Source organism: Leisingera sp. ANG59, from assembly GCF_013317235.1.
GTDB lineage: Bacteria > Pseudomonadota > Alphaproteobacteria > Rhodobacterales > Rhodobacteraceae > Leisingera.
On record NZ_WLCM01000001.1, the window covers coordinates 169050 to 276718 of the forward strand.

132 protein-coding genes, 2 tRNA genes and 1 pseudogene (1 of these 135 only partly in view) are annotated in these 107669 nt (G+C 62.7%); 91 read left to right on the top strand and 44 right to left on the bottom strand.

Annotation, left to right across the window (positions count from 1 at the left end; translation table 11 throughout):
* The first annotated feature begins 201 nt into the window (after positions 1-201).
* Both GKC28_RS00760 and GKC28_RS00765 read left to right on the top strand, forming a co-directional pair.
* Positions 202-1155 (top strand): fatty acid desaturase, encoded by a 954-nt coding sequence (locus tag GKC28_RS00760; protein ID WP_174144604.1) that lies wholly within the window; start codon positions 202-204, stop codon positions 1153-1155.
* Positions 1156-1213: 58 nt separating this feature from the next.
* Complete coding sequence (locus tag GKC28_RS00765) at positions 1214-1681, top strand: helix-hairpin-helix domain-containing protein (RefSeq protein ID WP_174144605.1); 468 nt, start codon at positions 1214-1216, stop codon at positions 1679-1681.
* A gap of 73 nt (positions 1682-1754) precedes the next feature.
* Here GKC28_RS00765 and serS read toward each other — a convergent pair whose 3' ends face one another.
* Positions 1755-3047: a serine--tRNA ligase gene (gene serS, locus GKC28_RS00770; protein WP_174144606.1), complete on the bottom strand. Its 1293-nt coding sequence runs from the start codon at positions 3045-3047 to the stop codon at positions 1755-1757.
* Positions 3048-3192: 145 nt separating this feature from the next.
* A complete protein-coding gene (locus GKC28_RS00775; RefSeq protein ID WP_174144607.1) occupies positions 3193-3609 on the bottom strand; it encodes an SET domain-containing protein in 417 nt (138 codons plus the stop codon).
* 311 nt (positions 3610-3920) lie between these two features.
* Here GKC28_RS00775 and yajC point away from each other — a divergent pair, with 311 nt between their 5' ends.
* The 10 genes from yajC (at position 3921) to GKC28_RS00825 (ending at position 10808) form a co-directional block, all read left to right on the top strand.
* Complete coding sequence (gene yajC, locus GKC28_RS00780; protein WP_174144608.1) at positions 3921-4205, top strand: preprotein translocase subunit YajC; 285 nt, start codon at positions 3921-3923, stop codon at positions 4203-4205.
* A 33-nt stretch (positions 4206-4238) separates the two neighbouring features.
* Positions 4239-5900 (top strand): protein translocase subunit SecD, encoded by a 1662-nt coding sequence (gene secD / locus GKC28_RS00785; RefSeq protein WP_174144609.1) that lies wholly within the window; start codon positions 4239-4241, stop codon positions 5898-5900.
* 1 nt (position 5901) lies between these two features.
* Positions 5902-6870, top strand: coding sequence for a protein translocase subunit SecF (secF, locus tag GKC28_RS00790; RefSeq protein WP_174144610.1), 969 nt, complete (start codon positions 5902-5904; stop codon positions 6868-6870).
* Complete coding sequence (locus GKC28_RS00795) at positions 6863-7615, top strand: TSUP family transporter (RefSeq protein WP_174144611.1); 753 nt, start codon at positions 6863-6865, stop codon at positions 7613-7615. Before secF ends, GKC28_RS00795 begins: the two co-directional genes overlap by 8 nt.
* 11 nt (positions 7616-7626) lie before the next feature.
* Positions 7627-7980, top strand: coding sequence for an Mth938-like domain-containing protein (locus tag GKC28_RS00800; RefSeq protein ID WP_174144612.1), 354 nt, complete (start codon positions 7627-7629; stop codon positions 7978-7980).
* An 86-nt stretch (positions 7981-8066) separates the two neighbouring features.
* Complete coding sequence (ccmA, locus tag GKC28_RS00805) at positions 8067-8681, top strand: heme ABC exporter ATP-binding protein CcmA (RefSeq protein WP_174144614.1); 615 nt, start codon at positions 8067-8069, stop codon at positions 8679-8681.
* Complete coding sequence (ccmB, locus tag GKC28_RS00810; protein WP_174144616.1) at positions 8678-9334, top strand: heme exporter protein CcmB; 657 nt, start codon at positions 8678-8680, stop codon at positions 9332-9334. Before ccmA ends, ccmB begins: the two co-directional genes overlap by 4 nt.
* A gap of 55 nt (positions 9335-9389) precedes the next feature.
* Entirely contained in the window at positions 9390-10121 is a 732-nt protein-coding gene (locus tag GKC28_RS00815; RefSeq protein ID WP_174144618.1) for a heme ABC transporter permease, read from the top strand.
* Positions 10121-10276, top strand: a complete 156-nt coding sequence (gene ccmD / locus GKC28_RS00820) for a heme exporter protein CcmD (protein ID WP_174144620.1) — start codon at positions 10121-10123, stop codon at positions 10274-10276. Before GKC28_RS00815 ends, ccmD begins: the two co-directional genes overlap by 1 nt.
* Entirely contained in the window at positions 10269-10808 is a 540-nt protein-coding gene (locus GKC28_RS00825) for a DsbE family thiol:disulfide interchange protein (protein ID WP_174144622.1), read from the top strand. The genes ccmD and GKC28_RS00825 overlap by 8 nt, the downstream gene beginning before the upstream one ends.
* A 14-nt stretch (positions 10809-10822) precedes the next feature.
* On the opposite strand, the gene GKC28_RS00830 is transcribed toward GKC28_RS00825, so the two are convergent.
* From GKC28_RS00830 to acnA, 4 genes are all read right to left on the bottom strand, one after another.
* Positions 10823-11116 (bottom strand): putative quinol monooxygenase, encoded by a 294-nt coding sequence (locus tag GKC28_RS00830; protein WP_174144624.1) that lies wholly within the window; start codon positions 11114-11116, stop codon positions 10823-10825.
* A 74-nt stretch (positions 11117-11190) separates the two neighbouring features.
* Positions 11191-11529, bottom strand: coding sequence for a DOPA 4,5-dioxygenase family protein (locus GKC28_RS00835; protein WP_174144626.1), 339 nt, complete (start codon positions 11527-11529; stop codon positions 11191-11193).
* 83 nt (positions 11530-11612) lie between these two features.
* Complete coding sequence (locus tag GKC28_RS00840) at positions 11613-11897, bottom strand: antibiotic biosynthesis monooxygenase (protein ID WP_174144628.1); 285 nt, start codon at positions 11895-11897, stop codon at positions 11613-11615.
* A gap of 252 nt (positions 11898-12149) precedes the next feature.
* Positions 12150-14924 (bottom strand): aconitate hydratase AcnA, encoded by a 2775-nt coding sequence (gene acnA / locus GKC28_RS00845; protein ID WP_174144630.1) that lies wholly within the window; start codon positions 14922-14924, stop codon positions 12150-12152.
* Positions 14925-15147: 223 nt separating this feature from the next.
* Here acnA and GKC28_RS00850 point away from each other — a divergent pair, with 223 nt between their 5' ends.
* Complete coding sequence (locus tag GKC28_RS00850) at positions 15148-15849, top strand: thioredoxin family protein (RefSeq protein WP_174144632.1); 702 nt, start codon at positions 15148-15150, stop codon at positions 15847-15849.
* Between the two features lie 9 nt (positions 15850-15858).
* On the opposite strand, the gene GKC28_RS00855 is transcribed toward GKC28_RS00850, so the two are convergent.
* From GKC28_RS00855 to purB, 5 genes are all read right to left on the bottom strand, one after another.
* On the bottom strand, positions 15859-16791 hold the full coding sequence (locus tag GKC28_RS00855) for a lysophospholipid acyltransferase family protein (RefSeq protein ID WP_174144634.1): 933 nt from the start codon (positions 16789-16791) through the stop codon (positions 15859-15861).
* Positions 16792-16952: 161 nt separating this feature from the next.
* Entirely contained in the window at positions 16953-18134 is a 1182-nt protein-coding gene (locus GKC28_RS00860) for a flagellar motor switch protein FliG (protein ID WP_174144636.1), read from the bottom strand.
* 76 nt (positions 18135-18210) lie between these two features.
* Positions 18211-18744 carry a tetratricopeptide repeat protein gene (locus GKC28_RS00865; RefSeq protein WP_174144638.1) on the bottom strand — a complete coding sequence of 178 codons (534 nt, stop codon included), beginning with the start codon at positions 18742-18744 and terminating at the stop codon, positions 18211-18213.
* 92 nt (positions 18745-18836) lie between these two features.
* Positions 18837-19814, bottom strand: a complete 978-nt coding sequence (locus GKC28_RS00870; RefSeq protein ID WP_174144640.1) for a phosphotransferase family protein — start codon at positions 19812-19814, stop codon at positions 18837-18839.
* Positions 19815-19943: 129 nt separating this feature from the next.
* Entirely contained in the window at positions 19944-21248 is a 1305-nt protein-coding gene (gene purB, locus GKC28_RS00875) for an adenylosuccinate lyase (RefSeq protein ID WP_174144642.1), read from the bottom strand.
* Between the two features lie 86 nt (positions 21249-21334).
* On the opposite strand from purB, the gene GKC28_RS00880 reads away from it, so the two are divergent.
* Positions 21335-21682, top strand: coding sequence for a hypothetical protein (locus GKC28_RS00880; protein WP_174144644.1), 348 nt, complete (start codon positions 21335-21337; stop codon positions 21680-21682).
* A gap of 71 nt (positions 21683-21753) precedes the next feature.
* Here the strand turns inward: GKC28_RS00880 and GKC28_RS00885 are convergent, their stop codons facing one another.
* Together GKC28_RS00885 and GKC28_RS00890 are read right to left on the bottom strand one after the other, a co-directional pair.
* Positions 21754-22011 (bottom strand): DUF6455 family protein, encoded by a 258-nt coding sequence (locus GKC28_RS00885; protein ID WP_174144646.1) that lies wholly within the window; start codon positions 22009-22011, stop codon positions 21754-21756.
* Positions 22012-22258: 247 nt separating this feature from the next.
* Positions 22259-23491: a bifunctional alpha/beta hydrolase/OsmC family protein gene (locus GKC28_RS00890; protein WP_174144648.1), complete on the bottom strand. Its 1233-nt coding sequence runs from the start codon at positions 23489-23491 to the stop codon at positions 22259-22261.
* A gap of 95 nt (positions 23492-23586) precedes the next feature.
* On the opposite strand from GKC28_RS00890, the gene GKC28_RS00895 reads away from it, so the two are divergent.
* Positions 23587-24135 (top strand): NUDIX hydrolase, encoded by a 549-nt coding sequence (locus GKC28_RS00895; protein ID WP_174144650.1) that lies wholly within the window; start codon positions 23587-23589, stop codon positions 24133-24135.
* A 67-nt stretch (positions 24136-24202) separates the two neighbouring features.
* On the opposite strand, the gene dddP is transcribed toward GKC28_RS00895, so the two are convergent.
* The 8 genes from dddP to GKC28_RS00935 all read right to left on the bottom strand — a co-directional run bounded on the left by dddP (position 24203) and on the right by GKC28_RS00935 (position 33327).
* The gene (gene dddP / locus GKC28_RS00900; RefSeq protein ID WP_174144652.1) at positions 24203-25546 is read right to left on the bottom strand and encodes a dimethylsulfonioproprionate lyase DddP; all 1344 of its coding nucleotides are present in this window, start codon (positions 25544-25546) and stop codon (positions 24203-24205) included.
* 150 nt (positions 25547-25696) lie between these two features.
* Positions 25697-26533: a hypothetical protein gene (locus GKC28_RS00905; RefSeq protein ID WP_217433939.1), complete on the bottom strand. Its 837-nt coding sequence runs from the start codon at positions 26531-26533 to the stop codon at positions 25697-25699.
* 352 nt (positions 26534-26885) lie between these two features.
* A complete protein-coding gene (locus tag GKC28_RS00910; protein WP_174144656.1) occupies positions 26886-27680 on the bottom strand; it encodes a lytic transglycosylase domain-containing protein in 795 nt (264 codons plus the stop codon).
* A 93-nt stretch (positions 27681-27773) separates the two neighbouring features.
* Positions 27774-29021, bottom strand: a complete 1248-nt coding sequence (locus tag GKC28_RS00915; protein WP_174144658.1) for an Hsp70 family protein — start codon at positions 29019-29021, stop codon at positions 27774-27776.
* Positions 29022-29176: 155 nt separating this feature from the next.
* Entirely contained in the window at positions 29177-29941 is a 765-nt protein-coding gene (locus tag GKC28_RS00920) for a slipin family protein (RefSeq protein WP_174144660.1), read from the bottom strand.
* Positions 29942-29958: 17 nt separating this feature from the next.
* Complete coding sequence (locus tag GKC28_RS26790; protein ID WP_217433940.1) at positions 29959-31254, bottom strand: nodulation protein NfeD; 1296 nt, start codon at positions 31252-31254, stop codon at positions 29959-29961.
* Between the two features lie 282 nt (positions 31255-31536).
* The gene (gene glnA, locus GKC28_RS00930; RefSeq protein WP_174144664.1) at positions 31537-32943 is read right to left on the bottom strand and encodes a type I glutamate--ammonia ligase; all 1407 of its coding nucleotides are present in this window, start codon (positions 32941-32943) and stop codon (positions 31537-31539) included.
* A 45-nt stretch (positions 32944-32988) separates the two neighbouring features.
* Positions 32989-33327 carry a P-II family nitrogen regulator gene (locus tag GKC28_RS00935; protein WP_008554830.1) on the bottom strand — a complete coding sequence of 113 codons (339 nt, stop codon included), beginning with the start codon at positions 33325-33327 and terminating at the stop codon, positions 32989-32991.
* 171 nt (positions 33328-33498) lie between these two features.
* Here GKC28_RS00935 and GKC28_RS00940 point away from each other — a divergent pair, with 171 nt between their 5' ends.
* Positions 33499-35142 carry an NAD(P)H-hydrate dehydratase gene (locus tag GKC28_RS00940; protein ID WP_174144666.1) on the top strand — a complete coding sequence of 548 codons (1644 nt, stop codon included), beginning with the start codon at positions 33499-33501 and terminating at the stop codon, positions 35140-35142.
* A 3-nt stretch (positions 35143-35145) separates the two neighbouring features.
* Here GKC28_RS00940 and GKC28_RS00945 read toward each other — a convergent pair whose 3' ends face one another.
* Complete coding sequence (locus tag GKC28_RS00945) at positions 35146-35673, bottom strand: Hint domain-containing protein (protein ID WP_174144668.1); 528 nt, start codon at positions 35671-35673, stop codon at positions 35146-35148.
* A 221-nt stretch (positions 35674-35894) separates the two neighbouring features.
* Between GKC28_RS00945 and GKC28_RS00950 the strand changes: the two genes are divergently transcribed.
* A tRNA-Leu gene (locus tag GKC28_RS00950) sits at positions 35895-35979 on the top strand.
* Positions 35980-36074: 95 nt separating this feature from the next.
* On the opposite strand, the gene GKC28_RS00955 is transcribed toward GKC28_RS00950, so the two are convergent.
* From GKC28_RS00955 to GKC28_RS00985, 7 genes are all read right to left on the bottom strand, one after another.
* Complete coding sequence (locus GKC28_RS00955) at positions 36075-37076, bottom strand: tyrosine recombinase XerC (protein ID WP_174144670.1); 1002 nt, start codon at positions 37074-37076, stop codon at positions 36075-36077.
* Positions 37070-37276 (bottom strand): AlpA family transcriptional regulator, encoded by a 207-nt coding sequence (locus GKC28_RS00960; RefSeq protein ID WP_174144671.1) that lies wholly within the window; start codon positions 37274-37276, stop codon positions 37070-37072. Before GKC28_RS00960 ends, GKC28_RS00955 begins: the two co-directional genes overlap by 7 nt.
* Positions 37277-37468: 192 nt before the next feature.
* On the bottom strand, positions 37469-38158 hold the full coding sequence (locus tag GKC28_RS00965; protein WP_174144672.1) for a hypothetical protein: 690 nt from the start codon (positions 38156-38158) through the stop codon (positions 37469-37471).
* 115 nt (positions 38159-38273) lie between these two features.
* Positions 38274-38651: a hypothetical protein gene (locus GKC28_RS00970; protein WP_174144673.1), complete on the bottom strand. Its 378-nt coding sequence runs from the start codon at positions 38649-38651 to the stop codon at positions 38274-38276.
* A complete protein-coding gene (locus GKC28_RS00975) occupies positions 38648-38905 on the bottom strand; it encodes a hypothetical protein (protein WP_174144674.1) in 258 nt (85 codons plus the stop codon). The genes GKC28_RS00970 and GKC28_RS00975 overlap by 4 nt, the downstream gene beginning before the upstream one ends.
* A gap of 232 nt (positions 38906-39137) precedes the next feature.
* A complete protein-coding gene (locus GKC28_RS00980) occupies positions 39138-39419 on the bottom strand; it encodes a hypothetical protein (RefSeq protein ID WP_174144675.1) in 282 nt (93 codons plus the stop codon).
* A 323-nt stretch (positions 39420-39742) separates the two neighbouring features.
* Positions 39743-40003, bottom strand: coding sequence for a helix-turn-helix transcriptional regulator (locus tag GKC28_RS00985; RefSeq protein WP_027259135.1), 261 nt, complete (start codon positions 40001-40003; stop codon positions 39743-39745).
* Positions 40004-40089: 86 nt separating this feature from the next.
* On the opposite strand from GKC28_RS00985, the gene GKC28_RS00990 reads away from it, so the two are divergent.
* Positions 40090-40326: a hypothetical protein gene (locus GKC28_RS00990; RefSeq protein WP_174144676.1), complete on the top strand. Its 237-nt coding sequence runs from the start codon at positions 40090-40092 to the stop codon at positions 40324-40326.
* On the top strand, positions 40323-40646 hold the full coding sequence (locus GKC28_RS00995; protein WP_174144677.1) for a hypothetical protein: 324 nt from the start codon (positions 40323-40325) through the stop codon (positions 40644-40646). The genes GKC28_RS00990 and GKC28_RS00995 overlap by 4 nt, the downstream gene beginning before the upstream one ends.
* Before the next feature lie 152 nt (positions 40647-40798).
* On the opposite strand, the gene GKC28_RS01000 is transcribed toward GKC28_RS00995, so the two are convergent.
* Positions 40799-41134 carry a hypothetical protein gene (locus GKC28_RS01000; protein WP_174144678.1) on the bottom strand — a complete coding sequence of 112 codons (336 nt, stop codon included), beginning with the start codon at positions 41132-41134 and terminating at the stop codon, positions 40799-40801.
* A gap of 9 nt (positions 41135-41143) precedes the next feature.
* Complete coding sequence (locus GKC28_RS01005) at positions 41144-41689, bottom strand: hypothetical protein (protein WP_174144679.1); 546 nt, start codon at positions 41687-41689, stop codon at positions 41144-41146.
* 257 nt (positions 41690-41946) lie between these two features.
* Between GKC28_RS01005 and GKC28_RS01010 the strand changes: the two genes are divergently transcribed.
* From GKC28_RS01010 to GKC28_RS01040, 7 genes are read left to right on the top strand one after another with little or no spacing between them, the layout of a single operon-like run.
* Positions 41947-42576 carry a hypothetical protein gene (locus GKC28_RS01010; protein WP_174144680.1) on the top strand — a complete coding sequence of 210 codons (630 nt, stop codon included), beginning with the start codon at positions 41947-41949 and terminating at the stop codon, positions 42574-42576.
* Entirely contained in the window at positions 42573-42782 is a 210-nt protein-coding gene (locus GKC28_RS01015) for a hypothetical protein (protein WP_174144681.1), read from the top strand. The genes GKC28_RS01010 and GKC28_RS01015 overlap by 4 nt, the downstream gene beginning before the upstream one ends.
* Positions 42779-43711, top strand: coding sequence for a helix-turn-helix domain-containing protein (locus tag GKC28_RS01020; protein WP_174144682.1), 933 nt, complete (start codon positions 42779-42781; stop codon positions 43709-43711). The genes GKC28_RS01015 and GKC28_RS01020 overlap by 4 nt, the downstream gene beginning before the upstream one ends.
* Positions 43708-44001 carry a hypothetical protein gene (locus tag GKC28_RS01025; RefSeq protein WP_174144683.1) on the top strand — a complete coding sequence of 98 codons (294 nt, stop codon included), beginning with the start codon at positions 43708-43710 and terminating at the stop codon, positions 43999-44001. Before GKC28_RS01020 ends, GKC28_RS01025 begins: the two co-directional genes overlap by 4 nt.
* A gap of 5 nt (positions 44002-44006) precedes the next feature.
* Positions 44007-44270, top strand: a complete 264-nt coding sequence (locus GKC28_RS01030; RefSeq protein ID WP_174144848.1) for a DUF2312 domain-containing protein — start codon at positions 44007-44009, stop codon at positions 44268-44270.
* Positions 44271-44277: 7 nt separating this feature from the next.
* Positions 44278-44700 (top strand): DUF1064 domain-containing protein, encoded by a 423-nt coding sequence (locus GKC28_RS01035; RefSeq protein WP_174144684.1) that lies wholly within the window; start codon positions 44278-44280, stop codon positions 44698-44700.
* 3 nt (positions 44701-44703) lie between these two features.
* Positions 44704-45270, top strand: a complete 567-nt coding sequence (locus tag GKC28_RS01040; protein ID WP_174144685.1) for a hypothetical protein — start codon at positions 44704-44706, stop codon at positions 45268-45270.
* A gap of 129 nt (positions 45271-45399) precedes the next feature.
* Here GKC28_RS01040 and GKC28_RS01045 read toward each other — a convergent pair whose 3' ends face one another.
* Positions 45400-46440, bottom strand: a complete 1041-nt coding sequence (locus GKC28_RS01045; RefSeq protein ID WP_174144686.1) for a class I SAM-dependent methyltransferase — start codon at positions 46438-46440, stop codon at positions 45400-45402.
* Positions 46441-46758: 318 nt separating this feature from the next.
* Positions 46759-47604, bottom strand: a complete 846-nt coding sequence (locus GKC28_RS01050; RefSeq protein ID WP_174144687.1) for a hypothetical protein — start codon at positions 47602-47604, stop codon at positions 46759-46761.
* 595 nt (positions 47605-48199) lie between these two features.
* On the opposite strand from GKC28_RS01050, the gene GKC28_RS01055 reads away from it, so the two are divergent.
* The 39 genes from GKC28_RS01055 to tig all read left to right on the top strand — a co-directional run bounded on the left by GKC28_RS01055 (position 48200) and on the right by tig (position 79473).
* Positions 48200-48385, top strand: coding sequence for a hypothetical protein (locus tag GKC28_RS01055; RefSeq protein ID WP_174144688.1), 186 nt, complete (start codon positions 48200-48202; stop codon positions 48383-48385).
* A 93-nt stretch (positions 48386-48478) separates the two neighbouring features.
* Entirely contained in the window at positions 48479-48802 is a 324-nt protein-coding gene (locus GKC28_RS01060) for a hypothetical protein (protein WP_174144689.1), read from the top strand.
* A 12-nt stretch (positions 48803-48814) separates the two neighbouring features.
* On the top strand, positions 48815-48997 hold the full coding sequence (locus GKC28_RS01065; protein ID WP_174144690.1) for a hypothetical protein: 183 nt from the start codon (positions 48815-48817) through the stop codon (positions 48995-48997).
* Positions 48998-49019: 22 nt separating this feature from the next.
* Positions 49020-49577, top strand: coding sequence for a hypothetical protein (locus GKC28_RS01070; RefSeq protein ID WP_174144691.1), 558 nt, complete (start codon positions 49020-49022; stop codon positions 49575-49577).
* A 422-nt stretch (positions 49578-49999) separates the two neighbouring features.
* Positions 50000-50821, top strand: coding sequence for a hypothetical protein (locus GKC28_RS01075; RefSeq protein ID WP_174144692.1), 822 nt, complete (start codon positions 50000-50002; stop codon positions 50819-50821).
* A gap of 27 nt (positions 50822-50848) precedes the next feature.
* Positions 50849-50977 carry a hypothetical protein gene (locus GKC28_RS26680; RefSeq protein WP_302480776.1) on the top strand — a complete coding sequence of 43 codons (129 nt, stop codon included), beginning with the start codon at positions 50849-50851 and terminating at the stop codon, positions 50975-50977.
* Between the two features lie 403 nt (positions 50978-51380).
* The gene (locus GKC28_RS01080; RefSeq protein ID WP_174144693.1) at positions 51381-51629 is read left to right on the top strand and encodes a hypothetical protein; all 249 of its coding nucleotides are present in this window, start codon (positions 51381-51383) and stop codon (positions 51627-51629) included.
* Between the two features lie 42 nt (positions 51630-51671).
* The gene (locus GKC28_RS01085; RefSeq protein WP_174144694.1) at positions 51672-52397 is read left to right on the top strand and encodes a lysozyme; all 726 of its coding nucleotides are present in this window, start codon (positions 51672-51674) and stop codon (positions 52395-52397) included.
* Positions 52397-52780, top strand: a complete 384-nt coding sequence (locus GKC28_RS01090) for a bacteriophage spanin2 family protein (RefSeq protein WP_174144695.1) — start codon at positions 52397-52399, stop codon at positions 52778-52780. The genes GKC28_RS01085 and GKC28_RS01090 overlap by 1 nt, the downstream gene beginning before the upstream one ends.
* Before the next feature lie 172 nt (positions 52781-52952).
* Positions 52953-53507, top strand: coding sequence for a terminase small subunit (locus GKC28_RS01095; protein ID WP_174144696.1), 555 nt, complete (start codon positions 52953-52955; stop codon positions 53505-53507).
* The gene (locus GKC28_RS01100; protein ID WP_174144697.1) at positions 53504-55450 is read left to right on the top strand and encodes a phage terminase large subunit family protein; all 1947 of its coding nucleotides are present in this window, start codon (positions 53504-53506) and stop codon (positions 55448-55450) included. Before GKC28_RS01095 ends, GKC28_RS01100 begins: the two co-directional genes overlap by 4 nt.
* A 13-nt stretch (positions 55451-55463) precedes the next feature.
* Positions 55464-55997: a hypothetical protein gene (locus GKC28_RS01105; protein ID WP_174144698.1), complete on the top strand. Its 534-nt coding sequence runs from the start codon at positions 55464-55466 to the stop codon at positions 55995-55997.
* 59 nt (positions 55998-56056) lie between these two features.
* The gene (locus GKC28_RS01110) at positions 56057-57583 is read left to right on the top strand and encodes a phage portal protein (protein WP_254604108.1); all 1527 of its coding nucleotides are present in this window, start codon (positions 56057-56059) and stop codon (positions 57581-57583) included.
* Positions 57510-59585 carry a phage major capsid protein gene (locus GKC28_RS01115; protein WP_254604109.1) on the top strand — a complete coding sequence of 692 codons (2076 nt, stop codon included), beginning with the start codon at positions 57510-57512 and terminating at the stop codon, positions 59583-59585. The genes GKC28_RS01110 and GKC28_RS01115 overlap by 74 nt, the downstream gene beginning before the upstream one ends.
* A gap of 61 nt (positions 59586-59646) precedes the next feature.
* On the top strand, positions 59647-59856 hold the full coding sequence (locus tag GKC28_RS01120; RefSeq protein ID WP_174144700.1) for a hypothetical protein: 210 nt from the start codon (positions 59647-59649) through the stop codon (positions 59854-59856).
* A complete protein-coding gene (locus GKC28_RS01125; protein ID WP_174144701.1) occupies positions 59856-60167 on the top strand; it encodes a hypothetical protein in 312 nt (103 codons plus the stop codon). Before GKC28_RS01120 ends, GKC28_RS01125 begins: the two co-directional genes overlap by 1 nt.
* Before the next feature lie 4 nt (positions 60168-60171).
* On the top strand, positions 60172-60720 hold the full coding sequence (locus GKC28_RS01130; protein ID WP_174144702.1) for a phage tail protein: 549 nt from the start codon (positions 60172-60174) through the stop codon (positions 60718-60720).
* Positions 60721-60723: 3 nt separating this feature from the next.
* Positions 60724-61260, top strand: a complete 537-nt coding sequence (locus GKC28_RS01135; RefSeq protein WP_174144703.1) for a hypothetical protein — start codon at positions 60724-60726, stop codon at positions 61258-61260.
* A complete protein-coding gene (locus GKC28_RS01140; protein ID WP_174144704.1) occupies positions 61257-61682 on the top strand; it encodes a phage baseplate assembly protein V in 426 nt (141 codons plus the stop codon). Before GKC28_RS01135 ends, GKC28_RS01140 begins: the two co-directional genes overlap by 4 nt.
* Positions 61682-61948: a PAAR domain-containing protein gene (locus GKC28_RS26795; RefSeq protein ID WP_174144705.1), complete on the top strand. Its 267-nt coding sequence runs from the start codon at positions 61682-61684 to the stop codon at positions 61946-61948. The genes GKC28_RS01140 and GKC28_RS26795 overlap by 1 nt, the downstream gene beginning before the upstream one ends.
* Positions 61949-61998: 50 nt before the next feature.
* A complete protein-coding gene (locus GKC28_RS01150; RefSeq protein WP_174144706.1) occupies positions 61999-62337 on the top strand; it encodes a GPW/gp25 family protein in 339 nt (112 codons plus the stop codon).
* Positions 62337-63203 carry a baseplate J/gp47 family protein gene (locus GKC28_RS01155; RefSeq protein WP_174144707.1) on the top strand — a complete coding sequence of 289 codons (867 nt, stop codon included), beginning with the start codon at positions 62337-62339 and terminating at the stop codon, positions 63201-63203. Before GKC28_RS01150 ends, GKC28_RS01155 begins: the two co-directional genes overlap by 1 nt.
* A complete protein-coding gene (locus GKC28_RS01160; RefSeq protein WP_174144708.1) occupies positions 63196-64464 on the top strand; it encodes a phage tail protein I in 1269 nt (422 codons plus the stop codon). The genes GKC28_RS01155 and GKC28_RS01160 overlap by 8 nt, the downstream gene beginning before the upstream one ends.
* On the top strand, positions 64464-66734 hold the full coding sequence (locus tag GKC28_RS01165; RefSeq protein ID WP_174144709.1) for a hypothetical protein: 2271 nt from the start codon (positions 64464-64466) through the stop codon (positions 66732-66734). Before GKC28_RS01160 ends, GKC28_RS01165 begins: the two co-directional genes overlap by 1 nt.
* 9 nt (positions 66735-66743) lie before the next feature.
* Positions 66744-67370, top strand: a complete 627-nt coding sequence (locus GKC28_RS01170) for a hypothetical protein (RefSeq protein WP_174144710.1) — start codon at positions 66744-66746, stop codon at positions 67368-67370.
* On the top strand, positions 67370-67714 hold the full coding sequence (locus tag GKC28_RS01175) for a hypothetical protein (RefSeq protein WP_174144711.1): 345 nt from the start codon (positions 67370-67372) through the stop codon (positions 67712-67714). The genes GKC28_RS01170 and GKC28_RS01175 overlap by 1 nt, the downstream gene beginning before the upstream one ends.
* Complete coding sequence (locus GKC28_RS01180; RefSeq protein ID WP_174144712.1) at positions 67714-68121, top strand: hypothetical protein; 408 nt, start codon at positions 67714-67716, stop codon at positions 68119-68121. Before GKC28_RS01175 ends, GKC28_RS01180 begins: the two co-directional genes overlap by 1 nt.
* Positions 68102-68446, top strand: coding sequence for a DUF1353 domain-containing protein (locus GKC28_RS01185; protein ID WP_174144713.1), 345 nt, complete (start codon positions 68102-68104; stop codon positions 68444-68446). Before GKC28_RS01180 ends, GKC28_RS01185 begins: the two co-directional genes overlap by 20 nt.
* Before the next feature lie 108 nt (positions 68447-68554).
* Entirely contained in the window at positions 68555-69772 is a 1218-nt protein-coding gene (locus GKC28_RS01190; RefSeq protein WP_174144714.1) for a phage tail sheath C-terminal domain-containing protein, read from the top strand.
* Positions 69772-70278 (top strand): phage major tail tube protein, encoded by a 507-nt coding sequence (locus GKC28_RS01195; RefSeq protein ID WP_174144715.1) that lies wholly within the window; start codon positions 69772-69774, stop codon positions 70276-70278. Before GKC28_RS01190 ends, GKC28_RS01195 begins: the two co-directional genes overlap by 1 nt.
* A 9-nt stretch (positions 70279-70287) precedes the next feature.
* Positions 70288-70581: a phage tail assembly protein gene (locus tag GKC28_RS01200; protein WP_174144716.1), complete on the top strand. Its 294-nt coding sequence runs from the start codon at positions 70288-70290 to the stop codon at positions 70579-70581.
* A 114-nt stretch (positions 70582-70695) separates the two neighbouring features.
* Positions 70696-73458, top strand: a complete 2763-nt coding sequence (locus GKC28_RS01205; RefSeq protein ID WP_254604110.1) for a phage tail tape measure protein — start codon at positions 70696-70698, stop codon at positions 73456-73458.
* Positions 73458-73868: a phage tail protein gene (locus GKC28_RS01210; protein ID WP_174144717.1), complete on the top strand. Its 411-nt coding sequence runs from the start codon at positions 73458-73460 to the stop codon at positions 73866-73868. The genes GKC28_RS01205 and GKC28_RS01210 overlap by 1 nt, the downstream gene beginning before the upstream one ends.
* Positions 73837-74058 carry a tail protein X gene (locus tag GKC28_RS01215; RefSeq protein WP_174144850.1) on the top strand — a complete coding sequence of 74 codons (222 nt, stop codon included), beginning with the start codon at positions 73837-73839 and terminating at the stop codon, positions 74056-74058. The genes GKC28_RS01210 and GKC28_RS01215 overlap by 32 nt, the downstream gene beginning before the upstream one ends.
* Entirely contained in the window at positions 74049-75056 is a 1008-nt protein-coding gene (locus tag GKC28_RS01220; protein ID WP_174144718.1) for a phage late control D family protein, read from the top strand. Before GKC28_RS01215 ends, GKC28_RS01220 begins: the two co-directional genes overlap by 10 nt.
* Positions 75016-75197: transfer RNA gene (locus GKC28_RS01225), tRNA-Leu, on the top strand. The genes GKC28_RS01220 and GKC28_RS01225 overlap by 41 nt, the downstream gene beginning before the upstream one ends.
* A gap of 173 nt (positions 75198-75370) precedes the next feature.
* Positions 75371-76489 (top strand): porin, encoded by a 1119-nt coding sequence (locus GKC28_RS01230; RefSeq protein WP_174144719.1) that lies wholly within the window; start codon positions 75371-75373, stop codon positions 76487-76489.
* A 337-nt stretch (positions 76490-76826) separates the two neighbouring features.
* Positions 76827-77945: a porin gene (locus GKC28_RS01235; protein ID WP_174144720.1), complete on the top strand. Its 1119-nt coding sequence runs from the start codon at positions 76827-76829 to the stop codon at positions 77943-77945.
* A gap of 196 nt (positions 77946-78141) precedes the next feature.
* On the top strand, positions 78142-79473 hold the full coding sequence (tig, locus tag GKC28_RS01240; RefSeq protein ID WP_174144721.1) for a trigger factor: 1332 nt from the start codon (positions 78142-78144) through the stop codon (positions 79471-79473).
* A gap of 100 nt (positions 79474-79573) precedes the next feature.
* Here tig and GKC28_RS01245 read toward each other — a convergent pair whose 3' ends face one another.
* The 6 genes from GKC28_RS01245 to rpsF form a co-directional block, all read right to left on the bottom strand.
* Positions 79574-80017 carry a hypothetical protein gene (locus GKC28_RS01245; RefSeq protein ID WP_254604111.1) on the bottom strand — a complete coding sequence of 148 codons (444 nt, stop codon included), beginning with the start codon at positions 80015-80017 and terminating at the stop codon, positions 79574-79576.
* Between the two features lie 228 nt (positions 80018-80245).
* Complete coding sequence (locus tag GKC28_RS01250; RefSeq protein ID WP_174144722.1) at positions 80246-80731, bottom strand: lytic transglycosylase domain-containing protein; 486 nt, start codon at positions 80729-80731, stop codon at positions 80246-80248.
* Positions 80732-81148: 417 nt separating this feature from the next.
* Positions 81149-81340 (bottom strand): hypothetical protein, encoded by a 192-nt coding sequence (locus GKC28_RS01255; protein ID WP_174144723.1) that lies wholly within the window; start codon positions 81338-81340, stop codon positions 81149-81151.
* Between the two features lie 178 nt (positions 81341-81518).
* Positions 81519-82127, bottom strand: a complete 609-nt coding sequence (gene rplI / locus GKC28_RS01260; protein WP_174144724.1) for a 50S ribosomal protein L9 — start codon at positions 82125-82127, stop codon at positions 81519-81521.
* 12 nt (positions 82128-82139) lie between these two features.
* A complete protein-coding gene (rpsR, locus tag GKC28_RS01265) occupies positions 82140-82367 on the bottom strand; it encodes a 30S ribosomal protein S18 (protein ID WP_005608650.1) in 228 nt (75 codons plus the stop codon).
* Between the two features lie 28 nt (positions 82368-82395).
* On the bottom strand, positions 82396-82749 hold the full coding sequence (rpsF, locus tag GKC28_RS01270; protein WP_174144725.1) for a 30S ribosomal protein S6: 354 nt from the start codon (positions 82747-82749) through the stop codon (positions 82396-82398).
* A gap of 327 nt (positions 82750-83076) precedes the next feature.
* On the opposite strand from rpsF, the gene GKC28_RS01275 reads away from it, so the two are divergent.
* The 4 genes from GKC28_RS01275 (at position 83077) to GKC28_RS01290 (ending at position 85573) form a co-directional block, all read left to right on the top strand.
* Positions 83077-83610: a hypothetical protein gene (locus tag GKC28_RS01275; RefSeq protein ID WP_174144726.1), complete on the top strand. Its 534-nt coding sequence runs from the start codon at positions 83077-83079 to the stop codon at positions 83608-83610.
* Between the two features lie 155 nt (positions 83611-83765).
* Entirely contained in the window at positions 83766-84347 is a 582-nt protein-coding gene (locus GKC28_RS01280) for a YceI family protein (protein WP_174144727.1), read from the top strand.
* 145 nt (positions 84348-84492) lie between these two features.
* On the top strand, positions 84493-85068 hold the full coding sequence (locus GKC28_RS01285) for a YceI family protein (RefSeq protein ID WP_174144728.1): 576 nt from the start codon (positions 84493-84495) through the stop codon (positions 85066-85068).
* Between the two features lie 172 nt (positions 85069-85240).
* Positions 85241-85573, top strand: coding sequence for a hypothetical protein (locus GKC28_RS01290; RefSeq protein ID WP_174144729.1), 333 nt, complete (start codon positions 85241-85243; stop codon positions 85571-85573).
* A 191-nt stretch (positions 85574-85764) separates the two neighbouring features.
* On the opposite strand, the gene GKC28_RS01295 is transcribed toward GKC28_RS01290, so the two are convergent.
* A complete protein-coding gene (locus GKC28_RS01295) occupies positions 85765-87012 on the bottom strand; it encodes a cytochrome b/b6 domain-containing protein (RefSeq protein WP_174144730.1) in 1248 nt (415 codons plus the stop codon).
* A gap of 419 nt (positions 87013-87431) precedes the next feature.
* Here GKC28_RS01295 and fabD point away from each other — a divergent pair, with 419 nt between their 5' ends.
* The 5 genes from fabD to GKC28_RS01320 all read left to right on the top strand — a co-directional run bounded on the left by fabD (position 87432) and on the right by GKC28_RS01320 (position 91365).
* Entirely contained in the window at positions 87432-88364 is a 933-nt protein-coding gene (fabD, locus tag GKC28_RS01300; protein WP_174144731.1) for an ACP S-malonyltransferase, read from the top strand.
* Positions 88365-88367: 3 nt separating this feature from the next.
* The gene (locus tag GKC28_RS01305; protein WP_174144732.1) at positions 88368-88958 is read left to right on the top strand and encodes an alpha/beta hydrolase; all 591 of its coding nucleotides are present in this window, start codon (positions 88368-88370) and stop codon (positions 88956-88958) included.
* 21 nt (positions 88959-88979) lie between these two features.
* Positions 88980-89717: a 3-oxoacyl-ACP reductase FabG gene (fabG, locus tag GKC28_RS01310; protein ID WP_174144733.1), complete on the top strand. Its 738-nt coding sequence runs from the start codon at positions 88980-88982 to the stop codon at positions 89715-89717.
* Positions 89718-90134: 417 nt separating this feature from the next.
* Positions 90135-90368 carry an acyl carrier protein gene (locus GKC28_RS01315; protein ID WP_005982462.1) on the top strand — a complete coding sequence of 78 codons (234 nt, stop codon included), beginning with the start codon at positions 90135-90137 and terminating at the stop codon, positions 90366-90368.
* Positions 90369-90621: 253 nt separating this feature from the next.
* Positions 90622-91365 carry a HisA/HisF-related TIM barrel protein gene (locus tag GKC28_RS01320; RefSeq protein ID WP_174144734.1) on the top strand — a complete coding sequence of 248 codons (744 nt, stop codon included), beginning with the start codon at positions 90622-90624 and terminating at the stop codon, positions 91363-91365.
* A 148-nt stretch (positions 91366-91513) separates the two neighbouring features.
* Here the strand turns inward: GKC28_RS01320 and GKC28_RS01325 are convergent, their stop codons facing one another.
* Both GKC28_RS01325 and GKC28_RS01330 read right to left on the bottom strand, forming a co-directional pair.
* Positions 91514-92431, bottom strand: coding sequence for a PilZ domain-containing protein (locus GKC28_RS01325; RefSeq protein ID WP_174144735.1), 918 nt, complete (start codon positions 92429-92431; stop codon positions 91514-91516).
* Positions 92432-92734: 303 nt separating this feature from the next.
* A complete protein-coding gene (locus GKC28_RS01330) occupies positions 92735-93607 on the bottom strand; it encodes a PilZ domain-containing protein (protein WP_174144736.1) in 873 nt (290 codons plus the stop codon).
* A gap of 410 nt (positions 93608-94017) precedes the next feature.
* Between GKC28_RS01330 and fabF the strand changes: the two genes are divergently transcribed.
* Both fabF and mltG read left to right on the top strand, forming a co-directional pair.
* Positions 94018-95283: a beta-ketoacyl-ACP synthase II gene (gene fabF, locus GKC28_RS01335; protein WP_174144737.1), complete on the top strand. Its 1266-nt coding sequence runs from the start codon at positions 94018-94020 to the stop codon at positions 95281-95283.
* On the top strand, positions 95283-96437 hold the full coding sequence (gene mltG, locus GKC28_RS01340) for an endolytic transglycosylase MltG (RefSeq protein ID WP_174144738.1): 1155 nt from the start codon (positions 95283-95285) through the stop codon (positions 96435-96437). Before fabF ends, mltG begins: the two co-directional genes overlap by 1 nt.
* A 67-nt stretch (positions 96438-96504) precedes the next feature.
* Here the strand turns inward: mltG and GKC28_RS01345 are convergent, their stop codons facing one another.
* Both GKC28_RS01345 and GKC28_RS01350 read right to left on the bottom strand, forming a co-directional pair.
* Positions 96505-97278, bottom strand: a complete 774-nt coding sequence (locus GKC28_RS01345) for a TIGR01458 family HAD-type hydrolase (RefSeq protein ID WP_174144739.1) — start codon at positions 97276-97278, stop codon at positions 96505-96507.
* 160 nt (positions 97279-97438) lie between these two features.
* Entirely contained in the window at positions 97439-97837 is a 399-nt protein-coding gene (locus GKC28_RS01350) for a hypothetical protein (protein WP_174144740.1), read from the bottom strand.
* A gap of 381 nt (positions 97838-98218) precedes the next feature.
* Between GKC28_RS01350 and GKC28_RS01355 the strand changes: the two genes are divergently transcribed.
* The 15 genes and pseudogenes from GKC28_RS01355 to GKC28_RS01425 all read left to right on the top strand — a co-directional run.
* The gene (locus tag GKC28_RS01355) at positions 98219-98587 is read left to right on the top strand and encodes a recombinase (RefSeq protein ID WP_174144741.1); all 369 of its coding nucleotides are present in this window, start codon (positions 98219-98221) and stop codon (positions 98585-98587) included.
* Positions 98580-99866 (top strand): terminase family protein, encoded by a 1287-nt coding sequence (locus tag GKC28_RS01360; RefSeq protein ID WP_174144742.1) that lies wholly within the window; start codon positions 98580-98582, stop codon positions 99864-99866. The genes GKC28_RS01355 and GKC28_RS01360 overlap by 8 nt, the downstream gene beginning before the upstream one ends.
* Before the next feature lie 296 nt (positions 99867-100162).
* The gene (locus GKC28_RS01365) at positions 100163-101407 is read left to right on the top strand and encodes a phage portal protein (RefSeq protein WP_174144743.1); all 1245 of its coding nucleotides are present in this window, start codon (positions 100163-100165) and stop codon (positions 101405-101407) included.
* A complete protein-coding gene (locus GKC28_RS01370; protein ID WP_039182700.1) occupies positions 101400-101624 on the top strand; it encodes a hypothetical protein in 225 nt (74 codons plus the stop codon). The genes GKC28_RS01365 and GKC28_RS01370 overlap by 8 nt, the downstream gene beginning before the upstream one ends.
* Positions 101625-101647: 23 nt before the next feature.
* Positions 101648-102214 carry an HK97 family phage prohead protease gene (locus GKC28_RS01375; protein ID WP_174144744.1) on the top strand — a complete coding sequence of 189 codons (567 nt, stop codon included), beginning with the start codon at positions 101648-101650 and terminating at the stop codon, positions 102212-102214.
* Between the two features lie 15 nt (positions 102215-102229).
* The gene (locus GKC28_RS01380; RefSeq protein ID WP_174144745.1) at positions 102230-103411 is read left to right on the top strand and encodes a phage major capsid protein; all 1182 of its coding nucleotides are present in this window, start codon (positions 102230-102232) and stop codon (positions 103409-103411) included.
* Between the two features lie 179 nt (positions 103412-103590).
* Entirely contained in the window at positions 103591-104190 is a 600-nt protein-coding gene (locus GKC28_RS01385; RefSeq protein ID WP_174144746.1) for a head-tail connector protein, read from the top strand.
* Positions 104187-104519, top strand: coding sequence for a head-tail adaptor protein (locus tag GKC28_RS01390; protein ID WP_174144747.1), 333 nt, complete (start codon positions 104187-104189; stop codon positions 104517-104519). Before GKC28_RS01385 ends, GKC28_RS01390 begins: the two co-directional genes overlap by 4 nt.
* A pseudogene (locus GKC28_RS01395) lies at positions 104516-104923 on the top strand (DUF3168 domain-containing protein). The gene GKC28_RS01390 and the pseudogene GKC28_RS01395 overlap by 4 nt, the downstream one beginning before the upstream one ends.
* 124 nt (positions 104924-105047) lie before the next feature.
* On the top strand, positions 105048-105461 hold the full coding sequence (locus GKC28_RS01400) for a phage major tail protein, TP901-1 family (RefSeq protein ID WP_039170035.1): 414 nt from the start codon (positions 105048-105050) through the stop codon (positions 105459-105461).
* 3 nt (positions 105462-105464) lie between these two features.
* Positions 105465-105785 carry a gene transfer agent family protein gene (locus GKC28_RS01405; protein WP_174144748.1) on the top strand — a complete coding sequence of 107 codons (321 nt, stop codon included), beginning with the start codon at positions 105465-105467 and terminating at the stop codon, positions 105783-105785.
* Positions 105782-105997 (top strand): rcc01693 family protein, encoded by a 216-nt coding sequence (locus GKC28_RS01410; RefSeq protein ID WP_174144749.1) that lies wholly within the window; start codon positions 105782-105784, stop codon positions 105995-105997. Before GKC28_RS01405 ends, GKC28_RS01410 begins: the two co-directional genes overlap by 4 nt.
* Positions 105990-106649, top strand: coding sequence for a phage tail tape measure protein (locus tag GKC28_RS01415; RefSeq protein ID WP_174144750.1), 660 nt, complete (start codon positions 105990-105992; stop codon positions 106647-106649). The genes GKC28_RS01410 and GKC28_RS01415 overlap by 8 nt, the downstream gene beginning before the upstream one ends.
* Before the next feature lie 17 nt (positions 106650-106666).
* Positions 106667-107299: a DUF2460 domain-containing protein gene (locus GKC28_RS01420; RefSeq protein WP_174144751.1), complete on the top strand. Its 633-nt coding sequence runs from the start codon at positions 106667-106669 to the stop codon at positions 107297-107299.
* On the top strand, positions 107296-107669 hold the beginning of the coding sequence (locus tag GKC28_RS01425) for a DUF2163 domain-containing protein (protein WP_174144752.1). The gene runs 514 nt beyond the window's last position; 374 of the gene's 888 nt are visible here — the first part of the coding sequence; the start codon lies at positions 107296-107298; the stop codon falls past the right edge of the window. Before GKC28_RS01420 ends, GKC28_RS01425 begins: the two co-directional genes overlap by 4 nt.

A 107669-nucleotide genomic window follows, 5' to 3' on the forward strand; every position in this document is an offset into this window, starting at 1 on the left:
AACCTTGAGCGGGCTTCCGCCGTGCGGTGCTGTCCGCAAAGGAGCTATTCCATCAAAAGTGGCAGGGTGATACCCCTAGGGTTGAGGTGTACGGCCTCAGCCGGCTTGCCTTTGGCCGGGCCGGGATTATCTCATTTTTATCTTGGGCGGGCTGCGCCCTTTTTCGCATGCCTGTCACATCGCGTATTTATGGAAGAATTCATGGATCTGAGGGCACACACGCGCAAGTACACGGAAAAGGACAACCGGCTGGCATCGCTCAGCTATTTCGGGACATTTGCGGTCTATTTCCTGTCGCTCTACCTTGCAATCACCCATGCTGACCGCTGGTATGTGATGCTGCCCGCGGGGGTGGTTTTTGCCTTTGCCGCGGTGCGGCTTTACGTGCTGCAGCACGACACCGGCCATCACTCTCTGTTCGAGACCCGGATGCAGAACGAGATTGCCGGCCACGTGCTGTCGCCCTTCACCTTTGCCCCGTTTGAGGTGATGAAGCAGAACCACAACCTGCATCATTCCAACATCGGCAATCTGGAGCACCGCGAGACCGGCGAGATTCACACCATGACTCTGCGGGAATGGAAGGCCGCCGGGTTCTGGGAGCGGCTGGGCTACCGGCTCTACCGCAACCCGTTTGTGCTGGTGCCGCTGGGGGCGGCCTTCACTTATTTCATCCGCTACCGCTGGCCCAAGAACACGGTGCGGTTCGGTGTGTCCGGGGTGATCCTGCACAACCTGGTGATCGTCGCCATGCTAGGCCTGCTTTATTGGGCGGCGGGGATGACCGGCCTCTGGAACTGGCTGGTGTTTTCCTTCCTTGGCGGCATGATTGGGGTGTTCCTGGTCTACCTGCAGCATAACTTCGAGGACACTTACTGGGACCGCCGCCCGGACCTGAACCCGCAAGCGGCGGCGCTGCAGGGATCGTCCTGTTTGGATTTTGGCTGGTTCTTCGACATGGCGGTGGCAAACATAACCCTGCATGATATCCATCACTACAACGCCCGCATTCCGTCCTACCGCTTGCGGCAATGCCATTACAGCCTGCCGCCGGAACTGGGTCTGCGGCGGATCAAGTTTCCAGAAGCAGTTCGGGCTCTGACGTTAAAGCTTTGGGATGAAGAGAAGAAATGCCTGGTGCCCTTTCCAGCATGAGCGTTTCTTGCAATGCTTGCCAGGCGTTGAGCAAAATTGAATGGGGGAATTCAGCAGCATGACGGAGATTTCAGAACTGAGGGGAGTGGGGCCAGCGCTGGCCCGGATCCTTCAGGAAAACGGGGTGCAATCCGTCGAAGGGCTGGCGGGAATGGAAGAACAGCAGCTGCGCAGCATTCCGGGCATCGGCTCCAGCCGGGCGGGCCTGCTGCTGGATGCTGCCCGGGTCCATAACGGGTCCGCAGAAGCGGAGGGCGAGGATCTGAGCGCCCGGCTGGCTGCTGCCGAAACGGCACTTCAGGCGGCGGAGGAAAAAGCAGCCAAGGCTGAGGCCAAGGCCAAAAAGGCCAAACGCCAGGCTGTAGAATTGATGGAGGAATTTGCTGAGGCTAAGGTCAAGGCCAAGAAGAAGGCCAGGAAGGTCAAGGCCAAGGCTAAGAAGGCCATCGAGAAGGAAAAGGCCAAGGCCAAGGCCATTCTTGAGGGCAACGGCTCTGGGAAGAAAAAGAAAAAGGTGAAGAAGTGATTTCAGGCCGCTGCTTTTAAAAAGAAAACCGGCGCCAATGGCGCCGGTTTCTGGTTCTGGAGTGCGGTCTGGATCAGACCAGCTCACCCTCGGCGGTCAGGGTCAGCTTGCCGCCCAGATAGGGAGCAAGAGCCTCCGGCAGTTTGACCGACCCATCCGCCTGCTGGCCGTTTTCCAGCACCGCGATCAGGCAGCGCCCGACGGCCAGGCCGGAACCGTTCAGCGTGTGCACGAACTGCGGCTTGCCGCCGTCGGCAGGCTTAAAGCGCGCGTTCATCCGGCGGGCCTGGAAATCACCGCAGACCGAGACCGAGGAGATCTCGCGGTAGGTGTTCTGGCCGGGCACCCAGACCTCGATGTCGTGGGTCTTACGGGCGCCAAAGCCCATGTCGCCGGTGCACAGCACAATGGTGCGATAGGGCAGGCCCAGGCGCTCCAGGATGTCCTCGGCGCAGCGGGTCATGCGCTCGTGCTCTTCAACGCTCTTGTCCGGATGCGTGACCGAGACCATTTCGACTTTCTCGAACTGGTGCTGGCGCAGCATGCCGGCGGTGTCCTTGCCGGCCGAACCGGCCTCGGAGCGGAAGCACTGGGTGTGGGCCACATAGCGGCGCGGCAGATAGCTTTCCTCGACCACCAGGTTGTTCACGATATTGGTCAGCGTGACCTCAGCCGTCGGCACCAGCCACCAGCCGTCGGTGGTCTTGTAGCTGTCCTCGCCGAACTTGGGCAGCTGGCCGGTGCCATACATCATCTCTTCGCGCACCAGCACCGGGGTCCAGGTCTCGGTCAGGCCGTTCTCGTCCACATGGGTGTTGATCATGAACTGCGCCAGCGCCCGGTGGATGCGGGCTACCGCACCGGACAGCACGACGAAACGGCTGCCCGACAGCTTGGCCGCTACCTCGAAATCCATGCCGGGTTTCACGCCTTCGATCTCGAAGTGCTCCTTGGGCTCGAAATCGAGAGCCTTCGGCTCGCCCCAGCGGCGGATTTCGACGTTGTCGTCTTCATCCTCACCCTCCGGCACATCGTCGAATGCCAGGTTCGGGATGGTCATCAGCATGTCGTTGAGCTGCTGGTCCAGCGCCTTGGCCTCGGTATTCATGGCCGCCACTTCGGCCTTCTTCTCGGCCACCAGCGCGCGCAGGCGCTCGAATTCGGCCTCGTCGCCGCGGCCCTTGGCAGCGCCGACTTCCTTGGAGGCCTTGTTCTGTTCGGCCTGTGCGGTTTCCGCGGCCAGGATCTTAGCCCGGCGCGCCTCATCCAGCGCCAGGATCTCGGATGACACGCCCGCATCCCCGCGCCGCGCCACAGCGGCGTCGAAGGCGGCAGGATTTTCGCGGATTGCGCGGATGTCATGCATGAGAGTTTCTCCTAGCGTTGGAAGATGGTTTGAATCAGTAGGCACATCCTATGACGCAAGGGTGAACAAAGGGGAAGGGGGCGGACACCTTCCCGCCTCATGGCGGAAAGAAAAAGGCCGGGTGTTGCGCCCGGCCTGCTTTCGGTCATTCCGCTGCCATTGGCAGCATGTGCACGTGATGCCGTGGCGGCTGCATGCGGATCTCGCCGGTCAGGAAATCGGCATAGTCGAATGTCAGCTCCGTGCCTGCCGGGATGTTGGTCAGCGCCCGGCCCCAGACCCCGTCGGAAAAATCGAGGTTAGGATACATCGAATGGTTCAGGAAGCGGCCTTCGTCGCATTGCAGGATAAGGTAGCCGGGGCGGCAGGGATCCGGGAAGCTATAGCGTTCCAGAAACTCCTTCATGTGGGGTTCGACATTGTCCAGCTTGCTCTCCGGGAAGGTGGTGTCGAGCATTCTGTCATACCGCCAGACGATGTCACCCTTGGTGATTTTGTCATGGCAGAAAACGCCCAGCCCTTCGATGACCGAGGGGGCGAGATAGCAGCGCACCATCATCATGCGCCTGTTCCTTCTTTCAGGAATGGCCGGGCCGCCATCCGGACCGGAATGAGGGGGCAATGCCCCGCGCCTGGCGGCTTGCGCAAGGGAAAGCAAAGCGCCGAATCGCGCTGTTTTGCAATAAAAATCTGCACCACGGCACAGCGTGTTCGTCCTTTCTTTTGCCGCCAGCCGGACCAGATGCCGCTGTGGCCTGCAATACGCCCCTCCGCGACCGCAGCGTTCCCTTGCAAAGCCGGGGTCCAGCGCATAGGTTCCGCTGCAAATTTCCGGCGCTAACTCCAGTGCCGCTTTGACAGAAGGAATATCCCATGGACGGTGGCGCAGTCGCCCAATTTCTCCCGCTTATCCTGATCTTCGCGATCATGTACTTCCTGCTGATCCGCCCGCAGCAGAAGAAGATGAAACAGCATCAGGCGATGGTGGACGGCCTGCGCCGCGGTGACCAGGTGGTGACCCAGGGCGGCGTGATCGGCAAAGTGGCCAAGGTCAAGGAAGACGGCGAGATCGAGGTGGAAATCGCAGATGGCGTTAAAGTGCGCGTGGTCAAGGCGACCATTGCCCAAGTTCTGAGCAAGACTGAGCCGGCAGCTTAAGCGCCCTTAACAACCATCTGAAAAGGCAGGGCAATGCTGCAAATTGATCTCTGGAAGAGGGTGCTGATCTGGCTGGTTTGCGCAGCTGGTATCATGCTTGCCCTGCCAAACGGCTTTTATACCCGTGTCGAACAAGCCAACGACGCGGCCGCCGATATCATCGCAAAGGGCGAAACGCCGGAACGGCTGGAAACTGCAGGCCAGTGGCCGTCGTTCCTTCCGTCGGGCCTTGTGAACCTCGGCCTCGACCTGCGGGGCGGGGCGCATCTGCTGGCCGAGGTGCAGGTTGAAGACGTCTATGAGGCTCGGATGGACGCGCTGTGGCCGGAGGTGCGGGATGCGCTGCGGCCCGAGCGTGACACGGTCGGCACCTTCCGCCGCCAGCCGGGTCCTGCGGACCAGATTCGCCTGAAGATTTCCAAACCGGACGGCATGGCCCGCGCGCTGGAAGTGGTGCGCGGCCTGGCCAATCCGGTGACGAGCCTCACCGGTGCTGGGGCAACAGACATCGATGTTTCCGCTGACGGCGACATTCTTGTGGTGCAGCTGAGTGAGGCTGAAAAGCTTGCTTCCGACGACCGCACTGTGCGCCAGTCGCTGGAAATCGTGCGCCGCCGGATCGACGAGGTCGGCACCCGCGAGCCGACCATCCAGCGCCAGGGCGCCGATCGGATCCTGATTCAGGTGCCGGGCATCGGTTCCGCATCTGAACTGAAGGCGATCATCGGCACCACCGCGCAGCTGACCTTCAACCCGGTTGTCGGCCGCGGCACTGACGCGGATGCAGCACCGGGTATCGGCAACAAGGTTGTGCCGTCGCTTGACGAAGAAGGGTTCTATTACACCATTGAAGCCGCCGCTGTTGTTACCGGCGAGGACCTGGTGGATGCGCAGCCGTCGTTTGACCAGAACGGCCGTCCTGCAGTGACCTTCCGCTTCAATACCTCCGGCGCCCGCCGGTTCGGCGATTATACCGCTGAGAACATCGGGTCGCCTTTTGCCATCGTGCTGGATGACGAGGTGGTCTCCGCCCCGGTGATCCAATCGCACATTCCGGGTGGTTCCGGCATCATCACGGGTAACTTTACCGTTGAGGAAAGCACCAACCTGGCGGTGCTGCTGCGTGCCGGCGCGCTGCCTGCCGGGCTGGAGTTCCTGGAAGAGCGGACCATCGGTCCAGAACTGGGTCAGGACAGCATCGACGCGGGCAAGATTGCGACCATCGTGGCCTTTGTTGCCGTGCTGGTGTTCATGGGCCTCAGCTATGGCCTGTTCGGCCTTTTTGCCAATGTCGCGCTGGTGCTGAACATCGCGCTGATCTTCGGCATGCTCAGCCTGATCGGCGGCACCCTGACCCTGCCGGGTATCGCAGGTATCGTGCTGACGGTTGGCATGGCGGTTGACGCCAATGTGCTGATCTTTGAGCGTATCCGCGAGGAGCTGAAGGCGGGCCGCGGCCCGGCCAAGGCCATCGACGAAGGCTACTCCAAGGCGCTCAGCGCCATTCTCGACGCCAATATCACCACTTTCATCACTGCTGTGATCCTGTTCGCCATGGGCTCCGGCCCGGTGCGCGGCTTTGCGATCACCCTGGGGCTGGGCATCATGACCTCGGTCTTTACCGCGATCTTCGTGACCCGGCTGATGATCGTCATGTGGTTTGAACGGCGCCGTCCGAAAACGATTGAGGTGTGATATGCGGCTGAAACTTGTTCCCGAAGGCACCTCCTTCGATTTCTTCAAACGCTCCAAGCTGTGGCTGGGCATCTCGGCCCTGATGATGGTCGCGGCGCTGGCCTCCTTCCTGCTGCAGGGGCTGAACTTCGGCATCGACTTCCGCGGTGGTACCACCATCCGTACGGAGGCCTCCGAGTCTGTGGATGTGGGCGCCTACCGCGACGCGCTGGCGGCGCATGGCCTGGGCGATGTGTCGATCACAGAGGTGTTCGATCCAACCTTCGAGGAAGACCAGCACGTTGCCATGATCCGTATTCAGGCGCAGGACGACGGCGAGGCGATCTCCGGCGAGATGATCGAAACACTGAAAGATTCGCTGGACGCGGTGGCGCCGGGCATCAAGTTCGTGTCCGTCGAATCCGTCGGCCCCAAAGTCTCGGGCGAACTGATCACTACGGCGGTGCTTGCGGTCGCCTTGGCGATTGCGGCAGTGCTGGTCTACATCTGGCTTCGCTTCGAATGGCAGTTCGCGCTTGGCGCGGTGGCGGCACTTGTGCATGATGTGGTGCTGACCATCGGCGTGTTCTCCGAGCTGCAGATCAAGTTCGACCTGGCCATCATCGCGGCACTTTTGACCATCGTCGGCTACTCGCTGAACGATACTGTGGTGGTGTTCGACCGGGTGCGCGAGAACCTGCGCCGCTACAAGAAGAAGGACCTCTCTGAGGTTCTGAACATCTCGATCAACGAGACGCTGAGCCGGACGATGATGACCTCTGTCACCACGCTGCTGGCGCTAATTTCGCTCTATGTGCTGGGCGGCGACGTGATCCGCGGTTTCGTCTTTGCGATGATCTGGGGCGTTGTGGTCGGGACCTATTCGTCGGTCTTCGTCGCCTCCACCATCCTGCTGAAGCTGGGGGTGAAGCGCGACTGGTCGAAACAGGCCAACACCACCGGCAACCAGTTCTCGAACATTGATGCTTGAAGCGTTCGAAGCGGCCCTGGCCACACCGGGGTTGTTCTGGCTGCTGGTCACCATTGGAGCCGCGGGTCTTGTCCGCGGCTTCACTGGTTTTGGCACCGCGATGATCTTTGTACCGGTTGGCGCCCAGTTCCTGCCGTCTGCAGATGTGGTGTTCCTGATGGTGCTGATGGGGGTATTTTCCACCATCACTCTGTTCCCGCAGGCCTGGAGCAAGGCGGACAGGGCAGAAGTTGGCGCCTTGTCCATGGCCGCTGCGGTCACCGTGCCGGCAGGATTGTGGCTGATGTCGCAGATGGACCCGCTGACCCTGCGCTGGGTTGCAGCCGGGGTGATCGGCGTGACACTGGCCGCTGTGGTCTCCGGCTGGCGCTGGCAGGGCAAACTTGGCTGGCCGGGGCGCTTTGCCATCGGCGGTGCCGCCGGTATCGTTGGCGGCATGACGGGCCTCACCGGGCCGGTGATTATCGTCTTCTACCTCGCCAACGTGCGTGACGTCGCGCGGGTCCGGGCCAACACCATCGTGTTCCTGGCTGCGCTCGACGTGGTGATCGCTGCCAACCTGATCTTCGGCGGCATGGCCAGCCTCAAGGCGGTGATACTGGCCTGCCTGCTCGGCATCCCCTACATAATCACCACGCTGACCGGCAAGGCGCTGTTTGATCCCAAGCTGGAGAAGATCTACCGCCTTGCCTCCTATTCCGTGATTGCACTGGCCGTGCTATCCAGCCTCCCGGTATTTGACTGAAAGGACCGTCCATGCGCCTGAACGAAGTGAGCTATTCCGATGCGCAGCCCATCGACGGCTATGGCGAGGGTTTCTTCCGCATCGGCGGCAAGGTGCATCAGGGGGCCGTTCTGACGTCGGCGGCTGGCACTGCGGGTTGGGGCGGCATGGCCGACGCTGCGCCGCTGCTGGCGCTTGCCGGAGAGATTGATGTCTTGTTCATCGGAACCGGACCTGTGATCGCCCATATCCCGGCAGACTTGCGCAAGGCGCTGGAGGAGGCGGGTCTGGGCATTGAGGCGATGAACTCGCCCGCCGCTTGCCGCACCTACAACGTGCTCTTGTCGGAAGGGCGCCGGATTGCCCTCGCGGCGCTGCCGGTCTGATTTTCAGAAGGTTCATTTGACCTGCCGCAAAGCAGACGGTTTGAAAACAGGTTTTTGATGCCCGGAAAGATGGGACAGCGAACTTCATGACATTGACTGTGACGGATCTGGGCGTGGCCCGCGGCGGCATCCCGGTGCTGGAGGGTGTGAGCTTTGCGCTGGCGCCCGGTAAGGCGCTGATCCTGCGGGGCTCTAACGGCATCGGCAAGACCACGCTGCTGCGCACCGTCGCAGGCCTGCAGCCGCCGCTGAAGGGCCGGGTCGATGGGGCTGAGGATCAGATCGCCTATGCCGCCCATTCCGACGGGCTGAAACCAACGCTGACAGTGGCAGAGAACCTGATCTTCTGGGCCAGTGTCTTTGGCCGCAATGGCATTGAACAGGCGCTGGACGGGTTTGACTTGCAAACCCTGCGCGACCGCCAGGCCGGTGCGCTGTCCGCGGGCCAGAAACGCCGCTTGGGCCTCAGCCGGATGCTGGTCACCGGCCGCCCGATCTGGATCATGGATGAGCCGACGGTGAGCCTGGACAAGACCTCCGTGGCGATGTTTGCAAACGCGGTGCGGGCGCATCTGGGGCAGGGCGGCTCGGCGCTGATTGCCACCCATATCGACCTGGGGCTGGAGGCGGAGGTGCTGGATGTCGGCCCCTACAAGGCCAAGCCGCCGGAGATCGACGATTTTGACGGAGGCTTCCTGTGATTGCGCTTCTCCTGCGGGATCTGAAGCTCGCCTTCCGGGCGGGCGGCGGCTTTGGGCTGGGTCTTGCGTTCTTTCTGATCGTGACCGTGATGGTGCCGTTTTCCGTCGGCCCGCAGTCCGAGTTGCTTGCCCGCATCGCCCCGGGTGTGTTGTGGCTGGGGGCGCTGCTGGCGTGCCTGCTGTCGCTCGACCGGCTGCTGGCGCTGGATTGGGAGGACGGCTCGCTCGACCTGCTGGCCACCGCGCCGCTGCCGCTGGAAAGCACTGTCACGATCAAGGCGCTGGCCCATTGGATCACCACCGGCCTGCCGCTGGTGATGGCGGCCCCGGTGCTGGGGGTGCTGCTGAACCTGCCGGTACAGGGCTTTCAGTGGCTGGTGATCTCCCTGCTGCTGGGCACACCTGCGCTGTCCGTTATCGGCACCTTCGGCGCCGCCCTGACCGTGGGGCTGAAGCGCGGCGGCCTCTTGATGTCGCTGCTGGTGATGCCGCTTTACGTGCCGACGCTGATTTTCGGGTCCGAGGTGGCCCGCCGCGGAGCCGAGGGCATGGCGGTGCAGACACCGCTGCTTCTGCTGGCGGGCATCTCTGCCGCCTCCATCGCCCTGCTCCCGTTTGCCAGCGCCGCCGTCCTGCGCGTCAATTTGCGCTGACCGCATCCCGTGACCGTGAATTGAGAAACCCGAGAACAAGAGCTAAATAGCCACCATGTCGATCTGGGAATACGCCAACCCGAAGAAGTTCCTGGCCACCACCGAAAAGGTGATGCCGGCCCTGTGGGTCAGCTCTGCGGTGCTGATTTCCGTGGGCCTGGTCTGGGGCTTCTTTTTCACGCCTGACGATTACCGTCAGGGCTCCACCGTCAAGATCATCTTCCTGCATGTGCCTTCGGCGTTGATGGCAATCAACGCCTGGTTCATGATGCTGGTGACGTCGCTGGTCTGGGTGATCCGCCGCCACCATGTGAGCGCATTGGCCGCCAGGGCCGCGGCGCCCGTAGGCGTGGTCATGACCGTGATCGCGCTGGTGACCGGGGCAATCTGGGGCCAGCCGATGTGGGGCACCTGGTGGGCCTGGGATCCGCGGCTGACATCCTTCTTGGTGCTGTTCCTGTTCTACCTCGGCTACATCGCGCTGTGGGAGGCGATCGACAACCCCGACACCGCTGCGGACCTGACCTCGATCCTCTGCCTGGTCGGCTCGGTCTTTGCCGTGCTCAGCCGCTATGCGGTGAACTTCTGGAACCAGGGGCTGCACCAGGGCGCATCGCTGAGCCTGGACGAAAAGGAAAACGTGGCTGATGCGTTTTCCAACCCGCTTTATGTCTGCATGGCAGGCTTTGTCCTGCTGTTCATCGCATTGGTGTTCTACCGCACCGGAACTGAAATCCGCGCCCGCCGCATCAAGGCATTGATGGCGCGCGAACGGCTGGAGGCGTGATGCCCGATCTTGGAAAATACGCCGATACGGTGCTGTCGGCCTATGGCGCCTCGCTGGTGCTGCTGGTGGCGCTGGTGGTGGTGACGATCCTGCGCGGCCGCAAGGTGCGCCGGGAGATGGAAACCCTGGAAACCCGGATGAAGCGCAATGGCTAAGATCTCCCCCCTGATGGCGGTCCCCGGTGTGGTGTTTGCGGGATTTGTGGGCCTGGCGCTGGTGGGGATGTTCCGCGAGGACCCGAACAGTCTGCCGTCGGCCCGCGAAGGCCAGCCTGCGCCGCCGGTCGTCCTTGATGAGTTTCCGGGCAAGGAGATGTTCAGCGACGCCACCCTGCGCGACGGCACCGTGAAACTGGTGAACTATTGGGCCAGCTGGTGCGCGCCCTGCCGCGCTGAGCATCCGAACCTGGAGGCGCTGTCTGAGGAAGGCATCCCTGTCTACGGTATCAACTACAAGGATCAGCTGGCCAATGCCGAGTCCTTCCTGAACGAGCTGGGCGACCCCTACAAGGCCATTGGCCGGGATGAGAAGGGCCGGATGGCGATTGACTGGGGCCTGTACGGCGTGCCGGAAACCTATGTGGTGGACGGCGATGGCAAGATTATCCTGCGCTTCGCCGGCCCGATCACCCAGCGGGTGATCGAAACCACCCTGCGCCCGGCGATGGAAAAGGCAGCGGGGCAGTAGCCGGCCCTACTGTATCAGCCCGGTTCACACAGGGTGTAGCTGCTCAGATCGGGCTCCGCCTCCGACAGCGCATAGACGCGGTCCAGATGTTCCTGTTTGGAGCGCCAAATCAGATACTCGCTGAAGGCCTCCGGGTCCTGCCATTTCTGGATTACGGAAATTTTACCCCTTTCCGGGGCCAGCCGGATTTCAGCCTGCAAGCATCCGGCGTGCCGGCGAACCTCTTCCACCATCTGTTTGACAAGCACCGTCAGCTCGCTGAATTTTCCGGGCCGGGGGTGCAGATCAATTATCACCGCTTCCATCATTGAAGTCTCCGGGATTTGTGAGTGCTGGGATGGTCACAGCAACCTGGAAATTTCCGGAAAATTTGCGGTTCGGATCAGCCGAAAATGCTGAGATCCAGCTCCAGCCCGGTGCCTAGCCAGATCCCGTGATCGCGGTGATCTGCCAGGGCGTTGCCGGTATCCGGATGGGCAAAGACAACCAGCCCGCCCCGGTTCAGCGCCAGCCACGGCAGCAGCTGCGCGAACTGTTCCGGCGTGGCCGCCAGCTGGCAGGACCACATCGGGTGCGGGCCGACGTTCTTTTCATGAACGCGGCCCATCTCCACCGAGAACCGCTCCGCAGCCTGCTGACAGAGTGCGCGGGCCTGATCCACACTGGCGGCGTCGAAATAGATATGGGCGTGGTAGCCGGTGATGCTGTCTGTCTGTTTCATAGCTGCAGTCTCTTACGGCTGGGCGCCGCAGGCAATGCGGTGAATGCGAACAGGCCCTGTGCAGCAACGGCTGATAGGTCCGGTCAGGGCACAGAATAGGTGCGGAAGTCCTGTTCCCGCCGCATGGTTGCACTGCGGGCGTCAAGGTCGCCGCGTTCAGCCCGCCAGTCCAGGTAGCGGTTCAAGTGTTCCGGTGTCTCCCAAAGGTGGAACACTGCTATTTCCCAGCGCTCCCGGTGGAGGCCCACATGCGCCTCGATGCAGCCAGGAAAGGCCCGTGTGTCCGGCAGCATCGTCAGGACTTCCTCGGCATGCGCCTCGAATGTGCCGATGTCCGGGTAAACGACTGCAAAAACGGCCTCTTTCATGCTTCAGCATCCAGCTTTTCAATAGTCTGCGCAGTGTTTTTTAAAATGCATCCAAGAGTGACATTTGCACAAGGGGGCTGGGCCGTACAGCCGGTAAAGGTGCTGTGAGCTGCACATATCGATTGTGTTCAAGATGCAAGGCCGGGGCAAAATCCGCGCCGCAGGTTCGGAACTTCTACCCGCCTGTACCGGTGGCACAAAAAAACATGCACCCCGCAGGGTGCATGTCCGATTGTTCAGGTCTGGCAGGCCTTACGACTTGGCCAGGTTGCGCAGCACGTAGTGCAGCACGCCGCCGTGCTCGATGTATTCGATCTCCGGCGCGGTATCGATGCGACACTTCAGGGTGATCTCTTTCACCGAACCGTCGGCAAAGGTGATCGAGCAGGGCACTTCCTGCAGCGGCTGGATGGTGTCCAGGCCGCTGATCGAGACGGTTTCCTCGCCGGTCAGGCCCAGCGACTTGCGGGTGTCGCCAGCGGTGAACTCGAACGGGATCACACCCATGCCAACCAGGTTGGAACGGTGGATACGTTCGAACGACTCGGCGATCACCGCCTTGACGCCCAGCAGCGCAGTGCCCTTGGCCGCCCAGTCGCGCGAGGAGCCGGCGCCGTACTGTTCGCCGCCGAACACCACCAGCGGGGTGCCGTTGGCCTGATGCGCCATCGAGGCTTCATAGATCGAAGTCTGCTCGCCATCGGGGCCTTTGGTGTAACCGCCCTCGACGCCGTCCAGCATCTCGTTCTTGATGCGGATGTTGGCGAAGGTGCCGCGCATCATGATCTCATGGTTGCCCCTGCGCGAGCCGTAGGAGTTGAAGTCGCGCGGCTGCACCTGGCGTTCCAGCAGGTACTGGCCTGCGGGCGAGGTGGTGGCAAAGGAACCGGCCGGCGAGATGTGGTCGGTGGTGACCATGTCGCCCAGAACCGCCAGAACCTTGGCGTTTTCGATGTTCGAAATGGTGCCCGGCTCGTGACCCATGCCCCGGAAGTAAGGCGGGTTCTGGATGTAGGTCGAGGCTGCGGGCCAGTCATAGGTTTCCGCATCGGTGGTCTCGACCGCCTGCCACTTCTCGTCGCCCTTGAACACATCGGCGTATTTCGACTGGAACGCCTCGCGGGTCACGGTTTGCTCCACCAGGTCGGCGATTTCCTTCTGGGTCGGCCAGATGTCTTTCAGGTAGACGTCATTGCCGTCCTTGTCCTGGCCCAGCGGTGCAGTGGTGATGTCAATGTTCATGTCGCCAGCCAGCGCATAAGCCACCACCAGAGGCGGCGACGCCAGGTAGTTGGCGCGCACGTCGGGCGAAATCCGGCCTTCGAAGTTGCGGTTGCCAGACAGCACCGAAACGCCGATCAGGTCGTGTTCGTTGATGCACTTGGAAATCTCCTCGGCCAGCGGGCCGGAGTTGCCGATGCAGGTGGTGCAGCCGTAGCCGACCAGGTTGAAGCCGATGGCGTCGAGGTGCTTCTGCAGGTCCGCCGCTTCAAGATACTCGGACACCACCTGCGAGCCCGGCGCCAGCGAGGTCTTGACCCAGGGCTTGCGGGTCAGCCCGCGCTCATGCGCTTTCTTGGCGACCAGGCCTGCGCCGATCATCACATAGGGGTTCGAAGTGTTGGTGCAGGAGGTGATCGAAGCGATCACGATGGAGCCGTCATGCAGCTGGTAGTTGTGCTCGTCCGTTGACACGAAGCCGAGCTTGTGATGGCCTTCGTTGCCGGGAATGTCCTGCGGTTCGGGCTGGCCGCCCTCCGCTTCCCAGCGGCCTTCGGCGCGAGCGCTCGCGTCCTTGGCGGCGCGCTGGCCCTCGACATATTTGTGGAAGGTGGCCGCGGCGGCGTCCAGTGCGATGTAATCCTGCGGACGCTTGGGGCCGGAAATCGCGGGCACGATGGTGCCCATGTCCAGGTGCAGCGTGTCGGTGTAGACCGGGTTGTAGCTGCTGTCGCGCCAGAAGCCGTTTTCCTTGGCATAGGCTTCGACCAGCGCGATGCGGTCCTCGTCGCGGCCGGTGTTGCGCAGGTAGCGCAGGGTTTCGTCGTCGATCGGGAAGAAGCCGCAGGTGGCGCCGTATTCCGGGGCCATGTTGGCGATGGTGGCACGGTCCGCCAGCGGCAGGCGGTCCAGGCCCTCGCCGTAGAATTCAACGAACTTGCCCACCACGCCCTTGGCGCGCAGCATTTCCACCACTTTCAGAACCAGGTCGGTGCCGGTGGTGCCTTCGACCATTTGGCCGGTCAGCTCAAAGCCGATCACCTCGGGGATCAGCATGGAAATCGGCTGTCCCAGCATCGCAGCTTCCGCTTCGATGCCGCCAACGCCCCAGCCCAGAACCGCGGCGCCGTTGACCATGGTGGTGTGGGAGTCGGTGCCGACCAGCGTGTCCGGATAGGCGACTTCCTCGCCGTTCTGGTCAACGTCGGTCCAGACGGTCTGGGCCAGGTATTCCAGGTTTACCTGGTGGCAGATGCCGGTGCCCGGCGGCACAACGCGGAAGTTATTGAAGGCGTTCTGGCCCCACTTCAGGAACTGATAACGCTCCATGTTGCGCTCATACTCGCGGTCGACGTTCATCTGGAACGCGCGCGGGTTGCCGAATTCGTCGATCATCACGGAGTGGTCGATGACCAGGTCGACGGGGACTAGAGGGTTGATCTTGGCGGCGGAGCCCTTCAGGCCGACAATGCCGTCGCGCATGGCGGCCAGGTCGACAACGGCGGGAACGCCGGTGAAGTCCTGCATCAGAACGCGGGCAGGGCGGTAGGCGATCTCACGCGGGTTCTTGCCGCCGTTGGCGCCCCACTCGGCGAAGGCCTTGATGTCGTCGGTGGAGACGGAGAAGCCGCCATCCTCGAACCGCAGCATGTTTTCCAGCACCACCTTCAGCGCGGCGGGCAGCTTGGAGAAGTCGCCAAAGCCGGCCTCGGTGGCGGCGGGAATGGAGTAATAGGAGATCGACTTGCCGTTGACGCTGAGCGTTTTGCGCGCCTTGGCATTGTCCTGTCCGACGGTGATAGGCATGGTTGGCCTCCCTCAAGAATTTGTAACCGGGGAATTCGCTGCCTGCTAAATGCATGAGGAAGATGAAGCATTCAATAGCCCAAACGCCGCAGGCAGCACTTTTGTATGCGATTGTACACATTTTTTGCGAAGCAGGGCCTCATGCCGCCCTCAAAAATGATTGATTGGCCTGTTTGCGGGCAAGTCTTTAGACCTGAAGCCTGACACACAGAGAAGGCGATTCATGAAATTCCTGCTACCGATCGTGGCCATGCTGGGCCTTGCCATGCCGGTTTGCGGCCAGTCCGCAGATGAGCCTGTTGTGGTTGAACTCTATACTTCGCAGGGCTGTTCGTCCTGCCCGCCCGCTGACGCGCTGCTGCATGAGCTTGCGGTGCGGCAGGATGTACTGCCGCTGGCGCTGCATGTGGATTATTGGGACTACATCGGCTGGAAGGATAAGTTCGCCGATCCGTCGCACACCAAGCGTCAAAAGGGTTATGCCCAGGCAGGCGGGCGCAGGATGATCTATACTCCGCAGATGATCATCATGGGGCAGGACGACGTGGTCGGGGCTGATGCGCTGGCGGTCGATAATGCCATTGCCAGGCACCTGGAAACCCCGCGCCCGGTGTCGCTGACCGTCAGCCGTTCCGGAGGGGATCTGGTGATCCGCCTGCATCCGCGGGTGCAGATGGCTTCCGGTCCTTACCTGGTGCAGCTGGTGCGGTTCACGCCGCAGCGCAAGGTCAGCATCACCCGGGGTGAGCTGGCAGGCAGATCCTTCACTTACGCAAATGTGGTGGAGGACTGGGAGGTCGCCGCAAAGTGGGACGGAGCCGGCAGTCTGGAGGTTTCTGTTCCCGCGCCCGGAAGCAAAGCCGCCGCGGTTCTGGTGCAGGCTGCGCCATTCGGAAAGATCATTGCTGCGGCGCGGGCCGACTGAAAAACCGATTCAGTCCACCGGACTATCGGCCTGCCGGGCAGCTTTGCCGACGGGCACATATGGCTTCCAGCGGCGGTGAATCCAGAACCACTGCCCGGTGTGCTTGCGCACGATCGCTTCCAGGTCCGCGCTCAGCGCTTTGGTCATGGTCAGCGGATCTGACGGCGGCACCTCTGCATTCATCACGATCTCGAAATCCAGCCCGTTCTCCTGGCGCACGGCATAAACCGGAATCAGCGCAGCACCGAATTTCAGTGCCAGTTCCGCAGGCACGGTGGACGTGACAGCCGGCTTGCCGAAGAAGTCGATCAGCTCGCCGCCCTGGGCATGCAGATCGGTGACGATGGCAGCGATGCCGCCTTTCTTCAGGTGGCGCACCAGTTCCACCATTCCCCGTTTGCCCTGTTCGAACATCGGCTCGCCATTTTGCTTGATGGCCTCAACATAATGTGCGTTGAAATACGGGTTGGCCATCCGGCGGTAGAGCGCGCCCATTTCGTGTCCGCGGGACACCAAAGCCGCGCGGGCGGCGTCGTAGTTGCCGAAATGGGCGGTTGCCAGCAGCACCGGGCGGCCCTCAGCCCGGGCGGCTTCCAAAGCTTGCAGGCCGGGGCCGCTGATCGGCGCGGACCTGGCCCGCTCGTGAAAGGGCTTGCCTGCGTAGATTTCCGCAATCATCCGGCCGGCATTGTCGCTGACGTCCCGGTACAGGTCCGCCGGGTCCAGGTCCGACAGCTCCGGGCTGACAAGTTTCAGGTTTTCGCGCACCCGTTTGTCAAAACCCGCCAGCCGTCCCATGGCAGTGACCAGGCGGCCCATCATCGGCACCCGCAAGCGGTAAGGCACCAGCCCGGCGCCCAGCAGCAGGCCGCGCAGGAACAGGTTGCTGCCAAAATATTTGACATGGCTCCAGGTGGAGAGCTCGGAAGGATCTGCGGGCATGGCGTCTGGATATCTGCGGCGCGTAACTGCGCCCGGAAGCCTGCATCATACGCAGCAGCGGCAGCAGGTACAAGCAGCTCGCGATGGAGGTCCTGCACGGCGGCGGCGGCCCGCGGCCGGCCTTTGGTTCAGCGCATTGCGGCACTCATGCCAACTGGACGTCAGCCGCCGTCTTCCTCCTCGTCTTCCTCCACCGACTTGAGTTCGATCTCGCCAGTCGCGACAAGATCGCGCATAGCGCTGATAATCAGGCTGAAGGCAGCCTCGCCGTCGCTGCGCTTGACCTTGCCGCGCTCGGCGACTTCCTCACGGATGTTGTCGGCCATCCGGCTCGACATGTTCTTGAGCAGGAACTCGGAGGTAGCCACATCTTCCTCGTCGGTGGCAAAGGCGATGGCGGTCACCAGGTCGGGCTGCGAGAGCACCCGGATCAGCTTGGGCACGTCCAGCGGCTGCATCCGTTCGGCAATCAGCGCGTAGGTGAAGATTGCCTTGCGCACCGTGACAGCAAATTCCTGATCCTCTTCGTCCAGCGCGGTCAGCACCTCGTCCCGCTTGGCGGCAGCGGCTTCGGTCAGGACGGCCCCCAGGCGCTGGCCGGGGGTCTGGTCGAACGCAAGATCAGGCCGCGCTTCTACCTGGGCGGCCAGCGACAGTCCGATGCGGTCCACCGTGTCCGGCGTCACATTGGCGGTCTGGCTGACGGCATAGGTGATGCGGCGCGCCACGGGCCCGGGCAGATGGATCAGCATCTGTGCCGCTTTGGCGGTATCCAGTTTGGACAGGAGAACCGCGGCCACCTCTGTGCTTTCGGCCTGGGCTAGTTCGGCCAGGTCCTCAGGCGGCAGCCGCTTCAGCCGCTCCCACGGGTCGCCGAACTGGCGCACCCCGGCTTCGCGGCGCAGGCGGGTATGGGTGTGGCGGCTGATCTTGCCTTCCATCGCACTCAAGGCACCGGCCAGGCCATTGGGGAAATGCAGGCCGACGTTGTCCAGCAGATCTGCAAACTCTCCCGCCACAGAATTCAGCGTGTCCCGGTCGATAATCCGCATCCTGCCCATCTGCTGGGTCAGTTCCATCTGCAGGTCGTCGGGCAGTTCCTCCAGCGGGATCTCGGCGCCTTCATTCAGCAGCAGCCGGACGATGATGGCGGCCTTGGCCTTGCCGCTGAGGCCAGAGGCCGCTGCCGGGTTCGCCAGTGCACCGCCGCCGATTCCGCCGCCGGGGCCGCCCGCATCAAGGCCGCCCACAGGCGCCGGAGCGGCGAAATCGCCCATGTCCATTCCGCCCATTCCGCCCCCGCCCAAGTCCATCGGAAGCGCCAGCATATCGTCTTGAGGCATTCTCGCACCCTAGCAAAAGATTCTTCTCAATCGTGGAGGGCAGGATAGGCCGCAAGCGGTAAAGAAAGGCTGAAGTCTAGTAGCTGTAGGAGGTGCCCGTTTCCAACGCGCTGCGCAAGGAGGCCTCGGCCCAGCTGCCGTTGCCGCCGCGGGCGCGGATTTCCTTCCATTGGGCAAGCGCTGCGCTGTATTTCCCCTGTTCGACAAAGCCTTGGCCCATGTAGGAGCGCGCCAGGATATTGTCCGGATCCTGCGCCAGTGCTTGATCATAGAAGGTCTGCGCCAGTTCCAGATTGCCCAGCTTGCGATGAGTGAAGCCCCAGTAAGTCAGCACCATGCTGTCCCCCTGATCGGCCATTGCGCTGAGCACCGCCTGGGCGTCTTTCTGGCGGCCGGCATAGGCCAGTTCCCGCGTCGCATCCAGCAGCCCCTCCTGATCCAGCGAAGACTTCCGCGGACGCACGCAGCGTTTCTTCTCGTCGTCCCACACTCTCTTGCCTTTGCAGGTCTTGGTGGTCTCAGTGGGTTTCGGCGGGTTCCAGTCGTTACCGCTGGCGGCAAGAGCTGCAACTGGCAAGGCGAAGGCGGCGGTCAAGGTTATCAAACGCATCTCTTGGGCTCCTGATGGGCTGGATCCTTGGCAGTGTAGCCTTGCAGCCGCGTCCGGGACGACATCTTTCTCATCAAAGATTCGGGAGGCGGTCAGGTGTCCAGGGGCTGGGCAAAGGCGGTGGACAGGCGGTGATCAAGATGCCGGAACTTTTTTCGCAAGAATTCGCTGCGCGCGAATGCTTCGCGAGAAATCTTCACCCAGTCGATAAGCAGTCGGCCCCGCATTGCACAAGTTAGAAGGTCAAAGTTCACATTGTGGCGGTACTTCTTGAAGAACATTTCCGTTGAACGGTTTCTGATCCCGCTGGCTCCAATCTCGGATGGTTCTGCCGGCAGGAAAGCATCCATCTTGAGAAAATCCACAATGTCGTAAATTGCAAGTTTTGTACTGGCTTCGGTGAAGTCGAGCCCGTAGCTTACGCCTCGCCCCAGAACCAAGTTGCCGCCGTGGAAATCACCGTGACTGAAGGTCGCGATGCACGGAGCTCCGGACAGGCGCTGGCAGTCTTTTGCAAGTTTAGCAACGAATCCGCCTAACTGCCGGGCACAAGCCTGAGGCTGTGAGGTGTGCACAAGGCTTTCAATTTCTTCCAGCATCCAATTGAACCACGCTGTTTTCACGGCCGGGGGATCAGAATTGTGCAGGTGATTTAACCACTCGCCACCGCGCCGGAACACCTGCCCTGCTTGCAGAAGGTCTTGCGGCGAATACACTATTTGCTTCGCGGTCTTACCTTCTAAGAACTCAGTAACATGAAAACGGCCGGTCGGTGACAAGTAAACGGGTTCGACAAGCGCGACCTTGGATTGCGCGTCAAAATGGCTGCGGAGTTTCTCTATGATACCGTACTCTTTAGTTAGCCGTGTAGTTCCTTCAGCCGTGTCCAACTTCAGTACCAAAGGGCTTCCGTCGGGCCTGGCAAGGACGAAAACGAAACGCTCATCGCTGAAGTTGGCGGATCTGTCCAGGCAGGAGATAGAAAATACATTCTTGATACCGGTCGCTGCGGAAAATTCGTCAACGCATTGGCGTACAAGCGCTTCGTCAAAATCGGCAAACAGATGCATTAGATGAAATTGGGGCGGCCAAAGGTGCTAGTTAGTTCGCCCGTCTTCTAACACGCAAATAGTGAAGGCTGAATGAAAAACGCCCCGTCAGGTTGACGGGGCGTTCAAGGTCATTAGCTGCGGGCGGGGTTACTCGCCGAAGACGCGCTTGAAGATCGTGTCGACATGCTTGGTGTGATACCCCATGTCGAACTTCTCGTTGATCGCCTCTTCACCAAGGGCCGCAACCACATCCGCATCCGCCAGCAGCAGTTCGCGGAAGTCGACGCGCTCTTCCCAGACCTTCAGGGCGTTGCGCTGCACCATGGCATAGGCATCCTCGCGGCTGACGCCTGCCTGGGTCAGCGCCAGCAGAACCCGCTGCGACATCACCAGGCCGGGGAATTTGTTCATGTTCTCCAGCATGTTTTCCGGGAACACCAGCATCTTGTCGACGACGCCCGCCAGGCGGTGCAGGGCGAAATCGAGGGTGACGGTGGCATCCGGGCCGATGCCGCGCTCGACGGAGGAGTGCGAAATATCACGCTCGTGCCACAGGGCCACGTTTTCCATCGCCGGGATCACCGCCATCCGCACCAGGCGGGCCAGGCCGGTGAGGTTCTCGGTCAGGACCGGGTTTTTCTTGTGCGGCATCGCCGAGGAGCCCTTCTGGCCCATCGAGAAGAATTCCGCGCCTTCCAGCACCTCGGTGCGCTGCATGTGGCGGATTTCCACCGCGATGTTCTCGATCGAGGAGGCAATCACGCCGAGGGTGGCAAAGAACATCGCGTGGCGGTCGCGCGGGATCACCTGGGTGGAAATCGGCTCGGGGCGCAGGCCCAGCTGCTCGCAGACGTGCTCTTCAACCGCCGGGTCGATGTTGGCGAAGGTGCCGACCGCGCCGGAGATCGCGCCGGTGGCCACTTCCCAGCGGGCCTTTTCCAGGCGGTTCTTGTTGCGGTCCATCTCGGCATAGAAACGGGCAAAGGTCAGGCCCATGGTGGTGGGCTCGGCGTGGATGCCGTGGGAGCGGCCAACGCGCACGGTGTTCTTGTGCTCCAGCGCGCGTTTCTTCAGCGCGGCCAGCACCTTGTCCATGCCGTCCAGCAGGATGTCGGCGGCGCGCACCAACTGCACGTTCAGGCAGGTGTCCAGCACGTCCGACGAAGTCATGCCCTGGTGCACGAAGCGGGCTTCTTCGGAGCCGACATGCTCCGCCAGGTGGGTCAGGAACGCGATCACGTCATGCTTGGTGACGGCTTCGATCTCGTCAATGCGGGCGACGTCGAATTCCACATCCTTGGCTTTCCATACCGCGTCGGCGTTCTCGCGCGGGATCACGCCGAGGTTGGCCATGGCTTCGCAGGCGTGGGCCTCGATCTCGTACCAGATCTTGAATTTGGTCTCGGGCGACCAGATTGCGACCATCTCGGGGCGGGAATAGCGGGGGATCATGGGCGAAGGCACCTTTATGTGATTGCGCAGCAGATGCCCGGCCTCTTAGATCAGCAGAAGCAGGACAGCAAGGCTGGGGGAGGTTCATGAGGCAGTTTGCCCTGATGATTGCGTTATCATGCACGGTTGCGCCGGTTTGGGGCGGCGAATGGCGCAGCTTGAGCGGCGAAGAAGTGCAGGCTGCGCTGGAGGGGCAGCGGCTGGTCTACGGCAGCGGCGCCTGGCAGGAGTTCAATGCCTCGGGCCGGACGCTCTACAATGCAGGCCATGACAGCTGGGGCTACTGGGGCGTGCGGGATGGTAAATACTGTTCCACCTGGCCGCCCTCGGACCTGTGGGCCAGTTATGCGCTGGAAAGCGATGGAGAAGCCCTGCGGTTTGTCGGGGAGGGCGGTGACATCACCACGGGGCGCTACGCCGAGCCTGAGGAGTGAGCTGACGCGCACGCCCGCGCTCCGGACACCGGGCTGGTCTGCAGCGGGAGTGAGCCGCCGGGCCGGAGCGATCAGCTGCCCCGCAATTGCGCCAGCAGCTGCGCGTTGCGGCAGTAAGATGGCGCCTCGGCCAGTTCCGTCATCTCCTGCTGCAAATCACTGCAGTCGTCCTGATTGCGGCAAGTGCTGCAGCGCAGGACCGCGCGCATGTATTTACGGCCCTGCACCTGCGGGTCTGCGGCGACGATGCCGCCATAATCGATGCCCAGACGGCTGGCCATCCCCTGCACCAGATCGCTGCTGCGCCCGAGTTTTGCAAAAAGTCCCATATTAGTCCTCCCATGCCCGGCCGCTGCCGGAAGTGCAGACAGAATGGGCGGGAATGTCTTCCGGCACTTTGATGTGGCGCAAATTCCGCGGCAGTCAGGTCCTCCCGCCTGCGCTTCGGTCTTCTTGCGAAGACCTGACGCAGTTGGGCCCGGCGCCGCGCAAGGCGCGGCGCCGGGCCCAAGGCCGCTGGCGGTGCAGGTCTCCTGCACTGCCCGGGCGCGGGAGCACCGCTGGAGTTCTGGTGTGTCAGATCGCGGACAGTTCCATGGCCTCCAGCCGTGTCACCACCTTGGCACCGCTTTCCAGGGTCCGGTGCACCGGGCATTTGTCGGCTATTTCCATCAATTTGTCGCGCTGTTCATCAGTTAGCGGACCGCACAGCCGCACCACCCGGATGAACTGGTCGATCTTGGCAGGCCCCGAAGGCAGGGCGTCCTGGGCGTGCACCTTGTCGTGGCTCACGTCGACGCTGATCCCCTCCAGTGGCCAGCCCTTGCGGCGCGCATACATCCTGAGCGTCATCGAGGTGCAGGCGCCCAGCCCCGCAGCCACAAACCCGTAGGGCGACATGCCGCGGTTGGTCCCGCCATAGGCCAGCGGTTCATCAGCGAATGCATGGTGGTAGGGGCCGGACTGCACGTCCTGCAGGAAGCCCGACGGATCCGCTTCGGTCACCCGCAGGATGCCCTCCGGCGCGCCGGGCGGCGGTGCGGGCGGCGCCATTCTGACATAGCGCCCGGCCCAGGCGGCGATGACCTCGGCTGCATATTCCGCGTCTGCCGCGCGGGAGATCAGGTGGTCGGCGTCATCCAGGGTGACAAAGCTCTTGGGATGCTTGGCAGCGGTGAAGATCGACGCGGCATTGTCGATGCTGACGGTCTCATCCCGCGGCGCATGCAGCACCAGCAGGGCTGCCTTCAATTCCGCAATCGCAGGCGCCAGCGCTTCGGCATGAATGTCGTCGACAAACTCCTTGCCGATCACAAAGGGCCTGCCGCCCAGGCACACCTCGGCGCGGCCCTTGGCCTCGATTTCCGGCAGAGCGGCATCGAAATGGTGCGAGACATGGCCCGGATCAAACGGCGCCCCGAGCGTCACCACCCCCTTGACCGACGGGATGCCGACGCGGGCGCGCAGCACCGCGGCACCGCCCAGCGAATGGCCGATCAGCAGCGCGGGCGCCATGTCGCGCCCGGCCAGATACTGTGCTCCCTTGATCAGGTCCGCCACGTTGGAGCTGAAGGTGGTGTTCTCGAACTCGCCCTCCGAATGCCCCAGCCCGGTGAAATCGAACCGCAGCACCGCAATCCCCATCGCGGCCAGCCGCCCGGCAATCCGCCGCGCCGCCGGAATGTCCTTGGAGCAGGTGAAGCAATGGGCAAACAGCGCGGTGGCCAGCACCGGCCCCTCGGGCAGGTCGAGGCGGGCAGCAAGGGTATTTCCGGCGTGGCCGGTGAAGGAAATCCGTTCCGTGGGCATGGGCGTGGCCTTTGTTGGGTGTTCCGCATAGATTGAGCGCTTGAATGGCCTCGAACAAGGCAGCGGGCCGGAACGTCACGGGAAGGTGAAGGCAGATGAGCAGCAGCGTCCTTACGGGCATCGGATGTTACAGCCCGAAGACCGCGCGCGACCGCGGCATGTGGCAGCGTCTGAAAGAATTCTGCGCGGGCGAGCCGCAGGCCTTTGGTCGCAACCCGGAAACCGGCCATGTGACCGGCTCCGCCTTTGTGCTGTCACCGGACATGCAATGCGTGCTCTTGACCCATCACAAGAAGCTCAACCGCTGGTTCCAGCTGGGCGGCCATTGCGACGGCATCGCCGACGTGCCGTTTGTGGCGCTGAAGGAGGCCTATGAGGAAAGCGGGCTCCAACGGATCAGTCCGCTGTCGGCGCAGGTGTTCGACGTGGATATCCACGAAATCCCGGCAAATACCCGCGATTGCGCGCATCTGCACTACGATGTGCGCTACCTGTTTCAGGCAGAGGCGGGGGAGATTGCGCCCAGCGATGAATCCCACGCTCTGGCCTGGGTGCCGCTTACCCAGCTGGAGGAAGTCACCGACTCGCCCGGCGTGCTGGTGCTGCGCGACAAGCTGGAACCGTTCCTTCAGTGCCATTGTTAAATGGTGGCGCCTGACGGCGCCGCAGGCTGTCCCGGCCCCTCCATGGCAAAGGGACCGGCTGTATAGATCAGGCCTCGCCCAGCAGCGCCTTGTCAAAGGGGTAGCCGGTCAGGTTCTCATAGCCGTCCTCGGTGATCAGCACCTGGTCCTCCAGCTTGATCGAGAAGTCGCCGCCCTCCGGCGACACCAGCGCCTCGACGCACAGCACCATGCCCGGTTCCAGTTCGTAGTCAAAGGCGCCCTCGACCATCTGGTCCGGATAAGCCACCAGCGGCCACTCATCGCATAGGCCGACGCCATGCATCATGCAGCCGTATTTCTGCTTCTGGAACTGGGCATCCAGCACATGGCAGCCGCGCGACAACTCCTGGATGTTCACACCCGGTTTCAGCATCTCCATATTACGGCGGATGTGCTCCAGCCCGTGCTGCATGGCATAGATCATGTCAGGCCGCGGTTTCTGATCGCCGATCCACCAGCTGCGCGAGATGTCGATGCAGATCCCGTAGGAGCCGACCAGATCGGTGTCGAAACTGATCATCTCGTTGTTCTGGATGATCCGGGGGCCGCATTCCTGGAACCACGGGTTGGTGCGCGGGCCAGAGGCCAGCAGCCGGGTCTCGATCCATTCGCCGCCGCGGCGGATGTTTTCCGCGTGCAGCACTGCCCAGACATCGTCCTCGGAGATATTGCCGCCCGGGACCTGCTCGCGGGCGAATGTTTCCATTGCCGCCACCGCGGTTTCGCAGGCGTGATGGGCACAGCGCATCGCCAGGATCTCATCCGGGCCTTTCACCGCGCGGCATTTCTCGGTCAGCTCTTCGCCGGGGAAAATCTCCAGCCCCTGCGCTTCCAGCGCCCGCAGGCCGTGCAGCATCACCTTGTCCACCGCCAAACGTTTGTTGCTGCCGCTGTGCTCCTCCAGCAGGATGCGCACCTCGTTGGAGAACTTGTCCGCGGCCACGTCGATCTTGTCGCCGCGGTCGAAATAGAACAGGTCGGCTCCGGCGCGCTGCTCGCGCACCAGCGGGTTGAACTCGCTGAGGAACGGCGACTGCTTGTAATCCCACAGCACCATGTAGCCATCGGCGCAGACCAGCAGCGCCCGGAACGGATTGTGGGTGTTCCACAGCTGCATGTTGGTGGAGTCGGTCGCATAGCGGATGTTCAGCGGATCGAACACCAGCAGGCCGCCATAGCCGCGGTCGTTGATGTGCTTGACCAGCCGCTCCCAGCGGAACTTGCGCAGCGCCTGCAGGTCGGGAAGCTGCAGCCCGGCCTCTGCCCATTCGGCAAAGGCCAGCTGGGTCGGGCCGATCTCGACCCGGTTGTTGTCGTTGGGGGTGTTGTCGCCCAGTGTGGCGCCGCGGGTCGGGTCGATCTTGCGGATGTCGCGGTAATGCTCGTTCATGCTGGGAGGTCCTTGCTGCACAGTCCTGTACAATGTGGAGCCGGACTTGGGCGGAATCGCTGCTGAATGCGACGTATTCAACCGTCGTTTCTGACCTAACGCAGCAATGCGGGGGCCGAAGGCATCAAGGCCGCCGCAGTTGATCCGGCTCTATGGCAGAATCGGCCGGGCTGCCAGCACCATACCCGCGCTTTCGAGATAAAGGAGCAGCGCCGTCAAAAGCAGCAGGTGGCTGATGAGCCGCAGCCGCTTCGGGCGGGCCAATGTCATTGCTGCCAGCGCGGACGTTTGAAACTGGCGGCTCCATCTGGCCCGCGAATCCGGGACCAATGCGGAGGCGTGCAAACCGCTCCAGGCCTTGCCGGAGTCCGGCGCAGCCGTGCTAGCCGCCTTTCGGATCTCGGCCTCATGGAAGGCGCGGTCGCAGTGGGTGTCCAGCACCAGTGCGGTCTGATCAACCGGTGTAAAGCAGTCCTTGCCGCGGGGTCTTGGCCGGACATTCCGGACCGCCTCAGTGGGTCGGACGACTGCCGGAACCGGCGCGGCAACAGGTTCCTCGCTGCTGGCGGCTTCGGGATCAAAGGCACTCAGGAACTGTTCGCAGGTCAGTGCAATCCCAGTGTCGAGCCATTCGACAAAGGTTGCCTCCACCGTGTCCAGCAGGCGGCGCAGCATCTCTGCCAGTAGAAGTTCGGAGATCTCCTGGTCGCAATACCCGGGATAGACCGGCTCCAGCGACAGCTCGAGCAGAGCCGTGGGCTGCATCACGCTGCCAGGCAGCTTGCTGGTGCGGCGCAGGGGAACCCGGCGCAGGCGCACGGCCACAAAGTAATGATCGCATTGCAGGCGGGCAGTGTTTTCCGCACGCGCCGCTATCATCTCCGCCGGGTGGCCGAAGTCATCCAGCGTGTCCACGACTGCAGTAACCGCAGCCGAAAGAGTATTGCCGTCGCGGCGTTCCAGCCCCAGCCGGCCTGTATATTGCACATTCTCTGCCACTGTCCGGGTCCTCCATTCAGGGTTCCGACAAGGAAACTGTAAAATTTGAAATAGTTGAAAGTGGGGCACTCCGGGCTGAATTCGGGCAGACAGCGCTGGGGCCGGGCGGTGAAATGCGGCGCTCTTCAAATCATTGAATTGAAAGAAGTTTGCGTAAATTCTCCATGAGGTGAGGTGCGGAATGCGGCTCAACTGTGACGGCTGGCGGTCACATTGATGCCCCAAGGCCTACAATGGCGCCGGAATCACGCGCACTGTTCCTTTGGCTTGCCCCGCAACGCAAAGCGCCCGCCCAACGGCGGGCTCGACTCCCTGCGGTCCTTTAAGTTGGCAGAACCGTTCAGCCGTCGATCTGGCGCCCCATGATCGCCAGCGACTGCTGGTACACTGTGGCCGCGTTCCACTCCTTCAGAATGCGGTAATTCGGCTCTCCCTGCTGATAGCCTTTGCCGGGTTTCCAGCCCTTCTGGCGCAGGTAATTGGCGGTGGAGGCAAGCGCATCGCCCATGTTGTAGAAATCAACCCGCCCGTTGCCGTCCCAGTCGACGCCGTACGCCAGCGCGTTGCCGGGCAGAAATTGGGTATGACCCAGCTCGCCGTGTTTGGCGCCCAGGGTGCCTGGCGTGATAGCGCCCTGATCCACCAGCTTCAGCGCTCCCAGCGCGTGCGGACGGAAGAAGTCGGAGCGCCGGCAGTCATAGGTCAGCGTCACGATGGCGGACACCACTTGGCTGTCGCCCATGTAGTTGCCAAAAGCGGTTTCCATGCCGTGGATCGCGATCAGCACACCCGCGGGCACGCCATACTGGCGCTCAAGTGCGGCATAGAAATCCGGGTTGCGCGCCTTGCGCTTGCGGCCCTGCGCCACAATAGTGGCAGAGCCGCGGATCTGCATGAACTTCTCCAGCGAGTATTTGAAGCTCTTCTGGTTGCGGTCGGCGGAAATGGTGCGGCGGGCATACTGCGCATTGGCCAGTGCCTGCAGCCCCGCCTTGCGCACGCCTGCGCGCTTGGCCTCGGCGCTGAACGCCTGCTTCCAGGCATCGAACCCGGCAGAGGTATTGCCGCAATTGGCGGCAACGGCAGGGGAGGCAAGCAGGGCGGAAATCAGGGCAGGGGCAATTAGCCGGCGCATGAAACAAACTCTCGAAATGTGACTCGTGGCTTTCAGCCTAACGTGCTGGCGCCCCTTGTCTAACGGGAAAAGCTTTCATTGGTTCCCATTTCCTCAGGCAAAGGCGGTGCCCGCGGCCAGTGCCAGCCCGTCTGCAACCGCGGTCATGGCATTTCCCGTTTCCAGCCGGGCATTTGGGCACAGCGCGCGCATTTCCGCCTGCACCGCCGCCAGCAGCGAAGAGCCGCCGACCAGAACAATCCGCTCGACCCGGTCCGCCGCGATCCCGGCCTGCGCCAGGGTCTCTGCCGCGCAGGCGCCGATCGCGGTGGTTTGTTCCGCCAGCGTCTGCGACATGCCCGCGGAGTCCAGCGGCACCGACAGTGCGCGCGCTAGCAGTTTCAGGTCGATGTGGGATTGGGGGGCTGTGCCATTGGCGCGGATCTTGCCGTTTTCCACGGCAAAGGCCAGCTCATGGCCCAGCTCATCCTCCAGCACCGTAGCCAGACGCGCCAATTTCTCGGGCTCCACCGCGTTGGCGGCCAGATCCTGCGCTGCCCGGCGGCTCTCTGGCGTATAGAGAAACGGGATCATCTGCCAGGTTGCCAGATCGTTGAACAGCCGGTTCGGCGCGGGCAGGGTGCCGCCGCCGAAGGCATTGCGGATCTGGCTGCCCCGGCCCAGCAGCGGCATTACATGGCGTATGCTCAGCTGCCGGTCGAAATCGGTGCCGCCCAGCCGCACACCGTGCGAGGCCAGGATGCGGGTTGCCCCGTTTTCCCCTTGTTCAAAGGCAGTAAAGTCCGAGGTGCCGCCGCCGATATCGACAATCAGACCCAGACCGGGCGCGGGCGCGGCGGCGCGCAGAGCGGCTTCCGGCTCATACATGAACAGAACATCCTGGAACCCGGCATCCAGATAACAGGCGCGGAGGTCCTTTTCTGCCTGCACGTCGCGGTCTTTATCCTTGGAATGAAACCGCACCGGCCGCCCCGACAGCGCATGGGTGAATTCCATATGCGTTGCCGCTTCGGCGCGGCGTTTCACCTCCGCCAGAAACCGCGCGATGAGGGTGGCAAAGCTCAGACGCTCGCCGCCCAGCCGCCGTTCCTCCTGCAAGAGCGGCGTGCCCAGCAGGCTTTTCAGTGCCCGCATAAACCGGCCCTCTTCACCATTGATCAGCGCCCGCGTGGCACTGTGGCCGATCCGCATGCTGCGTGAAGCTTCCTCGAAGAACACTGCGGTGGGCAGGGTCTTCTCGCCCGGCTCCATTTCCACCAGCCACGGCCGGCCCGCAACCGCGATCCCGGCTGCCGAGTTGGAAGTGCCGAAGTCGATGCCAAGGGTATTGGGTGCGGTCATGGAAGCTCCTGTCAGCAGCGGGAGCGGGCCTGACTACAAGGAGCGTGAGACCAAAGCAAGAGGGCTGGTGTGCCGGCCCGGCCTGAGAGAGAAATTGCGTGGCATGCCTCCTGATACCGGAAGTTTCCGCATGAACGGGCATGGCGCATCGAGGGTCAATCTTCCGGTTTGTTGGCTTTTGGCAAAAGGTCGATGGGCAACGGAAAGACAACCGTTGCGGTGCCGTCGGTCGCAATGTCGTTCAGAGCATTGAAATAGCGGAGCTGCATTGAGTTGGGCTGGGTCGCCAGAAGCTTCCCGGCTTCTACAAGTTTTGCCGCTGCCTGGTGTTCGCCTTGGGCATTGATGACACGGGCACGGCGCAGCCGTTCGGCTTCGGCCTGCTTGGCAATGGCGCGGACCATGCTTTCGTTGATGTCCACATGCTTGATTTCGACATTGGCCACCTTGATGCCCCAGGCGTCGGTCTGCCGGTCCAGTATCTCCTGGATATCGACATTGAGCTTATCCCGTTCGGCAAGCATCTCATCCAGTTCATGCTTGCCCAGGACCGAGCGCAGGGTGGTCTGCGCCAGCTGGCTGACCGCAGCGCGGAAGTCGGCCACGTTAATTATCGCACGCTGAGGGTCGACGATGCGGAAGTATAGAACGGCATTTACCTTGACCGAGACATTGTCTCGGCTGATCACATCCTGGCTTGGCACGTCTTCAACAAACATCCGCAGATCGGTCCGGACCAGTTGCTGCACCACGGGAATGATCAGAACAAAGCCGGGACCCGTCACCCTGGTAAACCGGCCCAAGGTGAACAGCACCCCGCGTTCGTATTCACGGAAGATGTAGATGGCGGCTTGCAGAAAGAAGCCCAAAAGCACCAGCCCAATCAGGTAAGCTGCCCAGTCGAATACAAGTACTTCCATTGAATTTCCCCCCTGGCTCACGATTGTTCTGCTCGGGTGTCAGGCTCAACTAGCAGCGTCAGGCCTTTGATTGCGCGGATGCGGACGTTCTGGCCGGCATGCAGCCCCGTATCGCTCTGCGCCTGCCACCGTTCTCCCTCCACCCAGACAAACCCTGCGTTTCCGGTCCAGTCGATTACCTTGGCGCGGGCGCCCAGCATCCGTGCCGAGCCTGATACCGGAAGCCGCCGGTAGGTGCGCACCGTGTAGCCCAGCAGCAGGATAAGCACCGAACCGCTGATCAATGCCATGCTGCCGATCAGCCACCAGGATATCTGATAGGCGGGCACATCCGTGTCCACCAGCATGGCCGCGCCCATAGAGAAGGCGATCAGCCCGCCGAATCCCAGCACCCCGAAGCTGGGCGACAGGGCCTCGGCGACCATGAAGGCTACCCCGAGCCCCAGGAGCGCCAGCCCGGCATAATCAAGCGGCAGTTGGTTGAGTGCATAGAGGCCCAGGGTGAGGCAAATTGCGCCAACCACGCCGGGCACCACCGCGCCGGGGTTCCAGAACTCGAAGATCAGCCCGTAGATGCCCAGCATCATCATCACCAGCGCCACGTTCGGATTGGACAGGACACTGAGGATCCGGGTTATCGCATCCATCTCCACCCGCTCCACCGGCAGCCCTGCGGTCGACAGTGTCCGGCGGGTTTCCCCCATCACCACGCTGCGCCCGTCGGCATCGCGCAACAAAGCGTCGAGGTCCGCTGCCAGTAGATCAATGACGTTCAGCTCCAGGGCTTTGGCAGAGGACAGACTCTTGGCCTGGCGCACTGCGCTTTCGGCCCAGTCCGCATTGCGGCCATGCAGTTCTGCCAGGCTGCGGATCAGCGCTGCTGCGTCATTGGTGGCCTTGGCCGCCATCGCATCTTTGGGAGCCAGAGGGTCACTGTCAGTCTCCTTTCCGGCCTCCCCGGATTTCTCCCCTTCCTCCGTTTTTGGAGGCTGCCCCGGCAGACCCTCGGGCATGCCGCCGATCGCAACCGGCGTGGCTGCACCCAGATTGGTGCCCGGTGCCATTGCCGCGACATGGCTGGCATAAAGTATGTAGGTACCGGCGCTTGCCGCATGGGCGCCGGGCGGAGCGACGTAGGTGATTACCGGCACAGGCGACAGCAGGATTGCCGAGATGATCTCACGCATTGAATCGGCCAGCCCGCCAGGTGTGTTGAGCTGGAGCACAACCGCCTCTGTTTGCAGGTCCTGGGATTTGGAGAGAACACGTTCGATATGGTGCACGGCGGCCGGGCCGATAGGCCCTTCTATCACCGTGATAAGCACCCGATTACCGGTTGCATCCGTCCCGTCACCCTGGCCATTCAATCGGTCTGCCGGAAGAAGGCATAGGCTGAGCAGGCAAAGAATTTGAAGCAGTCGCTTTGCAATCCTCATGCTGTTTCCCCGCACTAATAGGTAGCGCGGTTGACGGAAGCCTCAAATTCGGGAGCAAATGGCATAATTAAACCTGCCGTTCGGTTGCTGCAATTCCGCGGCGGCCCCCCAAAAAAAGGCGCCCCGAAAGGAGCGCCTTCATCTTGCAGAAACTGCGGCTTAGCAGCTGTAGTACATGCCGAACTCTACCGGGTGCGGGGTGTGCTCGTACTTGTGGACCTCTTCCATCTTCAGCTCGATGTAGCCGTCGATTTGGTCTTTGGTGAACACGTCGCCCTGCAGCAGGAAGTCGTGGTCGGCCGCCAGCGCGTCCAGCGCTTCGCGCAGGCTGCCGCAGACGGTCGGGATGCCTTCCAGCTCCTCGGCCGGCAGGTCGTACAGGTTCTTGTCCATGGCTTCGCCCGGATCGATCTTGTTCTTGATGCCGTCCAGGCCGGCCATCAGCAGCGCGGCAAAGCACAGGTAGGGGTTTGCGCTCGGATCGGGGAAGCGGGCCTCGACGCGCTTGGCCTTCGGGCTTTCGGTCCACGGAATACGCACGCAGCCGGAGCGGTTGCGGGCCGAGTAGGCGCGCAGAACCGGGGCCTCGAAGCCGGGGATCAGGCGCTTGTAGGAGTTGGTGCCCGGGTTGGTGAAGGCGTTCAGAGTCTTGGCGTGCTTCAGGACGCCGCCGATGAAATACAGCGCTTCCTGGCTGAGGTCAGCATACTTGTCGCCTGCAAACAGCGGCTTGCCGTCTTTCCAGATCGACATGTTGACGTGCATGCCGGAGCCGTTGTCGCCGTAGATCGGCTTCGGCATGAAGGTTGCCGACTTGCCGTAGGCGTGGGCCACGTTGTGGATCACGTATTTGTACTTCTGCAGCTCGTCGGCCTGTTTGGTCAGACTGTCGAAGATCAGGCCCAGTTCGTGCTGGCAGGACGCAACCTCGTGGTGGTGCTTGTCGACCTTCATGCCCAGACGCTTCATGGTGGACAGCATTTCCGAACGCAGGTCCTGCGCTTCGTCGGTCGGGTTCACCGGGAAGTAACCGCCCTTGAGGCCCGGGCGGTGGCCCATGTTGCCCATTTCGAACTCGGCGTCGGTGTTCCAGGAGCCGTCGGTTGCGTCAACCTCATAGGACACCTTGTTGATGGTGTTGGAGAAACGCACGTCGTCGAACAGGAAGAATTCCGCTTCCGGGCCCATGTAGGCCACGTCGCCGATGCCGGAGGACTTCAGGTAAGCTTCCGCTTTCTGGGCGGTGCCGCGCGGATCGCGCTCGTAGCTTTCGCCGGTGTCGGGCTCAACGATGGAGCAGTGGATGCAGAGAGTCTTCTCGGCGTAGAACGGGTCGATATAGGCCGAGGTGGTGTCCGGCATCAGTTTCATGTCGGAGTTTTCGATCGACTTCCAGCCGGCGATCGAGGAGCCGTCGAACATGAAGCCTTCTTCCAGGAAGTCTTCGTCGACCAGGTCCACGTCCACGGTCACGTGCTGCAGCTTGCCGCGCACGTCGGTAAAGCGGATGTCGACATATGCGACGTCTTCGTCTTTGAGTGTCTTGAGAACTGCGTCTGCGCTCATTCCCTCGGTCCTTTTTTAGAGATGTCAGGATATTCGTTGAATTCTTTAAAGCGCGTCCGGACCGGTCTCGCCGGTACGGATGCGGATCGCTTGCTCGACAGGCGAGACAAAGATCTTGCCGTCGCCGATCTTGTCGGTCTTGGCGGCATCGACGATCGCTTCGATCGCCTGGTCGACCTGATCGTCGTCCAGCACCACCTCGACCTTCACCTTGGGCAGGAAGTCGACCACGTATTCGGCGCCGCGGTACAGCTCGGTGTGGCCCTTCTGGCGGCCAAAGCCCTTGACCTCGATGACAGAAAGCCCCTGGACGCCGACGTCCTGCAACGCTTCCTTCACCTCATCCAGTTTAAAAGGCTTGATGATGGCTTCGATCTTTTTCATCGGCTTTGGCTCCTCGCAAGCTTGTTGGGGGTGTCATTTCACTTCTAAATGAAGGCAGCAATGCATGGGTTTGCGGCTGCGGCAATTGTGGGCAGAAATTGAGCGTGTCTGCCTAGAAATTAAGCACTGCGCCCGGAAAATGCGCAGAATTGAATCGGGGAAGGGCAAAATATGACCGAACTGCTGACTGCAGCCCAGATGCGGGCGATTGAGCAGGCCGCCATCGAGTCCGGTGAGGTGACCGGGCTGGAGCTGATGGAGCGGGCCGGGCAGGGGGTGGTGGACGCCATCTTCGAGGAATGGCCGGAACTGGCAGAGCCTTTTGAAGACGGACGAGGGGCCAGCCCCTCGCGCTCCCCGGAGTGTTTGGGCAAAGAAGAAGGGCGTCGCCGCGCAGTGGTTTTGTGCGGGCCGGGTAACAACGGCGGCGATGGCTTTGTGGTGGCGAGGCTGCTGAAGGAGTGCGGCTGGGAAGTGGAGGTGTTCCTTTACGGAGACCCGGAAAAGCTGCCGCCGGATGCCAAGGCGAATTATGAGCGGTGGCGGGAGATGGGCCGTGTCAATGAGTGGGATGATCGAGGTGTTCGTAATTTCTACGAAGGGGATGAAGAAAGCCAGTTTCTCGTGATTGATGCCTTGTTCGGAACGGGGCTGACCCGGAAAATGCCTGATGACACGGATGAAGCTTGGAACGGCTTTATGCCGACCCCTCTGATTGTAGATGCCCATGAGCTGAACGAAGACCGTTTCGTTGCAATTGATTTTCCTAGCGGTGTTTGCAGCGATAGCGGCCGAGACTTTGGAGCGCTCCCAACACATCTTACAGTTACCTTCCATAGCGCAAAAATTGGCCATCATATGAGCCAGAATTGCGGTGGCTACGGAGGAGCAGGGGGCTGCGGGAAACTCAAGATTGTGCCACTAGGTTTGCCCAAAGTTTACCCCAAGGGCTGCGTCGAGTTGCTTGACCACAAGAAAGGCAAACTTAATAAGAAATATTCGGGCCACAAATACTCCCACGGCCACGCCCTTGTCCTCTCCGGCGGACATGGCAAAACAGGCGCGGCGCGGCTGGCCGCCCGCGGCGCCCTGCGGATCGGGGCAGGACTGGTCACTGTCGGATCGCCGCGCTCGGCAATGTTTGAAAATGCAGCCAACCTGACCGCCATCATGCTGCGCCAGATCGACGGCGCGCATGGGGTCAGCGAACTGCTGGAGGACACACGCTTTAACGCCGTCTGCCTTGGCCCCGGCCTTGGGCGCGGTGCGGACACGCAGGCGGTTGTGATGGCGGTTCTGAAAGAAAACCGTGCCACTGTTCTGGACGCCGACGCGCTCACCCGGTTTGAGCTGAAGCCGGAGGCGCTGTTCGAGGTGCTGCACGAGAATTGCGTGCTCACCCCGCATGGCGGTGAATTTTCCAAGCTGTTCCCGGATCTGGCGGAGAAACTGAACGCCCCCGCCACCACAGGCCCCGCCTATTCCAAGGTCGACGCCGCCCGCGAGGCGGCCAAACGCGCGGGCTGCGTGGTGCTGTTCAAGGGGCCGGACACGGTGATCGCCGCGCCGGACGGGCGCTGCTCTGTGAATTCGGCGCATTACGAGCGCTCCGCGCCCTGGCTCGCCACCGCAGGCTCGGGTGATGTGCTGGCAGGCTTCATAACCGGCCTGATGGCGCGCAGGTTTACTCCGATGCAGGCGGCGGAAACCGCCGCCTATATCCACGTCGAATGCGCGCTGGAGTTTGGCCCCGGCCTGATCGCCGAGGACCTGCCGGAGCAGATCCCCGCCGTATTCCGCAAACTGGGCCTCTAAGGCTCAGGCCGCCGGGCGCAGGTTTTCCTGCGGCGCGGCGGCTGCGGCCAGTTCCAATCCGCCTGCATAGATCACATGCGGGCGGGAGAACTCCAGCACCGTCAGGTCCATCATCTGCAGGCCCAGGTCGCGGATGAATTCGCCATCCACCAGCTCATAGGCCGGCACCACAGCCTGCGGCTGGCCGAACATTGCCTTGGCACGCCAGTCGCGCACCAGGATGCGCTGGTCCCAGGGCACGGTCAGATCGCTGTCGGCGCGCATGTCACCCAGAGAGCCTGCGGCAAAACACACCGCCTGCAGCATCGCGCGGCGTGTGCGGACCTCCTCCACCTGCGCCATGCCTTGGGTGCGGGTGATCAGGCTGTCGCCGGCTCTGATCTCCTCGGCGGCGCGCTCGCCCTCGCGGGTCAGCACGATGGTGCCGCGCAAGAGGCTGATGTTCTGGCTGCCTTGAAACAGCCGCCGGGGCTGTGCCTGGACGCACGCCGCCATTTGCGCGCGCAGGGCCGCATTTCCAAACGGTTTCATATTGTTGCTCGCTTTGTCTGCCTCAGACTTTTTTGCCAGACTACCGCACAAGCGGATTCCGCGCCCAGCCCTTTTGCGCGAAAACCCGCCGATTGTTGCGATATTCCAGACGGATTGTTGCCGTTTTGCACATTGGCATTATCGGCGCGATTTCCGCTCGCATCCGCCGCCAAGCTTTGCTATTCAGCGCGTCACGCGGCGGGGGTGCCCCGGCGCAGAGTGCGGGTGTGGCGGAATTGGTAGACGCACCAGATTTAGGTTCTGGCGCCTTCGGGCGTGGAGGTTCAAGTCCTCTCACCCGCACCACGCTGATTTTCATGAAAAAAACTGAACCCGTTGAGCGGACATGAAAACGGGGTCTGAGAGAGTTTCCCGGAAAGTTTCCCGTTTTCCCGTTCTGTTCATGTTCTGGTCCTGCGAGCCTGTGCGGACTGCGAAAGGCGCTTCTGGTTCGCTTGATTTCGGTACTTCTTGACCATCTCGAGCGTCTTGTGCCCGGTCACGGCCTGGATCTCGCTGTCACTGGCGCCAGCTTCGGCCAAGTGTACCGCGGCGGTGTAGCGCCAGCCGTGAATCACAAAGCCCATGGCGCCGATCTTCTCGCGCACAGCCATTACGCGCTGTTGAATGGTCCTTTTGGCCACGCCTTTGTGCAGCGATTGCGCTATGATGAAGCGGCCTTTGCGGGGAAGGTTGTCGAGGTACTGCTTCAAAAACACCGGGCAGGCCACCCACAGCCGCGCTGCAGTCTTTTCCTGGACAACGGCAATGAACTGGCCATCATAGTGCGCCCACTCCATGGCGACCACATCGCCGATCCGCTGGCCAGTGCCGATTCCCAGCAAATAAGCGGTCATTTCCCATTCGAGATCGTTCTTCTTGCAGTAGGTTTCGAAGGCCCGCAGCTTGGCGTCTGGCCAGGGCTCATACTCGCCGCCTGTGAGTTTCTTCACGCCGCTGGCAGGATTCGCCGTGATCCATTCGAGGTCGATGGCGTGGCGGGCGAGAATTGAGATCATTTCGACCATTGCGTTTGCCTTGCGCCAGGTGTCGGCATAGGTGTCGCGGGCGGCGATCACGTCGCGGCGGCGCAGTTTGGTGAAGTCCTTGGGGCCGTTCTTCTCGCGCAGCAGTTCGAGCGTCCGCCGATACTCCTGCTGGACGCGGGGTTTTCGTTCCTTGAACTCGGGCGTTTGATAGTAGCTGACGATCAGCGCCTCGAAGGTGGATTTCGTCTTCTTCTTGGCCCGGCCGGAGCGGATCGCCCAGTAGGCTTCGTCAAACTCCGGGCTGTCCGGATTGTTGGGGAGGCGCTGGTATGTCTCGCCGCGGCGGAAATAGTAGTACGTCCGCCCTTTGACGGTCTTTGTTGTGACGTATTTCCGTTCGAGTTTCTTTACCATGTGAATTCGTCTTCGTTCATAGCGTCGCCGTTGAGCACGGCTTCAAGGTCTGACACGCGCCATCGTTTGCAATCGCCGGTGATAGCCACAGGGGATGGAAGCGAGCCCGTTTCGACCAGACGCCGGAACTCGGCTGGCGCCATGTCCATCATCTTGGCCGCTGTCTTCTCCGCGACGGCTAAGGGGGCGATCCGTCCCATCTTCGTCCCTACCTCGCTTCCCACATGTTGCACCACACCGCGAGCGTGCTCGCGCCAGCAGCTAGCCACCACAAGACGGCGTCACCGCCTTCCCAGGCAGTTGCGAATAAGGCTCCGGCGAGACCGGCGACCAAATGCGACGGCCTCACCATTGCACCGCTCCTGCTGTGGAACGAAATGCGCATTTCTTGCTCATGCTGTGGCCTCCTGCTCCACGGCCCAGCCGCCCCACTGGTCGGCGGCGGCGTTCATCATTCCTGGGAATGATCGGCTCCGCAGGCGTGCCCGTTCTGCGCTGGGCGGCATGCGGTGAATCCGGTTCCACCGCTTCCAGTCCTCTGAGCCCCTGTCGGGCTCCGGCAGGGGCTGAGTTGCGACCAGCTGTGGCAAACCGCGCAGATACCAGCCAGTTGCCTTGTAGGCCGGTTCGCCAAACCAGAAAGGTTGCACCATCTGCGGTGAAGGCAGGTCTGCAGGCATCCTGTCGCGGGCGAGGTCGTTCATTTCCGGATTCTCGATGGCCACGCGCGGGATCTGCGCCGCCCAGCAGACGGTGAATACGCTGACGCCTTCCTCGAACTCCGCGCGCATATCGTCCCAGCTGCGCCCCTTCGGCAGCTGCTTTGGCGGGGACCATTTGCCCGGCCCGGACATCCATCGGCGCCCGGAGCGGCAGAGGCGGGTGCAGGGCGGGTGCATTACGGCGAGCAGGTCCCAGCCTTCCAGCAGGATGCCGTCGCGGATATCGCAGCGGATATGGCGGTTCGATCCGTCCTCTGCCGCCTCGATGTCGCAGGACCACACGTCATGGCCACGCTCGGCAAAGGCGCGGCGGGCGATTCCTGAGGTCTCGCAGCCGATCAGAATGCGCAGGGGCTTCATGGTGGTCCTTCCTGTCGTATTTGAAGCGCTGGGCGCGGCCGGTTTCGTGAGTGATGGCTGGCGCGCCCGGGGCGGAGCGGGGGCCAGCCCGCGGGTATTTGAAAGGGGCCGGGGACTATGCCCCGGCCAGTTGATGCGTCGGCAGGTTTCTGGCCTCAGCAACAGGGAGTGTTTTGGGCAGCGGCGCCTGGCCGCTGTAGGGGCAATCAGGCCGACCATCGGTCGCGCGGCGGGTGCCGTCGAGCGTTTGGTATAGCCGTGCCGTGCGGATCCACGCATCCAGAGCGCTGGGCATGTCGTCGCCGCTGGCTGAGATACCCAGGAGAGTGATGTGCCAGCGCACGGCATCGTAATCGAAGCGGTCGCCGGGATCGGTGCTGCCCGGCATGATCTTTCCGCCGAGCGTCTGCAGCAGCATCGCCTGGCCGAACCGGCAGCGGTTTTGCATATCCTGCGCGGCGGCGTAGATTTCCTGACGGGTCGGCCGCATCATTCGCCCTCCGCGGGCGCGGAAGGTGCGCGGCGGGCCTTGGCGATCCAGTTGTCGATTGCCTCGTCTTCGCCAGCGCCGGTGGCCCAGATGCCGTGCAACTGGATCTCGACCAGTGTCTGCGGCGGCACCTGGTAGGGGTAAAGCCCGCCGGTCTCGATCACCGCGCAGGCGACGGTGTCGCGGCGGTCACTGCCGGTCATCCCAGCGATGGTCTCGGCAAACCTGGCGGCGGTGTCTGATTGTTCGATCTGCATGGTGTGTCCTGTGGTCTGCTGGCGCGGGCGGAAGAATTTGGAGGATTGCATCCGCCCGCGCCGGTCCGCGCCGCAAGACGGTGGCGCGGGTCCCTGGGAAAACCGGCGCGCGCAATCCTCCTTCGCGCGCCGGTCTGTCGGTTATTGCTGTGCGGGCGGGCCGCGCGGGACCGGGCGGCGGGCCGGTCCGGTGGCGGTCACGATGTCAGGGTGCATGTCAGCAATCGCAGGGTCAGGCTGCATTGCGGCGCGGTACCGGGATGTTCTTTTCCGCGATCAGGCTGCGCACCCTGGCGCCGACACGCGCGAGGGTCTGATCTGTCGGTTCCGGCGCGGGTTCGGGCCGGTCGATCAGATGCGCGGCGCGCAGGCGGGCGGGGTCGAACCCCTGGCCGCGTGCGGCCTTCATTGCCGCCCAGGCCGTGGTGAACAGAGTGGTGTCATCGAGGTAGTTCTCAGGCGATCCGGCGATCTGCCGGGCGTCGCGCAGCACGTTGCTGCTTAGGTCTTGCATTCAATCCTCCATCGGTTGATACCGTCATCGATAAACTAAGCAATTTGCGTAGGTCAAGAGTAAAACTAAACAAAATGCTTAGTCGACGTTAGCGCCGGGTTTACTATTTGGCGAGGCAATTGGCGGTGGGGGATTCTGAGATTGCAGATTTAGCGCAACTCACTGGTCGTCAGAGGCCAGTTGCCCCCCGAATACATCTCTAGTTGACGCGGAATAAGACCAATGAATACTGACGACGAAAGGTTCTTGCGGTTGTTAAAAGTGGCTCGCAAGCGTTCGGGGATGCCCTTGGATTTCTGGGCTGACCTGACGGAAGGGTTGGATTACAGCTCTTTGGAGATCCTAGTGGGTAAATCTTCGATCTTCCCAAAGTACATGAACTCAAGCGGTAAGCCGTAGCGCTTCCTAAGCTTTTTGGCGGCGGTCAGGGACAGCTCACGCTTCGCGTTCTCGAAGGGGCCATAGCCCTGTTCGGTCATGCCTGCCCGCTCCGCAAATTCCTTTTTCGAGAGGCCGAGTATCTCCCGGACCCGCCTTAGGCGCGCTGCAACGGCTTCAATGTGGTCTTCCTGGTCTTCCAGCATGTTCAATAACTACCCTTGAAGCTGAATTGCAGCACTGAACAATTTGCGTATTTACAAACTAAACAAAATGCGTAGTTACTGTGCGCATGAGCGAAGAGAACAAACCCCAGACAGTTGCTGATTTCCTTGAAGTGGCTGAGCGCGCCCAGTTTCAAAAGGAGACTGGGTTCTCGGTTCAGCTCGTCACACGCGCAAAACGTGTAGGCCTGTTCCCGGCTCACTGGTTTTGGACGGTTCGCGAATACTGCGACAGGAGGGGAATCGAGGTCCCTGAACATCTTTTCAAAGGTCATCCAGACGCGAGTGGAAAGGATGCCGCATGAGCCGCCCCCGCCTGACCCTGATTGTGAACAATGATGTGCCATGCCCGCAGAATGGCGCGGGCGCGGCTCAAAGCTCTTGGTCAAATCAGTTTGACCCCTATGCGCTGAAGGCCAACGCGCCTGACCTGTGGTCCAGCTATTTCCGCGCCCGGTTCCGCAGCCCGCGCGAGGTGGCGCTGTTCTGCGATGTCAGCTTTCAGACCGCGCTGAACTGGTGGGGGGCGGTGACCGCCCCCGCCAGCCATATCGCGCTGCTGATCATGCTGACCGACCCCGGCGCGCCGGAGTTTTTTGGCCAGGCGGTGGAGCGGGCGGCGTGAAGGGGGCGCAGAGCGACAGGCTGTGCGGCATGCAATCGCACTCCCATAGTCAATTTGCAGTCTGGAAGGCAGGCAGCGGAAGCGACACGTCGCATGCTGCCCGCACCGGCAAATTGTTCAATCAGTTGAGGATCGAACATTGTCTGCCACCGTCATTTGCTAGGGCGTGTCAGCAACGTCACGAGGCCAAGAATGATGTCGCCGATCACCCAGACGGTGAGGATGAACCCTGTACCGATCGATCCGCCGATTGCGGCGCCAGCTTTTTCCGCCTCGCTGGCGGTTCCGTCCATCATTTCTCCGATCTGCCCAAGGTAGGAGAACAGCCAGATGACCATCAGGACATTGAACAGGATCAGCAGCCATTTAAAGATCTTGCCGAAAAATCCGCGCTTGGGCTTGCGCAGCGGATGCCCGCACGATGGGCAGTCGAAGGCTTTCAGAGAGACGTTACCGTCGCAGCTCGGGCATGCAGTAATAGCAGTCATGTCGGTTCCTTAATTGTTGATCGAGCGCCAGCCGGTGGCTTGTTCTTTGATGCAATACGCTTGCATGGCAAAGTCACCTTGCCATTCGCCTTCGCAGGTGTTTCGGACCGTTGCGGACACATCTGCGGGCAGACCGTTGAGGTGTGCAGGGATCGCCTGGCGGCCATTCTGCTGCTCGTTCAGGCAGTAAGCGACCATCGACCACTCTACCGGCCATTCGGACTCGCAGCGGGTAAGGGCTGCGGACATGTCAGCGTCAAGCGCGCCGCGCGCGGCCTCGACGGCATCGAAACCATCCCGTTGCTCCTTGATGCAGTAGGCCTGCATCGAAAAGTCGCCAGCCCATTCGCTGGCGCAATGCGCCTTTATCTCTTCCTCGTTAAAATTTGCGGCGATAGCAGCCGCAGGCAAAGCTGCAAGGCAGCATGCCCAAAGGGGTACTTTCATCTGAATTCCTTTGCGAATCGTCGTCTTGAAATGTCGTTCGACGTGCAGCTTTGGCGGGAAATTGCCGATGGTCAACAATCCGAAAGGCGAGAACCCCAACTGTTTCATCCTGCCTGTCCTCCTCCCAAGGGCGGGATGAATGCGCGCGGTGGGGCGTCTGCCCTGCCGCGCATCACCGGACAAGCGCCGGGTGAACCTGCCGCTGGGCATCACGGGACAGCGGGACAACAAGGCAGCACTGAAAACCGGACCTGGCGCGCCCAGTCTGGGTCATTCGTAGCCGGGAAGTGCAGCCACCGGGGCGCAGGCAGGCGCCAGAGGCGGGTTCACCCGTCACTGCCATTCTTTCAGCAGAGGGCCGCGTAATGGCGGCCCCATCTGCAAAGTCCCTGTTTCGCGCTACCGGGAAAGTCTCCACAGACACGACGCCGCGCGAAGAGCATGATTTCTATCCCACGCCTGCCGAGGTGACCCGGGCTTTCCTTGCCTATGAGGGTGACAGGCTGCGCCAGCTGGGCGCCGTGTGGGAACCAGCCTGCGGCGATGGCGCGATGATGCGCGAATTTGAGGCCTTTGGCTTGCCGTGCATCGGCACTGACCTGATTGACCGGGGCTGTGCTGGTGCCGAGCTTCGCAGCTTCTATGATTTCGACCATACGCTCGCCCCCGCCATCGTCACCAATCCGCCTTATTGCGAGATCAACGCTAGGGACGGCCGCGGGCGCTGGTTAAGCCATGCCCTGGCGCTGGGCGCCGAGTATGTGGCGTTCTTCCTGAATGCTGATTGGCCCTATGCCGCCGGGCTCGCTGGGCTGTTGGCGCAGCACCCTATCAGCCGCGTCTATGGCTGCCGCTGGAAAGTCGACTTCACAGGAAAGGGCGCACCGCCTCAGCGCAACGCCTGGTTCATCTGGGATAGCGCTTGGACCGGTCAGGAAACCGCCTTTCGCCTGATGGACCGGAGCGACGCCCGGCAAGGGGAGTTGATCCTATGATCGACCTTATCGTCGCCAAGGTTGAGCGCCTTTGCCTGCTGACGGACGCGCACAAGGCCCGCAGGGGCCACCGCAGCACCGCCCGCATCATGAAACGCCTGAATGTCGTCACGGCCCGCATTGCGGCCGCTGAGGGCGGGACAGGCCCCGCAGGAGCCGCCCAGCGCGCTGGGCGTAATCAATCGAGCAGCAGGAGGAAAAAATGAGCCAGCGGATCAGAATCCGAAGGCGGTCAGGTTATTCGACAATTCCGAACGCCGTCATTCGTGACACGTCCATCACCGCTGAGGCGCGGCTGATGCTCTGTTACATCATGTCATGCAGCGAGGAATGGGTTTTCTACCGTGAAAAATCCATGGAAATCCTTGGCTGCAAGAAGGACAAGTATCAGCGCATCATTCGCGAGTTGAAGGCAGCCGGCTATCTGATCATTCGCCCCAAACAAGGGGCTGACGGCCGTCTTGATGGCTATGAATGGGAAGTGATCGATGAGCCGTCGGCACATGATGGTGGAGAACAAGCGGGGAACGCACCACAAGATGTAGTTGGGGCGACTTCGCACCGTGAGCCGGAAAAACCGGCCCACGGTGAAAACAGCGTCGAAACGGCTCACCGTGAGCCGGAAAAACCCGCCCGCCGGTTGGACCCGCCCGCCGGTAAAACCGGCCCCTTAAGAAAGAACAACAAACAAAAAGAAAAACAAATAAGTTGCGCGGCTGACGCCCCGCACAAATCAGATTTTGATTTTGATGGGTTCTTTGGTGAATTCGTCAGCGTCTATCCCCGGATGGGCGACCCTGAGGCAACCGAGGAATCGCTGAGAGAAGCGCTGGGCGCTGGTGCTGACCCGAAAGAGATCCTGGCAGGTGCCCGGGCCTATGCCGTCGAGCAGCTGGGCAACAAGCCGCGTTTCATCAAATATTCCGAGAACTGGATCGACGAGAAGCGCTGGCGCCAGCACGTCACCGCGCCAGTGGAGAGCGTGGACCCGCAGAAGGTGCTGGAAGCCCGGGCCCAGGAGATCCGCGACCGCAAGCCTTGGGCGCGAACCATCAAGCCCAGCCAGGCGGGCGAGTGCATCGCAGCAGGTCTGGTCTCGGCAGCCGACTGCCAGGCGGCGGGGATCAACGTATGACCAGCCCGCACCTCGACCCGGAAACCCATGGCACCACATTCGGCAAGATCACCGTGACCGTCGATCTGGGCCTCGGCGATTGCATCATCATTGCCCCGGGCAAGGGCCTGGTCGGCCAGGAAGTGCCCAGCCGCAAGCGGTTCAACACCCTCGACGAGATCCGGGAAGCCTATCGAACGCAGAACTGGCTTAGCCGGAAACCTGAGCGACACCCCCATGCCGGAGACATAGCTCGCGCACTCAAATTCGCGGGGCAGCTCCTGAAAGCAGCACAGGAAAGGAAGCGATAATGTCCATGGACATCAGCGAAGACGAGAAGAGCGAAAACTACCGCGTTACCGAGGCAGAGCTGCGCCAGTTCATCGAACGCTTCGAGCGCCTGGACGAAGAAAAGAAGACCATCGCCGAACAGCAGAAAGAGGTCATGGCCGAAGCTAAAGGGCGGGGATACGACACCAAGGTGATGCGCAAGATCATCGCCCTGCGGAAGCGCGATGAAAACGACATCGCCGAGGAAGAGGCAGTTCTCGACATGTACAAAGAAGCGCTGGGTATGTGAGGGCGCCATGACAGAACGTTTGACGGCAGAGCAGTGCCGCGAAGAGCTGAGAGAGACGTACCGCGAGCAGGGGAAGGACAAGCGCCGTGTGCGGGGAACACAGCGCACCACCACTGCAGACGGTATCACCCATGACAGCAAGACAGAGGCCCAGCGCTGGGTGGAGTTGCAGCTCATGCAGGCGGCAGGAGAGATTTGCGGATTGCGCCGCCAGGTAGATATCCCCCTTCATGGCCGGGATGGCCCCATCATGACGGACAGCGGAAAACAACAGCGCGTTTACCGTGCGGACTTCACCTATGTCGACAAGCGGCTTGGCTGTGTGGTGATCGAGGACCGCAAGGGCCATGAAACCGACGTGTTCAAGCTGAAACGTGCTGTTCTGCTCGCCCAGGGCATGGAAATCCTTGTCACCAAAGCGAAGAGCTGAAGCATGGGTAAGGTCGAGGATCTGAAAGCAGAAATCAAAATGCTGCGCGGACTTCTGGATCAGTCGCAACGCGCTGGGCGCCCAGCGCCTCAACGTCCCGCCCCGGCGGAGGTGGCCGCGCAGCTCGATCTGCCCGATGTAGTGCGCTATCCACTTGCCGACTTTGCAGAGGGCAGGGGGCGCACTGTCAGCCTGCCAGAGAGCGTCGAAGAGATTGCCGAGGTGATCGGCCGGGGGCTCGCTGTTCGCCTGGTGGAAGGCACCCGCGCACGCGGCAAGCGCCGCTGGCGTCGACAGCTGTATGTTCCAGCCGAGATCCCCGAAGAACACCGGATCGTTTCGATGATCGGCCTTGATGCCGCCCGCCGCCTGAGTTTCAGCCATGGGAACTGCATTCTCGAGCTGCCAGCGTGTCACGCTCTTCGCAAGGCGTATCTGGCAGATCATGCGTTCCGCCAGTGGGATGCTGGGGCCAATATCACCGAAATCGCGCGGGAATTGGGTATCGAGCCGAAGACCGCGAAAGGCCTGCTGGATGATGCCGGCTATTGGCGCAAGAGGTTGGGGTAGGCAAATGGGTTTGCCGCCCCCTTCCTTTAGCGCACTTCATTGTCTTTGGGGGCATCTCATGCGCGCGCAGACACCGCCGAGGGCGTGTTGGTCATCGCCGAACTTTCGTCAATGTCGAAGGTTCCTAGATTAAGATTTTTTGCGAACCACATAGGCGTCGTGGCGGGAACCTGTTCTCGCGGTATCATAACGAACTATGGATAGGTCGTTGGGTAGTAGGCCTTCGACAAACTTTGGAAGCATAAAGGTTAGACCCCAGTCGGAAGTAGTGGGATTTTCCACTCCCGAGAGATCGCCTTGGTGGCCCACTTCCTTGAAGGCCTTAAAGAAGAATCCCTCAGCTACAAGTCCTTCAGCAATTGCCACTAGGAACTCATCGCGCGTCCAGTTTGGATGGCCAGCATATCGTTCATACTTTGGCCTTGGAATGTCGCGGATAATTCGAGAAGCAACATCATGCGGTCCATGTGTTGAGAAGAAGAAATAGCCGCCTGGCTTTAAGCATCTACTCACTTCTTCAAACCACGATTTGGCTGCAGACGGTGAAAAATGCGTCCATATACTCTTCGCGATGACTGTGTCGAAGTGATCGTCCGGGAAGCCGAGCGGAGGTGTTTGTTCCGACTGGACCGCGGTTACCCCCTCAATATTCTCGCTCAGCCACTCAATGGAAGGGCCTGACGGGTCTACTCCGAACAGTTCGAACTGTCCCGGGAATGCCCTATTCATGACAGCCAAATTTCGCCCAGTGCTACAGCCAAAGTCTAGAAAGCGGCCTTGCATGCTGGCTCCGGCCAAGCTCAGCTCGTTTAATACAATGTCCAAGTTAAGGAAGTCATAGAAAATGGGGTATTTACCGGGTACATGATGCAATCCAGCGGGAGGCCTTGGGAGGTTGAGTTGCGCAGCGAGTTTGTCTTCTTCCGAGGCGTTAATTATCCATTTTGATAGGTCATCAATAACACTGATGTGACCGGAGGGTTTCGGAGTGTCCGCAAGATCTCCCCTTCCATCCAGAGATTTTACAATTTCTGAGGTTGCCACAGGAAAGAAATCGGTTGTTTGCACCTGCAGTTTTCCGCCAGGCATCTTGATGAATGGTTCAAATTTTTCAAGGAAGCTGTGTAGCTTGCTGGAGGCGTTTTCGCTGGATGTATTTTGGGGCTTCATAATTATCTCGTTGCTCGGTGGATTCTCAAGAACCCATATTCACTACCTGCGATTTTATCTGCGTTTAGCGATCGAACTGTTTGATTGCGTTACACAAGTTCGCTTATGGTCGCTGTTCCTTTTTCCCAATGCCAACTTACCCTAACCGAAGGCAAGTCCCGCTAACAGGTGGAACTTTTGATTTTGGACCGGCGGTTTCTGGTCTCCTGGCCTCGGAAGTCAGCCAAGGGCAGTAAGGAGCCCAACTTGACCGACGCCGCGTCAGGCACAAAGGTCAGCGACGCGCAGGAAGCTGACCGTCACGAGGCGGCTGGGTTTTCAGATTCCCGGGCCAGGAGACGCGCCATTCGCTTTCTTGCGTTCCTGCTCTTCTTTGTTCCGCAGGCGGCTGGCGCTCTTGGCCAGATCCACAGCTGTTTGAAGAAAAATGTCAACCAGCTGTAGCCGCTCGTCTTTGTTTTCCCAAAGATCAATGGTGGCCCAAAGCACCCCGAGCGTCGTTTTGGAGAGCTCGCGTAGGTTGTACGTCATGTCGTCAGGACCAGACATGTAGCTTTCATCGGTTGCATACATCAGTACGTTTCGTCCGTTCGCCATATGCTGAAGATACCTGAGGGCCGCGTCCTCATTTGCGTAACTCGCATAGATGTCTTCGACGAACGACTTGGTCCGTTCACCGTCAGCATTCTTCATACTCAGAAGTTTCAAGGACGCAGGCGCGTAATTAGTTTCGCCTTCATCGTCAAATCGGACAATGATCCGATCTTGGATCTTGGAGTAGGTCAGTGCGAGTGCGAATTCGTTACTTACTATATTCATGATCTCCGTTATGACCCAGCTCAGTGCGGACTTGTATTTGTGGTTGCCGATGCTGAATTTGTCGGTGAGGTTTTTGTATTCGCCAGCGGATGCGCAGCCGACAAACGCCACCACCGCCTCTTCGAGCGCATGTGTCAGGCAGAACGTGGCCGGAACGCTGAACCTGTATTTTCTATCCAATGAGGAGTGGAGCGTCGAAATGCCGCCCGCCCAATACAACGCAGTCAAAGCGTTGTTTGCACGAAACTTAGCTTCATCTGGCAGGTGTCCGATCCTGGCCCGTACCCACAATGCCATCTCGCCTTCCAAGATTCGAAGCAGTTCGGGGTGAATTTTCTCGGACATTTTATCGGCCTTCTGAATTTGAAGCTCCGGCACCATCGTCCAAGAACACAGCGACATCAATGACGTAAGTCGGACAGCCTTAACTTTGGCATTGACGGCCAACATAGTACCGGCCGCGCGCTTTCTGCAAAATGCATTCTTCGCCTGTTGGCGCAGCCAGCCAAGTCGGGAGCGTTCAACCGCCGACCACCACAGTCGGCCGTTCTTGCAGATTCACCGCCTAGGCACCGCCGCAAATATGCTTCTCCTTGCCGCCTTATCTAGCGTCCCGAGTACGGCGCCTTCGCAACCGGTACGGCGCCTTCGCAACCGGCAGCAATAAGCTAGGTGCCAGCGAACGCTGCACCTAGCCTGAGGGGCGGCTTCGGGGCTGCCTGCCGTCATTGGCCTGTGCGAAACTTTTGGCAGATTCAGTCCCGCATAGCAGTTGCTCGTTATGGTGTTTTCTGAACAACTATCGCCGCCGCTGACAAACACCCTCGGATATCAGTAACGCCCCCAAGTCGCGGCCATCTGATATCTTACAAAAACTCTGAGGAGCACCTACTCTTGCGCAGACTCTGCAAGAGTGAAAAGGCCAGTGAAGGAGAATGTTATGAGCGTAGACAATCAGGAGCGCATTGATCGCTTGGAAGCGGCCATCAAGGATCAGGAGGCCCACAAGAAGTTCATCTTGGACTTCGGCTTTACGATGAATGGCCAGCCACCTGAAGTCTTGGCCAAAGAGCCGGATCGCATCATTGAACTGTATAAGAGGCTTATCGAGAAGTACCAGGAATGAGAGAGTTCCCTTCCACGCGCCGCGTGGCGGGGGCAGAGCCGGGGTGGGGCCGCAGTTTTCTTCCCCGGCGAAACCAGTAAAGGAGCGCGGGCGGTGGAGCTCGGAAAAGAGATCAAGTCAAGGATCTATGAAAATATTTTGGATAAAAATTTATCTGAGGAGCAAACCCGCAGGGAGCTTCAACAGGAAAGCGATGAGGCGCTAAGGACAATTTTGCATGTTCAGCCGGCGGAAAAATACAAAGCTGATTGGGGGCTCATCAAGGCATTCTCTCAAGTTGAGCTTGAACGTCGGACGCAGCGCGCATCTGAAAAGTTGGCCCTGAAGACGACGCGCTGGTCGACGGTCACCGGCGCAGTCGCTGCGATAGCAGGGGCGATCATAGGTGCCGTTCTGACGGTGTTCCTGGGGACTTAATGGGAGAAAATCATGGGGTATGTGGTTGCTATTGGAGGGTTTTTGGCTGGTATGTTTCTAATGATTACGGGTAGCCGAGAGCGCCAGGATGGGCCGACCGAACAGGAGCGGCAACGGGGAACTGAAAAGCAAACCATCGGAGTAGCCCTATTGTTAGTTGCGCCTTTACTGGGTGTTCTGATTCAAGATTTTTAGTTTCCAGCTCAGGAGTATTGGTTTGAACATTTTCGATCTCGCTGCTGCATTCTTGTCGAAAATCAGTGCTTCACTTGTCTTCGCTGCTCTTTTTGCAAGTTCCTATGTTCTGTTTTGCCCTTCCCTACCTTCCGAGCTAGGGAGCGAAATCCGAGCGGTTTCCGGGATTGTGTTTGTCTTTGCTCTCGCCTGGCTTGGTTGGACTTTTCTTGGTTGGGTGAAGACAGCGCTGGAAGACAATAGAAGCCGGAAAGCTGCCTTGGCCGTGATTGCTAGCAAGGCTGAAAAGCGGACTATCTCGGTACTGCAGACGGACATACTATTCATGGTGAAGCGGTTTAGTGGCCTCAGTGGAATGTTAGCGAGGCGTGACAATCACCCTCAGGCTGCCGCCCAAATCTCGGACAAGTATGCAAGGTTAGAAGATCTTGGAGTTCAGACCCCGGAAATCGATCTCGCCGCAGCTGATTGGGAATTTGATCTACACTGCAAATTTTTGACCATGGTCTCGTCGTTTCTCGGCAGCAGCGATATTGTGGTCGTTCGGCAACAGGCGGCCGCTTTCTTGGCGTCCAGATAAGGAGAGCGCGACGATGAGGGCGAGGGTGAAGCGCGGATTGTTATGACTTTGGTGCGTTTTCTCTTTTTTGTGGATCATGCTTGTAGTTTTCGGTGAGAACGTGCCACAGACCGTTGAGAACTACCTGTCGGCTCGATCGCAGCCAGAACGAAGTGTTGCAATCGGCTTCGATAGTTCCGGAGATCAGCCTGCGTCCGTCCGAGCACGCCGTCTATTGGAGGCGTTTAATAGCCAAAAGAGATTGTCCAGCGTGCAAAAATTCTGCTGTCGGACATGAAACTCATGTTGGTGCCTCCGATTTTGGTGCTTCTTATTGGGGTAGGGCTGTTCTGGGCGGGTTCGGGCTTCACCAATAGGCCCACCCCTGCAAGTAAGTCCAAATAAGGAGAGTGATTTGAAAGGAAAAGATTTTGAGGCGAGCTATGAATCTTGAGGGAGTTGAAAAATCCCCGAAAGATTACACTGAGCAAAATCGGTTAGTCCTGTTCACCTGTGTGGCCGGAATGACGGGTTTCGTTGTGGCCGTTTACCTTGGGGCCTTCGCCAAGACTGCCGTCACTGAAATTCCACCCTGGCTGTCTGCTGTGGCTTCAGTACTTGCGACTGGCATTAGCGCAATAGCGGTTTTTCTGGTGGCAAGAACCCTTCAGGCAACACGGGAAACCCTAGCGGTTACCCACAATATGGCTGAAGATGCAAAGCAAGTCGGGGTGTCTCAGAGTAGGGCTTGGGTCTCTCCCGATATTGTTTCTACGCAAACCCGCGTGGACCCCAGCGAGAAGGTTGCCACATTTCAAGTAAATTTGAGAGTGCAAAACTATGGGCGTTCACCTGCTACCAGCGTTTGGACGCGTGCCCAGGTGATTTACCATAAATATGGTGACGGCAAATTGGAGGAGACTGTAAGCTTGTCTTGCGTTGGACTGAAGGATAGCCTGAGCTTCGCACCTCATAGCATTTTTCCCGGAAAAATGTTCGAGCAGTCAAGCATCCTGTCGTTTTCTGAGGCCGACCTCAAGATTGAGTGCGAAAGGAATGACGGCAGTGTGTGCCCCATACTTGTGGTTTCCGCAGTTTACAAATGCTCCCATACAGGCGGGCTGCATCAAACGGTTTTCGCATATCTACTGGGTTTTCCTTCACCTACTCACGCAGGTGTCTTGGAGCAGATCTACCCACGAAGTGAAGGCTGGATGCCCAAAGATATTCATATCGGCTTTTTGTGTCATTCTATGGCGGACTAGGGCAATAGTCCAAGTAAGGAGCGAGGTATGAAGCGGAAAAAGCGCGCTGGAAAGGTGGCACGGCTTGGCGATGCGCTTCTGCTCGTGGCTGGGTTCGGGATTCTGTTCCTGCTGATCAGGAGCGTCTACCATTTCTTAATGCCGCTGTTTCTTTAAGGATAGGCCTTCCCTCGATCAGCACCCTCAATTAAGACGCCGACATGTTGAAGCGCGGCGGAACAAAACTTGGCGTCATCAGAAATCACCATCTGTTTGTAGAGTGCGGCGCGCCTGGGTGCGAGCACACCGGGGAAGTCAGGGTTTCAGTCCTTATAGACCGGCTCGGGGATGCTGCGACTGTGGCGCAGGCGATTGAGCGCATGCGCTGCGCCAAGTGCAAACTGCAGATGATCAAGGAATACCGGATCGTTTATGCGGGCGGTTCATGGTCGGCAATGCGTTGCGCAGAGCAAGGTCGGCCAAAGCCCATGGGCTAGTAGGCCTCTAGAAGGAAAATCCGCCAGAGGGCAAAAATCACATACCGCGCGACTTTGCTCGAAACGAGCACAAGGGCGCCCGCATGACGCTTTACGAACGCATTGAACAGGCTTCAACCGGGCTGGCGGTAACCGCGGTCGCTGCCATCGGCTCCGGCGGGCTCTGGCTGGTGCGCCGCATTTTCACCAATCAGCAGCAGATCGAGCTGCTGCAGCGCGAGATCGAGGTGCGCGACGAGCGCCGCGACGAAGACCGCGAGGCGCTGGCCGAGGTGCGCCAGGACGTGCGCGAGATGCGCGGCGAGATCCGCGAAATCCTTCATCGAAAGTGACCGGGCAACGCCCCGGTGGCGGGGTGAAAGGAGAGTTTTGCCATGAAACTGATCGACAACTGGCGGCAGGTGTTTAGGGGCGCGTGGTCCATCCATCTGGTGCTGATCGCAACGGTGATATCTGCGCTGGCTGCTTTCCTTGGCACTACATCGGCAGAAGAGCTAGGTATGAACCCGGTCTATTTTGCGGCGGCCGCGGCTGTCATCAACGCACTGGCTATCCCCGCGCGGCTGATCATGCAGAATGGTTTGTCGGCGCTGCAGCAGTATAGGCGCGACGAGAGCGGGGCAGTCCGGCGGCGCGGTCTTGTGGGGCTTGGCGGCGGTGCCTTGGTGATCGCGCTTGCAACGCCTTTCATTGCGCAGTGGGAGGGCGTTCGATTGCAAGCCTACCGCGACATTGTCGGGGTTCCGACCATCTGTTTCGGGGATACCCATAGCGTGCAGATGGGCGACAGATCGACCATGGCGGATTGCGTGCAGCGGCTCGAGGACGATGTGCAGGCCTTCTATTCCGAGATCGCGCCCTGCATGACTAACCCCGGTATTCCGCCGGGTGTGCAGGCTTCAATGCTCGAACTGGCCTTCAATGTCGGCTCCCCGTCCGTTTGCCGGTCGACGATGATGCGGCTGGCCAATGCCGGGCAATACCAGGCCGCTTGTGATGAGCTGCGGCGATGGGTGATTGCGGGCGGCAGGCGGATACGTGGTCTGGAAAACCGCCGCGCGGATAGCAAGCGCAGTCTGTGTATGCGAGGGCTGACCTGATGCGCTGGCTGCCTTGCCTCTTCCTCTGCCTCGCTCTGGCGTCCTGTGGATCGCTCGCCGGGAAACTGGCGGGCACCATCGGCGGCGGTACGAACGTGGCGGCGAATGTGCAGGCCGGGCGCACCAATGCCCAGACGGTCGGGCAGGCTGAGGTCTCCGATCAACGGATCATCAGGCCGCAGGCGCGCAGCATCGAGCAGAGCACGGGCCGCACGGGCGTGCGCAGCGACAGCGTGCAGACAATCGTGGTGCATGAAGAGCCGCGGCCTTGGCTGCTGCTGGTTGCCCTGGCTGGCTGGCTGCTGCCGACACCTGCGCAGATCGGCGCTGCGTTCCTGTCAGTTGTTGCCAGACCTTTTCGCGGGTCCTTCCCCGGGGGGTAAGCCATGTGGGTACGCGCATACGCAGAAAATCATTTGTGCGTGGGGCTGGGGGGTAGGGTTGTTTATTATATAGCCCGCGCAAGCTGCTGACGTGAAACGACAAATTCAACTGAGAAAGTAAAATTGCGAGTTCTCGGCCCGGTTGGGCGGTTTGCAATAGCTGGGGGCGTAAGTGGCTGGCAATAAAAAGAAAACACGGGGCAGAGAAGTAAACCGCACCGAGCTTGCGGAAATCAACGGTGTGTCGCTGCCGACCGTCGACGAGTGGGTGCGCCGCGGCTGCCCGGTGGTGCAGCGCGGCGGGCGCGGCCGGGCTTGGAAATTCAACACCGCCGAGGTGCGCAGCTGGCGGGATGATGACATCCGGGCGCAGGCCGACCACGGCCCCAGCGCCACCAAGGAACAGCTGATCCTGCGCAAGCTGGCAGCCGAGACTGAACAGGCCGAGCTGGACCTTGCCAAGGCCAGGGAACAGGTGGTGCCGGTCGAGCAGCTCGAGCGCGCCTTGCAGAAGGCTTTCGGCGAGGTGCGGGCAGGCCTGCGCAATGTGGTGCCGAGCCGGGCCGCCCGGCGCCTGATTGGGGAGACTGATGAAACGGCCTTCAAGGAAGTTTTGCTGGAAGAGGTCGACCAGGCACTGACCGCGCTGGCCGACGATGATCTGATTTTCGAGGAAGACATCGAAGGCGGCGAGGACGAAGAGGGCGAGGGGGCGAAAGGTGAGTGAACGCCCGGGCTGATTTTTCCAATGCCCGCGCGATCATTCGCGCATCGCGCCGGGCCCGCGCCTTTCTGCGCCCGCCGCCCAAGCTGAAACCTTCGGAATGGGCCGAGGCGAATATTCAGATCCCGGTCGGCAATGCCGTGCCGGGTCCGCTGCGTTTCGACAATGCCCCATATCAGCGGGAAGTGGTCGACATGACCGCGGATCCGCGTTGCGAACGGGTCACCCTGATGTGGGGCGCCCAGGTCGGCAAGACACAGACGGCGCTGGCGGCACAGGCCTACCGGATCGCCTTTGACCCGGTGTCGCAGATGATGATGCAGCCGAGCCAGGGCGACCTGACCACCTGGCTAGAAACCAAATTCAACCCGCTGGTTGATGCCAATACCGATATGCAGGAGCTGATCGCCAAGCCGCGCGGGCGGGATGGGGTCAACAACCAGCGCATGAAGAGCTATCCCGGCGGCTTCCTCATGTTCAGCTGGTCGGGATCGCCGAAGACGATGCGCGGCCGGTCGGCGCCCTTCATCGTCTGCGATGAAACTGATGGCTATGACCGCACCCAGGAAGGCCACCCGGTCGGGCTGCTGTGGCAGCGTGCGGCGACCTTTGGCGACCAGCGGCTGCTGCTGGAAATCAGCACCCCGACGCTGAAGGGGGCAAGCTGGATCGAAACAGCGTTCCTAGAAGGCGATCAGCGGCATTTCCATGTTGCCTGCCCGCACTGCGGCCATGTGCAAACCCTGAAATGGTCGCAGGTGGATTGGGACAGGGATGAAAACGGCGACCACCTGCCAGAAACAGCGACCTACCTTTGCGAGGGGGAGGGCTGCGGCACCGCCTGGAATGACGGGGAGCGGGTGGCGGCGATCCGCAACGCCGAGCGCGAGGGCGGCGGCTGGATCGCAAAGAAGCCATTCCGGGGCCATGCCTCTTACCATCTTTCCGAGTTGTACAGCTGTTTCCGGCGGCTGAAAGACATCGTGCAATCCTTCCTCGACAAGAAGGCTGCGGGCGATCTGCAAACATTCGTGAACGTGTCGCTCGCCGAGACCTGGGAAGAAGAGGGCGACCGGCTCGAGGCTGCCGTGCTGATGAAGCGGGCGGAAGAATTCGCGGCACCGGTGCCGATGGGGGCAGGCGTGCTGACCGCTGGCATCGACATGCAGACCGACCGCCTCGAGGTTGAGGTGGTGGGTTGGGGACTGGGGGAAGAATCCTGGTCGGTCGACTACCGGACCTTCTGGGGCGATCCCCTGCTGCCGGATGTCTGGCAGGAGCTTGATGATCTGCTTTCGGAGACTTGGACCCATGAAACGGGAACTGAGCTGCGGATATCTGCGGCCTGTCTCGACACCGGCGGCACCACCGGCGGCTATACCCAGGCGGCCTATGACTATGCCCGCAAGCGGCTGGGCCGGAAGGTGTTTGCGATCAAGGGTGTTGGCGGCTGGGGCCGCCCCATCGTCACGGCGCCGACGAAGATCAGGCAGCGCGGCGAGCGTCCTGTGCATCTGCATCCCATCGGCGTTGATGAGGCAAAAGTAGTGGTGGCGCAGCGCGCGCGGATCTCGGAGCCGGGCAAGGGTTATTGCCACTTCCCGCTTGGGCGTGATCCGGCCTGGTTCGACATGTTCACGGCCGAGGCGCTGCGCACCCGCTTTGTCAAAGGCTTCGCCGTGCGGGAATGGCACAACGTGCGCCCTAGAAACGAGGCTTTCGACTGCCGGGTCTACGCCTACGCCGCGCTGCGCATTCTGAACCCCAACGTTGCCCGGCTGGTGCGCGCCTTGGAAGACCAGGGACGGGAACAGGAGGCGGAGGCCGCCGAAGGTCCGCAGGAGGCAGCCGCCGGAAATCCGCCAGAGGCTGAAAAGCCTGCGGCACCCGATGCTGCGAAAAAGCGCGCCTGGAAGCCGAAGAAACGGCGGCGGCGCGCGCACTGAATAAGGTGAGACCGTGGGCAGCATTCCTGGCGAAATCGGGGCGGGGGTAACTTTCCGGGCAGAGATCGAGCTGCCCGTTTATCCTGCGCCGGAATGGTCGCTGTCGCTGATCCTGCGCGGCCCGGGCCAGATCGACCTGACCGGGACACCGTCAGGCACCGGCCACCAGTTGCAGGCGTTGGCCAGCACCACCGCCAGCTGGCAGCCCGGCCGCTACCGGTATGAGCTGCGGGCGACCGATGGCACCGATGTGGTGAAGGTCGAGACCGGCGAGGTGGTGATCGCGCCGGATCTGTCCGCGCAGCCCGCCGGGTATGACGGGCGCAACCATGTGCGGCGGGTGCTCGATGCCATCGAGGCGGTGATCGAAAACCGCGCAACCATCGATCAGCAGAGCTACCAGATCAACAACCGCTCGCTGTCGCGCACGCCGCTGGGTGATCTTCTGAAACTGCGCGACAAGTACCGCGCCGAGCTGGCCGCGCAGAAACGCGCCCGCCGCGGCGCGGCGCTTGGCCGCACCTACAAGGTGCGTTTCACATGCTGAAAAAGTACTTTTCCCGCTCTGCTCCGGTAGAGGACGAACCCCGCCGGAAGGCGCCCCCCATGCTGGCCCGGCCGCGACGCAGCGGCTCGGTGCGGTTTTTCGATGCGGGCGACAGCGACCGGCTGACCAGCGGATGGACGAACATGCCGCTGCCTGCGGATCAGATCATCCGCCGCAACTGGCGGGTGCTGGTGGCGCGCTCGCGCGAGCAGGCGGCAAACAACGATTACGGCAAAGCGTTCCAGCGGGGTGCGCGGCGCAACATCATCGGCCAGAAAGGGCTTGTTCTGCAGGCCCGGGCGAAGGATGGCGGCAAGCTCGATCAGGGCGCGAACCGAGCCATTGAACGCGCCTGGAAAGAATGGTGCCGCGCCCGAAACTGCGACGTGACGGGCCGCCGGTCTTTTCGCCAGATCCAGAAGGCACTGATCAACGGCTGTGTGACAGACGGCGAATTCATGGTGCGGTTTGTCTACGGCCGGGATGCGGGCCCCTGGGGCTTTGCTCTGCAGGTCCTGGACCCGTTGCGCTGCCCGGTGGACTTCGACGAAGAGAAACGCCCGGGCGGCAACTTCATCCGGGCCGGGATCGAATACACCAAGCTGGGCCGACCGGTCGCCTACTACTTCACCACGCTGAGCCCTCATGAGGCCGACTATCACCAGGCCGGGCGCGACTTCGTGAAAGTGCCGGCCGACGAGGTCGTTCACTGGTTCGAAGAAGACATCATCGGCCAGAAGCGCGGGCTTCCCTGGATGGCAACCGCCCTCTGGCGTATGAAACAGCTCGGCGAGTTCGAAAAGTCCTCGCTGGTCAACGCCCGCGAGGGCGCCAACAAGCTGGGCTTTATCGAATGGGAAGAGGGCTACGGGCCCGAAGTCGATGAAGACGAAGAATTCGACGGCATCGAGATCGAAAGCGAGCCGGGGCTTATTCAGGATCTTCCGCGCGGGGCAAAGTTCAAGGGGCACGATCCGCAGTATCCGAACGGCGAGCTGGCAGTCTTCTCCAAGCATATGCTGCGCGGTATCGCCAGCGGCCTGGGCGTGGCCTATAACGATCTGTCCAATGACCTCGAGAACGTAAACTTCTCGAGCATTCGGCACGGCATGCTGGCTGAGCGCGACCATTGGCAGGAGCTGCAGGAGAGCCTGGTCGAGAGCTTTGCGTTGCCGATTTACGAGCGCTGGCTTGCGCGGGCGCTGCTGAGCCAGCGGATCACTTTGGATAACGGATCGCCGCTGCCCGCCGCCAAGCGCCTGAAGTTTATGGACGTGCATTTCCAGCCGCGGCGCTGGGAGTGGATCGACCCGTCGAAAGACGTGAAGGCCGATATCGACGCCATAGACAACATGATCAAGTCGCGCGGCCAGGTCATCCGGGAGCGCGGGCGCGACCCGCGCGATGTCTATGCCGAGATCAAAGCCGACATCGACGACATGCGGGCCGAGGGCATTCCGGAGGATGTCATCACCGCGCTGATCACCGCAATATCAAAAGGAGGGCAGGGCAATGGCCAGCAAGCCAACCCAGGAGCCGGAAGCGCCGGTGAAGGGGCCGACGAAGGAAGTCAGAACAGCAGCTGACCTGGTCGGCCGCTCGCTGACCCGGGCGTTGACCCCGGAACAAATCAATGACCGCGGCGAGGGCGGCGGCCTGCGGCGCATGGGTGAAGTGCGCCAGATCGACGAAGACAAGCGCACGGTTGAGTTGGCGTTTTCCAGCACCCAGCCAGTTCGCCGCTGGTTTGGTGAGGAAGTGCTTTCGCATGAGCCCGGGGCTGTGAACCTCGACCGGCTGAATGATGGCGGCGCCCTGTTGGTAAGCCATGACTGGGACGATCAGATCGGAGTTGTTGAGACGGCGCGTGTCGATGCCGATGGCGTCGGCCGGTCGGTGGTCCGTTTCGGCAAAAGTCCGCGGGCCCAGGAGATTTTTCAGGACGTTGTCGACGGTATCCGGCGGCATGTCTCGGTGGGCTACAAGGTCCATACCATCAAGGAAGACATTCGCGAAGGCCAGCCCAATCTGGTCACCGTCACCCGGTGGGAGCCGTTCGAAATTTCAATCGTTGCCGTTCCGGCCGACCCCAGTGTCGGCGTGGGACGGGATTGGGAAAAACCGCCAGAGGGCGGAAGCCCCGCGGAACGGCAAGCTGCGGGGGAAGTTACGGGCGCGGAAACCCAGCCCGCGGATACTCAGAAAAGGGATAGTGAGATGAAAGAGATCATCACCCGCGATGCCGAGGGCAATCTGGTCCGGGCAAAGGTGGACGAAGACGGCAAGATCGTCGAAGTGCTTGAAACGCTTGAACGTGCAGGCGCAGCAGAGGTGGCCATGCTGAGCCGCGGGCGTGAGCAGGAACAGACCCGCGTGCGCGAGCTGACCGAGCTGGGCGAGGCCTACGACTCCGGCGATCTGGCGCAGCGCATGATCAAGGAAGGCAAAGGCGTCGAGGACATGCGCCGTGAGCTTGTCGACCATCTGCACCAGCGCGGTACGCAGCGCCATGTGTCCGAGGACAGTAACATCGGCATGTCCGACGATGAAGTCGGGCAGTTCTCGTTCCTGCGGGCCATCCGCGCGCTGTCGGAGCCGACCAACCGTCGCGCGCAGGAAGCCGCCGCGTTCGAGTTTGAGGCCTCCGATGCCGCGGCCCAGAAGATGGGCCGTGATGCGCAGGGCATCATGGTGCCGGTCGACGTTCTGACCCGTGCGCTCAACACCAGTGCAAGCGGCGCGGCCGCGGGCGACACTGGCGGGTTCTCGGTCGGCTCGCCGCTGCTGGCGCAGAGCTTTATCGAGATGCTGCGCAACCGCGCGGTTCTGATGCGCCTGGCAACCCCGCTGGGCGGCCTGACCGGCAATCCGGATATCCCGACGCAAGAGTCGGGTGCTGCGGGCTACTGGATCGGCGAAGACGATGACGCGCCGGAAGACATCCTCGGCCTGGGGCAGCGCCAGATGAGCCCGAAGACCGTGGCGGCCTATTCGGAGATCACCCGCCGCACGCTGAAACAGTCAAGCCTGGATGTCGAGGCTCTGGTGCGCCGTGACCTGGCACAGGCGCTGGCGCTGACCATCGACAAGGCAGGGTTCTATGGTTCCGGCGCGGGCAACGAGCCGCTGGGCATCAAGAACACTAATGGCGTGAACGCCATCGACTTTGCCGGTGCGGCCTCTGGTGGCGGGACCGCCCTGCCGACCTGGGGCGAAGTCATCCAGATGGAGACCGAGATCTCAGCCGACAACGCCGATGTGGACTCGATGGCCTATGTGTTCAACGCCCGCATGCGCGGCCACTTCAAGAGCACCGAGAAGTTTTCGGGCACCAGCGGCCAGCCGATCTGGGAGACCGGCAACACCGTCAACGGTTACCGGCCGGAGGTCACCAACCAGATCGTGAACGGCGACCTGTTCTTTGGCAACTTCGCCGATCTGATCGTCGGCATGTGGGGCGGTCTCGACATCACCGTCGACCCCTACAGCCACAGCACCAAGGGGCGCCTGCGGATCGTGACCATGCAGGATGTCGACTTCATCCTGCGCCACGCGGCGAGCTTCTGCTACGGCTCCGACGCCACCTAAGCCGCTGACCTGAGTTCCGCGGCGGGCTGATCCGGCCCGCTGCCCAAACAGAGGACCAACCATGTCGAAATCCACCGAGGCGAAAACCGCCGAATACAAAGTCACCAGCGCCTTTGTCTGGGACGGCAAAGTCCGGCGCCCCAAGGACAAAATCTCGCTGACAGACCCCCAGGCCAAGCCGCTGTTGCATCGCGGCAAGATCGAGGCCGCGGCGCAGACGAAAAAGGCAGCGGCTGCCAAATCGGGTGAAGGCGAGGGCGGCGCCAGCTGATGCCTGCACCTTCCTGGGAAGATGCTGACGCCTTCCTGCAGCTTGATGATTTCGCCATCGAGGCGAGCGTCACGCCGCAGGAGGGCGTTTCCCGTACCATACGGGGGATCTTCGACGATCCGTACCTGAACGCTCAGCTCGGCGAGTATGAGGCCGACGCCAGCGATCCGCGCCTGACCTGCAAGGAGACGGACGTGGCCGATCTGGCAGAGCAGGATCAGGTGCAGATCGGAGCCAAGACTTATTACCTGCTGACCGCGCCACAGCCAGATGGCACCGGCTTTGCGGTTCTGCGCATGGCCGAGGACTGAGGCCATGCTCGCCTTTGATTTCGATGCGAGGGAATTGAAACGCATCGCCGATGAGTTCGAGGCGAGCGAAAAAGATCTGCGGTTCGCCTATTCCCGCGCGCTGCGCCGCACCGCGCAGACCATGAAGACCCGCGCCCGCAAGGGGCTGCGCACTGAGCTGGAATTGCGCACGGCGGCAGAGCTGCGCAAGCGCCTGCAGGGGTTTCGTTTCAAAAGGGGCAAAGAATTGGGCGAGGTGCGCATGTGGTTCGGCCTCAATGACATGCGAGTTTCCAAGTTTAAAGGGCGACCAGCGCGCACCGGCAGCGGTGCCCGGTACGGACAGCAAGACTTTTCGGGCGGCTTCATCGGCAGAAACAGAGCGGGAAAAAGAACAGTGTTCAAGAGAGAAACCGCGGATAGGGTGTCAGCTCGAGAGGTCAAAATGCCCATTGAAGACAAGGCGCAGATCTATATCGAGGACGAGGTTTTCGACGAGATCGAAGAGGTGTTTTTCAAGAATTTCCGGGCCGAGGTGCGGGCTCGCACGATCTACGGCGTGGGGAAAGGGTAAGCTATGGCCGACAATCTCGATCTGGATCAGCTGCATGACGCGATCAAGGCCGGGATCAGCGCACAGTTCCCGGCGCTGGCATCCGTCGAGGATTACGGGGCACCGCGGAAGTCCCTTCAGGTGCCCGCGGTGCTGATTGAGCTGGTGGACATGGAGATCGACCCGGAGAGCGACCCGGGCACTGAACAGCTTCCTGCGGTGTCGAAATGGGTGGCGCGGGTGGTGATGAGTTTCCGCGCCGAAAACGTGCAGCGCGAGATCCGCAAGCTGGCCGGGGCGCTGGGGGTGCTGATGCAGCAAAACCGCTGGGGCCAACGCGTGAGCCCGGCGCAGGTGACCTATATCGGGCCGGATGCCTTTGACCCGGAGTTCGACAAATTCGAGGTTTGGGCGGTCGAGTGGGACCAGCAGATCGATCTGGGGCAGAGCGTCTGGACCGGTGAAGGCGTGACGCCGGAACGGGTGATGATCGGTTTTGCGCCTGACATCGGCCCGGGGCAGGAACCTGAATACACCGAATTCGAAGGGGGCGGGACATGAGCTACGCAGCTGCGCGCAATGAGCAGGCGCGCGAGGGCATCGTGCGCTTTGGTGTGGTGACGGCGGTGGATGCGTCCGCCGCCCGCGCCAAGGTCAGCTTCGGCGGTGAGAGCGAGAGCGCCTGGCTTCCGTGGCTGGCTGAGCGCGCGGCCACCATCAAGGTCTGGGCGCCGGTGGCCACTGGCGAGCAGGTGGTGGTTCTGTCAGAATCCGGCGACACCGCGCAGGGCGTGATTATCGGTTCGGTGTTCAGCGCCAGCAACGCAGCGCCATCCGGTGACGGCGCAGAGCACCTGTTGCAGTTGGGGGCTTCGTCGATCAGCGTGAAAGATGGCGCAATCGTCATTTCGTCAAACGGTTCAACTATCACAATCGACGCTGGCGGCATCAGGCTGAACGGCGCGCGGATCGATCTGAACTGATGCCGGGTGTTTCGCGCATTTCTCAGGATGCTGCAGGCGGCACTATCGTCGAGGCCCTGGTGCCATCGGTTCGTGTCAATGGCAGCCAAGTCGCTGTTTTGGGCTGCGCTGTCGCCCCGCACGGCATTGGACCGCACGCGGGCCCTGTGATGGCCGCAGCCAGCGGAACAGTTTTCGCCGAAGGAATTGCGATCTGCCGGGAAGGGGATCAGGCATCATGCGGGCATCCGGCCAGCGGTTCGGGTGATGTCTTCGCCGGGGGCTGACGGAAAACCGCCAGAGGGCAGGAAGCTGCCTGCCCGGCCATGATCGCCGCATGATTGGCATCGACGCATCCACAGGAAAAGAACTCTCCGGCCTGGCGCATCTGCGGCAGTCGGTGCGGGATATCCTGACCACGCCTATCGGCACCCGCGTGATGCGCCGGGACTATGGCAGCCGCCTTTACCGGCTGGTCGATGCGCCCATGAATGATGCCACCCGCCTCGCCATGATGGCGGCCACCTATGAAGCGCTCGAGACCTGGGAGCCGCGGCTGCAGGTCGAGCAGGTGTCGGTGGAAATGCCCGAGCCGGGCGGCATCGTGATCGCGCTCGAGGGGCAGTATCTGCCGACCGGAAAGCCGGTCACGCTCGACGGTATAGAGGTGCGCTGATGGCTGAAGGTCTGATCGATCTGTCGCAGCTCACTCCGCCGAGCTATCGCGCCGAACTGGATTTCGAGGCGATCCTTGCCGCGCGCATGGCCGGGCTGAAAGAGGCTCTGGAAGAGGCAGGCATCCCCTTTGACGCCGACACGCTGGAAAGCGAACCGGCCAAGATCCTGCAGGAGACAGACGCCTACCGGGAATTGCTGGCGCTTGGGGCGCTGAACGACGCCTATCTGTCGACGCTGCTGCCCTTCGCCACCGGTGCGGATCTCGATGCGCTCGGCGTTTCGCTGCACCTGCTGGCGCGCCTGCCGGATGAGACCGATGCGCGCTATCGCCGCCGGATCTCGCTGGCGTCGGAACAGAAGGCCGGGGGGCGGCTGAGCGGCTATATCGCCGAAGCTCTGCAGGCCTCGCCGGAAGTCGCCGATGCAGGAGCCTATGTGGATCGGTCGACCGGTGCGCCCATCGTGCGCGTGCCTGTCATGGGGGCGGAAAACCCGCCGCCGCCCGAACTGGTCTCGGCCGTGCAGGCCCATCTGAACCGTGAGGACGTGAGCCAGGCGACCGACGTGGTGATCGCCGAGCCGGTCGCTGTGCAGCCCGTGAGTGTGGTTGTGGTTCTCGAGCATCTGGCCGGGCCCGATCCGTCCGTTCTGGCTGACCGCGCGCGCACCGCAATCGAACAGGTGATCGCGCGGCGCAGGACGCCCGGGCGCGACTTGCCGCGATCCGCTGTGATCGCTGCCGCCGCGGTCGAAGGCGTGGAGCGTGTGCGCCTGGATAGCCCGGCAGATGATGTGATCGCGGGGCCGGGCGGGCTGATCGAGGTTTCCACAGTCGACATCAGCACGGTGCGCGTCGATGGTTGAAACGCTTCTGCCCCATAACGCAACGCCGTTCATGCGCGCCGCCGAAGCTGTCAGCGGCGCCCGCTGGGCGCTGGGCAGCGACGGTCTTCCGGGCACCCTGAACCCGTGGACTTGCCCGGCCGATCTTCTGCCGTGGCTGGCGCAGACCCGCGGCGTCGATTTCTGGTTTGACGATTGGCCGGAGGCCACCAAGCGCCGCGCGATTGCCGAGGCGCCGCGCCTGCAGCGCCTGAAGGGAACCATGGCGGCGGTGCGCGGCTATCTCAGTCTTGCCGGTGCCGAGGTGACCTATCTCCGGGCGCCGTCCGACCTTGCGTTTGCGGGCGGTCTGACGCCGGAGCAGCGCGCCGAATGGCTCGGCCGCCTGCCGCAGCTGCGCGCCTATCCGTTCCGCGACACGGTGCAGACCGGCGCGGCCCTGGCGGATGGCGAGAGCGCCGCCGGAGACGAGCAAGAGCCGGGCGCGTTCATGTCGCTGGACCCGGCGCAAGGGGCAGTCGGCGAACGGCTCTACATCTGGCGCCAAGGCGTTGAAGCAACGCTGACGGTGCTGGACGCCGAACGGGCACCGTGGAGCCGCGGCGGCTGGATCACGGAAGTGACTGCTGTGGAGCCGGTCGAGGGGGCCGAAGGTGCCTTTGCGGACGGTGCGGCCCGGGCGGGTGAGCAGAGCGACCCCGGTGGCCTTGCCGGAGCTGATCCGATGCAGGCGCGCGCCTTCACCGTGTCGCTGCGCAGCGATGGCATCATGCAGCCCATCGAGCTGACCGCGCGCACCGCCGCCGCAGTTTTCGAGACCGTTTTCGAGCCTTTCGAACCGCAGCCGGGCGCTTCCTTTGCCGATCATGCAGTCGCGACCACCGGCGGCACTTGCGCGGGCGCGGATCAGGCCGCCGCCCATGTCTTCCGCCGCACCTATCTGGCCGACCCGGCCGTTGCCGTGCCGTCTTTTGCAGAGGGCGCGCTGCCATCGGAGCATATCGCCAACTGCCAGCCGGTGACCGCTGTGCTGGGCGTCGATGTGAGCCGTGCCGCGCGGCCCGGCGACATGTTCAACGATGGCGGCCTGACAGGCGGCTTTCTGGGCGTCGATGGCACCGACCCGGCGCTGTCCCGGGCGGTCGAGGCCGTGCGCCGCGCCCAGGGCGGCACCGACATTTTCGTGATCGACAGCACCACATTCACGCCGGTGACGGCGGGCGATGCCCCGCGCGCCGGTGACGGCATTACCGCAGGACACATGATCAAGAGGTATCACTAATGGCAACTGCAGTGCAGCGGCGCGTTCCATACTCGCTCAACCAGTTCATCAACTTCGCGGACCTCAACAAGTTCGGGGTCTTTGCGGTGGAAGGCGACGACGCCCTCGGCCTCGATATCGTCGGGCCGGATGCGGCCTGGACGGCGATTGCCGCCCTTCAGGAAAGCGCCACCTCGGTGCGCATCAATTTCGGGCGGCTCTGGCTCAACGGCAAATTCTACGGCGATCCGGACAAGGACACCGAGGTCGTGTCGCTGGTGACGGCGCTGCCGACCAGCACCAAGAAGATCGTGACCATCGTGGGCACTGGTGCCGAGGTCGAGGCCAAGCACGAGCCGCGGTCGTTCAAGAACTCTGAGACCGGCAATGTCGAGCCACAGACGATCCCGACCGAGATCCTGCGCAAGGCCGCGTTTTCCTATGTGGCAGGCACCGAGGCGGCCACGCCCATCGCGCCCGCGCTAGATCCGAATTACATCCCCATCGCGAACGTGACCCTGGGCGTCGCAGGCATCGAGAAAATCGATCTGCTGACCGATTACCGGCTGCCGACGCTGCAGGGGATGAATGCCCGCATGATTTCGGTCGAGAAGTTCCGGCTTGCCATCGGCACCCGTGTCGAGACGCTGGCCTCCGACCTTGCAACCCTGCAGTCGGATCTCGGCCAGCTGAATGCCCCGGCGGTGCGCCAGACGCAGCGCCGCCTGGCGGAGCTGGAAGACAAGCTGGGGATCGACGAGGACGGGCTGCTCTACGGCTTCGACCGCATGCTGACCGAGGACGAGAGCGACACCGCGCATGGCGACTATGATGCCCGTATCGAGGAAGGCCTGCGCTTCCCCTTCGCGGCCAGTGCCGAGAAGACCCCGGCGCTGCTGAACCCGGGCGATCCGCGCCTGACCACGGTTTCGGGGTGGAGCCTGCCGCCGTTTGCGGAAGTGGCGCGGCTGGACACCTGGGGGCAGGGCACCTCTGTCAACGTCGCAAACTATCAGTATGCGAACACCGACTTCACCATCTTCCCGGGGGCGCAGCGCCGCCGCCGTTATGGGCCGTCCATGGTGGTCGCCGGAAACAGCGACTTCTGGCAGATGGCGCAATATGGCGTCAACTACCTGACCCAGACGTTCAACACCGGCAGCGAAAACTACCTGATTTCCGACGAATGGACTGAGGACGGTGTCACCTATTACCGACTGCAGCAGTATTGGGATGACAAGATCAAATACTGGAACGGCTATCAGGCGATCACCCCAACCACGCAAGGCGGGTATCTGGTCGGGCAGACGTTCCTGAACGCCCAGTCGGGCTGGCTCACCACCATCGGGTTGCGGTTCGGCAAGGTCGATGATGCCTATGGCGTCAAGGTCTACCTTTGCCGGGCGCCGAACGGCGAGCCGGACCCGAAACAGATCATTGCCGAAGGCAGCATTGCCGCAGGTGCCGCGCTGGCATCGCAGGGCGATCCTGATCCTGGCGTCGAGAACAAGGTCACGCTGACCCCGGCGTTCCTGAAGGCTGGCGAGCGGTACGGGATCATCCTGGTGACCGGTGGTGACTATGCTGTCGCCTGCCGTGCTGACAACGCGCTGACCAATGGTGCGTTGTTCATTGGCGACGGCGCGGCGTGGTCGGTCGACCTGGGCAAGGACATGGCCATGCGCCTGTATTTCGCCGAGTTCGAGGTCGCCTATACCGCGGTACAGCTGGAAACCGTGACGCTGTCCGGTGGCATCACCGACATCGATATCATTTCGACCGAACATGTGCCGGAGGGGTGCGAGCTCTATTGGATGGTGCGGTTCGACGGCGCCTGGCACCGGCTGGAAAAGGTCGCGGGAACCCACCCGCTGGCGGCGGCACCGGCCACGGTGGAATTGCAGCTGGTCATGGTTGGCACGCGCGACATCATGCCAGCAATCAAGCTGCCTGACACGGTGCTGCGCCTGAACAAGGGCGGCGGCAGCTTCACGCACCTGTCGGAGGTACGGGACTCCGGGAGCGCCGCGGCATCCGTTCGTGTCGAGCTGGAAATCGCCGCCTGGGATGCGGGCAAGCACAGCCTGACCACGACCATCGAATCCGGCGGCAACAGCGATGCGCCGGTCAGCTCGGCGGATTATCCGCTGCCGAACGGCAATATCCGCCGGGTGATGGCGTTCACGCTGACCGCACCATCGCAGACCTACCAGGTGAAGCTGGTGGGTTCGACATCGGACATCGCCGACCCGTTTGTCGTGGCCTCGCGCTATGACGTGGCGTCGGCATAAGGGGGCGTCATGAGCCGGCCACTCACAGAGCTGTTCCCAGTTGGGCCGGATACCCGGCTCGACCCGGACTTCCTCAACGGACTGATCCGCGAGGTTGAGGCGCGGATCGCCGACTTGCAGCTGCTGAAACAGGGGCTGGAAGCGGCTATCGGGCAAGCGCAGGATATCGCGCTTGCCCGGGTGAACGACATCATCGGGCCTGCACAGGCAGAGCTGACCGAACGGCTGGAACAGGCGCAGGCCGCGCTGTCTGCCGCTGAAGGCCTTTTGGGGCAGCTGACGGGCGAGCAGTTCGACATTGCGCAGATCACGGGCTTGCAGGATGCCCTTGACGCCTCCGCCGCCGCGGTCACCGGCGCCAGCAGGTTTGCCGTCAAATCGGCGGCCTATACCGCCGTCGCAGGAGAGAAGATCGCTGCCGATGTCACGGGCGGCGCCTGGCAACTGGATCTGCCTGCCTCGCCTGCTGCTGGTGATGCGGTGACGGTCGCGGTCATCGACGGCGACGTGACCGCGAACAATCTCACGATCAGCGGCAACGGCAACACCGTGCAGGGTGATGCCACTCTGATCGTGGATGTCGCGCGGGCGACCGTGACACTGATCTACAACGGAACCGAATGGAGGATTGGCTGATGCCTATTCTTTCTGATCTCATTGGCGGCGGGGGCGCCGTTGAACTCGGTACGAGTTATGCAAGCGGGACGGCGTCCGCAACTATTGTCACCGCGGCAGCAAACACTTCAGGCGTTCTAATCTCTACCGCCTGCTTGAGGGCGGAATGGGCCATAACGAGCAGTGAGACATTCACTGTGTCGCTGACAGTGGATGGCAACACAATCTTGGAGGCGGTGTCGCGCCGCGACAACGGGTTTTCGTCAGCTGCCATTTCGGGGGTTATGGTTCCTGCAGGAAAGGAAATTGCCGTCAACGTCTCGAACGCTGCTGCCAAGTATTTCATCACTTACGAGGTGCAATAATGCGGTACGCAATTATCGAAGCTGGGGAAGTGATTGCCATCAACCAGACATCCGTGGCTCCTGCCGCGGAGTGGATTGAAGTTCCTGATGAAACAGAAGTGGGCTGGGTCAAGCAGCCGGATGGCAGCTACGCCGCGCCTCCGGAACCGGAGAAAGAGCCGTTTTACCAGAAGCTGGACAGCGCCGCGCTGATCACCCTGCTGGAAGCCGCAGGCGGCATGACGCCGGAAATGGTGGTGCAATGCCACCAGGACCCGCAGATGGCCTATTTCTGGCTGCTGTTGCAGGTCACGCCGCACACCAGCCGCGACAACCCCAAGCTGCCCGCCGCGCTCGATGCGATGGCGGCCCTTGGCTACCTGCCGAATGGCACGCAGGCGGTGCTGGATGCCTGGCCCGTCGAATGAATGGTGGGTCCGGCGCGGCCGGGCCTATGTCACTACTGAGCCGGTCTCCTGGGAGATCGGGCGGCCAGGCTCTGGCCTGAAACTGCGCGTGCCTGCCGGGTTTCGCTTCGACGTTTCGGTGCCACGCTGGGCCAGATGGGTGTTTGACCCGCATGATCCGCGATACTTGCTGGCGGCGGCGCTGCACGATTATGCTATCCACCGGCTGGATTGGTGTCGGGTAAGCGCGGCGGCGCCGTTCTCCGAGGCACTGCGCGCCGCAGGCGTCAGCCGTGTGCGCAGGCTGGCCATGGTGCTCGCCGTCATCATTCACAAATGGAGCTGAGCGCCGCCGGTTTCCCTGTCGATGTGCCAGGAGTGGAAAACCGCCAGAGGGAAGCGTGGGCCGCTCCCTGCATGATCGCTGCGACACACAGTTAGCAGTGAGGCAGAAATGGCTGGTTTTCTCCACGGCGTCGAGGTGCTCGAGATCGACACGGGCCCGCGCCCGATCCGCACCATTTCCACCGGCGTCATTGGCATTGTGGGCACGGCGCCGCAGGCAGACGCGAACGCCTTCCCCCTGAACACTCCGGTGCTGGTAGCGGGCAGCCGCGTCGAGGCGTCCAAGCTGGACACCACAGAAGACGGCACCGGCGGCGGCACGCTGCCGGGCGCGCTCGACGGTATCTTCGACCAGATCGGGGCCGTGGTTATCGTGGTTCGCGTCGACGAAGGCGCCGACGAAGCCGCGACGCTGGCCAACGTGATTGGCGGCGTGAACTCCGGCACCGGCCAGTTTGAAGGCGTGCATGCGCTGCTGGGCGCCGAGAGCGTTGTCGGCCATGCCCCACGCATCCTTTGCGCCCCGGGCTGGACCCATCAGCGCCCGGAGGATTCGGGCAACCCCGGCACCTACCTGGCCAACCCTGTTGTTGCCGAGCTGGAAGGCATCGCCGACCGCATCGGCGCGGTGATCATCGCAGACGGGCCGAACACCACCGACGCCGCGGCGCAGACCTATGCAGGCGACTGGGGCACCTCGGGCCGCATCTATGTGGTCGATCCTTGGGTCAAGGTGCTCGACAGCGCCGGTGATGTCGTTGACGAACCGGCCTCGGCCCGCGTGGCCGGTGTGATCGCCCGCACCGACAATGACCGCGGGTTCTGGGTGTCGCCGTCCAACCAGGGTATTTATGGCATCATCGGCACGTCGCGGCCGGTCGATTTCAAGCTCGGCGACCAGTCGAGCCGCGCAAACCTGCTGAACGAAAACGACGTCGCCACCATCATCCGCCAGGACGGTTATCGCCTCTGGGGCAACCGGGTGCCGACCGCGGACCCGAAATGGCAGTTCCTGTGCGTGCGCCGCACCGCGGATGTGCTGAATGAGAGCATCCAGCGCGCCCATATGTGGGCCGTCGACCGGGCTATCACCAAGACATACATGGACGATGTGGTCGAGGGCGTGAACGGCTTCATTGCCACGCTGATCGCCCAGGGGGCGCTGCTGGGCGGCGAGTGCTGGGCTGATCCGGATCTGAACACCCCGTCCAGCATCCAGAACGGGCAGGTGTGGTTCAACTTTGACTTTACGCCGCCCTATCCGGCCGAGCGGGTGACCTTCCGCTCGCATCTCACCAATGAATATATCTCGGAGGCGCTGGGCTGATGGCTATTCGCAACATCCTGAAGAACTTCAACCTGTTCGTTGATGGCCGCGGCTTCGCGGGCGAGCTGGGCGACTACACCCCGGCCAGTCCCTCGGTGGCGGCTGAAGAATACCGCGCGGGCGGCATGGATGGTCCGACCGATATCGATATGGGCATGGAGAAGATGACCACCAGCTTTGTGCTGCGCAACTACAGCGCGGACGTGCTGGCGCTTTGGGGCATTGCCCCCGGCGTGCTGATCCCGGTCACCGCCCGGGGCGCGCTGGAAAGCGAGGACGGCACCGTCACCCCTGTGATCCACAACATGCGCGGCAAGATCATCCAGCCCGACCGTGGCACCTGGTCACCGGGCCAGTCCGCTACACTCACCGTGAACATGACGCTCGAGGCCTTCAAGGAAACCATCGGCGGGCAGGTGATCACCGAAATCGACATCATCAACATGGTGCGCATGGTCGGCGGGGTGGACCGCCTGGCCGAGCAGCGCGCGGCCCTGGGCATCTAAGGAGACCCCATGACCCAAGAAAACGAACTGCCGGATTACATCACCGAAGGCGCTGACGGCGAGCTGACCGTCGATCTGCTGCGCGGCATCACCGTCGATGGCACGCCGCAGAAATCGCTGACCCTGCGCGAGCCCTGTGTCGATGACATGCTCGCGGCGGAGAAGACCGCCAAGAGCGACACCGCGATGTCAGAGGTGATCCTGATCGCCAACCTTGCGGGTGTGGATCCGGCAGCGATCCGGTCGGCCAAGATGAAGGACTATTCGCGTCTGCAGGAGGCGCTGGGGTTTATGAATGGCTGACGCCGGAAGCGGCGCGCGCCGGGGTTCTCTCCCTGGCGCACGTCACCGGCTGGTCATGCGCTGAAATCACCGGAATGAGCGGCAGCCGCTTCCGCTGGTGGCTTGGGGGTCTGGATGGCAAATCAACGCCTTAACGCCACCATCACAATCGGCGGCGTTCTCAAGAAATCTGTCACGAAGCAATTCGGCCTGATCCGTTCCGGGTTCGAGAGCATCGGCGACAGCATCAAGGACGTGAAAAAGCGGCAGAAAGAGCTGTCGCGCGAACGCGCTGACCTGATCAAACAGGGCCGGTCCGTCGAAGCGCTGGACCGGGAATATGAAGACCTCGAGCGCACGCTCGAGGATCTGGTGCGCAAGCAGCGGCGCTGGGAACGCGCCATGCGTGACAGCCGCCGGGTCGGCGAATCCTTCGGCAAGATGTCCCGCAACATTGGCCGCCTCGGCCGCCAGGTTGGGGCAGGGCTGGCGGCAGCCGGGGCGGGCGTCTTTGCGCTGGCAAGCTCGACCGCCTCGTATGGCGACCAGGTCGCAAAGACCGCGGGCAAGCTCGGCATCGGCATCGAGGCGCTGCAGGAATTCCGCTACGCCGCCGAGCGTTCCGGCGTATCAACCGAAACATTCGATAGCTCGCTCACTGCGATGCAGAAGCGCCTGGGGGAGGCGGCCCAGGGTACGGGCGCGGCAAAGAAGGCGCTCGACCAGATCGGCCTGTCGGCAAAAGACCTGATGGCGGTGGGGCCGGATCGGGCGATGGGCCAGATCGCCGACAAGCTGAAAGGCATCGAAAACCCGGCGGAACGCGCCGCCATCGCGGCAGCGCTGTTCAGCCGCTCGGGCATCGGCATGGTCAACATGCTGGGCGGCGGGTCTGAGGCGCTGCAGCAGCTGCGCGAGGATGCCCGCAAAACCGGCTATGTGCTGAGCGAGCAGGCGGCACGGGATGCCGAAGCCTTCGCCGATGCCCAGCTCGACGCGCAACTGACCGTCAAGGGCCTGAAAAACACCATCGGCGCCGAGCTGATGCCTGTGGTCACCCGATCGATGAAGAGTTTCAGCGCCTGGGCCGTGTCGAACCGCGAGGGCGTTGCCAAGTTCGCCGACACCGCGGCGCGCAAGCTCGAAGCCGCGTTGCCGGTGATCGGGCAGGTGGTCGAGGGCATGGGCAAAGTGTCCACCACCATCGGCGGGGTGATTTCCAAGGTCGCGGCCATGGTCGGCGGCTGGGAAAACTTCGGCATGGTGGTCGGCGCGCTGTTCGCCGCGCGCACCATCGGCAGCGTGCTGAGCTTTGGCTTCGCTGTCGGGCGTCTGGGGGTGTCCTTGGCCGCACTGGTGCCCTGGGCATCGGCGGCAGGCGGGGCGATGGGAATGCTTTCCGGCGGCCTTGCCCTGGTGAAAACCGGCGTGGTTGCGGTCGGCCGGGCGCTGCTGATGAACCCCATCGGCCTCGCCGTCGCGGCCATCGCGGGCTCTGCCTATCTGATCTACAAGCACTGGGACAAGGTCGGCCCGTGGTTCGGCAAGCTCTGGGGTAACGTCAAGCAGACGTTCAAGGGGATCGGCGGCTTTGTCAGTGGCGTCTGGCGTGGTGACTGGGACGCCGCGGCAGACGGGCTGGCGACCGCGTGGCAGGGTGCCAAGGGCTATCTGTCCACCATCCTCGAGGGCATCGGCGGGGTGTTCCGCTTTGCTTGGGAGAACGGCATCCGGCCAATCACCGACAAGCTGGGCATCACGGAACACATCACCGGGGCCTGGCAAACGGTTGGCCCATACTTCAAGCGCCATTGGGACGGGGTAACCGAGACATTCAAAGGGTTCGGCGCTTTTATCGGCGGGGTGTGGCGCGGGGATATGGCCGCCGCCGCCGCCGGGCTCGGCCGGGCATGGGATGGCGCCAAGGCGATCCTGGGCAATGTGTTTGACGGGATCGGCGGGGTGTTCCGCTTCGCTTGGGAGAAGGTCATCAAGCCGGTCACCGACAAGCTGGGTGTGACGGAAACGATCACCGCGGCCTGGCAGAGCGCGCAAACCGCAGTCGGGAAGGTGGTAACCGGGATCGGTACAGCCCTGCGCAAGGGCTATGACGGCACCATCGGCCCGGTGATCGAGGCGCTGGGCGCGACCGGCGGGATCTCGGCCGCGTGGGAAGCGGTCAAAACGTCCATCGGTGCGGTGATCGACTGGCTCGGCGAAAAGTTCGATTGGCTGATGGGCAAGCTGCAGCCGGTGCTCGACGGGCTGTCCTGGCTGCGCGACAAGGGCGCCGGGGCCGTCGAGAGTATTCAGGGGATAGGTTCGGGTCTTCGCAGTTGGTGGAACGGCGAGGAACAGGGGCAGCCCGGCGGCTCGCCTGCGGCCCCCGGCTCTACGCCGGAGCAAACCAAAGCCCCTCGCAACCCGCGCACCGGCAAGGCCGTTCCGAAAAGGATCTCTGGATCTTATCTTGGCGGCATCATCGGGCGCGGCTTCCGAGAAGTGGGCGAGCAGGGGCCGGAGACGATCTGGACCTCGAAAGGCGGCTATGTGGCGCATGCCAATGCGACCGAGCGGCTGGCCAGATTGTCCGACCGCGCCGCGCCGTTGCTCGATGCTTTGGGCGGAGGTCTGCGCAATGCGATGGCCAAGGCAGAGAGTGCCGCGGCGCCAGTGGTGCAGCAGGTACAGCTGGCCGCCGAACGCATGGCACCGGCCGCGATGCCCGCGCAGGCACCGGCGCCGCAACCTGCCCCGGTGGTCATCCATGCGCAGATCAACGCGCAGCACTTGAGCGCCGCGCAGATTGCCGACGAATTGGAACGCCGGGGCCGCGCCGCGCAGGCCGGGGCGCTCTATGACCAGGCGCACGACTATGGCCAGTACGGGGGCGGGTGATGGCAGGCACAATGCTGCAGCTCGGCAGCTATCAGTTCAGCATCGACAACGCGGCGTATCAGAACCTGCAGCGATCGACAGAATACCGCTGGGCCGCGCAAAAGCGGATCGGCGCGGCTGACGCGCTGCAATTCACCGGGTTCGGTTCCGACACCATCACGCTGCAGGGGGTGATCTATCCGCATTTTCGCGGCGGCCTCGGCCAGGTCGACAAGATGCGGATGACGGCATCGCTGGGGTTCCCGCTGCCGCTGGTGGCGGGAACAGGCCGGGTTCTGGGGGTGTGGGTGATCGAGGGTGTCAGCGAGGGTCAGCGCACCTTTGCCGCCCAGGGCGCGCCGTTGCGCCAGGATTTCACGATCAGTATCAGGAGGTATGATGGCGGGCTCCGCAGTCTCCTACCGTTCTAAAGAGGGCGAGACCGCCGACGAAATCGTCTGGCGGCACTATGGCAACCAGGTCGCGGGGGCGCTCGAGACCGTTCTCCAAGCGAATCCGGGGCTGGCGGCGCTGGGGCCGGTCCTACCTCTGGGCACCCGGATCGATCTGCCGGAGATCGACGCGCCGAAAGAGGCCGAGGCGGTGCGGCTATGGGATTGATGGATTTCCGGCCATTCTTCCGCGTGGTGGTCGACGGGAAGGACATCAGCGGCACGCTGGCGCCGCGGCTGGTCAGCCTGACGCTGACTGATGCCGCCGGGGTCCAGTCCGACCAGGTGCAGATCACGCTGAGCGACACCACGCTGTTTGCAAAGCTGGCCGAGCCGCGGGCCGGGGCCGAGATCCGCGTCTGGCTCGGCTATCCTCTGCAGCTCAAATACATGGGGCTGTTCACCGCCGACAGTGTCGAGGTGGAAGGCCCGCCAGACCAAATGACGATCACCGGCGTTGCCTCTGTCAACGGTGTGACCTCTGGCGGCAAAACTGCCCTGACAGATCAGAAAAAACGCAGCTGGCCGCTGGGCACTACCATCGGCGCCATGGTCAAAAAGATCGCCGGAGAGCACAGCCTCGAGCATGCGGTTTCTGAAAGCCTGGCCGGGCAGGAGCTGCCGCACATCGATCAGATCGACGAAAGCGACATCAACCTGCTGTCCCGGGTGGCGCGCGATCACGATGCCATTGCCAAGCCCGGCAACGGCCGGTTGATCATGGCAAAGCGTGGCGAAAGCCTGACCGCCTCCGGCAAGCCGATGCCGGTGCTGGCGCTGACCCAGAAGAAGGTGAGCCGCTGGCGCTACCGCAACAGCACCCGGGCGAAAGCCGGTTCGGTAGTCGCCGTCTATCAGGATCTCGGCCAGGGCAAGCCGGTTGAATGCACCGCGGGCGAGGGCGAGCCTGTCCAGCGGATCAAACGCCGGTTTCCAAATCAGGCAGCCGCACAGAAGGCGGCGGAGGCGGAGCTGCAGCGCTTGCAGCGCGCCGGTAGGTCCCTGTCGGTGTCGATGCCGGGCGATCCGGATGCCATGGCCGAGGCCAAACTGCTGGCGGTCGGGTTCCGGTCCTATGTCGACGGCGAATGGCTCATCACCAAGGCAACGCACAGCCTCGACAGCGGTGGGTATCGCACCGGTATCGAGGCGGAGCCGTTGAAGTGACAGCGGTTTCCCGTATTCACCCTTAGTTCTCTATCTGTTTGGGGAAACAAAATGTCTAAGGTGATGAAATATAACAATCCGCGCTAGATTTAGGTTCTGGCGCCGCAAGGCGTGGGGGTTCAAGTCCCTTCACCCGCACCATTCACTGACATCAATCGGGTTCATTAGGGCAGTAACGGCGGCGGTTGATGGCCGGTCCGGACGCCCGGTTCGATAATTTGTCCGGCCCGGCCTCCGGTATGCTATACTTGCTCCCGGCCGGCCTGCAGCCGGCCCAAGCGTTTACCAGTACATTGTTAAAAAGGGGGATGGCCATGAAACGTCTTCTGCAAATCTCCACTGCTGCGGCAGGGCTGTGCGCCATCGCGGTCCCGGCATCAGCCGAGCTGCGGTATGACAACAAATCCGGCGGTTATGTTGAAATTTACGGCCAGTTCAATCCGGCCATCATTTCTGTTGATGACGGCCAGCAGACTGAGACCAACCTGCTCGACTACGACCTGTCCCGCTCCCGGGTCGGCCTGCGCCTGATGCAGCCGATCGGGGCCAACACCTTTGGGTTTCGGTTCGAGGCCGGGCTGGGCTTCCCGAACTCGACCGAAGTGAACCAGTTCGGCTCCGACTACAGCGGCTGGACACGCGCCGACCTGCGCCATGTGGACTTCTGGCTGGAAGGCAGCTGGGGCAAGCTGTCCACCGGGCAGGGCAGCATGGTGGCCGATGGCGCCGCTGAAACCGACCTGTCCTATGTCGGCACCGCACTTTATTCCTATACCGCCGACGCAAATGCAGGCTTCCTGTTCCGCGACACCGCAGGCGTGCTCAGCGGGCCCGCCGTAGCGTCTGCTTTTGACAACCTGGACGGCTCCCGCCGCGGCCGGATCCGCTATGACACCCCGGATCTGAACGGGTTTACCGCCGGAATCGCCTGGGGCCAGAACATCCTGTCGTCAGGGGATGATGCCGATTATTACGACATTGGCCTGCGCTACGGGCAGGAATTCGGTTCCACCAATTTCGCCGCCTCACTGGCCTATCAGGTGCGTGACGACGCCGGGGCAGAGCGTTCGGATGTGATCGGCTCGGCCTCGGTGCTGCTGGACAGCGGCATCAGCGTTACCGTTGCGGGCGGCAGCCGGGACAACGATGCGGCCGGCTCCAGCGATCCCAGTTATTACTATGCCAAGATCGGCTATGAGACTGACAGCTGGCTGCCTTGGGGCAAAACCGGGCTTGGCGTGCACTACTACGACGGCGAGGATTTCAATGTCGCCGGTTCCAGCACCAAGGGCTGGGGCATCGGCGCGGTGCAGAAGGTCGACAGCATCAATACCGACATCTACCTGACCTATCAGGAATATGAGTATGAGGATGCCGCCGCGACCTACCAGGATCTGACAACCTGGGTACTGGGCGCGCGCTGGCGGTTCTGACGAACGGCAGATTTCCTGAACGCTCGGAACGCTCCGGTCAGCCGGAGCGTTTCTTTTTCGGCGGGTCCGAAACCGCCCGCCCGGCTGATTTCCGGCTCAGGGTTGCACGGGCGGCATAGCTGCTTTGCGCCAGGCGGGCCGCAAACGTAATCGCCTTCACATCTCCCGGCCCGAGGCGGCGCTACGGTGCAGGAGATTTTTTGCCACGGGCAGATTTTCGCAATTGTCGCAACGGTCATCTGATCCGGAATCCATGCCATGCGCCCGGAGGCTCCCTCGGCTCCTGCGTTGGCCTGTGCCGGACAGCGGCCGTAAGCGACGGAACAGGAGACAGAACATGAAGACCAAGTTTGCAGCCCGCGCGGGCGCAGCCACCCTCGCAGCCGCAGTTGCTGCCCCGGCATTTGCAGGCCCCACCTACACCAACGACACCGGCGGCAGCTTCCGCTGGTACGGCCAGTTCAACCCTGCCTATCAATCGTTCGACGACGGCGAGCAGGACTTCAACCGCCTGACCGACAACGCCGCCTCCAATTCGCGCATCGGTTTCTGGCTGGAGCAGGCCTATGGCGAAAACACCCTGCGATTCAACTTTGAAACCGCCTTCGGCTTCCGTTCCTCGGACGGGGTCAGCCAGACCTCGACCGGCGACAACCTCAGCTGGGACCGCACCAACATCCGCCACGTCGACTTCCAGTTCGACACTGCACGCTATGGCCGCTTCTCGGCTGGTCAGGGCTCGATGGCAACCGACGGCATCACCGGCGCTGACTTCTCCGGTACCGGGCTTGGCGCCTCCAATGCGGTCGCGGACTCCGCGGGCGGCTATGCCTTCCGCACCGGCGCGGGCGCCCTCAGCAGCATCGAGATCGGCGATGTGTTCTCTGACCTGGACGGCAGCCGCCTGGGCCGCGTCCGCTACGATTCGCCGGAACTTGCGGGTTTCACCCTGTCGACCTCCTGGGGCACCGATGTCCTGAAGGACGCCAACGATCGCGAAAGCTATGACGTGGCTGTCCGCTGGGCCAATGACGATGCCGCCGGCTTTGCCATCGACACCGGCATCGGCGCCTCCTGGACTGAAGAAACCGGCGAGCAGGACTACCGCGATATCTCCGGCTCCTTTGCGGTTCTGCACAAGGCCACCGGCCTGTCGCTGAACATCGCCGCGGGCGAGCGCGACATCGCGGGCACCTATGCCTATGCCAAGCTGGGGTATTCCGCGGATCTGATCGCGGCCGGCTCCACCTCCTTCTCGGTGGACTACTATGACGGCTCCGACATGGTCAGCAACGGCGACAGCGCCGAATCCTGGGGCGTGGCTGCGGTCCAGAAGATCGACGCCTACAATGTCGAGACCTACCTGGCCTACCGCGACTATTCCTATGCCGACACCAGCGCCACCACCTACCAGGACGCAAACGTGATCCTGGCCGGTGCGCGCTGGAAGTTCTGAACCGCAACTCCCTCGGTTTCAGGAACGGAAACACGCCCCTTAGCGGGCGTGTTTTTCGTTGCGGGCCTTCGGAAATCCGCAGGATCGGCAGGGAATGGGGCAATCCCCCTTGCGCCGCGGCGCCGGGGGAAATAGAAGACCGCAAATTGTCTGGGGGCACCTCGCACAGGGGCCCCGAATCTCTATGGGGAATAGGATGCAGGTCACCGAGACGCTGAACGAAGGTCTGAAACGCGGCTACGCCATCACCGTCACCGCCGCCGAGCTGGACGAGAAGGTCAACGAAAAGCTGGTCGAAGCCCAGCCGGAAATCGAAATGAAAGGTTTCCGCAAAGGCAAGGTGCCGATGGCTCTGCTGAAAAAGCAGTTCGGCCAGCGCCTGATGGGCGAAGCGATGCAGGAATCCATCGACGGCGCCATGAACAAGCATTTCGAGGACAGCGGCGACCGTCCGGCGCTGCAGCCCGAAGTCAAGATGACCAACGAAGACTGGAAAGAAGGCGACGACGTCAACGTCGAGATGTCCTACGAGGCACTGCCGGAAATCCCCGAAGTCGACTTCTCCGGCGTTGAGCTGGAAAAGCTGGTTGTGAAGGCTGAAGAAGAAGCCGTCACCGAGGCGCTGGCCAACCTGGCCGAAACCGCCAAGGAATTCGAAGCCCGCGAAGAGGGCGCAGCAGCCGAAGACGGCGACCAGGTCGTGATCGACTTTGTTGGCCGCATTGACGGCGAAGCCTTTGAAGGCGGCGCAGGCGACGACTACCCGCTGACGCTTGGCTCCAACTCCTTCATCCCCGGCTTCGAAGAGCAGCTGGTCGGCACCAAGGCCGGTGAAGAAAAAGACGTGACCGTGTCCTTCCCCGAGGAATACGGCGCAGAGCACCTGGCCGGCAAAGAGGCCGTGTTCTCCTGCACCGTCAAGGAAGTCAAAGCCCCGAAGGCGGCTGAGATCGACGACGAGCTGGCCAAGAAATTCGGCGCCGACGACCTGGACGCGCTGAAGGGCCAGATCTCCGAGCGCCTGGAAGCAGAATACGCCGGTGCCGCCCGCGCGGTGATGAAGCGCGCGCTGCTGGACAAGCTGGACACGCTGGTCTCCTTCGACCTGCCGCCGTCGCTGGTTGACGCCGAAGCCAAGCAGATCGCGCACCAGCTGTGGCACGAGGAAAACCCGGAAGTTCAGGGCCACGACCACGGTGAGATTGAAACCACCGAAGAACACACCAAACTGGCCGAGCGCCGCGTCCGCCTGGGCCTGCTGCTGGCCGAGCTGGGCCAGAAAGCCGAAGTCGAAGTGACCGACGCCGAAATGACCCAGGCGATCATGGCGCAAGCCCGCCAGTACCCGGGCCAGGAACGCCAGTTCTTCGAGTTCATCCAGCAGAACGCCCAGATGCAGCAGCAGCTGCGCGCGCCGATCTTCGAAGACAAGGTTGTCGACCACATCGTCGGCCAGGCCAAAGTCACCGAGAAAGAGATCTCCAAGGACGAGCTGCAGAAAGCTGTTGAGGAGCTGGAGGAGGAATAATCCTCCTTCCGCATCGACTTACGGAAAGGCCGCCCCTTCGGGCGGCCTTTTTAGTCGGGCGGGACGGGCATCATGCGCCGGTCTGCCGGTTCCGCCGTATCTAACGGTGTTCTTCCGGCACCCAGTCCTCGCTCGGGCTGTTCCAGAACCTGTTGGGATTATCCTCATCCAACCCCCGGATATGGAGCGTCCGCAGGCAGGGTGCCACATAGATCACCGGCTCCTCGTAAGGGTGTGAGGCGTAGATGCTTTCCAGAACCCGCGCGGCCCCGGCGTCATCGCGGGCCAGGAAAAATGACAGCTCCACGCATGGCACCTGAACGGCAGCCTCGGTCGCCGTGTTCCGCCCGCTCCCCAGCGACCGGAAGCTCTGTTTGCCCGCCGCTGCTTGAAAGGTCACGCGATCATAGTCGCCGTATTTCAGGGCAGTGACGGCCAGAGCCGCATCAACGATCCACTGTGCGCGGGTTTCGGGTACCTGGACGGTGATCCGCAAACCGTCTTCGGGGATAAACCTGCCGGTCTTCAATTCGGGCATTTTCATAAGGGACTCCAGTGATGTTTGGAACTGGATACCCCAGGCAGGCGAAGCTGCGGGAAAGGACGCTTCGCTGCGGGGCGAAGCGTTCGGCCTTGCAGGCAGGCGGTGCCAGTCAGGAAAGCAGGGTCAGGAAGACATGCCCTCCCGCCCGTCCTTGGTGCCGTCCTGCGGACAGCGCCGCGGCCCGTTGGCTTGGCAGCGCCCCTTCGAGGCGCTGCAGAAGGGGAGGTTTCAGCTGTCAGAGGGGGCCGGGCGCAGGCCGGTTTCCACAAGCATGCCGCGGCGCTTGGCCTCGTAGTAGTAACCGCGCGAGTAATGCTTCACCGCCAGGTCCTGGCTGCCATCAGCCAGCAGCCAGGCGCCGCGCAGGTACTTCACGGAAAATTGCAGGTTGGTATCGGCATCCAGCAGTTCCTTGGGTTCGCCCTTGAACCCCATCGACCGCGCCGTCGCGGGAAGGATCTGCAGCAGCCCGTAGTAGGGGCGGTTCATCGCCTTGGGCCTGTGGGTGCTTTCGCGGACCGCCAGCCGGTGCACCAGGCTGCGCGGGACCTCGTAGTGGTCTGCCCAGTAGTTGATCTTCTGGCGCAGTTCCGGCGTCTCATTGGGGTAGAGCGGCGGGGCGGCTCTGGACACCTCCGGGGTGGAGGCGGTGCTGGCGCAGGCAGACAGCACTGCGGCAGCTAAAAAAAAGATCAAAGCGGTGCGGCGCGGCATGCGGCCTCCGATAACGGTTTCTGATGACGGCAGATTAGCCGCCCCGGCACGGGCTGCAATACAGCCAGTGCACGCCAGCGGCCGGAGCGGCGGGGAACCGCCATCACCGCGGGGGGAAACCGCCTGTTGCCCGATCGGCTCCGCGGCGGCCGGAAGGTGGTTCAAACTTTAATCATTAGACATTTGTTAAATATGGCCGCCCACTACATATTGGGGGTGCGCATTGAGGCAGAAACAACCCTCAGGGCAGTATGCCCCTCACGCCTGGGGGGCAGCTGACCACTTCGGGCAGAAGGGGACCGCGGCTGTTTCCCAAAATTTCGCGGTCCCTACAACGCCCGCGCAGCCCCAGAGACCCGCGGATTGCGCAGGCCGGCCAGGCAGATGCGCCCGCTTGGCGGCCGCAATCACGGACGCTCAGACAGGTTTCTGCATGGCTTCTGCCGGTGTCTTGAACAGGCTTTTTTCCGGTGCAAGCAGCCCGGCAGGCACCAGCTCTGACACCGCTTCGGTCCTGAAGTCCGGCCGGTCGAACCGGTGGCCCCGCAGCAATCGGAACAACAGCCGCCGGCGCAGCGCCAGCTCCTCACTTTCCAATGCGTCCAGCATGGCGCATCCCCCTTTCTCACTCCACACAGGAAGTATTCTTGCGGAATACGGCAAACAGATGGTTATTTGGGGGCGGGGATTTCCGTGCAATTTGGCGCGTCTTTTCAAACTCCGCGCGAGCAATGAAAAAGGCCGCCCATCAGGCGGCCTTTCCCGTGTCTCACTGTCCTGATGAGGATCAGTTGGTTTCTTCGCCAGCGGCTTCGGCCGGTGCTTCGTCGTCGTCGGACGCAGCAGAGCCGATGTCGTCGAACAGTTCGGAGATTTCGAATTCCGCAGCGGCTTCCTCTTCGGCGGCCAGCTCCTGGATCGATTTGCCCGATGCCTGCAGCTCGGCTTCCTCTGCGGAGCGGGCCACGTTCAGCTTGATTTCGACTTCCACTTCCGGGTGCAGTTTCACGGCGACCGAATGCAGGCCCAGTTCCTTGATCGGGTGGATCAGGGCGACCTGTTTCTTGTCGACCGAGAAGCCGTCCGCGGTTGCAGCGTCAGCCGCGTCGCGCGGGGTGACCGAGCCGTACAGCGCGCCCGCGTCCGAAGCGGAGCGAATCACGATGAACTGCTGGCCGTCCAGCTTCTCTGCCAGAGCCTCGGCCTCTTTCTTGGTCTCCAGGTTGCGCGCTTCCAGCTGCGCTTTCTGGGCCTCGAAGGCGGCGATGTTGGACTCGGAGGCGGTTTTTGCCTTGCCCTGCGGCAGCAGGAAGTTGCGGGCGAACCCGGGCTTCACGTCAACGACGTCGCCCATCTGGCCCAGCTTTGCAACGCGCTCAAGAAGGATAACTTGCATCTGCTTATCTCCTTACTTCACGGCGTAGGGCAGCAGGGCGAGGAAGCGGGCGCGCTTGATAGCACGGGCCAGCTCACGCTGCTTCTTTGCCGAAACGGCGGTGATGCGCGAAGGCACGATCTTGCCGCGCTCAGAGATGTAGCGCTGCAGCAGACGGGTGTCCTTGTAGTCGATCTTCGGCGCATTTTCACCCGAGAACGGGCAAACCTTGCGGCGGCGGAAAAACGGTTTGGCTGCCATGATTTAGCGTCCTTTTCTCAAGCGTTGATCAGCGGCGCTCACGGCGTTCGCCGCGTTCGTCGCGCTTCTGCATCTGGACCGAAGGGCCCTCGGCGTGCTCGTCGACCTTGATGGTCAGGACGCGCATCACGTCATCATGCAGACGCATCAGGCGCTCCATTTCCTGCACGGCGGCCGACGGTGCGTCGGTGCGCAGGAAGGCATAGTGGCCCTTGCGGTTCTTGTTGATCTTGTAGGCCATGGTCTTGACGCCCCAGTACTCCTGGTCGACCAGCTTGCCGCCGTTGTCGGACAGAACAGCACCGAAATGTTCGATGAGGCCTTCAGCTTGCGAGTTGGACAGGTCCTGACGCGCAATCATGACATGCTCATAGAGTGGCATGCGAACTCCTGTTTGTGTCTAGGCGCATTTCATAGACGGGGCATGTAACACTTCCGCTGCCCGGTCACGAGAGGCTGCGCGGATCGAAGAAGTCGCGGAAGCAGGGCCTCCTATACAGGCTGCGGCCGAAAGAGCAAGGCAAAAGGGCTTTTTGCGATGGCTTGCATGGCCCGCCGCGGCAAAACCGCAAGCCTGCCCCATTGCTGCCTCAATGCAGGGCTTCACTCCTTAACCAAGCCTTAACGCGGTTGAAGACGCGGCGGCGGCTTCCCGGGACGGGAGCTACAGCAAGGCAGCAGAAACAGACCGCAGCAGAAGGGCAGTCAAATGGCCGTGACAGACCACACCCCGCCGCAGATTTCCGGGATGCCGGGCGCCCGGGCGCTTAGTGCGATTTCAGTCGCGGAGCCGCTGCGCCTGCGGTTTCAGGCAAACTGGAAGGTGCGGGTGGCGATGTTCCGGCTGCTGGGCGCGGCGATGATCCTCAGTTCCGCCGGGCTGTGGCTGGTCCAGGGGGCCGGGTCCGACCCGGAAATGAACCTGCTCCGCTTTGGCGTCTCCATTGCCTTCCTGCTGGCCGGCGTGGTGCTGATGACCGCGCATGAGCCCGCGGCCCGGCCCGAAGCCTGTTTCGATCCGGTCCGCCGCGAGCTGCGGATTCTGAAACACGACGCCCAGGGCTGCCCGCGCACGGTTCTGCGCCGCAGCTACGACTCGCTGGGCGCGGCGCGGCTGACCGGCAGCGCGGTGCAGCTTTTCGAGGATGACGGCAGCCTGCTGATCGAACTTCCGCTGGGCACCGCCGCAATCCGCGGCCAGCTGCGCGACCAGCTCAGCGGCGCGGTGAAGATCCTGACCTGAACCACCATCACATTTGCGCGAGACCGGACCCGGCTGCCTGCAGCCGGGTTTTGTGTTCGCGCGCTCACAGATAGTGTTGGTTTTTGCGGGCTTCCAATCCGCGGGCCAAATGCCACATCTTTTGCCACAACATTCATTCAGACGGAGCCTACCCCATGAAAAAGACCCTGCTTGCCGCCGCCCTGTTCAGCGCGGCTGCCACCAGCGCCTTTGCCGTTCAAGCACCTGAGAAATACGTGCTGGACGCCAGCCACAGCCAGATCCTGTTCAGCTACAACCACCTCGGCTACTCAACCACATGGGGCATGTTCTCGGGGTTCGAGGGCGAGATCCAGTTCGACCAGGATAACCCGGCGGCCTCCAGCGTCTCGGTCTCAATGCCGCTCAGCTCGATGTTCACCGGCTGGCAGGCCCGGTTCGACCACTTCATGACCAAGGATTTCTTCGACGCAACCGAGGATGAGACCGTCAGCTTCACCTCCACCGGCATCGAGGTGACCGGCGACACCACCGCCAAGATCACCGGCGACCTGACTCTGAACGGCATCACCAAGCCGGTGGTGCTGGACGCCAAGCTGAACCAGGCGGGCGAGCATCCGATGGCCAAGAAGCCCTGGGCCGGTTTCGATGCCACCGCCACCGTGCTGCGCTCCGACTACAACCTGGGCCAGTTCGCGCCCTTCGTCAGCGACGAGGTGCAGATCCAGATCTCGATCGAGGCGATGAAAGCGGAGTAACCCCGCTTCACATTTGCGCGACTTTACACCCGGTCAGGCTCTGGCCGGGTGTTTTGTTTTTGCACCCTTGGTAGATGTGGTCGGGCGGGTGCCCGAGGCCGGGGCAGTTCCGCTGTCAGTTGATTAGTTACATGGAGTTTTGCCAATGAGATCCTGTCTGTTCGCTGCTGTCATAGCCGCCTCCGCTTCCGCGGCGGCCGCCGCACCTGAGAAATACCTTCTGGACCCTTCCCACAGCCAGGTCGTGTTTTCGTATAATCACCTGGGCTATTCGACCACCACCAGCATGTTCGCCGGTTTTGAGGGGGAAATCATGTTCGACCAGGAGGATCCTGCCGCCTCAAGCGTGTCGGTGACGATCCCGCTGGCATCGATGATGACGGGATGGGAACCCCGGCACAAGGACCTGATGTCGGAAAACTTCTTCAATGCTTCCGGGGGCGAGACGATCACATTCCAGTCCACCAGCATCGAAGTGACAGGCGGCACCACTGCCAATATAACCGGCGATCTGACCATAAACGGCGTGACCAAGCCGGTGGTGCTGGACGCCAAGCTGAACCAGGTGGGCGAGCACCCGATGGCCAATAAACCCTGGGCCGGGTTCGATGCGACGGCCACTCTGCTGCGGTCGGATTTCGGTGTGGGCGCTGCCGTTCCCTTTGTCGGCGACGAGGTCAGCATCAGGATCTCGATCGAGGCGATGAAGGCCGACGGCTAAACCCTCGGCCGCCTGAGTGTGCTTCCAGCCGCTGGCTCCGGACGGGCCGGCGGCTGTCTGTTGCCCGGTCTGCGCGCACCTCCCCAAACTGTGACCGGGGTTCACTGGCGTTTCCGGGGCCGGAGGCGCAGACTGAATGCGGCCCATCCGGCCACTTCGGAAAGGAGGCACCATGTTCCGCTTCGGCCTGTTCACTTCAGCCGCCGCGGCCCTGGCCCTTGCAGCAAACCTGGCCTATACTCCGCCTGCTGCAGCCCATGGTTCTGACGCAGATGCAGCCCGTGCCATTGCCGGCATCGTGGCACTTGGCATCATTCTAAAGAGCCTGGACAACGACCGGGACCGCCACCGCGGCCGCGTCTATTACCACCAGCCTAGACAGTATTACGGCCACCACGGCGCCCGCCGCCATCACCACGCGGGCCGTGACCGGCACCATTTCCGCCGCCACGGCGGCCACCGGCACCGCTCGCGCCACGGCGGGTACTACTACCACCGGCACTAACCGGCACAAAGATGCGGCAGCAAGGAAACCCTGCTGAGCAGAAGGCAGGCGCAATTGTCTGCAGCAGGCCGCAGCGGCCGGCTTAAACAGAAAGGCGCCGCGCGTCAGCGCGGCGCTAGGCCCAAGGCTGCCAGGGGGTGCCGGCACAGCCGGCGCATCCGCAGGCGCGGGAGCCCCCCGTATCCCCTCAGTCAGTCTGTGCGTTTCGCCTCAAGCTCGACCGCCACATCCACGGCAAAGGCCAGCGAGCTTTCATCCGGCAGGCTCTTGCCGATCCCGAAATCCAGCCGGTTCAGCGTCAGCCCGCCGGTCATCCTGGCGGTGTCCCCGTTCAGCTCCAGATCGAAGGGCAGGGTGGCCGGCACCGTCTGGCCCTTGATGGTCAGCGTGCCAACAGCCTGATAGCCCTCCTCCAGCTTCACGATCTCCGCCTTGAACAGCGCGGTGGGGAAACTGGCGCTGTCGAAGTAATCCGCACCCATCGCCTGGCCCGCGACCGAGCCCAGCTCCAGCGACGGGATCGCGATGGCCACCTCCACATCGCCGGCCGGGCCGGGGGCTGCGGGTTCCTCGAAATTGATCGCCGCGGCCCACTCGCCAAAGGTGCCATTGACGGCGCTGCCCATCTGGGTGACGGAAATTCCCAGCTTGCCCGACTGCACCGCCCAGCTGCCTGCTGCGGTTTCCACCGGGTCAATGGCAACAACCGGGGCTGCGGTGCCGGTCTCCACGGCGCTCTTGCCGCCAAGCATGCCCAGCGCCGCACCTCCGCCCAGCACGCCTCCCCAGACCGCCAGCGCCGCCAGCACTGGCAGCAGGCTGTGCGCCTGTGCCGGCGGTTTGGGCAGTGAACCGCTGCCCGGCAGCATCCTGCGCAGGGTGGCATCGCGGTCAATGACATGATGCTTCAGCGCGCCGGCAATATGCAGCGCCAGCGCCACCGCCAGCGTCCAGACCAGCAGCCAGTGCAGGCTGCCAAAGAAACCCGCCACTTGTTCGGACTTCGGCACAAGCGGCAGGCTCTGTCCGAACGGCCACCAGATCGGCGCAAAGCCGGTTGTGGCCGCGTGATGGATCCAGCCGGTCAGCGGCACCGCCACCAGCGAGCCGTAGAGCAGCCAATGCACCATCTCCGCCGCCAGGGCTTCCGCCTTGCGGCCGGGGTGCAACAAGCCCGGTTTCGGCTGGCTCAGTGCCCACAGGATCCGCAGGAGCGCGGTAAAGAACACCGCCACCCCGATGGTCTTATGCATGGAGAACAAGAGCGTTGCGCGCTCGATCACCGCCTGGCTGCCGTCAAACCCCGGGCTCTCGATCTCATGCGCCAGACCGTTGGCGAAATAGCCCAGCGGAAAGGCCGAGAAGATCAGCAGCGCGGTCAGCCAGTGAAAGCCTTTGGCGACAGAGCCGTAAGAAGAAAACGTGTTGGTGCGGGACATTGGGCGCAATTCCTGGTCAGGGTCCGGTTGCCCATAACCTAAACACGCCCGCCCCTGTTGCAACGCACGAGTGCTGTCCGCCCGCGCACAGGTTTCGTGCGCAGATTGCAGCACAGGGCCAGGGCCCAATCATCCTGTATCGCTGGTTTGTCTGATGTTGTTCCTGACAAGGCACAGTCCCGCAGGAATAGTGTCACTATTTTAAGGGGCTGTAACGCAGCTCAGGGGCAAAATCAGTCAAATCCTGCTGACGCGTGAACCGCTGCAAAGCAGCGGCTTTGACCGCTTTGCATTGACCCTGCCAGTCCCGGCGCGCTCAAAACCTCTGCTTTATTGCCGTTCGCGCGCCGGACCCTGGCTTGTACGCGGGGGAAAGGGCGGGTACATCAGGCAAAACGCTAAAACGGACGAGGTCATCAATGACGATCGCATTTGTGTTCCCCGGGCAGGGCGCCCAGACCATCGGCATGGGCAAGGCGCTGGCCGAGGCCTATCCGGCCGCCAAGGCCATCTTTGACGAGGTGGACAGCGCACTCGGGGAAAGCCTGAGCCAGCTGATCTGGGAGGGCGGCATTGAAACCCTGACCCTGACCCAGAATGCGCAGCCCGCCCTGATGGCCACTTCGATGGCCGCCATGCGCGCGCTGGAGGCCGAAGGCGTCACCATTGAGAAGGCATCCTTCGTGGCCGGCCACTCCTTGGGCGAATACTCCGCACTGGCCGCTGCCGGCGCCATTTCGGTTGCGGACACCGCCCGCCTGCTGCGCACCCGCGGCCTGGCGATGCAAAGCGCCGTGCCGGTGGGCGAGGGCGCCATGGCGGCGATCCTCGGCCTCGACCTCGACGCCGTGCGCGCGGTGGCCGAGGAAGCTGCGCAGGGCGAAGTCTGCCAGGCCGCCAACGACAACGACCCCACCCAGGTGGTGGTCTCCGGCGCCAAGGCCGCGGTCGAACGCGCGGCTGAGATCGCCAAGGAGAAGGGCGCCAAGCGCGCGGTGATGCTGCCGGTGTCCGCCCCCTTCCACTGCGCCCTGATGCAGCCCGCCGCTGATGCGATGGCCGAGGCGCTGGCGGGCGTCGACATCAAATCCCCGGCGGTCCCGCTGATTGCCAACGTGCGCGCCGACGCCGTCACCAGTCCGGACGAAATCCGCCAGCTTCTGGTGGAGCAGGTCACCGGCTCCGTGCGCTGGCGCGAAAGCGTGCAGGCGATGGCGGCCAAGGGCGTCACCGAATTCTGGGAGATCGGCGCAGGCAAGGCGCTGTCGGGTATGATCCGCAAGATCGACCGCAACCTGGCTTGCCGCCAAGTCGGCACCCCCGAAGACGCCGCGGCCGCCGCCGGAGCGTAACCCATGCGGAAACGGTACTCGTTTCTGGTATTCGGCTCCGTGTTTGCCGCAGCCCTGGCGGGCTGCGCGCTTGTCGAAAACCTGGTGGAGACCACCAGATTCGAGCTGCAGGGGCGGGATGTTCTGGTCAACGGCACCCTGAATGCAAGGTCGCTGAACCAGTTCAGCGCGTTCATGTCCGAACACCCGGAGGCCGAACGGCTGGTCCTGCTGAACATGCCGGGATCCGTTGACGACGAGAACAACCTGAAACTCGGGCACCTGGTGCGCGATCTTGGCCTGGATACCCATGTCACCGCCGCCAGCGAGATTTACTCCGGCGCCGTGGATATCTTCCTGGCCGGCACGGAGCGCACCATGGAAGAGGGCGCCGTATTGGGCGTCCACGCCTGGGAAGGGAATGAGACTGCGGACAATTACCCGCGCAGCCACCCGGAGCATGCCCCATATGTGGCCTACACGAAACGGATGCTGGGCAGCGCGGATTTCTACTGGTTCACGATCCAGGCTGCGCCGGCCAGCGATATTCATGAAATGACCGCGGCGGAGGTGAAACGCTACGGTCTACTGACCAAACCGGTCCTGCGGGACTAAGAAGCCAAGAGGGCAAGAAACATGTTTGATCTTACAGGAAAAAATGCGCTGGTGACCGGCGCCTCGGGCGGCATCGGCGGCGACATTGCCCGCGCCCTGCACGCGGCCGGCGCCACCGTCGCGCTGTCCGGCACCCGCGAGGAACCGCTCAAGGCGCTGGCCGCCGAACTGGGCGAGCGCGCCCATGTGCTGCCCTGCAACCTCTCCGACGCCGAGGCGGTTGAGGCGCTGCCGAAGCAGGCGGCCGAGGCAATGGGCTCCGTCGACATTCTGGTCAACAACGCCGGCATCACCCGCGATAACCTGTTCATGCGGATGAAGGACGAGGAATGGGAGTCCGTTCTGAACGTGAACCTCACCTCCACCATGCGGCTGTGCCGCGGCGTGCTGCGCGGCATGATGAAGGCGCGCTGGGGCCGCATCATCAATATCTCCTCCGTTGTGGGCGCCACCGGCAATCCTGGCCAGGGCAACTATGCCGCCTCCAAGGCCGGCATGATCGGCATGTCCAAATCACTGGCCTATGAGGTCGCTAACCGCGGCATCACCGTGAATGCGGTGGCGCCGGGCTTCATCGCCACCGCGATGACCGACAAGCTGAACGACAGCCAGAAAGACGCGATCCTGACCCAGATCCCGGCCGGCCGCATGGGGGATTCGAAGGAAATCGCCTCTGCCGTGCTGTATCTGGCCAGCCAGGAAGCGGGCTATGTCACCGGCACCACCCTGCATGTGAACGGCGGCATGGCGATGATCTGAGCGCACCACCGCGCTGCATTTTCGCAAAGCCCCGCAGCCTGCCTGCGGGGCTTTTTCGTCCCCGAACAGCGGAACCGGGGCTTCAGCCCGGGCCAGCTTCCGCCGCCAAATGGTTGAAATCCGGTGAAAAAGCAAAAAAGATGCGGTGCAGGCCTTGCAACCTCTTGATTACAAGGCCATCTGCACGCTTCATAGCGGCCACAGGCAAGCCGCGCTGCCGCTTTATGACTGCGCGAAACCGTTTGCCTTGGCTGCGGTCTATGCTATAGGCGGCCCGTATCCGTCGGCATTTCCCTTGGGAAACGCCGCACTGTCCCCGTCCCGCGGGGATCACACCGCCCGCTCCGGGCAATAACCACGCCGCCCGGCAGGGCAGGGCAGAACCGGGCAGAGTGCCCTGTAAAACGAGGAAGAGACATGAGCGACGTCGCAGATCGCGTTAAAAAGATCGTTGTTGAGCACCTGGGTGTTGAAGAAGACAAGGTCACCGAAAACGCCTCCTTCATCGACGATCTGGGCGCAGACAGCCTGGACACCGTGGAACTGGTGATGGCGTTTGAAGAAGAGTTCGGCATCGAGATCCCGGACGACGCAGCCGAAACCATCCAGACCTTCGGCGACGCGGTCAAGTTCATCTCCGAAGCGTCCTAAGCCACGCTTCCGGATGACCGGATTGGGCGGCGCTCTCCTGCACGGAGGGCGCCGTTTTCTTTTGGCTTTCCGCGGTGCCGAATCTGGTGCTGCGGCAATCTGGCCCGTTGTGCTTTTGCTGGGTGTTTGCGCTATCAGGCCGCCCGGAAACCCGCGCCGCAATTGTTCGATAAATGGTCATGAAACGGCGTATCGCCGGCCTCAATCCGTGCTAATCTGACCTCATGAGGCAACACATGAGGAGACTGGCACTATGATCATCTACCCCACGATGGAAATTCAGAACGGCCATTGCGTGACCCTCGAAAAAGGCCGCCTGGATGAGCCGCTGATCTGGCATGTGGACCCGGTGGAAACCGCCAAGGGCTTTGCCGCGGCGGGGGCGGAATGGATGCATCTCACCGATTTCAACGCACTGGAAGGCGACAACAGAAACGAGGAGCTGGTCCTGCAGATCATCCGCGGCGCCGGCATTCCGGTGCAGCTAGGCGGCGGCATGCGCTCGCGCGAGCAGGTCGAGCATTGGATCGACAAGGGGGCAGGCCGCATCGTGATCGGCACCCTGGCCGCGCGCGATCCGCATCTGGTGCGCGAGCTGGCCGAGCACCACCCCGATCAGATCGTGCTGGCAGTGGACATCTGGCAGGGCCAGGTAATGACCGACGGCTGGCGTAAATCCGGCGCTTATACCCCGGAATCCTATCTGGAGGCGTTCAAGGACACGCCGTTTGCCGGCATCATCATCACCGACATCGACGCTGATGTGGCCGACACCGAGGCGCAAATGGGGCTGATCTCGCATCTGGCGTCCACGGTTAAGCTCCCGGTGATCGCCAGCGGCGTGGTGCGCAACAGCGACGACATCTCGCGGCTGAAGTACATCCACAACATCTCTGGTGCTCTGGTCGGCCGGGCCCTGTTCCGCAAGACCCTCTCGGTCGAGGAGGCGCTGGCTGTTGCCCGGCCGGAGCCGGAACCGGTGGCCGAATTCCAGTAACCGCCGGACCTGGCAGTAATCAGCAAGGGGCGCCCGTCAGCGGGCGCCCCTTTTATCGCATCGTCCGGCGGGTGCCTGGGCTGGCAGTCTTGCGGGCAACCGGGCCGGGCGGGCGGCGGCATGGCACCAGCCTCTCGCTGGCCTGCGGTCAGGCCGGATTGGCCTGCGCCCCGGCCGCCGTCTGCGCCGCCGGTGCCGCTGCAGCCTGTTTCGAGCAGTCGAGCAGGACCCGCAGGTCCGCCTCCGTAATCGATTTGCTGAACTTCACACCGATGTAGTCGGCGCTATGCCAGGTTACCTGGGAACGGACCTCTCCAATGCCGGGAAGGACGGCTGTGACTTCACTCTTGGGTCGCGGCAGGGGGGTGCCGGGCAGCTGCCAGACCCGGATCTTGGCGCCCAGGCGGCTGATATCAATAAGTTTTGCACGCAGCGTTTGCACTCTGGTCTTCAGGCTGCAGGGCAGCAAGCAGGGGTAGCGCCTGCGCCTGCGCCGGTGCCGGCGGGCAATCCGTTCTGCCAGGAACATGGCGCCGCCGCCCAAAGCCAGCGCCGACAGCGAACTGGCAATGGCAGTCTCCTGGGAAATGCCCGTGATCCGCCCCATCCCGGCAGGGGTGTCTGCCGGCTGACTCCGTTCCGGGGCGAAATCACAGGGCAGCGGAATGATCCGGGCTGCAAACTCCTCCAGCAGCGCCGCGGTGCCCAGCCGCTCCGCGCTGGTTTCGGCCTTGGCTATCCCGTGCCGGTTGTAGACCTGAAGCAGCCCTTTCTGCTGGGTGATCAGCCGCATGGCCAGCGGCTCGTAGACCTCCATGCCGGACCGCCGCATGTTCATCCGCAGCGTGACTACCGGATGATCCTCCAGCCAATGCTGCAGCTGCCTGGCCTTGCCGGGATTGTTGCCGGTTTTCAAATGCTGCAGAAACCCGCGCGCCTCATGCTGGAAAATCACCAGATCGGACTGCAGCAGGCAGGTCGCTCTGGACGCTTCAGCCGGGTCTGCACCGATCCAGGCCGCAACAGGCGCTGCAAGTGCTGCCAGGATCAGGGGCCAGTGTTTCATCTAAGGAGCTCGCTTTGCAGCTGGGGTCATGCCGCGGGACGGCTATGTCGCAGTTTAAACTACCATAGGGGGCATCATCATTCATTAATGACGCTTAAGGGGAGCGTTAAATCTCCGCAAAAGCGAAAGCCGCGCTCGGTGCGCGGCGCTTGCGGAGCTTCGGGAGATGACGCAAACCGTCATGAAGCGGCGTTAACAGTCCGGGCGGCGCATGTGGCGGCCGCAGGCCGGGCAGCGCATGACCGGTGCAGCCCGCAGCCAGGCTGGGCCATCGGTCTGATTCTGAAAGGAAAACCTGAGGGGTTACAGCCCGAGCCGTGCCTCTTCCCGTATGCCGCCGTCTTCCATCGGGAATTCTTCCAGCAGCCGGTGCAGCTGCATGAAATTGAACTCCTTGGCGAATTGCACCCCGATGTAATCCGCGGTCTTCCAGCGCACATTGGCATCGACTGTGTGGCCGCCGAAGCGGAGCGTCACCCGGCCGGATGCGTCGCACTGGGCGTTCGGGCGCACCTTGGCGCCGGCCCGGCTGAGGTCGACAAGATAGCCCTGCACGGTCCGTCCGCCCGTCTGCAGCACGCAAGGAACGGCGCAGGGGTAGCGTTTTGTACGGCGGATTTTGCGGATGCCGATCCGGTCCAGGAAATACAGAACACTGCCGCCAAGCACCAGGAACGACACCCAGGCGATGGCGGCGTTGATGATTTGCTGGCGCTGGCGGGCATCATTGGCACTGACCGCCACCAGCTTGCTGCCGAACCCGTCTTCCTTGATCTGGTCGCACGGCAGCGCCTCCACCAGGATGCCGTATTTCGACTGCAATTCGTAGATCCCCATGTGGCGCGCGCCTTCCAGCGCCGCCTGGCGGCCCTGGCTGGACAGGATCTGCAGCAGAACTTTGTTTTGCTGCATCAGCTTAAGTGTTCCGGCCTCAACCTGCTGAATCCCGACGGCCCGCATCCGCTGTTTGAGCGGTGCAGGCGGATTTGCGCCGATCCAGCTGTCCAGCTGCTGCACGTAATAAGGGCTCTGTCCGGTCTCGAGATAGCCCAGAAACCCGGCAGAGGCCCGGTTCAGGTCGGAAAGATCCTGATGCACAGGGCAGGCCGCGTCCGCCGGTCCGGGAAACAGGGACAGGGTCAGCAAAACAGCAGCTGTCGGAAGCCATTTGCGCATGGCAGTGTATTCCTCACGTATTTCCGCAGGAGAGTTTGGCGCAAAGTTGCGAATTTGGGGTTAACGGGAGGGGGCGCTGGTGCGGAATATTGCCGGGTGCCCGTCCCAGTCACGGCATCTTCGCCCCGGCAACGGAACTCAGCGGTATCCTGCGCAAAAAAAAACGGGCTGGAGACAAAATGGCCCAGAGCTCCAGCCCGTTTGGGCAATCCACGAGGACGGATGCCGAGTTTCTCGTTTTGATAAAAACAACCTAAGACTGAGTCGTTAATGAAACGTTCTCGCCTGGTGAAAACACCAACATGACCCATTTTCCGTGACGTCACACCGGCGGCCAGCCCGCTCTTGCACCCGGTTGCCATTCCAAGCTATTTGAACGGACGGATTGCCGAGGCATAGGAGAGCAAGGAATGCGCCGAGTAGTAGTCACCGGACTGGGCCTGGTCACCCCGCTGGCCAGCGGAGTCGAAGAAACCTGGTCCCGGTTGCTGGATGGACAGTCGGGTGCCGGCCCCATCACCCTGTTTGATGCCGAGGCAAGCGGCGTCGCCACGACCTATGCCTGCGAAGTTCCGCGCGGCGACGGCTCCGAGGGCACTTTCAACCCGGATGACTGGGTTATCAAGAAAGAGCAGAAGAAGATCGACGACTTCATCCTCTACGGCATCGCAGCCGCCGACATGGCGGTGCGCGACGCCGGCTGGACGCCCGAGGACGAGGAAAGCCGCCTGCGCACCGGCGTGATGATCGGCTCCGGCATCGGCGGCCTGTCGTCGATTGCCGACACCGCGGTGATGATCAAGGAAAAAGGCCCCCGCCGGGTGTCGCCGTTCTTCATCCCCGGCGCGCTGATCAACCTGATCTCCGGCCAGGTCTCGATCCGTTTCGGATTCAAGGGCCCGAACCACTCGGTTGTGACCGCTTGTTCCACCGGCGCCCACGCCATTGGCGACGCGGCCCGGCTGATCAAATCCGGCGACGCCGACGTGATGATTGCAGGCGGCGCCGAGGCGGCGATCTGCGAGATCGGCATTGCTGGCTTCAACGCCTGCAAGGCGCTGTCCACCAAGCGCGGCGACGACCCCAAGGCGGCCTCGCGCCCCTATGACGCCGACCGTGACGGCTTTGTCATGGGCGAGGGCGCGGGCATCGTGGTGCTGGAGGACTACGAGCACGCCAAGGCCCGCGGCGCCAAGATCTATGCCGAGGTGCTGGGCTACGGCCTGTCGGGCGACGCCTACCACATCACCGCCCCGTCTGAGGACGGCGAAGGAGGCGAGCGCTCGATGAAGGCGGCCCTGGCCAACGCAGGCCTGGAGCCGTCGGCCATCGACTACATCAACGCCCACGGCACCTCGACCATGGCCGACACCATCGAACTGGGCGCCGTCGAACGGCTGCTGGGCAACCACGCCGCCAATGTCACCATGTCCTCGACCAAATCCGCCACCGGCCACCTGCTGGGCGCCGCCGGCGCGATCGAGGCGATCTTCTCGATTCTGGCGATCCGCGATCAGGTGGCACCGCCGACCATCAACCTGGACAACCCGGCAGTCGAAACCCCGGTCGACCTGGCGCCCAACGCCAAGCGGGAGCGCAAGATCGACGTGGCGCTGTCGAACTCCTTCGGCTTCGGCGGCACCAACGCATCGGTGATCTTTGGGAAAACCAGCTGATGTGGCGCAGCCTCGCCTCCAATATGCTGACGGTCCTGATCGCCGCCCTGTTCCTGCTGGGCGGCCTCATCCTGTGGGGCCAGTCGCAATATAAAACCGAAGGCCCGCTGGACACCGCCATCTGCCTCCGGGTGGAGCGCGGCTCCAACATGGCTCGTGTCAGCCGCGACCTGGAGGCGCAGGGCGCCGTTTCTTCCGGCACCATCTTCCGCCTCGGCGCCAGATACAGCGAAAAGACCGGCCAGCTGAAGGCCGGCAGCTTTCTGGTGGAGCCGGGCGCCTCGATGGAGCAGATCGTCGACGAGATCACCCATTCCGGCGCCTCCACCTGTGGCACCGAGATCGTCTACCGCATCGGCGTGACCCGCACCCAGGCCGAAGTGCGTGAGCTGGACCCGGCGACCAACAAGTTCGAGGAAAAGGCGGAATTCGTCCTTGGTGAGGATGAGGTGCCCGCCGAGTATACGGAAACCCGCCAGGACGCCGACACCCGCTACCGCATCGCGCTGGCCGAAGGCGTGACCAGCTGGCAGGTGGTTGAGGCGCTGAAGGCGATGGACGTGCTGGCAGGCGATCCGGGCGCGCGCCCGGCGGAGGGCCTGCTGGCGCCTGACAGCTACGAGGTCACCCCCGGCACCGATCGCGCCGCGGTTCTGGCCGAGATGCAGAAACGCCAGGAGCTGCGCATCAACGCCGCCTGGGAAGGCCGGTCAGAGGATGCTGCCGTCAACAGCCCCGAGGAGATGCTGATCCTTGCCTCGATCATCGAGAAGGAAACCGGCGTGCCCGAGGAACGCGGCCTGGTCGCCTCTGTCTTCACCAACCGCCTCAACCGCGGCATGCGCCTGCAGACCGACCCGACGGTGATTTATGGCGTCACCAAGGGCGAGGGCGTCTTGGGCCGCGGCCTGCGCCAGAGCGAGCTGCGCAAGGCAACCCCCTGGAACACATACGTGATCGAGGGCCTGCCGCCGACACCGATCGCCAACCCGGGGCTTGCGAGCCTGGAGGCCGCGGTGAACCCTGAGGCCACCGGCTACGTGTTCTTTGTTGCTGACGGCACCGGCGGCCACGCATTCGCGGAAACGCTGGACGAGCACAACCGCAACGTCGCCAAATGGCGCGAGATTGAAGCCCAGCAGCAGAACAACTGAGGCTGAGGCAACGGACAAGGAAAAGGGCGCCGAAGGGCGCCCTTTCGCTTACCAGAATGGCCGCCGATCATAAGCTGTTCTGCGTCAGCAGGTGGTCAACGGCTTCCAGAACATCCGCAACTGCGGCGGTCGGTGCAGGGTCATGGCGCGTCTCGTCGCCTTCCCGGTATTTTCCGGTCCGGACCAGATATCCGGCTGCCAGCCCGGCCGCCAGGGCCCCTGCGACATCGCTTTCCGCATCATCTCCGATCATCGCCGCCCGCTGCGGCGGGCAGCCGGTGCTGGCCACGGCAGCGCGGAAAAACTCCGGGTCCGGCTTGCCGAACAGCCTGGGCGTGGCGGCACTGGCGAATTCCAGCGCCTTGATGAATGGCCCGGCATCCAGGCTCAACTGCCCGTCCTCATCCAGAAAGACTCGGTTGTCAGCCAGGGCAAGGAACGGCGCACCTTCCAGCAGCAGCCGGAAGGCCCGGTTCATATTCTCATAGCTGAAGGCCAGCCCGGCATCGCCGACGACAACCGCAGGCGGACCGCCGCCCTTGCAGGCCCGAAACTCTTCCTCAAGCGCCGGGTGGACCAGCAGATGCGGGCTGTGGCCCGTGCGATCCAGCCATGCCAGCGCGGCAGCAACGGGCGTGAACACCTCCTCTGGCTGGATGTCGAAGCCAAGCTCGCGGAGTTTGCCCATGATGCGCCGCTTCGGTTGCCGGGTGGAATTGGTGAGGCAGCGGACCTGACACCCTGCGGCCCGCAGCCGCGACAGGGCTTGCACGGCGCCGGGGATAACCCGGCTGCCCTGATAGAGGACGCCGGACACATCAAGCAGAACGGTTTGTGCCATAACCGGACTCTGCCTGAGGTGCGAGCCTGCGTCAAATCAGGCTCCTGCCGGGAGGTTCAGGTAAAAATCCGCTGAAGGCTGCGAGCCACGGTGAAAGCAGGGAAGGGCGCCCGAAGGCGCCCTCTTCAAAACTTGCTTGCAAGCGGCAAGGCCGCTGCAATCAGGTATAGATACAGATGTAGAAATTCGTTCCGCTCTGGTAGCCGCCGCATTTGTCGTAAAACTCAATCGTCGCCTTCACGGTCTTGCCGGCCAGCGCGCTGAATTGGGATGACAGATCCACCGGCTGCATCGGTGTCACCACGCCGGAGCAGCCATTGCTGTAGTCGTGCGAGTAGGTGGCTGTGTTCTGCGGGTCGCTCTGATCTGTCAGAGTCAGCTTGACGACATCGTCAACCGACGTCTCACCTTCACCGCTGGGGCCGCCGGACATCACGATGGTGGCGCCGGCGGGAATGGTCACATAGTGAAGCGTCGCATCATAAAAGATCTTGCCGGCATCGCCCGTAACAGGTGTCGACTCTTGCGCAGTGGCAATCTGGTAATTCTTCCAACCCATCTGGTGGTCCTCGCTAATGATGGAAACAGTGACGCACAGTGTGGCGCAAGGCTGAACCTACAACCGGAAATAGAATTCAGGGAAGCCGGTTTTCTCAAAAGTTATGCGCCATTTGAGTCACCTTTTGAATTGGATCTTGATTGTAAATCCATTAATTTCAGACGTGTAGCGGTTCCGCTTATGTATGGCCGCCGTATTTCCGCCTTGGTGACCGTTGCGTACCCACCGTACGTCCCCTCACCGTAAGCCTTGACTTTTGCGCGAAAAACACGTATAGATTGCAGTGCAGCTGGAAGAAACTTGGACGGCCCCGGACCCCTCCGCCGGCGGCCGTCCTGTCTTTCTCTCGTGCGGTCAATAACGCATGAGGCAGAGCAACCCATGACAGACAACACACCGGATCAGGACGGCGCCGCCCTCCTGAAACGGCGGGTGCATTACACCGCCGACCTCCTGCTGTCCCTGCAGGACAGCATCCACCGCCTGCGAAAAGAGGCAGAGGAGCTCCGGGAGCAGCTCGAAACCACCGGCGCCGATGAAATGACCGGCGCCAAGACCCAGGTCCGCAAGCTCGAAGACCTGATCCGGGACTGCCAGAAAGTGGAGAAGACCCTTGCAGAACAAAGCACCGATGTCGCCCGCCTGCTCAAATCCGAGCACGAACTCGATCTCGTCGCGGCGCGCGCAGCTGTCGAGCTCGGACTTTCTCGCCTGCGTGCCGCCCTGGCTGCTGAGCTGCTTCTTGAATGAACTGGACCGCAAAACCTTGTGCGCCTTGCCGCATCTGTTTGACATCTGGGCGCTGGACCACCAGCGCCCGCCGGACGGGGACTGGCGCGCCTGGGTGATCCTGGGCGGCCGCGGCGTCGGCAAGACGCGGGCAGGGGCCGAGTGGGTCCGCTCGCTCGCCGAAGGGGCCAGCCCTTATAACCCCGGCACCGCCCGCCGCATCGCGCTGGTTGCGGAAACCTACGACCAGGTGCGCGACGTGATGATCCATGGCGAAAGCGGCATCCTGGCCTGCTCGCCGCCGGACCGCCGCCCCAAGTGGAAAGCCTCGGAGCGCAAGCTGATCTGGCCAAACGGTGCAGAGGCGCAGGCGTTCTCCGCCCATGACCATGAGGCGCTCCGCGGTCCCCAGTTCGATGCCGCCTGGGCGGATGAGCTGGCCAAGTGGAGGAAGGGGCAGGAGAGCTGGGACATGCTCCAGTTCGCCTTGCGGCTGGGGCAGGACCCTCGCGTCTGCGTCACCACCACCCCGCGCAACGCGCCGGTCCTGAAACGGCTGCTGGCCTCACCCAGCACCGTCACCACCCATGCCCCGACTGAGGCCAACCGTGCCAACCTCGCGCCCTCCTTTCTGACAGAGGTGCGGGCGCGCTATGCAGGCACCCGCCTGGGCCGGCAGGAACTGGACGGCGTGATGCTGTCGGATATCCAGGGCGCGCTCTGGACCACAGCAGCGCTGGTGGATGCGCAGGTGTCTGAGGCGCCGCCCTTGGACCGGGTGGTGGTCGCCGTCGACCCGGCAGTGAGCGCAGGCAAGAACTCGGATGCCTGCGGTATCGTAGTGGCGGGCGCCGTCACTCACGGCCCGCCTCAGGACTGGCAGGCCCATGTGCTGGCGGATTGCACCGTGCAGGGGGTTGGGCCGCTCGCCTGGGCGCAGGCGGTGATTGCCGCCCGCGATGCACATGGGGCCGAGCGGGTGGTGGCAGAGGTCAACCAGGGCGGCGCCCTGGTGGAAACCGTGCTGCGGCAGGCCGATCCGCTGGTGCCGTTCCGCGCCCTGCACGCGAAAAGGGGCAAATCCGCCCGCGCCGAGCCGGTCGCGGCGCTCTATGAGCAGGGCCGGGTGTTTCACCTGCCCGGCCTGGGAGAGCTGGAGGACCAGATGTGCCAGATGACCCCGCAGGGCTACCGCGGCAGCGGCTCGCCCGACCGGGTGGATGCGCTGGTCTGGGCGCTGCATGAGCTGATCATCCAGCCGGCTGCCAACCTGCGCAGGCCGCAGATCAGGGTGCTCTAGAACTTTTCAAAAACCAACCGCCCGGCGGCACGCCGGGCAGCGCCCGTCCCGCCCCCCACGGGGCGGGCGCTTCGCGTCCACCCCGCCGGGCCGGGCGCCGCCCTCAGTGTGATGCAACACTGTATTGTTTCCTTTGTATCCGTTTAATTTCAGGATCTTATGTTCAGGTGTTGCGTACCCACCGTACGCACCGCTTGCCAAATCTTCAGGCCTTTCCGGCACTAATGATCCTCAGCAAAGGCGCATCAGCCCCAAGGGCCGGCAGCGCCGCCTAGGAACAACCTGAGGAGCGGACCATGGTCTTTGACCTGCTGCGGCGCAAATCGCCGGACCCCCGGAAACCGGGCCCCAAAAATCCGGGCCTGGAACAGAAGGCCAGCCAGACCGCCCGCGTGGTCTCCTGGCACGGCGCCGGCCGCATCGCCTGGAGCCCGCGCGACACCGTCTCGCTGACCCGCAGCGGCTTTGCCGGCAATCCGATCACCCACCGGGTGATCCGCCTGATCGCAGAGGCCGCCGCCGCCGTGCCGCTGGTGCTGCAGGACAGCCGCCAGCGCTTTGACACCCACCCCTGGCTTGTACTGCTGGCGCGTCCCAACCCGGCCCAAACCCAGGCTGAAATGCTTGAGGCGCTCTATGGCTACCTGCTGCTGTCCGGCAACGCCTATATCGAGATGGTCACGGCAGAGGACGCAACCCCCGCGGAACTGCATGTGCTGCGCTCCGACCGGATGAACGTGGTGCCGGGACCGGACGGCTGGCCCGCGGGCTTTGACTATGTGGTGGGCGGGCGCAAGCACCGCTTTGCCAACGAGCCCGGCAATTCCCCGGTCTGCCATATCAAGAGCTTCCACCCGCAGGACGACCACTATGGCCTCTCGGCCCTGCAATCGGCGGCGATGGCGATTGACGTCCACAACGCTGCCTCCCGCTGGTCCAAGGCGCTGCTGGACAACGCAGCCCGCCCCTCCGGCGCGCTGGTCTGGACCGGCTCCGACGGCCAGGGTCAGATGTCAGACGATCAATTCCGCCATCTAAGCGAAGAGATTCAAACAAATTTCCAGGGCGCCCAGAACGCCGGCCGCCCGATGGTTCTGGAGGGCGGTCTGGACTGGAAGCCGATGGGGTTCTCCCCCTCCGACATGGAGTTCCAGAAAACCAAGGACACCGCCGCCCGCGAAATTGCGCTGGCCTTCGGGGTGCCGCCGATGCTGATCGGCATCCCCGGCGATGCGACCTACGCCAATTACCAGGAGGCCAACCGCGCCTTCTACCGGCTGACCGTGCTGCCCTTGGTGTCCAAGGTTACCGCGGCGCTGTCCGGCTGGCTCACCGCCTGGACCGGAGAGGCGCTGACATTGAAGCCCGACCTCGACCAGCTGCCTGCGCTTGCAGCAGAGCGCGAGGCGCAATGGCGGCGGATCACCTCCGCGGATTTCCTCACACACGAGGAAAAGCGGCGTCTGCTGGGGTTGCCCACAGAAACCCTGCCCCCAGACCACACTGAGGGCGCGCAGACGGAGGGCGGACAGGATGACTGAGCACCCGATGCACGCATTTGATTGTTCACCGGGATTGCGCCTGTCCGCCCATGAGCGGGTCGCCCAGATCCAGAACGACGCCGTGAACCGCCGCCTCGACCGGATCGAACAGATGATGGAGCGGCTGGAGAAACGTCTCTGGCTCACCGTCTACGGCGTTGCCGCGGTGATCCTGGCGCAGGCTTTCCAATCCTTCCTGACGGTGCAATTGCCGTAACTCCAACGACTTGCGAGGTTCAGATGATGCAGGGATCCCCCCAGCTGGAACATAAATTCGCACGCTTCGGCGAGGATCTCTCGCTGAAGGACGCAACAGAAATCAAAGGCTATGCCAGCCTGTTCGGCCAGACCGACCAGGGTGGTGACGTGGTGATGCGTGGCGCCTATTCGGCGTCCCTTCAGGCGCTCAAGGATCAGGGCCGCACCGTCAAGATGCTGTGGCAGCACGACCCGGCCCAGCCCATCGGCGTCTGGGACGAAGTGCGCGAGGACAAACGCGGGCTCTACGTCCAGGGCCGCATCCTCACCGCCACTCCCAAGGGCGCCGAGGCGGCCGCGCTGATCGAGGCGGGCGCGATTGACGGCCTCTCGATCGGCTACCGCACCCAGAAAGCCACCCGCGCGCTGGACGGCACCCGCCACCTGACCCAGGTGGAGCTGTGGGAGGTGTCTCTGGTCACCTTCCCGATGCTGCCCGCGGCACGGGTGGCGGCGAAATCTTCCGCCGATGCGGAAGCGCAAGCGCTGCGCGCCCTGGCCGACGGCCTGCGCCAGATCACCCGCGGCCTCAAAACAGGCCAGACCTAAAACAGGACACCCATCATGAGCAACCAAGACCTCCCGGCCCAAACCGGGGACGCAGCGCCCCTGGCGCATGAAGTGAAACAGGCCATTACCGGATTTCTTCATGAATTCAAGGGGTTTCAGGACGACGTGCAATCAAGGCTGAAACAGGCAGAAGAGCGAGTGACCATGCTGGACCGTAAGACAATCTCTCAGAACCGCCCCCATCTGGCAGCCAGCCAGGACGCGGGCGCCCCGCATCAGAAGGCGTTCAACGCCTACCTGCGCAGCGGCGACGACGACGGCCTGCGCGGGCTTGAGCTGGAGGGCAAATCCATGTCCACCGCGGTGGGCAGCGACGGCGGCTATCTGGTCGACCCGCAGACCGCCGACACCGTCAAGGCGGTGCTGAACGCCTCCGCCTCGGTCCGCGCCGTTGCCTCCGTGGTGCACGTGGAGGCCTCAAGCTATGACGTGCTGATCGACCACAGCGAAATGGGCGCGGGCTGGGCCAATGAAACCGGCCCCGCGGCGGAAACCTCCACCGGCAGCATCGACCGCATCTCGATCCCGCTGCATGAACTGAGCGCGCTGCCCAAGGCCTCGCAGCGGCTGCTCGATGACAGCGCCTTTGATATCGAGGGCTGGCTGGCTGGCCGCATCGCCGATAAATTCGCCCGCTCCGAGGCCGACGCCTTCATCAACGGCGACGGCAACGACAAGCCCACCGGCTTCCTCAACTACAACGTCGAGGAAAACGACAGCTGGACCTGGGGCAACATCGGCTACAAGGCCACCGGCGTCGATGGCGAGATCGGCAACGGCGACGCGATCATCGACCTGGTCTATGCGCTGGGGGCGGAATACCGCGCCAATGCCACCTTCATTCTGAACTCCAAGACCGCGGGAATGCTGCGGAAATTGAAAGACGCCGATGGCCGCTTCCTGTGGTCCGACGGTCTGGCCGCGGGGGAACCTGCGCGCCTGATGGGCTACCCGGTGCTGATCGCCGAGGACATGCCGGACCCGGCTGCCAACAGCTTCCCCATCGCCTTCGGTGACTTCCGCGCCGGCTACACCATCGCCGAACGCCCGGACCTGCGGGTGATGCGCGACCCCTTCAGCGCCAAGCCGCATGTGCTGTTCTACGCGACCAAGCGCGTCGGCGGCGACGTCAGCGACTTTGCCGCGATCAAGCTGATGAAATTCGGCCTGAGCTGACCGCTCAGCGCTGATGGCGGACCGGCAGCCCGGTCCGCCGGCTGGCACGCACCCAATATTTCCCTGCCGTCTAGCTGCTCCCCCTCCGTCCGAGCGGCAGGGAACGGTGCGTGCCGGCCTAACCTTTGAACGGACAGCAGACCCGGGCCGGCAAGGGGGAGGCCCGCAGGAGTGAGATGATGATGCTGAGCGAAGTGACCCCCGTGCCCGAGGCCGCCCTGCCGCTGGCCCCCTTCAAGGCGCATCTGCGTCTGGGCACCGGCTTTGGCGAGGACAGCCTGCAGGACGAGGTGCTGTTTGGCTTCCTGCGCGCCGCCCTGGCAGCGGTGGAAGGAAGGACCGGCAAGGCACTGATAACCCGAGATTTTGAGCTGGAGATCCGCCACTGGCGCGACCGTGCCCGGATGGTGTTTCCCATCGCCCCGGTGCAGGCCGTGACAGAGGTGATGGTCAGCGACGCCGCCGGGGCTGAGACAACTCTCGACCCCGCCGCCTATCGCCTGGAGCGCGACAGCCAGCGCCCGTGCCTGTGTCCAACCGCCAGCCTGCTGCCCGCCATTCCCGCCGGCGGTCTGGCACGGATCACCCTGCAGGCCGGCATGGCGGCGGACTGGGGCGGATTGCCCGCCGATCTGGCCCAGGCGGTGATGCTCTTGGCGGCGCATTACTACGAATACCGGGCCGACACCGGCCTGCACGGCGGCTGCATGCCCTTCGGCGTCACCAGCCTGATCGAACGCTACCGCACCCTGCGGCTGACCCTGGGAGGCCTGGCATGAAACGGCCCCCGAACCTCACCCGCAAGCTGGTGCTGGAAGACCCCCAGCGCTCCCCCGACGGCGCCGGCGGCTATGCCGAGAGCTGGGTGGCGCTTGGCACACACTGGGCTGAGGTGAAGCCGCTCAGCGGGCGTCTGAACAGCGACAGCCTGTCTATGCAGAAATACCGCATCACCCTGCGCGCTTCCCCCGATGGCTTTGCGTCCCGACCGCGCCCCGACCAGCGGTTCCGCGATGAAAACCGCCTCTACCGTATTGATGCGGTTGCGGAAAACGGCCCGGACGCCCGCTACCTCACCTGTTTCGCGGTTGCGGAGGTGAGCACATGACCTATGCCATCGCAGGCGGGCTGCAATCCGCCGTCTACACCCATCTGACCGGCAACGCGGGCCTCACCGCCCTGGTCGGCAGCGCCATCTATGACGCCATCCCAGCAGGTCCCTTGCCGCAGACCTATGTGGCCTTGGGATCGGAGGAGGTGCTGGACCGCTCCGACAAGACCGCAGGCGGCGCCGAGCACCGGTTCTTTGTCACCGTCACCACCGACATGGCCGGCTTTGCCACCGCCAAAGCCGCCGCCGCTGCTGTTTGCGACGCGCTGGTCGGCGCCGCGGTGCCGCTGCCGCGAGGCCAGCTGACCGGCCTCTGATTCGACCGTGCCAAGGCTGAGCGGCTCAGCACCGGCGGCCGCCAGATCACCCTGCGCTTCCGCGCCCGTGTGGATGACGTGTGATGTTCGAGAAACAGAGGGCAGCGTCCGGCCCGGTGGGGGGCGGGACGGGCGCTGCCCGGGCCTCCGGCCCAGGCGGGCTCTTCAGGAACCATGGCCTAGCATTTGATTTTACAGGAGAAATCCCATGACAGTTCAAAACGGCAAGGACCTCTTGGTCAAAGTGGACATGAATGGCGCAGGTCTTTTTGAGACCATCGCCGGCCTGCGCGCCACAAGGATCAGCTTCAACGCCGAAAGCGTCGATGTGACAAGCCTCGAAAGCCAGGGCGGCTGGCGCGAGCTGCTGGCAGGCGCCGGTGTGCGCTCCGCCAGCATCTCCGGCTCCGGCATCTTCCGGGATGAGGCAACGGACGAACGCGCCCGGCAGCTGTTCTTTGACGGGCTGACGCCGGAGTTCCAGGTGATCATCCCAGATTTCGGCATCGTGCAGGGGCCGTTCCAGGTCACCGCACTGGAATATGCCGGCAGCCACAATGGCGAGGCGACTTATGAGCTGTCGCTCGCCAGCGCCGGCCAGCTCAGCTTTGCGGCGGTCTGACCGATGGTGAACCCGCATGCAGGCGAGGCGGAATTGCTCGTGAATGGATCCCCTTACGCGCTGAAGCTGACACTTGGTGCGCTGGCAGGCCTTGAGGCCGCGCTGGAGGAAGGCACGCTGGTGGATCTGGTGCAGCGGTTCGAACAGGGCCGGTTTTCCGCCCGCGATGTGCTGGCTCTGCTGGCCGCGGGTTTGCAGGGCGGCGGCCATGATTTGAGCCGCGAGGACCTTGCCTCTGCCGCCATTGGCGGCGGCCCGATGCAGGCGGTACGGGTGGCGGCGGAACTCTTGGTGCGCAGCTTTGCCGTGCCGGGTAGCCCATGAGTGGGCTCGACTGGCCCGCCCTGATGCGCGCCGGGATGGCTGGGCTGAAACTGCTGCCGCGCGATTTCTGGGAGCTGACACCCGCGGAACTGCGGCTGATGCTGGGCGAGGCCGCGGCGCCGCAGCCGCTGGGGCGTGACCGGCTGGCAGCGCTGATGGCGGCCTTCCCGGACGCCGCCTTCCCGAAGAACAAGGAGACAACAGATGACTGACTCATCGTCGATGGCAGAACTGGAACTGCAGGGCGAGGCTTTGGGAGAAGCGCTGGACGGTGCCTCAGACATGGCCGCCGCCTTTGCAGAAGTGCTGGGGCGGGTCAAGGAGGGGTTTTCCGAGACCGGCCGCGACGCCCAGATTCTGGACCGCAGTCTTTCCAAGGGCTTGCGCCGCGCATTTGACGATCTGGTGTTTGACGGCGCCAGCCTGTCAGAGGCGATGGACACGCTGGCGCGCTCAATGATCCGCACCACCTATAACGCGGCGATGAAACCGGTCACCAACCACGTGGGCGGGCTGATCTCCGACGGTTTCGGCAGCCTCATCGACAGCATCCTGCCTTTCGCCAACGGCGCAGCCTTCAGCCAGGGCAAGGTGATGCCTTTTGCCAAGGGCGGAATCGTGACCGGCCCCACGACCTTTCCGATGCGCGGAGCCACCGGGCTGATGGGCGAAGCGGGGCCGGAGGCGATCCTGCCATTGACCCGCGGCGCCGATGGGTCACTGGGCGTCCGCAGCCAGGGCGGCGGCGCGGTCAACGTGGTGATGAATGTCAGAACGCCGGACGTCAAAGGCTTTGAACGCAGCCGCAGCCAGATCGCGGCACAGCTCAGCCGCGCGCTGAGCCGCGGCGGGCGCAACCGTTAAGGATGGAGGGTAACCTGATGAATTTCCACGAAGTCCGCTTTCCCGCCTCGCTCAGCTTCGGCTCCGTCGGCGGACCTGAGAGGCGCACCGATGTGGTGACGCTCGCGAACGGGTTTGAAGAGCGCAACACCCCCTGGGCGCACTCCCGCCGCCGCTATGACGCCGGGCTGGGCCTGCGCGCGCTGGAGGATATTGAAACCCTGATTGCCTTCTTCGAGGCCCGTCAGGGGCAGCTCTATGGCTTCCGCTGGAAGGATTGGAGCGACTACAAATCCGCCCGGCCCAGCGCCGGGGTGGCGTTTGACGATCAGGTGATCGCGACGGGTGACGGCAGCACCGCGACCTTCCAGCTGGCCAAAACCTATCGCTCCGGGGAATTCACGTATAAGCGCCCGATTGCAAAGCCGGTGGCGGGGACGGTGCGGGTCGGTATTGAACAGGATGAGCTGCGCGAAGGCGTCGATTACGAGCTCGACACCGCAACCGGCCTGATCACCCTGGCGCATCCGCCGGAGGTTGGCCTGAGCATCAATGCGGGCTTTGAGTTTGACGTGCCGGTGCGGTTTGACACCGCCAGCATCCAGACCAGTGTGGCCTCCTTTCAGGCAGGCGAGGCGCCTGCGGTGCCGGTAGTGGAGGTGCGGGTATGACTAGCCGTTCCAACGCTTTACGGGACCATCTTCAATCCGGCATCACCACTGTCTGCCGTGCCTGGGCGCTGGAGCGCAGCGATGGGTCCGTGCTGGGGTTCACCGATCATGACTGTGTGCTGATGTTCGACGGTGTCACTTTCCAGCCCGGCAGCGGCCTGACGGCGCGGGCGGTTCAGCAGGCCACCGGCCTCTCGGTCGACAACACCGAGGCGCTGGGGGTGCTGAGCGACGCTGCGGTTCGGGAGGAAGACATCGAGGCAGGCCGGTTCGACGGCGCCGAGGTGCGCTGCTGGCTGGTCAACTGGCGGGATGTCTCTATGCGCTGGCTGCAGCTCCGCGGCTCCATCGGCGAGATCCGCCGCGCGGG

Coding starts and splice junctions, on each gene's coding strand:
- GKC28_RS00760 (WP_174144604.1), top strand. CDS start 202: ATGGATCTGAGGGCACACACGCGCAAGTACACGGAAAAGGACAACCGG.
- GKC28_RS00765 (WP_174144605.1), top strand. CDS start 1,214: ATGACGGAGATTTCAGAACTGAGGGGAGTGGGGCCAGCGCTGGCCCGG.
- serS (WP_174144606.1), bottom strand. CDS start 3,047: ATGCATGACATCCGCGCAATCCGCGAAAATCCTGCCGCCTTCGACGCC.
- GKC28_RS00775 (WP_174144607.1), bottom strand. CDS start 3,609: ATGATGATGGTGCGCTGCTATCTCGCCCCCTCGGTCATCGAAGGGCTG.
- yajC (WP_174144608.1), top strand. CDS start 3,921: ATGGACGGTGGCGCAGTCGCCCAATTTCTCCCGCTTATCCTGATCTTC.
- secD (WP_174144609.1), top strand. CDS start 4,239: ATGCTGCAAATTGATCTCTGGAAGAGGGTGCTGATCTGGCTGGTTTGC.
- secF (WP_174144610.1), top strand. CDS start 5,902: ATGCGGCTGAAACTTGTTCCCGAAGGCACCTCCTTCGATTTCTTCAAA.
- GKC28_RS00795 (WP_174144611.1), top strand. CDS start 6,863: ATGCTTGAAGCGTTCGAAGCGGCCCTGGCCACACCGGGGTTGTTCTGG.
- GKC28_RS00800 (WP_174144612.1), top strand. CDS start 7,627: ATGCGCCTGAACGAAGTGAGCTATTCCGATGCGCAGCCCATCGACGGC.
- ccmA (WP_174144614.1), top strand. CDS start 8,067: ATGACATTGACTGTGACGGATCTGGGCGTGGCCCGCGGCGGCATCCCG.
- GKC28_RS00815 (WP_174144618.1), top strand. CDS start 9,390: ATGTCGATCTGGGAATACGCCAACCCGAAGAAGTTCCTGGCCACCACC.
- ccmD (WP_174144620.1), top strand. CDS start 10,121: ATGCCCGATCTTGGAAAATACGCCGATACGGTGCTGTCGGCCTATGGC.
- GKC28_RS00825 (WP_174144622.1), top strand. CDS start 10,269: ATGGCTAAGATCTCCCCCCTGATGGCGGTCCCCGGTGTGGTGTTTGCG.
- GKC28_RS00830 (WP_174144624.1), bottom strand. CDS start 11,116: ATGATGGAAGCGGTGATAATTGATCTGCACCCCCGGCCCGGAAAATTC.
- GKC28_RS00835 (WP_174144626.1), bottom strand. CDS start 11,529: ATGAAACAGACAGACAGCATCACCGGCTACCACGCCCATATCTATTTC.
- GKC28_RS00840 (WP_174144628.1), bottom strand. CDS start 11,897: ATGAAAGAGGCCGTTTTTGCAGTCGTTTACCCGGACATCGGCACATTC.
- acnA (WP_174144630.1), bottom strand. CDS start 14,924: ATGCCTATCACCGTCGGACAGGACAATGCCAAGGCGCGCAAAACGCTC.
- GKC28_RS00850 (WP_174144632.1), top strand. CDS start 15,148: ATGAAATTCCTGCTACCGATCGTGGCCATGCTGGGCCTTGCCATGCCG.
- GKC28_RS00855 (WP_174144634.1), bottom strand. CDS start 16,791: ATGCCCGCAGATCCTTCCGAGCTCTCCACCTGGAGCCATGTCAAATAT.
- GKC28_RS00860 (WP_174144636.1), bottom strand. CDS start 18,134: ATGCCTCAAGACGATATGCTGGCGCTTCCGATGGACTTGGGCGGGGGC.
- GKC28_RS00865 (WP_174144638.1), bottom strand. CDS start 18,744: ATGCGTTTGATAACCTTGACCGCCGCCTTCGCCTTGCCAGTTGCAGCT.
- GKC28_RS00870 (WP_174144640.1), bottom strand. CDS start 19,814: ATGCATCTGTTTGCCGATTTTGACGAAGCGCTTGTACGCCAATGCGTT.
- purB (WP_174144642.1), bottom strand. CDS start 21,248: ATGATCCCCCGCTATTCCCGCCCCGAGATGGTCGCAATCTGGTCGCCC.
- GKC28_RS00880 (WP_174144644.1), top strand. CDS start 21,335: ATGAGGCAGTTTGCCCTGATGATTGCGTTATCATGCACGGTTGCGCCG.
- GKC28_RS00885 (WP_174144646.1), bottom strand. CDS start 22,011: ATGGGACTTTTTGCAAAACTCGGGCGCAGCAGCGATCTGGTGCAGGGG.
- GKC28_RS00890 (WP_174144648.1), bottom strand. CDS start 23,491: ATGCCCACGGAACGGATTTCCTTCACCGGCCACGCCGGAAATACCCTT.
- GKC28_RS00895 (WP_174144650.1), top strand. CDS start 23,587: ATGAGCAGCAGCGTCCTTACGGGCATCGGATGTTACAGCCCGAAGACC.
- dddP (WP_174144652.1), bottom strand. CDS start 25,546: ATGAACGAGCATTACCGCGACATCCGCAAGATCGACCCGACCCGCGGC.
- GKC28_RS00910 (WP_174144656.1), bottom strand. CDS start 27,680: ATGCGCCGGCTAATTGCCCCTGCCCTGATTTCCGCCCTGCTTGCCTCC.
- GKC28_RS00915 (WP_174144658.1), bottom strand. CDS start 29,021: ATGACCGCACCCAATACCCTTGGCATCGACTTCGGCACTTCCAACTCG.
- GKC28_RS00920 (WP_174144660.1), bottom strand. CDS start 29,941: ATGGAAGTACTTGTATTCGACTGGGCAGCTTACCTGATTGGGCTGGTG.
- glnA (WP_174144664.1), bottom strand. CDS start 32,943: ATGAGCGCAGACGCAGTTCTCAAGACACTCAAAGACGAAGACGTCGCA.
- GKC28_RS00935 (WP_008554830.1), bottom strand. CDS start 33,327: ATGAAAAAGATCGAAGCCATCATCAAGCCTTTTAAACTGGATGAGGTG.
- GKC28_RS00940 (WP_174144666.1), top strand. CDS start 33,499: ATGACCGAACTGCTGACTGCAGCCCAGATGCGGGCGATTGAGCAGGCC.
- GKC28_RS00945 (WP_174144668.1), bottom strand. CDS start 35,673: ATGAAACCGTTTGGAAATGCGGCCCTGCGCGCGCAAATGGCGGCGTGC.
- GKC28_RS00955 (WP_174144670.1), bottom strand. CDS start 37,076: ATGGTAAAGAAACTCGAACGGAAATACGTCACAACAAAGACCGTCAAA.
- GKC28_RS00960 (WP_174144671.1), bottom strand. CDS start 37,276: ATGGGACGGATCGCCCCCTTAGCCGTCGCGGAGAAGACAGCGGCCAAG.
- GKC28_RS00965 (WP_174144672.1), bottom strand. CDS start 38,158: ATGAAGCCCCTGCGCATTCTGATCGGCTGCGAGACCTCAGGAATCGCC.
- GKC28_RS00970 (WP_174144673.1), bottom strand. CDS start 38,651: ATGATGCGGCCGACCCGTCAGGAAATCTACGCCGCCGCGCAGGATATG.
- GKC28_RS00975 (WP_174144674.1), bottom strand. CDS start 38,905: ATGCAGATCGAACAATCAGACACCGCCGCCAGGTTTGCCGAGACCATC.
- GKC28_RS00980 (WP_174144675.1), bottom strand. CDS start 39,419: ATGCAAGACCTAAGCAGCAACGTGCTGCGCGACGCCCGGCAGATCGCC.
- GKC28_RS00985 (WP_027259135.1), bottom strand. CDS start 40,003: ATGCTGGAAGACCAGGAAGACCACATTGAAGCCGTTGCAGCGCGCCTA.
- GKC28_RS00990 (WP_174144676.1), top strand. CDS start 40,090: ATGAGCGAAGAGAACAAACCCCAGACAGTTGCTGATTTCCTTGAAGTG.
- GKC28_RS00995 (WP_174144677.1), top strand. CDS start 40,323: ATGAGCCGCCCCCGCCTGACCCTGATTGTGAACAATGATGTGCCATGC.
- GKC28_RS01000 (WP_174144678.1), bottom strand. CDS start 41,134: ATGACTGCTATTACTGCATGCCCGAGCTGCGACGGTAACGTCTCTCTG.
- GKC28_RS01005 (WP_174144679.1), bottom strand. CDS start 41,689: ATGAAACAGTTGGGGTTCTCGCCTTTCGGATTGTTGACCATCGGCAAT.
- GKC28_RS01010 (WP_174144680.1), top strand. CDS start 41,947: ATGGCGGCCCCATCTGCAAAGTCCCTGTTTCGCGCTACCGGGAAAGTC.
- GKC28_RS01015 (WP_174144681.1), top strand. CDS start 42,573: ATGATCGACCTTATCGTCGCCAAGGTTGAGCGCCTTTGCCTGCTGACG.
- GKC28_RS01020 (WP_174144682.1), top strand. CDS start 42,779: ATGAGCCAGCGGATCAGAATCCGAAGGCGGTCAGGTTATTCGACAATT.
- GKC28_RS01025 (WP_174144683.1), top strand. CDS start 43,708: ATGACCAGCCCGCACCTCGACCCGGAAACCCATGGCACCACATTCGGC.
- GKC28_RS01030 (WP_174144848.1), top strand. CDS start 44,007: ATGGACATCAGCGAAGACGAGAAGAGCGAAAACTACCGCGTTACCGAG.
- GKC28_RS01035 (WP_174144684.1), top strand. CDS start 44,278: ATGACAGAACGTTTGACGGCAGAGCAGTGCCGCGAAGAGCTGAGAGAG.
- GKC28_RS01040 (WP_174144685.1), top strand. CDS start 44,704: ATGGGTAAGGTCGAGGATCTGAAAGCAGAAATCAAAATGCTGCGCGGA.
- GKC28_RS01045 (WP_174144686.1), bottom strand. CDS start 46,440: ATGAAGCCCCAAAATACATCCAGCGAAAACGCCTCCAGCAAGCTACAC.
- GKC28_RS01050 (WP_174144687.1), bottom strand. CDS start 47,604: ATGTCCGAGAAAATTCACCCCGAACTGCTTCGAATCTTGGAAGGCGAG.
- GKC28_RS01055 (WP_174144688.1), top strand. CDS start 48,200: ATGAGCGTAGACAATCAGGAGCGCATTGATCGCTTGGAAGCGGCCATC.
- GKC28_RS01065 (WP_174144690.1), top strand. CDS start 48,815: ATGGGGTATGTGGTTGCTATTGGAGGGTTTTTGGCTGGTATGTTTCTA.
- GKC28_RS01075 (WP_174144692.1), top strand. CDS start 50,000: ATGAATCTTGAGGGAGTTGAAAAATCCCCGAAAGATTACACTGAGCAA.
- GKC28_RS26680 (WP_302480776.1), top strand. CDS start 50,849: ATGAAGCGGAAAAAGCGCGCTGGAAAGGTGGCACGGCTTGGCGATGCG.
- GKC28_RS01080 (WP_174144693.1), top strand. CDS start 51,381: ATGACGCTTTACGAACGCATTGAACAGGCTTCAACCGGGCTGGCGGTA.
- GKC28_RS01085 (WP_174144694.1), top strand. CDS start 51,672: ATGAAACTGATCGACAACTGGCGGCAGGTGTTTAGGGGCGCGTGGTCC.
- GKC28_RS01090 (WP_174144695.1), top strand. CDS start 52,397: ATGCGCTGGCTGCCTTGCCTCTTCCTCTGCCTCGCTCTGGCGTCCTGT.
- GKC28_RS01110 (WP_254604108.1), top strand. CDS start 56,057: ATGCTGGCCCGGCCGCGACGCAGCGGCTCGGTGCGGTTTTTCGATGCG.
- GKC28_RS01115 (WP_254604109.1), top strand. CDS start 57,510: ATGGCCAGCAAGCCAACCCAGGAGCCGGAAGCGCCGGTGAAGGGGCCG.
- GKC28_RS01120 (WP_174144700.1), top strand. CDS start 59,647: ATGTCGAAATCCACCGAGGCGAAAACCGCCGAATACAAAGTCACCAGC.
- GKC28_RS01125 (WP_174144701.1), top strand. CDS start 59,856: ATGCCTGCACCTTCCTGGGAAGATGCTGACGCCTTCCTGCAGCTTGAT.
- GKC28_RS01130 (WP_174144702.1), top strand. CDS start 60,172: ATGCTCGCCTTTGATTTCGATGCGAGGGAATTGAAACGCATCGCCGAT.
- GKC28_RS01135 (WP_174144703.1), top strand. CDS start 60,724: ATGGCCGACAATCTCGATCTGGATCAGCTGCATGACGCGATCAAGGCC.
- GKC28_RS01140 (WP_174144704.1), top strand. CDS start 61,257: ATGAGCTACGCAGCTGCGCGCAATGAGCAGGCGCGCGAGGGCATCGTG.
- GKC28_RS26795 (WP_174144705.1), top strand. CDS start 61,682: ATGCCGGGTGTTTCGCGCATTTCTCAGGATGCTGCAGGCGGCACTATC.
- GKC28_RS01150 (WP_174144706.1), top strand. CDS start 61,999: ATGATTGGCATCGACGCATCCACAGGAAAAGAACTCTCCGGCCTGGCG.
- GKC28_RS01155 (WP_174144707.1), top strand. CDS start 62,337: ATGGCTGAAGGTCTGATCGATCTGTCGCAGCTCACTCCGCCGAGCTAT.
- GKC28_RS01160 (WP_174144708.1), top strand. CDS start 63,196: ATGGTTGAAACGCTTCTGCCCCATAACGCAACGCCGTTCATGCGCGCC.
- GKC28_RS01165 (WP_174144709.1), top strand. CDS start 64,464: ATGGCAACTGCAGTGCAGCGGCGCGTTCCATACTCGCTCAACCAGTTC.
- GKC28_RS01170 (WP_174144710.1), top strand. CDS start 66,744: ATGAGCCGGCCACTCACAGAGCTGTTCCCAGTTGGGCCGGATACCCGG.
- GKC28_RS01175 (WP_174144711.1), top strand. CDS start 67,370: ATGCCTATTCTTTCTGATCTCATTGGCGGCGGGGGCGCCGTTGAACTC.
- GKC28_RS01180 (WP_174144712.1), top strand. CDS start 67,714: ATGCGGTACGCAATTATCGAAGCTGGGGAAGTGATTGCCATCAACCAG.
- GKC28_RS01185 (WP_174144713.1), top strand. CDS start 68,102: ATGCCTGGCCCGTCGAATGAATGGTGGGTCCGGCGCGGCCGGGCCTAT.
- GKC28_RS01190 (WP_174144714.1), top strand. CDS start 68,555: ATGGCTGGTTTTCTCCACGGCGTCGAGGTGCTCGAGATCGACACGGGC.
- GKC28_RS01195 (WP_174144715.1), top strand. CDS start 69,772: ATGGCTATTCGCAACATCCTGAAGAACTTCAACCTGTTCGTTGATGGC.
- GKC28_RS01200 (WP_174144716.1), top strand. CDS start 70,288: ATGACCCAAGAAAACGAACTGCCGGATTACATCACCGAAGGCGCTGAC.
- GKC28_RS01205 (WP_254604110.1), top strand. CDS start 70,696: ATGGCAAATCAACGCCTTAACGCCACCATCACAATCGGCGGCGTTCTC.
- GKC28_RS01210 (WP_174144717.1), top strand. CDS start 73,458: ATGGCAGGCACAATGCTGCAGCTCGGCAGCTATCAGTTCAGCATCGAC.
- GKC28_RS01215 (WP_174144850.1), top strand. CDS start 73,837: ATGGCGGGCTCCGCAGTCTCCTACCGTTCTAAAGAGGGCGAGACCGCC.
- GKC28_RS01220 (WP_174144718.1), top strand. CDS start 74,049: ATGGGATTGATGGATTTCCGGCCATTCTTCCGCGTGGTGGTCGACGGG.
- GKC28_RS01230 (WP_174144719.1), top strand. CDS start 75,371: ATGAAACGTCTTCTGCAAATCTCCACTGCTGCGGCAGGGCTGTGCGCC.
- GKC28_RS01235 (WP_174144720.1), top strand. CDS start 76,827: ATGAAGACCAAGTTTGCAGCCCGCGCGGGCGCAGCCACCCTCGCAGCC.
- tig (WP_174144721.1), top strand. CDS start 78,142: ATGCAGGTCACCGAGACGCTGAACGAAGGTCTGAAACGCGGCTACGCC.
- GKC28_RS01245 (WP_254604111.1), bottom strand. CDS start 80,017: ATGAAAATGCCCGAATTGAAGACCGGCAGGTTTATCCCCGAAGACGGT.
- GKC28_RS01250 (WP_174144722.1), bottom strand. CDS start 80,731: ATGCCGCGCCGCACCGCTTTGATCTTTTTTTTAGCTGCCGCAGTGCTG.
- GKC28_RS01255 (WP_174144723.1), bottom strand. CDS start 81,340: ATGCTGGACGCATTGGAAAGTGAGGAGCTGGCGCTGCGCCGGCGGCTG.
- rplI (WP_174144724.1), bottom strand. CDS start 82,127: ATGCAAGTTATCCTTCTTGAGCGCGTTGCAAAGCTGGGCCAGATGGGC.
- rpsR (WP_005608650.1), bottom strand. CDS start 82,367: ATGGCAGCCAAACCGTTTTTCCGCCGCCGCAAGGTTTGCCCGTTCTCG.
- rpsF (WP_174144725.1), bottom strand. CDS start 82,749: ATGCCACTCTATGAGCATGTCATGATTGCGCGTCAGGACCTGTCCAAC.
- GKC28_RS01275 (WP_174144726.1), top strand. CDS start 83,077: ATGGCCGTGACAGACCACACCCCGCCGCAGATTTCCGGGATGCCGGGC.
- GKC28_RS01280 (WP_174144727.1), top strand. CDS start 83,766: ATGAAAAAGACCCTGCTTGCCGCCGCCCTGTTCAGCGCGGCTGCCACC.
- GKC28_RS01285 (WP_174144728.1), top strand. CDS start 84,493: ATGAGATCCTGTCTGTTCGCTGCTGTCATAGCCGCCTCCGCTTCCGCG.
- GKC28_RS01290 (WP_174144729.1), top strand. CDS start 85,241: ATGTTCCGCTTCGGCCTGTTCACTTCAGCCGCCGCGGCCCTGGCCCTT.
- GKC28_RS01295 (WP_174144730.1), bottom strand. CDS start 87,012: ATGTCCCGCACCAACACGTTTTCTTCTTACGGCTCTGTCGCCAAAGGC.
- fabD (WP_174144731.1), top strand. CDS start 87,432: ATGACGATCGCATTTGTGTTCCCCGGGCAGGGCGCCCAGACCATCGGC.
- GKC28_RS01305 (WP_174144732.1), top strand. CDS start 88,368: ATGCGGAAACGGTACTCGTTTCTGGTATTCGGCTCCGTGTTTGCCGCA.
- fabG (WP_174144733.1), top strand. CDS start 88,980: ATGTTTGATCTTACAGGAAAAAATGCGCTGGTGACCGGCGCCTCGGGC.
- GKC28_RS01315 (WP_005982462.1), top strand. CDS start 90,135: ATGAGCGACGTCGCAGATCGCGTTAAAAAGATCGTTGTTGAGCACCTG.
- GKC28_RS01320 (WP_174144734.1), top strand. CDS start 90,622: ATGATCATCTACCCCACGATGGAAATTCAGAACGGCCATTGCGTGACC.
- GKC28_RS01325 (WP_174144735.1), bottom strand. CDS start 92,431: ATGAAACACTGGCCCCTGATCCTGGCAGCACTTGCAGCGCCTGTTGCG.
- GKC28_RS01330 (WP_174144736.1), bottom strand. CDS start 93,607: ATGCGCAAATGGCTTCCGACAGCTGCTGTTTTGCTGACCCTGTCCCTG.
- fabF (WP_174144737.1), top strand. CDS start 94,018: ATGCGCCGAGTAGTAGTCACCGGACTGGGCCTGGTCACCCCGCTGGCC.
- mltG (WP_174144738.1), top strand. CDS start 95,283: ATGTGGCGCAGCCTCGCCTCCAATATGCTGACGGTCCTGATCGCCGCC.
- GKC28_RS01345 (WP_174144739.1), bottom strand. CDS start 97,278: ATGGCACAAACCGTTCTGCTTGATGTGTCCGGCGTCCTCTATCAGGGC.
- GKC28_RS01350 (WP_174144740.1), bottom strand. CDS start 97,837: ATGGGTTGGAAGAATTACCAGATTGCCACTGCGCAAGAGTCGACACCT.
- GKC28_RS01355 (WP_174144741.1), top strand. CDS start 98,219: ATGACAGACAACACACCGGATCAGGACGGCGCCGCCCTCCTGAAACGG.
- GKC28_RS01365 (WP_174144743.1), top strand. CDS start 100,163: ATGGTCTTTGACCTGCTGCGGCGCAAATCGCCGGACCCCCGGAAACCG.
- GKC28_RS01370 (WP_039182700.1), top strand. CDS start 101,400: ATGACTGAGCACCCGATGCACGCATTTGATTGTTCACCGGGATTGCGC.
- GKC28_RS01375 (WP_174144744.1), top strand. CDS start 101,648: ATGATGCAGGGATCCCCCCAGCTGGAACATAAATTCGCACGCTTCGGC.
- GKC28_RS01380 (WP_174144745.1), top strand. CDS start 102,230: ATGAGCAACCAAGACCTCCCGGCCCAAACCGGGGACGCAGCGCCCCTG.
- GKC28_RS01385 (WP_174144746.1), top strand. CDS start 103,591: ATGATGCTGAGCGAAGTGACCCCCGTGCCCGAGGCCGCCCTGCCGCTG.
- GKC28_RS01390 (WP_174144747.1), top strand. CDS start 104,187: ATGAAACGGCCCCCGAACCTCACCCGCAAGCTGGTGCTGGAAGACCCC.
- GKC28_RS01400 (WP_039170035.1), top strand. CDS start 105,048: ATGACAGTTCAAAACGGCAAGGACCTCTTGGTCAAAGTGGACATGAAT.
- GKC28_RS01405 (WP_174144748.1), top strand. CDS start 105,465: ATGGTGAACCCGCATGCAGGCGAGGCGGAATTGCTCGTGAATGGATCC.
- GKC28_RS01410 (WP_174144749.1), top strand. CDS start 105,782: ATGAGTGGGCTCGACTGGCCCGCCCTGATGCGCGCCGGGATGGCTGGG.
- GKC28_RS01415 (WP_174144750.1), top strand. CDS start 105,990: ATGACTGACTCATCGTCGATGGCAGAACTGGAACTGCAGGGCGAGGCT.
- GKC28_RS01420 (WP_174144751.1), top strand. CDS start 106,667: ATGAATTTCCACGAAGTCCGCTTTCCCGCCTCGCTCAGCTTCGGCTCC.